This is a genomic window from Enterococcus sp. AZ128, assembly GCF_051714485.1.
Classification (GTDB): domain Bacteria; phylum Bacillota; class Bacilli; order Lactobacillales; family Enterococcaceae; genus Enterococcus_A.
Genome location: NZ_JBIORZ010000002.1, coordinates 1,206,483 through 1,321,825 on the forward strand (window position 1 = coordinate 1,206,483; position 115,343 = coordinate 1,321,825).

At 40.2% G+C, this 115,343-nt stretch carries 105 protein-coding genes, 1 pseudogene and 1 riboswitch (1 of these 107 only partly in view); of the genes and pseudogenes, 73 read left to right on the forward strand and 33 right to left on the reverse strand.

Going from position 1 to position 115,343, the window contains the following annotated elements; genetic code table 11:
• Positions 1-42 precede the first annotated feature (42 nt).
• Positions 43-1,365, reverse strand: coding sequence for a 2-hydroxycarboxylate transporter family protein (locus IGI38_RS17555; RefSeq protein WP_438732945.1), 1,323 nt, complete (start codon positions 1,363-1,365; stop codon positions 43-45).
• Positions 1,366-1,492: 127 nt separating this feature from the next.
• On the reverse strand, positions 1,493-3,124 hold the full coding sequence (locus IGI38_RS17560; RefSeq protein WP_438732947.1) for a malolactic enzyme: 1,632 nt from the start codon (positions 3,122-3,124) through the stop codon (positions 1,493-1,495).
• Between the two features lie 615 nt (positions 3,125-3,739).
• Here IGI38_RS17560 and IGI38_RS17565 point away from each other — a divergent pair.
• Positions 3,740-4,087, forward strand: a complete 348-nt coding sequence (locus IGI38_RS17565) for a hypothetical protein (protein ID WP_438732949.1) — start codon at positions 3,740-3,742, stop codon at positions 4,085-4,087.
• 153 nt (positions 4,088-4,240) lie between these two features.
• Here IGI38_RS17565 and IGI38_RS17570 read toward each other — a convergent pair whose 3' ends face one another.
• Both IGI38_RS17570 and celB read right to left on the reverse strand, forming a co-directional pair.
• On the reverse strand, positions 4,241-4,960 hold the full coding sequence (locus IGI38_RS17570; protein ID WP_438733400.1) for a GntR family transcriptional regulator: 720 nt from the start codon (positions 4,958-4,960) through the stop codon (positions 4,241-4,243).
• Between the two features lie 100 nt (positions 4,961-5,060).
• The gene (gene celB / locus IGI38_RS17575) at positions 5,061-6,332 is read right to left on the reverse strand and encodes a PTS cellobiose transporter subunit IIC (RefSeq protein ID WP_438732951.1); all 1,272 of its coding nucleotides are present in this window, start codon (positions 6,330-6,332) and stop codon (positions 5,061-5,063) included.
• 248 nt (positions 6,333-6,580) lie between these two features.
• On the opposite strand from celB, the gene IGI38_RS17580 reads away from it, so the two are divergent.
• From IGI38_RS17580 to dapF, 4 genes are all read left to right on the forward strand, one after another.
• Positions 6,581-7,996: a glycoside hydrolase family 1 protein gene (locus IGI38_RS17580; protein WP_438732952.1), complete on the forward strand. Its 1,416-nt coding sequence runs from the start codon at positions 6,581-6,583 to the stop codon at positions 7,994-7,996.
• Between the two features lie 324 nt (positions 7,997-8,320).
• Positions 8,321-9,493, forward strand: coding sequence for a M20 metallopeptidase family protein (locus IGI38_RS17585; protein ID WP_438732954.1), 1,173 nt, complete (start codon positions 8,321-8,323; stop codon positions 9,491-9,493).
• A gap of 15 nt (positions 9,494-9,508) precedes the next feature.
• Complete coding sequence (gene lysA / locus IGI38_RS17590) at positions 9,509-10,807, forward strand: diaminopimelate decarboxylase (protein WP_438732955.1); 1,299 nt, start codon at positions 9,509-9,511, stop codon at positions 10,805-10,807.
• 24 nt (positions 10,808-10,831) lie between these two features.
• A complete protein-coding gene (dapF, locus tag IGI38_RS17595; protein ID WP_438732956.1) occupies positions 10,832-11,659 on the forward strand; it encodes a diaminopimelate epimerase in 828 nt (275 codons plus the stop codon).
• A 129-nt stretch (positions 11,660-11,788) separates the two neighbouring features.
• On the opposite strand, the gene IGI38_RS17600 is transcribed toward dapF, so the two are convergent.
• Entirely contained in the window at positions 11,789-12,538 is a 750-nt protein-coding gene (locus tag IGI38_RS17600; protein ID WP_438732957.1) for a DeoR/GlpR family DNA-binding transcription regulator, read from the reverse strand.
• Between the two features lie 248 nt (positions 12,539-12,786).
• On the opposite strand from IGI38_RS17600, the gene IGI38_RS17605 reads away from it, so the two are divergent.
• The 6 genes from IGI38_RS17605 (at position 12,787) to IGI38_RS17630 (ending at position 18,407) form a co-directional block, all read left to right on the forward strand.
• A complete protein-coding gene (locus IGI38_RS17605) occupies positions 12,787-13,482 on the forward strand; it encodes a ribulose-phosphate 3-epimerase (RefSeq protein ID WP_438732959.1) in 696 nt (231 codons plus the stop codon).
• Positions 13,483-13,494: 12 nt separating this feature from the next.
• Positions 13,495-14,052: a 6-phospho-3-hexuloisomerase gene (gene hxlB / locus IGI38_RS17610; RefSeq protein ID WP_438733401.1), complete on the forward strand. Its 558-nt coding sequence runs from the start codon at positions 13,495-13,497 to the stop codon at positions 14,050-14,052.
• Between the two features lie 9 nt (positions 14,053-14,061).
• Entirely contained in the window at positions 14,062-15,201 is a 1,140-nt protein-coding gene (locus IGI38_RS17615; RefSeq protein ID WP_438732960.1) for a mannitol-1-phosphate 5-dehydrogenase, read from the forward strand.
• A gap of 9 nt (positions 15,202-15,210) precedes the next feature.
• Positions 15,211-15,642 (forward strand): PTS sugar transporter subunit IIA, encoded by a 432-nt coding sequence (locus tag IGI38_RS17620; protein ID WP_438732962.1) that lies wholly within the window; start codon positions 15,211-15,213, stop codon positions 15,640-15,642.
• A gap of 13 nt (positions 15,643-15,655) precedes the next feature.
• Complete coding sequence (locus IGI38_RS17625; RefSeq protein WP_438732964.1) at positions 15,656-17,101, forward strand: PTS mannitol transporter subunit IICB; 1,446 nt, start codon at positions 15,656-15,658, stop codon at positions 17,099-17,101.
• Between the two features lie 406 nt (positions 17,102-17,507).
• Positions 17,508-18,407: an NAD(P)-dependent oxidoreductase gene (locus IGI38_RS17630; protein WP_438732966.1), complete on the forward strand. Its 900-nt coding sequence runs from the start codon at positions 17,508-17,510 to the stop codon at positions 18,405-18,407.
• Between the two features lie 250 nt (positions 18,408-18,657).
• Here the strand turns inward: IGI38_RS17630 and rarD are convergent, their stop codons facing one another.
• From rarD to IGI38_RS17655, 5 genes are all read right to left on the reverse strand, one after another.
• A complete protein-coding gene (rarD, locus tag IGI38_RS17635) occupies positions 18,658-19,548 on the reverse strand; it encodes an EamA family transporter RarD (protein WP_438732968.1) in 891 nt (296 codons plus the stop codon).
• 306 nt (positions 19,549-19,854) lie between these two features.
• Positions 19,855-20,031, reverse strand: coding sequence for a hypothetical protein (locus IGI38_RS17640; RefSeq protein ID WP_438732970.1), 177 nt, complete (start codon positions 20,029-20,031; stop codon positions 19,855-19,857).
• Between the two features lie 160 nt (positions 20,032-20,191).
• A complete protein-coding gene (locus tag IGI38_RS17645) occupies positions 20,192-20,623 on the reverse strand; it encodes a GNAT family N-acetyltransferase (protein WP_438732972.1) in 432 nt (143 codons plus the stop codon).
• 226 nt (positions 20,624-20,849) lie between these two features.
• Positions 20,850-22,019 (reverse strand): galactokinase, encoded by a 1,170-nt coding sequence (locus tag IGI38_RS17650; protein ID WP_438732974.1) that lies wholly within the window; start codon positions 22,017-22,019, stop codon positions 20,850-20,852.
• Positions 22,009-23,052 carry an aldose epimerase family protein gene (locus tag IGI38_RS17655; RefSeq protein WP_438732976.1) on the reverse strand — a complete coding sequence of 348 codons (1,044 nt, stop codon included), beginning with the start codon at positions 23,050-23,052 and terminating at the stop codon, positions 22,009-22,011. Before IGI38_RS17655 ends, IGI38_RS17650 begins: the two co-directional genes overlap by 11 nt.
• Before the next feature lie 371 nt (positions 23,053-23,423).
• On the opposite strand from IGI38_RS17655, the gene IGI38_RS17660 reads away from it, so the two are divergent.
• The 3 genes from IGI38_RS17660 to IGI38_RS17670 all read left to right on the forward strand — a co-directional run bounded on the left by IGI38_RS17660 (position 23,424) and on the right by IGI38_RS17670 (position 25,723).
• Positions 23,424-24,329 (forward strand): AraC family ligand binding domain-containing protein, encoded by a 906-nt coding sequence (locus tag IGI38_RS17660; protein ID WP_438732978.1) that lies wholly within the window; start codon positions 23,424-23,426, stop codon positions 24,327-24,329.
• 127 nt (positions 24,330-24,456) lie between these two features.
• Positions 24,457-25,158 carry a deoxyribose-phosphate aldolase gene (deoC, locus tag IGI38_RS17665; RefSeq protein WP_438732979.1) on the forward strand — a complete coding sequence of 234 codons (702 nt, stop codon included), beginning with the start codon at positions 24,457-24,459 and terminating at the stop codon, positions 25,156-25,158.
• Between the two features lies 1 nt (position 25,159).
• The gene (locus IGI38_RS17670) at positions 25,160-25,723 is read left to right on the forward strand and encodes a YdeI/OmpD-associated family protein (protein WP_438732981.1); all 564 of its coding nucleotides are present in this window, start codon (positions 25,160-25,162) and stop codon (positions 25,721-25,723) included.
• A gap of 17 nt (positions 25,724-25,740) precedes the next feature.
• On the opposite strand, the gene IGI38_RS17675 is transcribed toward IGI38_RS17670, so the two are convergent.
• Complete coding sequence (locus IGI38_RS17675) at positions 25,741-26,853, reverse strand: NAD(P)/FAD-dependent oxidoreductase (RefSeq protein WP_438733402.1); 1,113 nt, start codon at positions 26,851-26,853, stop codon at positions 25,741-25,743.
• A gap of 218 nt (positions 26,854-27,071) precedes the next feature.
• Here IGI38_RS17675 and IGI38_RS17680 point away from each other — a divergent pair, with 218 nt between their 5' ends.
• A complete protein-coding gene (locus IGI38_RS17680) occupies positions 27,072-27,398 on the forward strand; it encodes a PadR family transcriptional regulator (protein ID WP_438732982.1) in 327 nt (108 codons plus the stop codon).
• A gap of 3 nt (positions 27,399-27,401) precedes the next feature.
• On the forward strand, positions 27,402-28,346 hold the full coding sequence (locus IGI38_RS17685; RefSeq protein ID WP_438732984.1) for a permease prefix domain 1-containing protein: 945 nt from the start codon (positions 27,402-27,404) through the stop codon (positions 28,344-28,346).
• A gap of 68 nt (positions 28,347-28,414) precedes the next feature.
• Here the strand turns inward: IGI38_RS17685 and IGI38_RS17690 are convergent, their stop codons facing one another.
• Positions 28,415-29,335, reverse strand: coding sequence for a WYL domain-containing protein (locus tag IGI38_RS17690; protein WP_438732985.1), 921 nt, complete (start codon positions 29,333-29,335; stop codon positions 28,415-28,417).
• Between the two features lies 1 nt (position 29,336).
• A complete protein-coding gene (locus IGI38_RS17695; protein ID WP_438732987.1) occupies positions 29,337-30,539 on the reverse strand; it encodes a hypothetical protein in 1,203 nt (400 codons plus the stop codon).
• A gap of 106 nt (positions 30,540-30,645) precedes the next feature.
• Here IGI38_RS17695 and IGI38_RS17700 point away from each other — a divergent pair, with 106 nt between their 5' ends.
• The 6 genes from IGI38_RS17700 to IGI38_RS17725 all read left to right on the forward strand — a co-directional run bounded on the left by IGI38_RS17700 (position 30,646) and on the right by IGI38_RS17725 (position 37,365).
• Complete coding sequence (locus tag IGI38_RS17700; protein WP_438732989.1) at positions 30,646-31,452, forward strand: hypothetical protein; 807 nt, start codon at positions 30,646-30,648, stop codon at positions 31,450-31,452.
• A gap of 53 nt (positions 31,453-31,505) precedes the next feature.
• Positions 31,506-31,886, forward strand: a complete 381-nt coding sequence (locus tag IGI38_RS17705; protein WP_438732990.1) for a hypothetical protein — start codon at positions 31,506-31,508, stop codon at positions 31,884-31,886.
• Positions 31,886-34,438: a metallophosphoesterase gene (locus IGI38_RS17710; RefSeq protein WP_438732992.1), complete on the forward strand. Its 2,553-nt coding sequence runs from the start codon at positions 31,886-31,888 to the stop codon at positions 34,436-34,438. Before IGI38_RS17705 ends, IGI38_RS17710 begins: the two co-directional genes overlap by 1 nt.
• Positions 34,439-34,452: 14 nt before the next feature.
• The gene (locus IGI38_RS17715; RefSeq protein WP_438732994.1) at positions 34,453-35,226 is read left to right on the forward strand and encodes a nucleotidyltransferase domain-containing protein; all 774 of its coding nucleotides are present in this window, start codon (positions 34,453-34,455) and stop codon (positions 35,224-35,226) included.
• A gap of 419 nt (positions 35,227-35,645) precedes the next feature.
• A complete protein-coding gene (locus IGI38_RS17720; protein ID WP_438732996.1) occupies positions 35,646-36,944 on the forward strand; it encodes a Y-family DNA polymerase in 1,299 nt (432 codons plus the stop codon).
• A 1-nt stretch (position 36,945) separates the two neighbouring features.
• Positions 36,946-37,365, forward strand: coding sequence for a hypothetical protein (locus tag IGI38_RS17725; RefSeq protein ID WP_438732998.1), 420 nt, complete (start codon positions 36,946-36,948; stop codon positions 37,363-37,365).
• Positions 37,366-37,453: 88 nt separating this feature from the next.
• Here IGI38_RS17725 and lepB read toward each other — a convergent pair whose 3' ends face one another.
• Entirely contained in the window at positions 37,454-38,023 is a 570-nt protein-coding gene (gene lepB / locus IGI38_RS17730) for a signal peptidase I (protein ID WP_438733000.1), read from the reverse strand.
• 147 nt (positions 38,024-38,170) lie between these two features.
• Here lepB and IGI38_RS17735 point away from each other — a divergent pair, with 147 nt between their 5' ends.
• Positions 38,171-38,806: a pentapeptide repeat-containing protein gene (locus IGI38_RS17735; RefSeq protein ID WP_438733002.1), complete on the forward strand. Its 636-nt coding sequence runs from the start codon at positions 38,171-38,173 to the stop codon at positions 38,804-38,806.
• Positions 38,807-39,502 (forward strand): alpha/beta hydrolase, encoded by a 696-nt coding sequence (locus tag IGI38_RS17740; protein WP_438733004.1) that lies wholly within the window; start codon positions 38,807-38,809, stop codon positions 39,500-39,502. It begins immediately after the preceding gene.
• A gap of 40 nt (positions 39,503-39,542) precedes the next feature.
• Here IGI38_RS17740 and IGI38_RS17745 read toward each other — a convergent pair whose 3' ends face one another.
• Positions 39,543-41,492 carry a MucBP domain-containing protein gene (locus tag IGI38_RS17745; RefSeq protein ID WP_438733006.1) on the reverse strand — a complete coding sequence of 650 codons (1,950 nt, stop codon included), beginning with the start codon at positions 41,490-41,492 and terminating at the stop codon, positions 39,543-39,545.
• Between IGI38_RS17745 and IGI38_RS17750 the strand changes: the two genes are divergently transcribed.
• The 8 genes and pseudogenes from IGI38_RS17750 to IGI38_RS17785 all read left to right on the forward strand — a co-directional run bounded on the left by IGI38_RS17750 (position 41,491) and on the right by IGI38_RS17785 (position 49,064).
• The gene (locus tag IGI38_RS17750) at positions 41,491-41,778 is read left to right on the forward strand and encodes a hypothetical protein (protein ID WP_438733008.1); all 288 of its coding nucleotides are present in this window, start codon (positions 41,491-41,493) and stop codon (positions 41,776-41,778) included. The two genes, IGI38_RS17745 and IGI38_RS17750, sit on opposite strands and share 2 nt — an antisense overlap.
• 241 nt (positions 41,779-42,019) lie before the next feature.
• Positions 42,020-42,186: riboswitch (M-box (ykoK) riboswitch) on the forward strand.
• 115 nt (positions 42,187-42,301) lie between these two features.
• Positions 42,302-43,450: an FtsW/RodA/SpoVE family cell cycle protein gene (locus tag IGI38_RS17755; protein WP_438733010.1), complete on the forward strand. Its 1,149-nt coding sequence runs from the start codon at positions 42,302-42,304 to the stop codon at positions 43,448-43,450.
• Positions 43,422-43,880, forward strand: coding sequence for an FtsW/RodA/SpoVE family cell cycle protein (locus IGI38_RS17760; RefSeq protein ID WP_438733011.1), 459 nt, complete (start codon positions 43,422-43,424; stop codon positions 43,878-43,880). Before IGI38_RS17755 ends, IGI38_RS17760 begins: the two co-directional genes overlap by 29 nt.
• Before the next feature lie 112 nt (positions 43,881-43,992).
• Complete coding sequence (locus IGI38_RS17765) at positions 43,993-45,390, forward strand: IS5 family transposase (protein ID WP_438733013.1); 1,398 nt, start codon at positions 43,993-43,995, stop codon at positions 45,388-45,390.
• Positions 45,391-45,415: 25 nt separating this feature from the next.
• A pseudogene (locus IGI38_RS17770) lies at positions 45,416-46,117 on the forward strand (FtsW/RodA/SpoVE family cell cycle protein); the annotation flags it as partial.
• A gap of 42 nt (positions 46,118-46,159) precedes the next feature.
• Positions 46,160-47,719 carry a phosphatase PAP2/LCP family protein gene (locus IGI38_RS17775; protein ID WP_438733014.1) on the forward strand — a complete coding sequence of 520 codons (1,560 nt, stop codon included), beginning with the start codon at positions 46,160-46,162 and terminating at the stop codon, positions 47,717-47,719.
• A gap of 146 nt (positions 47,720-47,865) precedes the next feature.
• Entirely contained in the window at positions 47,866-48,714 is an 849-nt protein-coding gene (locus IGI38_RS17780; protein WP_438733016.1) for a sulfite exporter TauE/SafE family protein, read from the forward strand.
• Entirely contained in the window at positions 48,714-49,064 is a 351-nt protein-coding gene (locus tag IGI38_RS17785) for a DUF1634 domain-containing protein (protein WP_438733018.1), read from the forward strand. The genes IGI38_RS17780 and IGI38_RS17785 overlap by 1 nt, the downstream gene beginning before the upstream one ends.
• A 43-nt stretch (positions 49,065-49,107) precedes the next feature.
• Here the strand turns inward: IGI38_RS17785 and IGI38_RS17790 are convergent, their stop codons facing one another.
• The 4 genes from IGI38_RS17790 to IGI38_RS17805 all read right to left on the reverse strand — a co-directional run bounded on the left by IGI38_RS17790 (position 49,108) and on the right by IGI38_RS17805 (position 53,154).
• A complete protein-coding gene (locus IGI38_RS17790) occupies positions 49,108-50,094 on the reverse strand; it encodes a polyprenyl synthetase family protein (protein ID WP_438733020.1) in 987 nt (328 codons plus the stop codon).
• A 2-nt stretch (positions 50,095-50,096) separates the two neighbouring features.
• Entirely contained in the window at positions 50,097-50,657 is a 561-nt protein-coding gene (locus IGI38_RS17795) for a Gx transporter family protein (RefSeq protein WP_438733022.1), read from the reverse strand.
• A gap of 11 nt (positions 50,658-50,668) precedes the next feature.
• Positions 50,669-51,082, reverse strand: coding sequence for a NusG domain II-containing protein (locus IGI38_RS17800; protein WP_438733403.1), 414 nt, complete (start codon positions 51,080-51,082; stop codon positions 50,669-50,671).
• A 119-nt stretch (positions 51,083-51,201) separates the two neighbouring features.
• On the reverse strand, positions 51,202-53,154 hold the full coding sequence (locus tag IGI38_RS17805) for an FAD-dependent oxidoreductase (RefSeq protein WP_438733024.1): 1,953 nt from the start codon (positions 53,152-53,154) through the stop codon (positions 51,202-51,204).
• A 255-nt stretch (positions 53,155-53,409) separates the two neighbouring features.
• Between IGI38_RS17805 and pplA the strand changes: the two genes are divergently transcribed.
• The 4 genes from pplA to menA (IGI38_RS17825) all read left to right on the forward strand — a co-directional run bounded on the left by pplA (position 53,410) and on the right by menA (IGI38_RS17825) (position 57,839).
• Positions 53,410-54,309 (forward strand): extracellular electron transfer flavoprotein PplA, encoded by a 900-nt coding sequence (gene pplA / locus IGI38_RS17810; RefSeq protein ID WP_438733026.1) that lies wholly within the window; start codon positions 53,410-53,412, stop codon positions 54,307-54,309.
• A 428-nt stretch (positions 54,310-54,737) separates the two neighbouring features.
• Positions 54,738-55,802: an FAD:protein FMN transferase gene (locus IGI38_RS17815; RefSeq protein ID WP_438733028.1), complete on the forward strand. Its 1,065-nt coding sequence runs from the start codon at positions 54,738-54,740 to the stop codon at positions 55,800-55,802.
• 10 nt (positions 55,803-55,812) lie between these two features.
• Positions 55,813-56,763, forward strand: a complete 951-nt coding sequence (gene menA / locus IGI38_RS17820; protein WP_438733030.1) for a 1,4-dihydroxy-2-naphthoate polyprenyltransferase — start codon at positions 55,813-55,815, stop codon at positions 56,761-56,763.
• Between the two features lie 89 nt (positions 56,764-56,852).
• On the forward strand, positions 56,853-57,839 hold the full coding sequence (gene menA, locus IGI38_RS17825) for a 1,4-dihydroxy-2-naphthoate polyprenyltransferase (RefSeq protein WP_438733032.1): 987 nt from the start codon (positions 56,853-56,855) through the stop codon (positions 57,837-57,839).
• 40 nt (positions 57,840-57,879) lie between these two features.
• On the opposite strand, the gene IGI38_RS17830 is transcribed toward menA (IGI38_RS17825), so the two are convergent.
• Positions 57,880-59,310, reverse strand: a complete 1,431-nt coding sequence (locus tag IGI38_RS17830) for a basic amino acid/polyamine antiporter (RefSeq protein WP_438733034.1) — start codon at positions 59,308-59,310, stop codon at positions 57,880-57,882.
• 571 nt (positions 59,311-59,881) lie between these two features.
• Between IGI38_RS17830 and IGI38_RS17835 the strand changes: the two genes are divergently transcribed.
• Positions 59,882-60,418: a GNAT family N-acetyltransferase gene (locus tag IGI38_RS17835; protein ID WP_438733036.1), complete on the forward strand. Its 537-nt coding sequence runs from the start codon at positions 59,882-59,884 to the stop codon at positions 60,416-60,418.
• Positions 60,415-62,220: a hypothetical protein gene (locus tag IGI38_RS17840; protein ID WP_438733038.1), complete on the forward strand. Its 1,806-nt coding sequence runs from the start codon at positions 60,415-60,417 to the stop codon at positions 62,218-62,220. The genes IGI38_RS17835 and IGI38_RS17840 overlap by 4 nt, the downstream gene beginning before the upstream one ends.
• 325 nt (positions 62,221-62,545) lie before the next feature.
• Here the strand turns inward: IGI38_RS17840 and IGI38_RS17845 are convergent, their stop codons facing one another.
• Entirely contained in the window at positions 62,546-63,628 is a 1,083-nt protein-coding gene (locus IGI38_RS17845) for an iron-containing alcohol dehydrogenase family protein (protein WP_438733040.1), read from the reverse strand.
• Positions 63,629-63,769: 141 nt separating this feature from the next.
• Here IGI38_RS17845 and IGI38_RS17850 point away from each other — a divergent pair, with 141 nt between their 5' ends.
• The 4 genes from IGI38_RS17850 (at position 63,770) to IGI38_RS17865 (ending at position 68,032) form a co-directional block, all read left to right on the forward strand.
• The gene (locus tag IGI38_RS17850; RefSeq protein ID WP_438733042.1) at positions 63,770-65,221 is read left to right on the forward strand and encodes an ABC transporter substrate-binding protein/permease; all 1,452 of its coding nucleotides are present in this window, start codon (positions 63,770-63,772) and stop codon (positions 65,219-65,221) included.
• Entirely contained in the window at positions 65,214-65,936 is a 723-nt protein-coding gene (locus tag IGI38_RS17855; protein ID WP_438733044.1) for an amino acid ABC transporter ATP-binding protein, read from the forward strand. Before IGI38_RS17850 ends, IGI38_RS17855 begins: the two co-directional genes overlap by 8 nt.
• Before the next feature lie 19 nt (positions 65,937-65,955).
• Positions 65,956-67,107, forward strand: a complete 1,152-nt coding sequence (locus IGI38_RS17860) for a pyridoxal phosphate-dependent aminotransferase (RefSeq protein ID WP_438733046.1) — start codon at positions 65,956-65,958, stop codon at positions 67,105-67,107.
• Between the two features lie 73 nt (positions 67,108-67,180).
• Entirely contained in the window at positions 67,181-68,032 is an 852-nt protein-coding gene (locus IGI38_RS17865) for an AraC family transcriptional regulator (RefSeq protein WP_438733048.1), read from the forward strand.
• Between the two features lie 47 nt (positions 68,033-68,079).
• Here the strand turns inward: IGI38_RS17865 and IGI38_RS17870 are convergent, their stop codons facing one another.
• A complete protein-coding gene (locus IGI38_RS17870; RefSeq protein WP_438733050.1) occupies positions 68,080-70,386 on the reverse strand; it encodes an HAD-IC family P-type ATPase in 2,307 nt (768 codons plus the stop codon).
• Positions 70,387-70,573: 187 nt separating this feature from the next.
• On the opposite strand from IGI38_RS17870, the gene IGI38_RS17875 reads away from it, so the two are divergent.
• The 12 genes from IGI38_RS17875 to yjeM all read left to right on the forward strand — a co-directional run bounded on the left by IGI38_RS17875 (position 70,574) and on the right by yjeM (position 82,647).
• Positions 70,574-72,070, forward strand: coding sequence for a sensor histidine kinase (locus IGI38_RS17875; protein ID WP_438733052.1), 1,497 nt, complete (start codon positions 70,574-70,576; stop codon positions 72,068-72,070).
• Complete coding sequence (locus IGI38_RS17880) at positions 72,048-72,743, forward strand: response regulator transcription factor (RefSeq protein ID WP_438733054.1); 696 nt, start codon at positions 72,048-72,050, stop codon at positions 72,741-72,743. The genes IGI38_RS17875 and IGI38_RS17880 overlap by 23 nt, the downstream gene beginning before the upstream one ends.
• A 116-nt stretch (positions 72,744-72,859) precedes the next feature.
• Positions 72,860-73,435 carry an NUDIX hydrolase gene (locus IGI38_RS17885; protein WP_438733056.1) on the forward strand — a complete coding sequence of 192 codons (576 nt, stop codon included), beginning with the start codon at positions 72,860-72,862 and terminating at the stop codon, positions 73,433-73,435.
• A 79-nt stretch (positions 73,436-73,514) separates the two neighbouring features.
• A complete protein-coding gene (locus tag IGI38_RS17890) occupies positions 73,515-74,396 on the forward strand; it encodes a LysR family transcriptional regulator (protein ID WP_438733058.1) in 882 nt (293 codons plus the stop codon).
• Between the two features lie 87 nt (positions 74,397-74,483).
• A complete protein-coding gene (locus IGI38_RS17895; protein WP_438733060.1) occupies positions 74,484-75,956 on the forward strand; it encodes a UbiD family decarboxylase in 1,473 nt (490 codons plus the stop codon).
• A gap of 9 nt (positions 75,957-75,965) precedes the next feature.
• Complete coding sequence (locus tag IGI38_RS17900; RefSeq protein ID WP_438733063.1) at positions 75,966-76,535, forward strand: UbiX family flavin prenyltransferase; 570 nt, start codon at positions 75,966-75,968, stop codon at positions 76,533-76,535.
• Complete coding sequence (locus IGI38_RS17905; RefSeq protein ID WP_438733065.1) at positions 76,528-76,917, forward strand: amino acid decarboxylase; 390 nt, start codon at positions 76,528-76,530, stop codon at positions 76,915-76,917. The genes IGI38_RS17900 and IGI38_RS17905 overlap by 8 nt, the downstream gene beginning before the upstream one ends.
• A gap of 335 nt (positions 76,918-77,252) precedes the next feature.
• Complete coding sequence (locus IGI38_RS17910) at positions 77,253-77,462, forward strand: hypothetical protein (RefSeq protein WP_438733067.1); 210 nt, start codon at positions 77,253-77,255, stop codon at positions 77,460-77,462.
• Positions 77,463-77,555: 93 nt separating this feature from the next.
• Positions 77,556-78,029 carry a GyrI-like domain-containing protein gene (locus IGI38_RS17915; protein ID WP_438733069.1) on the forward strand — a complete coding sequence of 158 codons (474 nt, stop codon included), beginning with the start codon at positions 77,556-77,558 and terminating at the stop codon, positions 78,027-78,029.
• Positions 78,030-78,178: 149 nt separating this feature from the next.
• Complete coding sequence (locus IGI38_RS17920) at positions 78,179-78,937, forward strand: ABC transporter ATP-binding protein (protein ID WP_438733071.1); 759 nt, start codon at positions 78,179-78,181, stop codon at positions 78,935-78,937.
• Positions 78,930-80,525: an ABC transporter gene (locus tag IGI38_RS17925; RefSeq protein ID WP_438733073.1), complete on the forward strand. Its 1,596-nt coding sequence runs from the start codon at positions 78,930-78,932 to the stop codon at positions 80,523-80,525. The genes IGI38_RS17920 and IGI38_RS17925 overlap by 8 nt, the downstream gene beginning before the upstream one ends.
• Positions 80,526-81,159: 634 nt before the next feature.
• On the forward strand, positions 81,160-82,647 hold the full coding sequence (gene yjeM / locus IGI38_RS17930; RefSeq protein WP_438733075.1) for a glutamate/gamma-aminobutyrate family transporter YjeM: 1,488 nt from the start codon (positions 81,160-81,162) through the stop codon (positions 82,645-82,647).
• A gap of 39 nt (positions 82,648-82,686) precedes the next feature.
• Here the strand turns inward: yjeM and IGI38_RS17935 are convergent, their stop codons facing one another.
• Positions 82,687-84,939 (reverse strand): FtsX-like permease family protein, encoded by a 2,253-nt coding sequence (locus tag IGI38_RS17935; protein ID WP_438733077.1) that lies wholly within the window; start codon positions 84,937-84,939, stop codon positions 82,687-82,689.
• A complete protein-coding gene (locus IGI38_RS17940) occupies positions 84,939-85,640 on the reverse strand; it encodes an ABC transporter ATP-binding protein (protein ID WP_438733079.1) in 702 nt (233 codons plus the stop codon). Before IGI38_RS17940 ends, IGI38_RS17935 begins: the two co-directional genes overlap by 1 nt.
• A 167-nt stretch (positions 85,641-85,807) precedes the next feature.
• On the opposite strand from IGI38_RS17940, the gene IGI38_RS17945 reads away from it, so the two are divergent.
• The 3 genes from IGI38_RS17945 to IGI38_RS17955 all read left to right on the forward strand — a co-directional run bounded on the left by IGI38_RS17945 (position 85,808) and on the right by IGI38_RS17955 (position 88,807).
• A complete protein-coding gene (locus tag IGI38_RS17945; RefSeq protein WP_438733081.1) occupies positions 85,808-86,434 on the forward strand; it encodes a TetR/AcrR family transcriptional regulator in 627 nt (208 codons plus the stop codon).
• 505 nt (positions 86,435-86,939) lie between these two features.
• Positions 86,940-87,512, forward strand: coding sequence for a helix-turn-helix domain-containing protein (locus IGI38_RS17950; protein WP_438733404.1), 573 nt, complete (start codon positions 86,940-86,942; stop codon positions 87,510-87,512).
• 194 nt (positions 87,513-87,706) lie between these two features.
• Positions 87,707-88,807 (forward strand): hypothetical protein, encoded by a 1,101-nt coding sequence (locus IGI38_RS17955; RefSeq protein WP_438733083.1) that lies wholly within the window; start codon positions 87,707-87,709, stop codon positions 88,805-88,807.
• A gap of 174 nt (positions 88,808-88,981) precedes the next feature.
• Here IGI38_RS17955 and IGI38_RS17960 read toward each other — a convergent pair whose 3' ends face one another.
• A complete protein-coding gene (locus IGI38_RS17960) occupies positions 88,982-89,983 on the reverse strand; it encodes an amidohydrolase family protein (protein ID WP_438733085.1) in 1,002 nt (333 codons plus the stop codon).
• 19 nt (positions 89,984-90,002) lie between these two features.
• Positions 90,003-90,302, reverse strand: a complete 300-nt coding sequence (locus tag IGI38_RS17965; RefSeq protein ID WP_438733087.1) for a DUF2316 family protein — start codon at positions 90,300-90,302, stop codon at positions 90,003-90,005.
• A gap of 126 nt (positions 90,303-90,428) precedes the next feature.
• Between IGI38_RS17965 and IGI38_RS17970 the strand changes: the two genes are divergently transcribed.
• The 9 genes from IGI38_RS17970 to IGI38_RS18010 all read left to right on the forward strand — a co-directional run bounded on the left by IGI38_RS17970 (position 90,429) and on the right by IGI38_RS18010 (position 99,622).
• Positions 90,429-90,851, forward strand: coding sequence for a MarR family winged helix-turn-helix transcriptional regulator (locus IGI38_RS17970; protein WP_438733089.1), 423 nt, complete (start codon positions 90,429-90,431; stop codon positions 90,849-90,851).
• Positions 90,852-91,287: 436 nt separating this feature from the next.
• Entirely contained in the window at positions 91,288-92,370 is a 1,083-nt protein-coding gene (gene serC / locus IGI38_RS17975) for a 3-phosphoserine/phosphohydroxythreonine transaminase (protein ID WP_438733091.1), read from the forward strand.
• Positions 92,371-93,558, forward strand: coding sequence for a 3-phosphoglycerate dehydrogenase family protein (locus tag IGI38_RS17980; RefSeq protein ID WP_438733093.1), 1,188 nt, complete (start codon positions 92,371-92,373; stop codon positions 93,556-93,558).
• Positions 93,558-94,784, forward strand: coding sequence for a DUF1015 domain-containing protein (locus tag IGI38_RS17985; protein ID WP_438733096.1), 1,227 nt, complete (start codon positions 93,558-93,560; stop codon positions 94,782-94,784). The genes IGI38_RS17980 and IGI38_RS17985 overlap by 1 nt, the downstream gene beginning before the upstream one ends.
• 105 nt (positions 94,785-94,889) lie before the next feature.
• Positions 94,890-95,225, forward strand: a complete 336-nt coding sequence (locus IGI38_RS17990) for a PadR family transcriptional regulator (protein WP_438733098.1) — start codon at positions 94,890-94,892, stop codon at positions 95,223-95,225.
• Between the two features lie 2 nt (positions 95,226-95,227).
• Positions 95,228-96,271, forward strand: a complete 1,044-nt coding sequence (locus tag IGI38_RS17995) for an HAAS signaling domain-containing protein (RefSeq protein ID WP_438733100.1) — start codon at positions 95,228-95,230, stop codon at positions 96,269-96,271.
• 121 nt (positions 96,272-96,392) lie between these two features.
• Positions 96,393-97,484 carry an SLC13 family permease gene (locus IGI38_RS18000; protein WP_438733101.1) on the forward strand — a complete coding sequence of 364 codons (1,092 nt, stop codon included), beginning with the start codon at positions 96,393-96,395 and terminating at the stop codon, positions 97,482-97,484.
• A 120-nt stretch (positions 97,485-97,604) separates the two neighbouring features.
• Positions 97,605-98,759 (forward strand): trans-sulfuration enzyme family protein, encoded by a 1,155-nt coding sequence (locus IGI38_RS18005; protein ID WP_438733103.1) that lies wholly within the window; start codon positions 97,605-97,607, stop codon positions 98,757-98,759.
• Positions 98,760-99,163: 404 nt separating this feature from the next.
• Positions 99,164-99,622 (forward strand): hypothetical protein, encoded by a 459-nt coding sequence (locus IGI38_RS18010; protein WP_438733105.1) that lies wholly within the window; start codon positions 99,164-99,166, stop codon positions 99,620-99,622.
• A 124-nt stretch (positions 99,623-99,746) separates the two neighbouring features.
• Here the strand turns inward: IGI38_RS18010 and IGI38_RS18015 are convergent, their stop codons facing one another.
• Entirely contained in the window at positions 99,747-101,519 is a 1,773-nt protein-coding gene (locus IGI38_RS18015; protein ID WP_438733107.1) for a putative polysaccharide biosynthesis protein, read from the reverse strand.
• Between the two features lie 77 nt (positions 101,520-101,596).
• Positions 101,597-102,292, reverse strand: coding sequence for a TIGR00266 family protein (locus IGI38_RS18020; protein ID WP_438733109.1), 696 nt, complete (start codon positions 102,290-102,292; stop codon positions 101,597-101,599).
• A gap of 107 nt (positions 102,293-102,399) precedes the next feature.
• Here IGI38_RS18020 and IGI38_RS18025 point away from each other — a divergent pair, with 107 nt between their 5' ends.
• The 3 genes from IGI38_RS18025 to IGI38_RS18035 all read left to right on the forward strand — a co-directional run bounded on the left by IGI38_RS18025 (position 102,400) and on the right by IGI38_RS18035 (position 106,609).
• Positions 102,400-103,179 carry an ABC transporter ATP-binding protein gene (locus IGI38_RS18025; protein WP_438733111.1) on the forward strand — a complete coding sequence of 260 codons (780 nt, stop codon included), beginning with the start codon at positions 102,400-102,402 and terminating at the stop codon, positions 103,177-103,179.
• Between the two features lie 393 nt (positions 103,180-103,572).
• On the forward strand, positions 103,573-104,967 hold the full coding sequence (locus IGI38_RS18030) for an LPXTG cell wall anchor domain-containing protein (protein WP_438733113.1): 1,395 nt from the start codon (positions 103,573-103,575) through the stop codon (positions 104,965-104,967).
• A 175-nt stretch (positions 104,968-105,142) separates the two neighbouring features.
• Positions 105,143-106,609 carry an LPXTG cell wall anchor domain-containing protein gene (locus tag IGI38_RS18035; RefSeq protein ID WP_438733115.1) on the forward strand — a complete coding sequence of 489 codons (1,467 nt, stop codon included), beginning with the start codon at positions 105,143-105,145 and terminating at the stop codon, positions 106,607-106,609.
• A gap of 43 nt (positions 106,610-106,652) precedes the next feature.
• Here IGI38_RS18035 and IGI38_RS18040 read toward each other — a convergent pair whose 3' ends face one another.
• Positions 106,653-108,353: a M3 family oligoendopeptidase gene (locus tag IGI38_RS18040; protein ID WP_438733117.1), complete on the reverse strand. Its 1,701-nt coding sequence runs from the start codon at positions 108,351-108,353 to the stop codon at positions 106,653-106,655.
• A gap of 81 nt (positions 108,354-108,434) precedes the next feature.
• Positions 108,435-109,571: an alanine dehydrogenase gene (gene ald / locus IGI38_RS18045; RefSeq protein ID WP_438733119.1), complete on the reverse strand. Its 1,137-nt coding sequence runs from the start codon at positions 109,569-109,571 to the stop codon at positions 108,435-108,437.
• A 295-nt stretch (positions 109,572-109,866) separates the two neighbouring features.
• Here ald and IGI38_RS18050 point away from each other — a divergent pair, with 295 nt between their 5' ends.
• Positions 109,867-110,259 carry a hypothetical protein gene (locus IGI38_RS18050; RefSeq protein WP_438733120.1) on the forward strand — a complete coding sequence of 131 codons (393 nt, stop codon included), beginning with the start codon at positions 109,867-109,869 and terminating at the stop codon, positions 110,257-110,259.
• Here IGI38_RS18050 and IGI38_RS18055 read toward each other — a convergent pair whose 3' ends face one another.
• The 3 genes from IGI38_RS18055 to IGI38_RS18065 are packed head-to-tail and all read right to left on the reverse strand — an operon-like array spanning position 110,260 to position 113,296.
• Positions 110,260-110,553 carry a hypothetical protein gene (locus IGI38_RS18055; protein WP_438733121.1) on the reverse strand — a complete coding sequence of 98 codons (294 nt, stop codon included), beginning with the start codon at positions 110,551-110,553 and terminating at the stop codon, positions 110,260-110,262.
• A gap of 12 nt (positions 110,554-110,565) precedes the next feature.
• A complete protein-coding gene (locus tag IGI38_RS18060) occupies positions 110,566-111,795 on the reverse strand; it encodes a helix-turn-helix domain-containing protein (RefSeq protein ID WP_438733122.1) in 1,230 nt (409 codons plus the stop codon).
• On the reverse strand, positions 111,773-113,296 hold the full coding sequence (locus tag IGI38_RS18065; protein ID WP_438733123.1) for a helix-turn-helix domain-containing protein: 1,524 nt from the start codon (positions 113,294-113,296) through the stop codon (positions 111,773-111,775). The genes IGI38_RS18060 and IGI38_RS18065 overlap by 23 nt, the downstream gene beginning before the upstream one ends.
• A gap of 323 nt (positions 113,297-113,619) precedes the next feature.
• Here IGI38_RS18065 and IGI38_RS18070 point away from each other — a divergent pair, with 323 nt between their 5' ends.
• From IGI38_RS18070 to IGI38_RS18080, 3 genes are all read left to right on the forward strand, one after another.
• Positions 113,620-113,895, forward strand: a complete 276-nt coding sequence (locus IGI38_RS18070) for an HU family DNA-binding protein (protein WP_438733124.1) — start codon at positions 113,620-113,622, stop codon at positions 113,893-113,895.
• A 156-nt stretch (positions 113,896-114,051) separates the two neighbouring features.
• Positions 114,052-114,954 carry a permease gene (locus IGI38_RS18075; RefSeq protein ID WP_438733126.1) on the forward strand — a complete coding sequence of 301 codons (903 nt, stop codon included), beginning with the start codon at positions 114,052-114,054 and terminating at the stop codon, positions 114,952-114,954.
• A gap of 90 nt (positions 114,955-115,044) precedes the next feature.
• Positions 115,045-115,343 carry the beginning of a TIGR03943 family putative permease subunit gene (locus IGI38_RS18080; protein WP_438733128.1) on the forward strand. It continues 538 nt past the right edge of the window, so only the first 299 of its 837 coding nucleotides appear in the window; the start codon lies at positions 115,045-115,047; the stop codon falls past the right edge of the window.

The window sequence follows — 115,343 nt, forward strand, 5'->3', positions numbered from 1 at the left end:
AATAAGCAAAGAGGAAGCAGCACACTTCATCTTTGCTTATTTTTATGAGAATAACTGCATCAAAAATCCAGAAATAATTAAAACAATCGCTCCGCCTAAGCGGTTACCCATTTGTGCAAAAGCGATTAGTTCCATTCGGTTCGCGGCAGATAATACGGCAACATTACCGGTTCCGCCCATTGAATTGTTACATAGTCCAGCAGTAATAGTTGATTCGACAGGGTACAGACCAAATAGACGACCAACGAAGCCGGAAACCAATGAAATAACGACCACGCTTGTTAAACATAAAACAACAAATTGCCATGTTAATGCAGAAGCTAGAACATTTAAGTTCAACAAGGCAATACCAATACCGGCAAGTACAGCGGCAGTCAAATTTTTAACGATCAAGTTGTTGAACATGATTGCTGCGTCCTCATAATATTCAGGTAAGACATTCGTAATTTTACAAATAACGACGATGATGATCATGAAAGCATAGGCATGGATTTTTGGAACGAAGAAATTACAGATTTGCCCCAAAATGAAGAAGGTCAAGGCGACCATCATCCCTACACCAAGCTGAGCGATATCGGGCTTTACTTCACGCGGTTTGCCATCGCCAAGATCGCCTTTTTCCATTAGTTTTCCGTTACCGTTCAATTTAGGTAATGATTGACCTGCACGAGCAACTAAAGCAGCACCAATAATTGCTAAGACATTGGTCATGGCTGTTGCTGGGATCAAGCGGGAAATAATCGAAGAAGCATCGGTTCCTAAGACATGAGCATAAATCGTTGATAATGGAACTGCTCCGGCACCAACACCACCGGCCATTGCAGGCAATGAGATATAGAGAACAGAATTCGCAAAGCCGTTACCGATCAACATCCCCACCAACCCTACAGCAAAGAAAGAAACGACCATTGAAATAAGTGCTACGGGAATAAAACGAACAGAAGCTTTCATCAATAATTTACGATTCATACCAAGGATACTACCAGTAATCAAAGCTGCAATGTAAAAGTCTAAGAAGCCCATGTTGCTGACAAAGTTTTGAGTTGATTTCACAACCTCATCAGGTAAAATACCGAAAGTCGCAATTGCAGCAGAAGCAAAGATCGCAAAAACTGATCCACCACCTAAATAGCTTTTAACGATCGGAATTTTGTTGCCGATAAAGTGGAATAAGTTCCCAAAGATTACAAGAATAGCGATCGGGCCGATCATGTTTGTTGGTAATTTCCCTAAAGCCATCGCCACGATTAGAACAACGACCATGATCAAATAAATGGGAAGGCTAACGCCTGTGATTTTAGTTGACCAGAAGCTGGTCTTTTTTTCTTCAACTGGCAGCGCAGTTGCTGTTTCTTTTTGTGCCATTTTAAAAGATCCTTTCTTTAATGAAACTATCTATGAATTCATAAAAAAGGGGGAGTAGAGAATATCTACTCCCTCATTTTAGAGAGTTTTTTATCAAATAAACCAATCATTGGGGAAGAGGGCGTGATTAGTCTTTGTATTCAGGAACCCATTTTGCTGCTTCAACAGCAGTTTTAACATCAGTAATTTTTTCACGATTCAGTTTTTGATCGATCACAGATTTTACAACTGTTTCGGCAATAATTTGAGAGAATTCAGTGATTTTTGCTACTGGAGGCAAGATGGATGCACCTGGTTTTGTCACATCAACGATACCGCCTAGAGCTCGGCTTGCTTGAGAAATGATTTCATCATTTACACGAGTAGAAGTTGAAGCGATCAGACCTAAACCTAGTCCAGGGTACATTAAGGCATTGTTCGCTTGACCAATTTGATAAGTAACACCTTTGTATTCAACGTCGTCAGCTGGGATTCCAGTTCCAATCAACGCTTTACCATCCGTCCATTCGATCAAATCTTTTGCCGTTGCTTCAGCTAATTTTGTCGGATTTGATAAAGGCATAATGATTGGACGTGGTGTGTGTGCAGCCATATCTTTGATGATTGCTTCACTGAACGCACCTGGTTGAGTAGACGTTCCGATCATAATTGTTGGGTGGATTTCTTTTACAACTACTTCTAAGTTTGTCAATTCAACGCTGTTAGTAAATTCTTCGCGTTTTCTGGCAAATGGGATTTGTCCAGGAGTTAAGCCTTCTGTGTCTTCAAATAGTAGACCTTGTTTATCGACTTGGTAGAAGTGTTTGCGAGCTTCTTCTTCGGGTGTTCCTTGACGGACCATCTCTTTAAGTAAGATATTCGCAATACCGACACCAGCAGTACCAGCACCGAACGTTAAAATTGTTTGGTCTTTCAACGCTTCGTCAGAAATATTTAAACCGCCTAAAACACCAGCTAGCACAACGATCCCAGTTCCTTGGATATCATCGTTAAACGTAGTGATTTTGCCTTGATATTTTTCTAAGATGTTGGCGGCATTGCCGCGTCCGAAATCTTCCCAGTGTAATAATAATTCAGGGAAAAGGTCTGTTGCTGCTTCAACGAACTGATCGATAAAGTCATAGTAAGTATCGCCTTCCACACGAGCATGGCGATTCCCTAAATAAAGCGGATTGTTCAATAATGTTTCGTTGTTTGTACCAGCATCGATTGATACAGGCAGTACTTGTGCAGGATTGATGCCAGCAGCAGCAGTGTAGACCATCAATTTACCAATCGCGATATCCAAACCGTTGACACCCCAGTCGCCCATACCTAGAATTCCTTCTGCGTCAGTTACGACGATCAAACGAATATCGCGACCGTCTGCAGCGTTTTTCAAGCTGTCTTTGATGCTTTCTGGATCGTCGATAGATAGGAAAGCAGCGTCTTGCGGTTCTACAAAGATTTCATTGTATTGTTCAATGGAATCTGCAACGACTGGATCATAAACGATCGGCATAAATTCAACGAGATGTTGCCCCATTAATTTGAAGAATAATGTCCGGTTTGTGTTAAATACGTTCATCAAGAAAATCCGTTTTTCTAAGTCTGATGGTTTGCTTAGGTATTGACCGTATGCTTGAACGGATTGTTGTTCCAATGTTTGAACAGTGCTAGGAAGCATACCAGTGATTGCATATTTTGCACGTTCTTCTTTTGTAAAGGCAGTGCCTTTATTTAAAAATGGGTTATTCAGTAAATTTAAACCTGTAAGCATAAATAAATCCTCCTAAATTTTGATTGCATCGGAAGTATAAAAGGAGGAAGGGATTATAGTCAAAACGTTGGGTAACGATAAATTTTACTTATATGAAGAAGCCAAGAGATGATACTTTTCAGCCTTATCATTTGAAGACAACAGCCCCCACTGAAATACGATTATAAAGCAAAATATTGATAAACTTTCTAAATCGAAAGCAATTGGAGCGTCTGGCTTTATTTTATTAAGTATTATTCGAAATGCCTTTATTTTTTCTGCAGCTATTGAGAGGGGCAACTAAAATGGTCGGATTCACAAGGTCTATTCATCAATCTTTTGGAGGTTTGAATATTTAAAAATGACTAAATTGACGTCTGAGAATCTTGTTTAACCAATTAATGTTTCTATGATTCATTAAAGAAATCGATGGTTCATTCTTATGAGGGTCACTTAACGATCATAAAGTGTTAGTAGGGATTTGCTTCATTTTTTTAAGTTTTAAGGCGGGAAAAATTTAGAATCCTTAGTATTTGTATTATGAAGTGCTTTGGATTAGAAGAATGCATATACAGTGATTTATTTTTTTTAAACTCTGTTACAATTTAAGTAAATTTGAATTCACGGAGGTATATTATGTTTAACGAAATATGTATATACGAAGCAAAATTAACAAAGCTAGATGAAATTGAAGAGTTAATGAAAGAAGTTGCTGATTTTTATTTAAATCAAGATGGCGTTATTGAGGTTCATTACATAAAACGCACTCATAGGCAAAAGGATTTTAATGCCGTTAAGGAAGGGGAAGCACCTGTTCGCCTTACAAGAAACGTGGGCAAGGTAACTTACGTATTATACTGGGTATTAGAAAACGAAGAGATCCATGCAAGAGTATCAAAACTTGGTATAGAGAAATTCTATAAACGATGGAACCGTTGTTTAACCACAATGCCTAAAATAATATTAGGCGAAAATATTGTCTAAACAGCAAATACCAAGTTAATGACTAATAAGCTATCAGATAATTTAATTATCTGATAGCTTATATTTTTATTCATTGTATGAATAATAGAATGCAGTTTATCTATATTCTAAGAAGCCTATTTCAAAAGGAATAGGCTTCTTTTCTGTTCAAAATTAATTACCTTTCATATCAAGGAAAGAATAATCCCGTACATCAAAACGATTGCGGCTACGAGAATACTCAATAGGGGTACCATTTTGCTGATAAGCGATTTGCCGAATCTCCAAAACAGGATCATCCTCTTTGCACGCTAGATATTTCTGATCATATGCGGAGCTTTTGTCTGCTCGGATGGTGCGATAGGCACCAGTGATTTTAATCCCAAGTTCATTTTTAATATATTGGTAGATTGAAGATTCAATGATTTCTTTTTTCAGATTAGGTACCGCTTGGATTGGCATGTACGTATGTTCTAGAACAAATGGCTGATCATCTAAAATTCGCAGGCGAATAATTTTATAGATCGGTTCTTCTTCAGAAATGTGTAATTTTTCTTGAATAGAGGCATCAGGAAACTCAACATTGAACTCAATTACTTTGCTTTCCAGTTTTCGATTCGCTTTTTCCATCTCTGTGCTTAGGCCTTCGTAGTAGGACAAGAAAGAAGTATCTTTTGTTAGAAAAGGATGGTGTAAGACGGTCGTTCCTACTCCTTTTTTAGATGATAATAACCCTTCTAATGTTAAAATTTCTAAAGCTTTTTGAACAGTCATGCGGCTGACAGAAAATTCTTTCACTAATTCGATTTGTTTTGGCAATAAAGAGCCGGCTGGATAGGTTTCACTTTTTATCCGATTTCGTAATGTATTTGCGATTTCTTCGTATTTTGGCAACATCCTCACCTCATTATGATTATACCTGAGTTAAAATGTCTATACAATGCAGAAAAAAGTTAAGACAAACTTTTTTATTTTGCCTTAACTTTTCGATAATTTATTCGATATCGTAATTTGGTTGACGATCTAGGATACGCAAGAATGGATACCAGATCAGACCAACGATAATGAAATCAAGGACTTGCAAAGCTCCGCCTAACCATGAATTCGTTGCCAAAATACCACTTGCGACGATTGGGACAGTCCATGGAACAGATACACCGGTTGGTGCAGGAACAATTCCGGCTGCCATGACTAAGTAATTAAATGTCGTAACAACTAGCGGTGCTAGCACCCAAGGAATCAGAATAGTCGCGTTCAAAACGATTGGCAATCCAAAAATGGCAGGTTCATTCACATTAAAAATTCCTGGAGCAAGGGCCAAGCGTCCAACATCTCGGTATTGTTTTTTCTTCAGAACAAAGGCCATCAAGATAACGACTGCTAAAGTCATACCAGAACCGCCTAAACCAACGGTAAATGTTTCCATGAATGGTTTTGAAATGATATGAGGCAATGGATTACCTGCTTTATAAGCTTCTAAATTATCCAACATCAAGGTATTCCAAATCGGATCCATGACCGAATTGACGATGATTTGACCGTGTAAGCCAAAGAACCATAAAAATTGTACTAAGAAAAGGGCTAATAAAGTAGCTGGCAAACTACTGCCAAGTCCAGTCAAAGGTTTCTGAATGACATCATAGACAACGTCATGTAGATTTGCATGGAAGAGGCCAGTCATAATTGCATTTACGATCAAAAATACAGTTAAAGTTAGAACCGCGGGAATAAGCGCCGCGAAAGATTTTGTTACTGCGGGCGGGACACCATCAGGCATCTTGATTTGCCAGCCCCGTTTAGTGATGCGACAATAAATCTCTGCCGCGAGGAATGCTGCGATCATGCCGATGAACATTCCTTTTGCTCCAAGTCGATCCAATGATAAGACACCGCTGATTTCCTCGCCGTTCTCTAATGACATTGCAAAAGGCGTCAAGATTAAAAAGCTCGCGAAGGAAACGGCACCGCCGAAAATTCCTTCAACTTCATATGATTCCGATAAATAATAGCCGATTCCGAATGTAACAAATACGGACATGATGCTCATCGTTGCATTTTGTCCATTGCCAAAAAGTTCACTTAACGTACCTTTAGTAGCGTCATTGAAGAAAGGCAGATTATTCACAACAACAACAATTGATCCAAACATAGTTAACGGGAATGACAGCATAAAGGCATCTCTAAGTACAGTCAGATAACGATTTTGCCCTAACTTATTTGCTAAGGGCATGATTTTTTCTGCTAGTTTATCCATAAAACCATTCATTTTCTTCACCTCTAGATTTTTTTGTAATCGATTACAGCTTTAATTTAGCATGTTTCATTTAATATGTCTAGTCATATATATAATATGATTGATTTTTATTGAAAGTTTGTTATGATGAGTGGGAGAGGTGGGATATCCATCCTGTTTTTCGCGATTGTCAATTCTACCAGTAAACGGATTCAATTGTTTTAAATAAGTGATTGACACGATGGTATAAGTTTTTTCTATAGAAAAAGAATTACTTTAAAATGAATGAGGAGGAGAACAGTTTGAAGTACACATTTCCGAAAGATTTTTGGTGGGGGTCGTCTGCGAGCGGACCGCAAACTGAAGGGCGCATAAAAGGTGATGGCAAGGGTGAAAATATTTGGGATCATTGGTATGAATTAGAATCGGATAATTTTTTTGATCAAGTAGGGCCTGATAAAACCTCACAAGTATATGAAAAATATCAAGAGGACATCCAATTGATGAAGCAAATTGGCCATAATTCTTTTCGTACATCGATCCAGTGGAGTCGTTTGATTCCAGAGGGGACTGGTGCAGTAAATCAAACAGCTGTTGATTTTTATAATCATTATATTGATGAATTGATTGCTAACGGTATTGAACCATTTTTAAACTTATATCATTTTGATATGCCTCTGACTTTGCAAGAAAAAGGCGGATGGACCAATCGAGAGACCGTAGATGCTTACGTTTCCTACGCAAAAATTTGTTTTGAACTGTTTGGTGATCGTGTAAAAAAATGGTTCACCCACAATGAACCAATCGTGCCGGTGGAAGGCGGTTATCTTTATCAATTCCATTATCCAAATCACGTTATCATGGAAGAGGCAGTGATGGTCGGCTATCATGAAAATCTGGCTAGTGCGAAGGCTATTGCAGTGTATCGCGAGTTGGGACTCGATGGTGAAATCGGAATCATTTTGAATTTAACCCCTAGTTACCCAAGAGATGAAAATAATCCAGCAGATGTTAAGGCTGCTAAAATGGCGGATGCCTTTTTCAATCGTTCATTTCTCGATCCGGCAGTGAAGGGGGAATTTCCAACAGACTTAGTAGCAGTAGTAAAAGAATTGGGGATCGTTCCTGAAATTCAAGAAGGTGATTTGAGTATTATCAAAAATAATACCGTCGATTTATTGGGGATTAACTATTATCAACCGCGTCGTATCAAAGCAAAAGAAACGCCAATCGATCCTACCCATGGGCCAATGCCGGATGATTATTTTGATAATTATGATCTGCCGGGCAAGAAAATAAATCCTTATCGTGGATGGGAAATCTATGAAAAAGGGATTTACGATATTCTAACGAATACACGAGAAAACTATGGCAATATTCGTTGCTTTATTTCAGAGAATGGAATGGGTGTTGAGGGCGAAGAACGCTACATCAATGAAAACGGACAAATCGATGATGACTATCGAATTGAATTTGTCTCGGATCATTTGAAGTATGTTCATCAAGCGATTCAAGAGGGAACGAATTGTTTGGGGTATCATATGTGGACTTGTATGGATAACTGGTCATGGACGAATGCCTATAAAAATCGCTATGGTTTTATCTCGGTAGATATTAAGAACGAAGGTCAACGAACGATCAAAAAATCTGGGCATTGGTATAGGGCAGTTGCGGATAATAATGGCTTTGAGGATTAAGAGAAAACTGACAAAAACACAATTACTGTGTTTTTGTCAGTTTTTTGCTTATGAAAAGACAATTTAGGTATAGAGTAAATGTAAGAAATAATGAAGTTAGTTGGATTGATAATGGCGGTTAGATCCTGTATGTCAGATGGTTAGAGAATAATAAACCACCTGACCGCATTCGTATTTATAGCAAATGAATGGAATCGGAAAAATTTTCTTCTTATATACTGAAAATTTGCGAAACAAATTAATGACCAAAAGGGCAATCTATACTATAATATGAGAAACTATCAATGAATTTCTAATCTAAAAAGCATTATTCTAAGAATATTTATGGAAATGAGTGAGACGATGATTGATACGGAAGTCAAAGAATTAGAAGAATTAGTTACTGCGATGCGCCGTGAATTACACCAGATACCTGAATTAGGTCTGGTAGAAAAGCAAACGGCTGCTTATATTCGAAAGAAATTGGCATCCTTTGGTATCACAGAAACCTATGAAGTCATTGAAACAGGTACGATCGCGGTCTTACGAGGAGTTAAAACTGGAAAAACACTGGCATTTCGATCAGATATCGATGCATTGCCGGTGGAAGAACAGACAGGCTATGATTTTGCTTCAAAAACACCAGGCAAGATGCATGCTTGCGGGCATGATGGACATATGGCGACTTTGCTGGGATTTATTGCGTATTTGCATAAGCATCCTGAGAAAATTCAAGGAACCCTTGTTTTTGTTTTCCAACCGGCTGAAGAGGGACCGGGAGGCGCTGAATTAATTATGAAATCAGGAATTTTACAAAAATTAGGTGTAGAAGAAATCGTCGGATTACATGTTTTTCCGGATCTACCGGCTGGAAAAATTTCTTGTCGTCCAGGTCCGATGATGGCACGGAATGCAGAAGTAACGATTACAATTAAAGGTGTCAGCACGCATGGTGCACAGCCTCAACTTGGAGAAGATGCGATAGTTGCAGCTGCTGGAGTGATTTCTGGATTAAATAGTATTTTAGCAAGAAATATAGGTCCGTTAGATAATGTTGTTTTGACTTTTGGAACGATTCATGGCGGAGAAGCGATGAATATCGTGGCTAGAGAGGTCGTTTTACATGGGACGATGCGAGCGTTTGATGATGCAGTTTATCATGAGGTTGTTCGTCGAACGGAACTATTAGCAGGTGAGATCGCGAAAGGATATGGTTGTGAAGCGATAGTCGATTTCAATCATATGTACCGAGTGGTGGATAATGATCCGAAAATGGTGGAGACGCTGGAAAAAGTGGCGGCGGATTACTATGTAGAGACACCGCCCTATTTAATTGCTGAAGATTTTTCGATGTATCAGCAGGAAATTCCCGGCATGTTTTTCTTCTTGGGGATTCGGGATGAAGAAAAGGGCTACACGTATCCGCTGCATAGTGGCAAGATGAAGTTTGATGAAGTGAATCTGTTACTAGGGATTCAGACATATGTGAATTTGATCGTAGGATTGAATAATCATTAATTGAGGGGGCTTATAATGGAATTTGAAACAAATAATGGACATTTGATGTGGGATGGCTGTGACACAGTTGAATTGGCGGAAAAATTTGGCACACCGCTTTATGTTTTTTCGCAAACTTTAATAGAAGAGAAATGCAAAGAACTGCAGCGGGATTTTGTTGAAAAGTACGAAAATGTACGAGTAGCGTTTGCTAGTAAAGCCTTTTCAACTCTAGCGATGTTAAAAATTATTCAGCAGCAAGGTTTTTCTTTGGATGTTGTTTCGGATGGAGAGCTTTATACCGCGATTAAGGGTGATTTTCCTGCTGAGCATATTGAGATGAATGGAAATAATAAATCAATAGAAGAATTAGAGATGGCGATTGATTATGGCGTTGGTCGGATCATTGTCGACAGTTTGCAGGAAGTGGATTTGATCGCGGCAATCGCGAAAGAAAAACAAAAAGTGGTGGATGTTTTGTTCCGAATCACACCGGAAGTCAATGTTCAGACTCATTCGTTTATTTCAACGGGACAAAAGGATTCAAAATTCGGTATTCCGATTGATGAAGCAATATTGTTTCCGCAGATTCAAAATGCGATCGAAACACCAGAAGTGAACTTCTTAGGCTTCCATTTCCATGTCGGCAGCCAATTATTCGATAACCATGCGCATTTAGCAGCGGTGGCTATTGCGTTGGATTTGGTGAAAATGGTGAAAGAGCGTTTTAACTATACGATCAAGGAATTGAATTTCGGCGGCGGATTTGGTGTTCGCTATACTGATGAGGATCAACCGAAGTCCTTCAGGTATTTTACAGACCCGATGATGGAAAAGGTTCTAGAATTTTGTGATAAAGAACAATTCCCGCAACCAGCTGTTGTTATTGAACCCGGCCGTAGTATCGTTGCTGAAGCAGGGATCAGCTTGCATAAAATTGGTGCGATCAAAGAGCTTCCGGGCTTGCGGAAATATGTAAGTATCGATGGCGGTATGACAGATAATATTCGTCCGGGACTTTACGAAGCGGAATACACAGGTGTTTTAGCGAATAAAGCTGAAGAGAAAGTAGTTGAAAAAGTGACTGTTTCGGGAAAAGCCTGTGAAAGTACCGATATTTTAGTTAAGGATATTGAGTTGCCAGCAGTTGAGGTGGGTGATATTTTCGCGACATTCTCAACGGGGGCTTACGGGTATTCAATGGCCAGCAATTATAATAAGCTGGCGATTCCAGCAGTCGTTTTGACAAAAGCAGGGCAGTCCGAGATTATTGTAAAACGGCAAACATTGGATCAGATTATTCAAAATGAAGAGCTTCCAAGCTTTTTGAAATAGAAACACGTGAAATGAGGCGAGAGCATGAAGGTACCCTTTTATAAAATGCAAGGCGCTGGAAATGATTTTATTTTGATCGATAATCAGAAACTAAACTTTTCTAGTGAGCAATTGACAAAGTTTTCTGCACGTGTTTGTACACGACGCGTTTCAGTTGGAGCAGATACCTTGATTGCGATCGAAACGGCCCGCGGTGCTGGTGATTTTTTCGCCCGATTTTTCAATGCGGATGGTTCTGAAGCGGAAATGTGTGGAAATGGTGCTCGTTGTGTGGCTCGTTGGGCATATGAGACCGGAATCACGAAAGAAAAAATGATTATCGAAACGATTGCGGGCGATGTTCCTGCAGAACGTTTAGATGCTCGGACCTATCGCGTACAATTGAACACACCAACGGTTTTTGAAGCAGAAAAAATGATTCAAGTTGATGGGAAAGGAATAACAGTGGATTACGTTGAATTAGGTGATCCAGGGATACCCCATTTGGTTGTTCATATTCCTGATTTAGCGATGACAGAATTAGAAACGATGATTGATTTTGCTAAAAAACTGCGTAATCATCCTGTTTTTGAAAAAGGTGCAAACGTGAATTTTTACGATATTTTACCTGATCAGACTGTTGTGGAGCGAACCTATGAGCGAGGTGTTGAAGACTTTACTTTAGCTTGCGGAACAGGAACGGGATCAACAGCCTATGCGCTGACTAAGAAAGGTTTAGTTAAGAACGATCCAGTAGTGATTGAAGTTTTAGGTGGACAGCTTCAAGTAAATGTTGTCAATGATAACCTGTACTTGATTGGCGATACGAATATTGTAATTGAGGGAACGATTCTAGATGAGGATTTGATTTAAAACTTAATTAATCGAAAGTTTTTTTGAGAAGTACTTTATAAAACGAAAGTCGAACAAGCATATTACTATCTATTTCGATGGTATACGTTTGTTCGGCTTTTTCTATTTTTTGAGGTTTGAACTGGTTTACTAGTCAATCAATACAATTTTTTGTTTGTTGTATTCTTTACGAATCTTATCAGGGATTTCTTCTGAGATTAGATAGGTCAAGTCATCAACTGGTCCAACGATATGGTTGCTGATGGTGCCAAACTTATCGTTGGTAATCATTCCGAGAACTTCGGTGGATATGCGGACCATCTCTCGTTTGATTTCGGATTCTTGCGTGGTCGGCACACTTGTACCAGCATCTAAATCGAGATTATAGATACCCATGACATAAAGATCTGCTCGAATGTTTTGCAACTGCTTGTAGGCCTGTACACCGATGTTGATCATAGATTGTTTGTAGAATACGCCGCCGATGTTAATGATCTCGATATTAGTATGTTGAGCTAACTCCATCGCGATTGGCGGACTGTTGGTAATGATCGTTGCTCGGAAATCTTGCGGAATTTCTTTCGCTAATGCTAAGTTCGTTGTGCTGCCATCAATAATAATGACAGAGTCTTCTTTCAGAAAGGGAAGAGCTTTATGTGCCAGCTCTTTTTTGCGATCACTAGCCACGGTTTCACGATAATTGAAATCAGTGATAGGTGGTCCGACACGTAAGGCACCGCTGTGAACTCTTTTTAATAGTCCTTGACCATCCAATTCTTTTAAGTCTCGCCGAATTGTATCTTCTGATACATTAAAGCGTTGGCTCAAATCACTGGCAATTACTTTTTGTTCGATATTCAATAGATCGACAATTTTTTGATGACGTTCTTCTTTTAACACACTGCGCACTCCTTCTTGTTTCTTCCCGTTTATCATGCCACGTATGCGCTTTTATGTCAATTTAGTTCAGTGTACAACTGATATACACGCATAAACGTGCATATAAAAATAAAATATTTGCGTGTTTGTGTTGACTTGTGATTGTTAAGCGATTACAATGAGTTTGTAAGTAAAGGGTGTACGACATTCGAATAACGCCGATTTTTCCGGATGAACTCGGTGGACTGATTGAAAGTAGGAGGAACTTTATGAAGAAGAACATCAATTTATCGCCTTCGATCATGTGTGGGGATTTAGTAAATTTAGAAAAAAGCATCAATGAGTTGGAAGCGGTCGGGATGGCTACTCTACACATTGATGTGATTGATGGGGTATTTAGTCCAAGCATGCCTTTAGGAATCGAGACGATTAAACGAATGCGGGAAATTACCTCGATGGATTTTGATGTACACATTATGTCGAAGGATAATGAGTTTTTTATCAATGAAATGTTGAACATTGGCGTTGAAGGAATCACATTTCATCATGAGACAAGTTTACATGTTGATCGCTATATTCAATTGATTAAGAACACAGGAACAAAAGTTGGTGTAGCTCTAAACCCTGCAACGCCGTTGACCGTTTTAGATTATGTTTTACCGGAAATAGACCGAGTATGTCTAATGCTGATCAATCCGGGTTTTGCAACGAATAAAGCAGAAAAACAAATTCCTTATGCTCTTAAAAAAATTAGAGATCTGCGAAAGTTGATGGAGGATGAAGGTGTGGCGATCGATATCCAAGTTGATGGACGTGTATCGCTGGCGTCGATTCCAGACTTAGTGGCTGCTGGTGCAACAAACTTAGTATTAGGAAGTACGAGCCTATTCATCTCCGAGAACACATTAGCAGAGAATCACGAATTGGTGACTGAAGCAATAAACAAAGCGACTTTAGTGAGATAGGGAGGGAAACTACTGGTGTTTAAGAGTGTAGAACAAAAAATCGTAGATGAAATTGCGGCAACTTTAGATAATATAGCGGTAAAAGATGTAGAGCAGTTAGTTACATCGATTGAAAAAGCTGAGCGGGTATTCTTCGTCGGTGTTGGTCGTGTACTGTTATCTCTCGAAGGAATTGCTAAACGTTTAGCACATTTAGGTGTTCAAACAGTTGTAGTTGGTCAAATAACTGAACCTGCAATCACTGAAAAAGATCTGTTGATCGTTGGATCAGGCAGCGGAGAAAGTTCTTTTCCATTGGCCATTGCGAAAAAAGCGAAAAATTTTGATGTAAAAGTGGCCCATATTGGGTCGAACGCGGATAGTTCAATGAAGGAATACACGGATTTGTTCGTCCGAATACCAGTTCAAACAAAATTGGCATTACCGGGAGAGATTCCTTCTGTTCAACCGATGACCAGTCTTTTTGAACAATGTCTACTATTGTTAGGAGACAGTATTGCTTTGATGATGGTAGAGGAAAAAAAGATCGATATGCATAGCTTGTGGCAATATCATGCTAATTTGGAGTAGGTGAAGAGAATGAACGCAGTGCATTTTGGTGCTGGAAATATCGGTCGAGGATTTATTGGTCAAGTGTTACATCAAAATGGCTTTGATCTTTGTTTCGTTGATACGAAAGATGAACTGATCAAACAACTGAATCAGGATGGCGGGTATGCTGTTGAGATTATTGATGACAGCGAGACAACTGAATTTGTAGATCGGGTAAAAGCTTTAAATAGTATAACTGAATCAGAAAAAGTGGTTTCTGCAATTGAAGATGCAGATATTTTAACTACTTCGGTTGGCGCAAACAATTTGTCAACGATTGCACCAACGATTGCAAATGGGTTAAGGAAACGCTTTAAACAAAAACGCAGCATCACTATTTTGGCCAATGAAAATGTGATTAATGCTAGTGATATCTTGAAAAAAGAAGTTTATGATTTGCTTACTCAAGAAGAACAAATGGATTTTGATCAATTTGCTTACTTTGTTAATACAGCGATTGATCGACAATCGCTCGGAAAAATAGTAGAGGGTAAAGCGGTTGCGGCTGTTGAACCTTATCATGAGTGGGTGATCAATCGCCAGCAAATCGATCCTGCAGCGCCTTTTGAACTGAAAAAGGTTGTTTTGATCGATGAAATGCAACCATATATTGAACGCAAGCTGTATATCGTCAACGCAGCTCATGCGGCAGTCGCATATCTCGGTTCCTTACGCGGGTATCACACGATTCAAGATGCAATTCAAGATCAGGAAATTTTGGATTTAGTAACTCTTTTTCTAGCGGAAAATATGGCTTATTTTGTTCGAGAATACCAGTTTGACCGAGAAGAGCTGGCGAATTTCATTAAAAAGACATTGAAGCGGCAAAGCAATCAAAAACTTTCGGACGAAATTGCTCGTGTTGGCGGATCGCCAATTAGAAAGCTGGGGCCGAATGATCGTCTAGTCGCTCCAGTGGTAAAATTAAGTGTGCTTGATTTGCCCCACAAAGCAGGAGTCACGGTTATAGCGGCGGGGTATCTTTATCGAAACACTAATGACCCGGAGGCCGAAGAGTTAGCTGCGATGATAAAAGAAGCAGGTTTAGAAAAAACGATTAAAACTATTTCTGCTTTAGATGGAGTGTTGCTTGCAGAAGTGGTTGCTGCTTATGAATCACTAGTATAGGAGGTAAAAATGCTAAAAGAGCAATTAACAGGGAATACGAATTTTGTCGAATCGGTGAAATCGTGGCAAGAAGCGATTCGACTGGGGGCGCAGCCGCTTTTGGAACAGGGGACTATCGAAGAAGCCTATGTCGCTGCAATGATCCAAAATGTATTGGAAAATGGCAATTACATTATTTTATTGCCGCAAGTGGCGATGCCTCATGCACGTCCAGAATACGGCAGTAATGGGATTGGAATGACCTTTTTACATTTGGCAGAACCCGTCATGTTTCCAGGAGAGGCACCTGTAAAAGTTTTATTTACACTATCATCAGATTCGCCAGATGGACATCTGGAGTTAATCGCGAATCTTGGTGAATTGCTAAGTGATGAGGAATTATATCAGAAATTATTTGACGTTGAAAATGAGCAAGCGTTGTTAGAGTTGATCAAGGAATAGAGGAGAGAAGGAAATGGATGTAACGAATGAAGGAAAACAAGTATCGATGCGTGCGAGAGTTCAAGCTTTTGGCGGATTTCTAACGAACATGGTATTGCCAAACATTGGTGCGTTTATTGCGTGGGGAATTGCGACAGCGTTGTTCATTCCAACAGGATGGTTTCCGAATGAATCGCTGAATGAATTAGTGGGTCCGACAGTCAGTTATTTACTGCCATTATTGTTAGCATATACTGGTGGTCGAATGATCGGCGGGCATCGTGGAGCGGTATTAGGCTCGATTGGAACGATTGGTTTAATTATCGGTTCGGATATTCCGATGTTCATGGGCGCGATGGTGATTGGACCATTGGGCGGTTGGATTATGAAGAAAACAGATGATTTTTTAGATGGAAAAATCCCAGCTGGTTTTGAAATGGTGGTAAATAATTTTTCGATTGGAATTATCGGTTTTATCTTAATGTGTCTGTCCTATTTAGTAGTAGGCCCAACGATCCAATCCGCGAACCAATTTGTGACGAATGCGATTGAAGCCTTAGTTTCGACAGGTTTCTTACCGCTACTTTCTTTGATTAATGAACCTGCAAAAGTGCTGTTTCTGAATAATGTTATTGATCAAGGTGTTTATTATCCATTGGGAATGCAACAAACATTAGAGGCGGGTAAGTCGATTTATTTCATGGTAGCTTCAAACCCTGGACCTGGATTGGGATTACTGCTAGCATATTCTTTCTTTGGAAAAAAAGCGGCGAAGCGGACAGCTCCCGGAGCGATCATTATCCACTTCTTTGGTGGAATTCACGAAATGTATTTCCCTTATGTATTGATGAAACCGATTACTATTCTAGCAATGATCGCAGGGGGGATGGCCGGAACATTGACCTTCCAATTGCTAAATGTCGGATTAGTTGCTGGACCAAGTCCAGGTTCGATTTTCTCTTACCTTGCATTGACTCCTCGCGGAAATTTCTTTGGAGTTATCGCAGGTGTAGTCATCGCGACGATTGTCTCCTTTTTAGTAACTGCAGTGATTTTGAAGGCAGATAAGAGCGCAGATGACGACGATAGTTTCGAAGAATCAGTCCAAAAATCAAAATCCATGAAATCAGAAGGCAAAGAATTATTGAATGGCGAAAGCAGACAGACTGATGATGCAGTTGCAGCTAATTTGAGTAAGGTCTCCTTTGCCTGTGATGCAGGGATGGGCAGCAGTGCTATGGGTGCTACGACTTTCAAGAAAAAATTACAAAAAGCGGGTGTTACTGACATAGAAGTCAAAAACTATCGGATCGAAGATGTTCCGAAAGATAGCGATATGGTAGTCGTTCACCAAGACCTGGAGGAGCGGACACGCAATGCACATCCGAAAATGAAAATTGTTACACTGAAAAATTACTTACAGGATCCAGCGATCGATCAATTAGTTGATGAGATTGTTAAAGCAAAAATGAAAGAGTGAGTTTTGACGCCGGTATTCTTACCGGTTTTTTTTTGCGTGAAAAAGATCGTCAAATGAGTAAAATTTCTGTAGGCAAAAAATATAAGGAATTGGGGAGAAAAAATTTGGAGGTAATGATTGTTAGCGTCGCTGTATTTTTTACGATGATCGATCTTCTTTTTACTTTTAATCATCTTGCGTCATAAATCAGTACTTATTGATTTCAAAAAAACCAAATGGAAAGAAGTTTTTAGAAATCCTCATAATAATCAAGATTAAAATTTAGTATTCAATTATTCTTTATTATATTAATAATATCACCGCGGTAAGCATAACTTTATTTTACCTGCTTTGACGATTGAATTTCGTTGACGCGGAAATTTGTAGGACGTATCATGAAGTGAATAGGATTATCTAGGAGGCTGACATGGAAAAATTTAAAAAAATGGTGGCAATCGAACCCACAAAATTATTACCTGAATGGGATGAAAAATTAAAGAAGTTTGCGAAAGAGACTATCTTTTATGAGGATATTCCAACTGAGCCATCAGTGATTATCGAACGGATCGGTGATGCGGATTGCGTGATGTTAAGTTTTACGAGTTTTATTGATAAGGAAGTCTTGGATGCTTGTCCTAACATTCGTTATATTGGAATTTGTGCCAGTTTGTATGCGCCTGAGAACGCAAATGTAGATATTCTTCATGCGGAGAAAAAGGGAATTGTCGTGACCGGTGTACGAGATTATGGCGATGAAGGTGTGAAAGAATACGCCATCAGTGAATTGGTTCGTTTGCTGCAAGGACGTGGACCTGCGATGTGGAAGGACGAACCGATGGAATTGACGGATGTCAAGGTCGGTATTGTTGGTATGGGAACTGTTGGTAGTTTATTGGCACGGACAATGAATTTTTTCGGGATGGATGTAAATTATTACAGCCGTACTCGTAAGCCTGAAATTGAAAAAGAATTGGACATGAACTATTTACCTTTGGATGAGCTGCTAGGGAAGGTCGGTATCTTGGTAACCTGTCTGAATAAGAATGTCGTTTTATTAGATGAAGCAGCCTTCAAAACGTTCGGAAACGGAAAAATTTTGATGAATGTATCAATTGCCCCTTCTCATGAAGTTGCCGCCTTAAAAAATTGGTTAGCTCAGCCTGGTAATTATGCCTTCAGTGATACTGAAGCAGGTCTAGGTGAAGAGGTGATTGGCGGATCAAATGTTTTTGCTGGAAAAACCAACGCAGGCTTAACATCAATGGCGAAAGTGCGCTTGGCACAAAAAGTAATTGGAAATATCGAAAATTTTCAAACGAATAACTAAGAGTGAGTGACTCAAGTATTATTGCTTGGGTCACTTTTACTTTTTGAAAAGCTCGATGGTTTTGTTAATATCATGTGATTAAAAGTTACACATGTTGTTCGGATTTCACAAAAAACTTCATTGGAGGAAGCATGGACTCATCGAGAAGCACTTTGTTAGGCAACAAATTATGGGAAAGTTAAAGCAAGTAAAGTATTCAAATCCGGTGAAATGGTACATGAGTTCAACTACTAAAAAAAGGAATTCGTCATTACAGACGGATTCCTTTTTTACGTGACTGAATGAAATTACCCAGAATAAAAATCAGAATGCCTAGCCAAATAAAGGCAAAGGCGATAAATTGCGGTAATGCATAAGGCTCATGGAACAAAAAAATCGCCATCGCTAGCATGATGGTAGGATTGACATATTGTAAAAAGCCCAATGTGATGTATGACAATTTTTTTACAGCTGTTGCAAATAGCAGCAAAGGAATAGCTGTGACGATCCCGGCGCCGATCAGCAATAAGTTGGTGTTCATTGAATAATTCATAAAACCCGTTGGTGAAAGGAAAAATAAATAAATCAAACCAAAGGGCGCGATAATTAATGTTTCCAAAGTAATACTAGTAGCGGCACTCAACTGCAACTGTTTTTTTGTGAGACCGTACAAACAAAAGCTAGCTGCCAAAAAAAGCGAGTTGAAAGGAAAAACACCTGTTTGAACAGTTAACAACACGACACCGGTCAACGCAGAAAAACTCGCGAGTTTTGCCTGCTTGGATAACGGTTCTTTCAAATAGATCGCACCGGCCAAGACATTCAGCAAGGGGTTAATATAATAACCAAGACTAGCTTGCTGGACTTGTCCAATAGATACGGTATAAATGTATATACCCCAGTTTAGCGAAATAAAAATTGCTGCGACAACGATTGCCAGCATCTTGCGTTTATTTTTTAACAGTTCTTTGACTTCTTGAACAAAGGTAGGAATTTTTCGCAATACAACCAAATAAATAGTCATGAAGAGTAGCGACCAAATAATACGATAAAACAAAATATCCACGGGACCAACATTTCCTAATAATTTCCAGTAAAGCGGTAGGATGCCCCAAATAATATATGCGCCAAACCCATAAACCAACCCAGAATCTTTTTTCATTGGAACCTCCTTAATTGAATCATGTTTCATCATTTTAACATAAACGATTGGGATTTTTTTAGAAAAAGTAGGAATTACATTTATCTAAACTAAGACAAAAATCTATGTAGAAAACGGAGGAGGATACTTTAAGTATTTTTCAATGATACATTAAAATAATAAAGTCTGAGGCGTATAAACTTTCCAACTTTAAAGAAATAAATGTTTTCGCTTTTGTTTTGTTAAGCATTACTCGAAAAGACGTTTAAATTAACTAGTTTAAAATGAGTATTTCATTAATGGTAAAGCAGTAGGAAACGGAAGAAATCAACGGCGATTTTGAGCTTCTTTTATTGCCTTAACTGCATTAATTCCAAATGAAATCAGGAAAAAGAAACTTGCCAGTTTAAGAATGCGTCCATCTTGAAAGGCGAAGAAAAGCGAGACACAAAAATAGGAAATGGCTAAATAAGAATACATATTATTGAAATTTCTCAAGTTCATGAAGACCACCTCTTTAGGGAAGTATATTCTTTTGCCTGTTTGCCGTCAAAATGGAGAGACTGAAAAACGTGTCCTTTTGATAATGATTCAATCAAAAAAAGCCCCATACAGTTGATATGGAGAAAGTAATTTTTGGATTAAAAAAATTTACGGGTAAAGACTAAACAGCCCACTCCATAAACAGTTCGATCTCATTTGTTTCGAGATCAAGCTCGTTTTTTATCACCTTGAACCCATGCTTTAGATAGAAATGATAGGCGCGTTCGTTTTTTTGATAAACGCTTAATGCTAGTTTTGAGTAGGCTGCTTGTACGTCGTTGAGTAATTGAGTACCGATTCCTAGCGATCGGAAATCTTTCGAAATAAAAATTCCTGCGATGTAGTTATCGATCATTCCTAGGAATCCGACGATTTCATCATTATGATAATAGACATAGATCTTGGCAGTTGGAAAAGTATTCTTAACCGCGGGATAGTTTTTGAGCCAATAATCCTTCTCAATAAAATCATGGGTATCCAAATTACTGTCCAACCAAATTTTTGAAATGGTTTCTAAGTTAAGATCACTGATAGTTTCAATTAGTTTAATCATAAATAACTCCGATTTTTTAATAGTATAGAAATCTGATAAGCCAGAAAGAGAAAGACCCCATTGGACTAAAATCCAAAAGTCTTAATAGAATCGCGAAAGGGACATAAATACACCTTTTAACTAATTGTATTATAAAAAGTACCGTACATGCAAAGTGTTCGGAAGAATCTGCATACAAAAAACCTCCATCTAAAACAGATGGAGGAGAGTATCCCCTGATCCTAGGTTATCCGATTTTTGTTGTCCCGCTGCCGATATGTGCGACATAAAAGTCTGGAGCGTAACCGACAATTTTCAGATAGTCATCATAGACATTGTTTTTGAAGGTCGGGATATTTTCTTCTTTGACTAATGCAATGGCGCAACCACCAAAACCGGCACCAGTCATGCGAGCACCAAGGACACCGTCTTGCGTTTGAGCCGCATCAACTAGTGTGTCTAATTCGATTCCAGTTACTTCATAGTCATGACGGAGAGAGTAGTGGGAAGCATTTAGCAACTTTCCAAAAGCGTCTAAATGTCCTTTTTCTAATTCTGATTTAGCTTCTAATGTCCGCTGATTCTCGGTGACTGCATGACGGGCCCGACGAATCAAGGTTTCGTCATTGATCAAGTTGATATTAGCTTCAAAGGTATCCTTATCAAGATCTCCAAGTGACTGAATATCTAATTCTTTTTGCAAACGAGCAAGAGCTTCTTCGCATTCGCTGCGGCGTTCGTTGTATTTAGAATCGGCCAATTCCCGACGCTTGTTGGTATTCATGATAACCACTGCATAGCCGTCAAGTTTTACTGGGACCATTTCATATTTCAAGGTGTTGGTATCTAGCAGTATCGCTTGATCAACATCGCCGAAACCAATCGCGAATTGATCCATGATCCCTGAGTTGACACCGATAAATTCATTTTCAACTTTTTTCCCCGTTTGTACTAATTCAAGACGATTTGTCTTCAAATTGAATAAATCTTCGACTGCAACGCCTACCAACAATTCCAATGATGCGCTGCTTGAGAGGCCAGCGCCATTTGGAATCGTACCTTCGACCAATAGTTCAAACCCATGATCAATCGAGTGTCCTGCTTCTTGCAATTTTAAGATCATGCCTTTTACATAATTGGCCCAATTATCTTTTTTGTCGTATGCCAAACTATCAATATCAAAAGTTAGGACACCAATATCTTCAAAGTTTGTTGAATAAACCAATACCTTTTTGTCTTCTCGGGGTGTAGCAACACCATATGTTCCGTAAGTAATGGAAGCAGGGAAGACATGACCGCCATTGTAGTCAGTGTGTTCACCAATCAAATTGATGCGGCCAGGTGAGAAATATTGGGTTGTTTCTCTAGGTCCAAAAATTTCAGCAAATTTTGTGTTTAGCTCGCGTTTAATTTCCAAGTTTCTTCGCTTCTTTCAGAGTTATTTTGTATTCGGTCGTTGTTTCGAAGGGTTCGTTCGCAGGCAAAGTAATTGAGCCAAATGTCGAATAGTGTTCCGCGCCAGGAGCGATTTGTGTCTCAAAAGTGATACCGCCATGATGTACTAGCTTTTCTCCATGGATCATCGGTCCATCTTCGCCAAAGTTTGCGGTGAAAATTACGACGCTGGACAAATCCGTTGAGACGGTTAATTCGATCTTCTCATCAGGGCTAGTCAGTTTAGCTGCAGGTTTATGCAAACTTCTTTCTTTCAAAAAGAAGGGATGATCAAGCCCGTTGCATAGATTTTTCTGTTCAAATTCACTGGCAAATACATCAGCTAAAGCTCTTGCTGTTTGGAAATCAAAAGCAGTTCCTTTCGTATCGACGATGTCCCCCGTTGGGATCGTATCTGGTCGAAGAGCCGCAAAAGACTCACTGGCTAACCAAAGTTTGTGTTCATCAATTGATTGAGTAACGTCACCAGTTAAATTAAAGTAAACATGGTTGGTTGGATTGAACAACGTTGTTTGATCACTGATGCCCTTTGTAGTCACACGCCAAACATTATCTTGCGTAAGTGTGTGGCGTACTTCAATTTCTAGATTACCAGGAAAACCATGTTCACCGTCAAGGCTTGTTGTAGTAAACACGACAGAAGCTTCATCCTCACTATTTTCAATCGTGTAGGTCCATTTCTTTGTTTCGAATCCTGGTTTGCCGCCATGCAGAGAATGTCCAGTTGCTGGATCAACGGAGACTTGATAGTTTTTACCGTTAAGAGTGAAACGGCCATTTTCGATTCGACCAGCCGTTCGGCCAATTGTTGCGCCAATAAAAGGATCTTTCTCCAAATATTCTTCAGCAGAATCAAAACCTAGAACCAATTCTTTGTCCCGACCAAGACTAACGATGCGCGCGCCCAAGTCAGTGACAGATAAGTGGAACCCATCTTCATTTTCAATAGTGATGATTTGATAATCACTACCGAAATCTCTTTGTGTAATTTGCATATAAAAACCTCTCTTTTTGTATAGTAGGAAACTTCATGTGTTCCAATAAGTTTATCGATTTATGGATAAAGTGACAAGGGCTAGACATTTATCTATCGTTGTTGAGTATAATTTAACAAGAAATCGCTTTCTTTAAAACGTATTTCTGTGACGACTATTTAACTTTTTGTTGCATATTTAAAAATTGAGTAAAAAGAGTTTTTTTTGCTTCGCTCTCGTTTTCTTCTGGGACTAGCTTGAATAGTATGGATTAAATAATGACTAGCAGATTTTTCAAACACTTCGAAGGCTATCAGAAAATAGATTTTTTAACGATTCAGAAAAAATATACGGTATAATTTAGAGTGAAACTCAGAGAAAGGGGTTATGAGATGGAACAGACGATCTTTTTAAAAAAGGAACAGCATCAATTGAAAACAGATCTTCATTTTGATTTTTGTGGAATATCTAAAACATTGCCATTCCATGCTTTTGGCCCGGCGATTCGGCAAAACTATATATTACATGTTGTGATGGAAGGAAAAGGGACGTATCAAGTCAAAAACCGACAATATCATTTGAAGAAGGGCGATTTGTTTTTGATTCGGCCCGGTGATTCGACATTCTATTTAGCGGATGGGGAGGAACCATGGATGTATTGTTGGCTTTCATTTGGCGGTACGGCTGCGGATGAAATTGTTCGGCATTCTCATTTTAGAAATGATCAATATACGATGGTTTCTTCAGACATTCAAACGTACATCGATACAATAGCAGCATGTCTTCCTTTTAGTGAGGAAACACTGGTGAACGAATTGCATTTGAATGAATTGACGTATCGATTTTTAGCTGCCTTATTGGAAGACGGTGGAAAGATACATTTAGGTGATCAAAACAATTATTCACCATTAGCAGTAGCAACTGTGGAATATATTGAATCACACTATGCTGAGCAATTGACTGTTGAAGGTATCGCGCAGTATTTATCTGTTAATCGCAGTCATTTATCTCGGGTTTTTCGTAATCATATGGCTATTGGCATTAAAGAGTACATTCTGGGTGTGCGAGTTAATCGAGCAGCGTTTCTGCTTTCTATGACAGATGAATCAGTGGAAACTATTGCGGAACAAGTCGGTTTTAATAGTCTGGTAGTTTTTAGTCGAATGTTTAAAAAATTAACTGGCGAAACAGCGACGGGCTATCGTAAACGAATGAAAAATGAAGATTTTAAAAATATTTCACTGAATGAACTGAAAAAACAATTAAATCAGCAAGCAATCGTTAATCGCGCGACATAATAAAGATAGCGTTTACAAAGAATAACAAATACCCTATACTTAAATTATAAGATATATAGTTATTTTCTTGTATGACGCTGATAAAAGTATAGGGAATAATTATATAAAAAAACAGGAGGGATCCACCATGAAAAAGGCTACTGAGATGACTGTTGAAGAGTTAGGTGCTTATATCGATCAGTCGGTGCTGAAACCGGATTTTACTGAAGCCGAAATTCGTCAGTATATCCAAGAGGGTATCGACTATCATTGTGCGACGGTCTGTGTCAATCCATCGTCACTAGATATTGCAGCAGAGCTGACTAAAGGAACAGATACAAAAATTTGTGTCGTTTGTGATTTTCCTTTTGGAACCAGTACAACGCCATCGAAAGTTTTGCAGGCGGAGACCTATTGTCAAAGAGAAGATATTTATGAACTAGATATTGTCGCAAATTTTGGTTGGATTCGCAGCGGTAAATTCGATGAAGTGACAAAGGAGCTGTTAGTAATCGTGGAAACTTGCCATGCTCATGGGACCGCAGTGAAGGTTATTTTTGAAACGGATACGTTAAGTGAGGAACAAATTCGTCAAGCATGTGAATGTGCGATTGCAGCGAATGCTGATTTTGTAAAAACAAGCACGGGATTTATCACTGGTTACGAAAGCAAGGGTGCCACGAATGAAGTAATCCAGATCATGATGGATCAGTGCAAAGGACGTATCAAAATAAAAGGCAGCGGCGGGATTCGTACACGGGAGCATTTCTTAGAGTTGATTGACATGGGGATTGATCGGATGGGAATTGGCTTCAAATCAACACCAGTCGTTTTAGGAGTAGATAAATAATATGGATGAAAACTTACTTTTTACAACGCGAGATGATTTTCATACTTGGCTTACAGTGAACGCGGCATCTAGCGGCGGTGTGTGGCTAGTGTTTGGAAAGACGAAGGAACTCAAAACTGTCAAGGCTGGAGAGGCATTAGAAGAGGCGCTGTGCTTTGGTTGGATTGATGGTGTAATGAAAAAAGTGGACGAACACTCTTACCTAAAGTATTTTGCTCCGCGTCGTAAAAACAGCAAATGGTCTGAGAAAAATAAAAAGATTGTTGCGAAATTAGAGCAGCAAGGTTTGCTGACTGAGCTTGGACGTGAAAAAATTGCTGAGGCGAAGAAAAATGGTCAATGGGATAGTGCCACTAAGCCATCCGCGATTACAGAGGAACAGATTGCGGAAGTGGCTGAATTGTTGAGGGACAATAAAGAGGCTGTAAAGAATTTTGAGAACATGTCACCTTCAGTTAGGAAGACGTATACGCGGGCTTATTTGGATGCAAAAACTGATGCAGGACGGACGAAACGTTTGGCTTGGATGACTGATCGATTAGAAAAGAATTTAAAACCGATGTAAATCAAAACGCTGAAATCTTAAAATGATTCCAGCGTTTTTTTTGATTGAATATATTTCGATAGTTCCTTTTGATAAACCAGCCAGTCTGATTTTCCCGTATTCAAATAGTGGGCTAAAAGATACCCGATATAAGGGCCGGTCGTCAAACCAGAAGAACCAAGACCGCTAGCGACGAGCAGCTGATCATTTAATCGTCCAAAAAAGGGTGCGAAGTCGGATGTATATGCACGTGTACCGACTCGATAGTGGAAAAGAGAGGATACTAATTTCTCCGGTTCAGCTAAAAAGCTGCTAGCTCCATTAGTCAATTGCTCAAAAGCAGTTGAGGTTTCTGCTAAATCCCATCCAGCCTCATTTTCATGAGTCGCTCCCAATAATATTTTTCCATCCATGAATGGAATTAAGTCTGCCTCCCCATCTAGCATGGCAACAGGAAAATCATCACTGTTTTTGAATTCGGTTTGAAAAACTAACAGTTGCCCTTTTTGCGGTCGCAAGTCTACTTGATACTCTAGCGGTGCAAGCAAATCTTTTAAATGTGGACCAACCGTTAGAATAATTTGATCAAAGACGGCTTTTTTATTCTCACCATAACAGACGGTCTTGGAATCTGCCAATTGAACACGTTGCGGGATAAATACAATGCCTTTTTCTTCAGCTTGTTTTCGCATCTTCAGCAGGTAAGCTTTGCCGTCCAGACGGCCGCCGCCGCTGATTTTCAAAGCTGGAGCAGGTTTTAACAATGGTAATTCGTGTTGTGTCTGGTCGCTAGACAGTTTCTCGATTGTGCCAATCTCTGGGGCCGTTTCTTTTCGTTGCTCGGCTAAAGCCAAAAGTTCATCCAGCTGTTTTTCAGGCCGTAAAAGGAGTGTTCCGGATCGTCGATAGATCGTGTGGTCTAGTTGGAAATCTTGGATTAGCTTTGGAAAAAAAGCAGCCCCGTCTTTTGCTAAGCGATACCACTGTTTATTACGGCGTTTAGATAGCCAAGGAGAAATGATTCCAGCACTAGCCTGGGTTGCTTGGCCGGTAGGTTCATCAAATAGCGTTATTTGATATTTATTTTGATCTAAATAATTTGCCAGCGTCATGCCGATGATTCCGCCGCCAATAATTGCGATTTTTTGCATAGCAGTTACTTCCTTCATTGTATCGTAGAATTTGTTTTAGTCTGTATTGTAAGAACAGTTAAAGTAGGTTTCAAAGACGAGCAAGCATCCGTCTGTTGTTGATTCTGACACAACAAAAGTTTTTTTTCAATAAATCTGAAATATTTTACTTTACCTGTCGTAGTAATTGTCGTACAATGATTACAACGACAGATGAAGTAATTTCAGGAGGTGGCAAAATGATTTCAAGCGATGGAATTCGCGGGTACAATGATGTCATCATTTTGTCTGTATTGAAGGATGGCGATTCTTATGGATACGCGGTTTCCCAAAAGATCAGGGATGTGAGTGAAGAAATTTATATTATTAAAGAAACGACACTTTACTCAGCGTTTAACCGTTTAGAAAAAAATGGCTACATCCATTCTTACCCAGGAGAAATTACCCATGGGAAAAAGCGGACGTATTACCAGATAACAGATAAGGGTTTGACTTTTTTAGAAGAGAAGCGGGATGAATGGAAGCAGACTAAAAAAGTTGTGAATCGATTTATGAAAGAAGGGTAAAAAATGGATACGATCAAAAATTATATAGAGACATTGTTTCTTGAATTTCCAAATACGAAAGAAGTCCAACGAGCTAAGCAAGAGATCTTGACGATTATGGAAGATCATTATTTGGCATTATTAGATGAAGGAAAGAGTGAGCACGAAGCGATTGGTCAAGTAATTAGCGAGTTCGGCTCAGTCGATGAACTACGAGAAGAATTAGAGTTTGCGTCTCGAGAAAGAGAACCAGAAAATGGAATCGAAGAAGAAGAGATGTATCATTATTTGGCGAATCGAAAGAGAGATGCTAAGGGATTAAGCTTAGGGATTAGCGGTTGTTTATTAGCAGTAGGTGCATTGATCGGGCTGAGTATTAGCGGTTCTGAAATGATGGGATTTCTACTATTCTTCATAATTATAGCTATCAGTGTTGGAGTCATTATTTATAATGGTATGCAATTTTCGAAAAGCAATGTAGGGTTGAATGATCGTTACATCGCGGTTGATTTGAATAAAGAAGCTCAAAAATTGAAGCAAGGGTATCAAAAGAGTTTCCAAGTTAGCTTAGTGTTTGGGATTTGTCTGTGCGTGTTGAGTGTTTCGCCGATTTTCTTTTTCCAAATGTTTACGTACGCTGAATATGGGATTCCGGTAATGTTTTTCTTTTTAGCGATTGGTGTCTTTTTAATTATTTACGGCAGCATCAATTACAGCAGTTTTGATAAATTTATTAAAGAAAAATATTTCATCGCCGATGAAGATTCGTTAGGACCAAATGCAATGCAGGAAAAATATGGCGACTCTGCCCGAACAAAACATTTATTGGAACGTGTATATTGGCCTATCGTTGTAATGATTTATTTTAGTTGGTCTTTTCTGACCCATTCATGGGGTTTTAGTTGGATGATTTTTGTAATGGCGGGAATTTTCTATAGTGTTTTGGAGGCCATTTTCGTAAAAAAGTAGCCTAGGGTTTATAAGTTGAAAGACGTTCTGCATTATTCTTAATGCCTAGAACGTCTTTTTTGTTTGGATCATTTAAGTTTAATGACTTGCTTTTGCAGTAATAATCTTTGTTTTATCAACTCTACAAAATGAATGGGTTGGATAACTTTCATACGAGCACCGAAGGACAATACATTGATTAGTAACTCAGTTTCATCTTTTTTCTCATAAAAAATTGTCATACGATAAAGTGAGTTATCTGAGCGCTCAAGTATTTTACGATAATTCGAAAAATGGAAAGTCGCGCGCTCAAGCGCAGCTCGCTCATCTTTTATTTCACAAACAATAGTGCAAAGGTTTGACTTTATTTGATTGCAGTTACTATCAGAGGAGGTGGCTTCATTAAATTGAACACTTTGAATGTCTGAGCAATTGAAAACAATATTTTTCCAGTTTTTATTTGATTTATATTTTCCTAAGACTCGAAATTTATTGTTTTTAGCAGAATATTCTAATTTCAAAGGCTGAAATACATGATTGGTAACAGTTCTTTTTTTAGCAGATTGATAATCTAAAGTTACAATTTCTTTTTGACGAATACTGTCCAATAATTGGTGGATGATTTTTCCATAGTTCTTATCAAATCGATCCTCACTAATAAATTGATCAAAATACTGATAATCCTGCCACTCAAATAGAGGTTCGGTTTCCTCCAAATCAAAGGATTCTCCTACACAATCAAATTTTGAGTCTTGTTGGATCGCTGACAACCAAGCTTTTTCTAATTTAGTTAGTGGAAATGATTGTGGAGGACTATTCAAAATTGAGCAGTGTTGCCTCAGCAAATGCCATCCTTCTTCATCGTCTTTCAAATAGTCAAGCATTTCAAAAGGCGTTTCCTTGAAGCCATCTTGATTCAATAAATCCAGTTGTTGTTCAAGTGATTCTGTCTGCAATACTTTAGTCATTAGTTGATAATAGAGGCTGTTTACTTCTGAAAAAAGTTCCATATTATTCCTCCAATCCGTAAAGGCTGCTCAGTTCGTCAACGTCAGCCCAAAACTGATTTTCCCATGTGCGATTTGGCGAATTGATTTGCACAATCCGACCGAGCCACGTTCGGAGCCAAGGCTCCATGCCACGGGGGTCAACAAGAGTAATTGAAAATTTATAAAGGTTTTCTCCAACCGTTTCGACGATCCCTTGCCGTTTTTCTCGTAGTAGTCGTTTATACAAGTAATGCTCTGGTAGATGAAATAAAATCTCATAGGTAATCGGTCTACGAGCCGTAAAAGAACAGTTCCAACTGGTCGCTTCAGCTACAAGTAATTTTTCTAATCCACGAGAGAAATTTTCTGCCGACTCTAATAGTTGTCCGTCTTCTAAATAATCCAGTCGTAGGGAATACAGTTTTCCTGATTGTATGCCAACGAGATATTGCCGACCACTTTCACAACTTGAGTAAATTTTCAGTGGGGTCAAACTAATTTCTACACCATTCGTTTTGAGCAACTTCACTTTTCTCCTTTGTTTGATAGCCAGTAGAAGCAGGAGCAGAATCTCACTCTCTAATGTTTGATTGTCATATTTGTGCTTGAAACAAAACGGTGAGGGGAGAGCATCATAACGTTTCAGTAAAAGATCGCCGATTACACCAACTGGAGCAACCTCTTTATAAAATTGAATTGCCTGTAGTTGTTTAGCAGTAAACGTCGTCCGTTTATTTAACGCGTAGAACCATTGTTTTCCTTGCTTTTCCTTGCGCAAAATCTCCATCTCTGTGTATTCATTCAATTTATTACGAACTGTCAAGCTATCAATTAGGTAGTCATCTTTAAAAAAGGATAGGTAGCTGTCAATTGCTTGAACAATCTCATTGACTGTGACTATCGATTCTTGTGCTAGAATATCCAAAATAACGAAATGTAGAAAAATATCATTGCGGGTGAAAGATTTTGTTTGCCATAAAACATGGAGCGGATTATCTGCTTGATTCGCAGGTAATACCAGGCGATAGCTTTTTTTATTGTTAACGGTTTGCGATTCAATATAGTCGTGAAGTAGGCTCTCTAATCGACGACGTTCATTGTCATAGGTGCGAGGACTGGAAAGAGTGATCTCCTCTCGGCTTCTAAATCCGTAAATCAGAAATTCCCGTGTATAGCTTCGTAATGTAGCAAATTGCTTAACTAGTTCTTGAAATTTTTTTACCATTTGATTCTCCTTATTTTTCATTGTATCAAGTTCGCACCCTTTTTTAAAAGAACTATTTTCTTTAATTGGTTAAGATAAGATCAAGAAAACACGAGGAGGAACAAATATGGCGATCCTAACACTTACTTCTGATCATTCAGAATTTACTCAATTAATCAAAAAACATCCTGAGGGTGGTTTACAATTACGGAGAATTCGTAATGGCACTAGTTTCGGATGGTATGAAACGCCGCAGACTTACTGCATGTATTTTCAAGATTACGGAACGAATCTCTCCTTTCGTTCGACACGGGAGGAACAGCAGCATTACTTGAACGTGAAACAGTATTCTGCACCACAGGTTTATCTATCGTTAATGGCCGAATACTTGAAATCAGCTATGAAATCAGCAGAATCAGGAAAATCCTATAACCAGTTAACCTTTTCAATGGTAGAAATTAAAAAATTTGGACTACTTCAGTCAATCTATCATGCGTTACCGGAATTTGAATTCTCAGAAAAATTGTTAATGGATGGCTTTTATCAAGTGAAGGTAACAACCGATTCACTTTCGCGATTATTACAAGGCACATATCTTGTATTGTTGCTTTTAGCAAAGGAAAGTAGCACGTTTTTAGATGAGAGTGATTCACTGATTCAACGAGGTATTGAAGCGCTTCAAAGCATCCGAGCACCGTATTATTTAAGAAATTTATTTGTTCGAAAATTTTTGTACAAGAAAGAAACTTTTTTTAAGTATAAAGAAGCGGTGGAAGAAAATAGTCGAGAAAAAATTATTTTTTCTTATCGCGGTACGAGCTATTCACGTATTGAGAAGGTGCGGGAACTTTTAGATATGAAACACGACATTTTAGATGTCGGTTGTGGTGGCGGTGCTTATTTTAAACTTGCGGAAAAGTTGATTCTTATGTAGGTGTAGATATTGATTCAGGTGTTTTAGCATATGCCAAAGATCGTGGTGAACGAATGAGACTGGAAAATTTGCAATTGCACACTTCCTTAGATGAGGTTCAACTTCAAGTTGATAGAGACATTCTATTGATGGAAGTTATTGAACATATGTCTTTAGAAGAAGCTGCTGATTTGCTGCAGCGTTTGTTAAGTCAGTCGTTTCATCAACTGATTCTGTCCACACCTAACAAAGACTTCAATGGATTTTACGGATTAACAGAAAAACAATTCCGTCATGAAGATCATAAATTTGAGTTTAGAACGCTCGATTTTCAGACGTGGTTAACAGCAACGGTCGGCCCAGGATTTACAATACAGTTCTTCACAACAGGGGATCAAGTCAATGGGATTGCTACAACACAAGGGGCAATGATCGAAAGAAAGGAACAATTATGATGAAAATTATTACTAAGGTCCACACGATTTTTTTATTGATCGGACCTACAGAATCAGGTAAAACAACTTTTGCTAAGGAAGTACTGATGCCTCAATTGGCTTTTCAAGAAGAACAGAAGAATTTTCAAACGAATATTCAACACTTATCTTCTGATGATATGCGGAGAGAATTGTTAGGGCGAGACTACGACAAGTATGCTGCAAGTATGTTGGAGGCTTCTGGCGTGACATTCCCATATTTAAAAACTAAATTAGATTTTTTGACCAGCTATCCGATTAACGCGGAATTTGTGATTGTTGATACGATAGGTTTAGCGGAGGATTTTCGTCAGGAAATTAAGACAATCGCGGATAAAAATAATTATCGTGTAGAAGCCGTTGTCTTTGATTATCCTAGAGCAGATTTTTATGCGTCCGAACGCTCGAAAGTATTGATCACAAAACACGTAGATCGTTTCAAACGTGAGGTTTTGCCTAAGTTGGCGAAAGAAGATTATGATGCGGTTCACCGAATCAAACAAAAAGATTTTCAGAAATTTTGTGTTGAGGTCGATAATAAAGAAGAGTATTTGGCTACTTTATTGTCGAATCATCAGGATTATGCTGTGATTGGGGATGTCCATGAATCGTTATTGGGTTTGAAAAAAATTGTATCTAAACTGGGCTATCGTGTAAGTGATGAAGAAATGACGGTTTCTGGAAAAAAACCATTTTCATTGATTCTATTGGGGGATTGGATCGATAAAGGGAATCAAACAACTGAAATGATCGAATTTCTTTACCGGAATCAGCAACATTTTCAGTTTGTACTAGGAAATCATGAAAATTTTGTTTATCGATATCTGAAAGGCGAGATTAAAGGAACGGATCAAGAAACGCTTGATCAGCATTTTACTTCATTGAAATACTTGAAGAAAGAGCCGGAAACTCTGAAAAAATTCAATCAATTAGTAGAACAAAGTCAACCTTTCTTACGTCGAATTGGTGATGAAAAGCAATCCTTTATTGTCACTCATGCACCCTGCCGTCAGCAGTATCTTGGAAAAATGGATATCAGTTCTCTGCGAAACCAACGAAATTTTCGCTTAAACCGTGAGAAAACCAGCCAAGAACAACTTCAATGGTTGGATGAGGAAAGTATGTATAACCTGCCGGTCCATGTGTTTGGTCATATTGCTACAAAGGATATTTATCGTGTGAAAAATAAATATGGGATTGATACAGGATTAGTATATGGTAATAAGTTAAGTGCTATTAAGATTTTTGGCAGAGGAAATGCGTTGGTTTCAGTTTCTTCTAATCATACAAAAACTGAAGAATTACCTATACTTTTCTCACGTCCAAAATTGCAATCATGGGAGAGGCTATCTGACAAGGAACGTAAACGATTATTCCATTTGGTGAGAAATAAAGTTCAATATTTATCAGGAACGATGGCGCCAGCAGCAGCAAATATTGAGCAGAATGACTTAGAATCGTTGGCGGAAGCTCTGGATTATTATCGGCAACAAGGTGTAGATCAGGTTGTATTGGAGCCAAAATATATGGGTTCTCGAGCAAATGTTTATTTATTTGATAAACTAGAAGATTGTTATGCTATTTCTCGTAAAGGCTACAAGATTCGAGTTCCAGAAATTGAAGCTGTTTTTGTTGAACTGATGACACAATTTTCTGGCTACATGAAAAAAAATAAGATTCGCATGTTGTTATTGGATGGCGAATTATTGCCATGGCGAGCACTTGGTGAAAATTTGATTAACTTGGAATATTGGCCTGTTGCTAAAGGAATTGAAACGGAATTGAATTATTTAAAGGATAGCAAATTTTCTGAGTTTTTTGAACAAATGAATGGTGAGCTATCTGCTTCAGACTTCCAAACAGATAGCTACCATTTATCGAAAAAGCAATTAGCTGAAAAATATGGCGAACATCAAACGCGTCAATTTAGAGAGTGGATGAAGGCTGCACCCCATCAAGTGACTTTACAAACTCAAGAAAAAGCATTGAACGTATACAAGCAACAGATCGAAATGTATGGAAAAGAAGCACCATTGAGTTTTAAGGTCTTTGATTTGCTGAAAATTGTGTACCAAAATAATGAAGAAATCCTTGTGGAGCAACCTACGTCGGAAATCTATCAGTTTTTAAGCAAAGATGAATATTTGCTGTTAGATCTTCATTCAAAAAATACTCAACAGCAGGCACAGGGGTATTTCGATCAAATGACCATGCAACTGCAAATGGAAGGGATTGTTGTAAAGCCAGAATACCAGAAAAAGAATGTTGCGCCTTTCTTGAAGGTTCGAAATGAATCTTACTTAACATTAATCTATGGATTTACCTATCGTAGTCAGCACCAATATCAAAAGTTGATTAAAGGAAAAAACATTTTTCATAAATTACGAACTTCGATCAAAGAATATGAACTTGCCCAGGATCTGTTAAGACTTCCAATCAGTCAATTAACAGCAGAAAACAACGACTATTTAAATATTTTGGCAAATTTGTTGTTTGAAATGGACAAGGAAGTCGGACTAGATCCAAGACTTTAACAAAAATAGGGGGGATGAGATTGAAACCAAAAATTGAGCAAGCATTACAAAAAATCGCTAAACGGGAAAATATTGAAATTCTTTATGCGGTCGAAAGTGGCAGCCGCGCGTGGGGATTTCCTTCTAAAGATAGCGATTATGATGTTCGCTTTCTATACCGGCGCAAAAAAGATTGGTATTTGAAATTAGAAAAAACAACGGATCATTTAGAATTTCCGATCGATGAACAACTAGATATTTGTGGCTGGGATTTAGATAAAACGTTAAGATTGCTTCAAAAAAGTAACCCAGCCTTGCTAGAATGGTTAAACTCACCAATTATCTACCATGAGAAGCCACAATTTAGTAAAGAATTACGTTGTTTGAGTGATAAAAATATAGATGAGCAGCGACTTATTTATCACTATCTTCATATGGCGGAGGGAAACTATCGTGAATATTTGAGAAAGGAATACGTTCGAATCAAAAAATATTTTTATGTCCTGCGTCCAGTATTGGCGTGTATGTGGATTAAAGAATACCAACAAAGACCACCGGTTGAGTTTGAACGTTTATTGGCGCTCCCAGGTTTATCACTGGAGTTGCTTAAAGTAATTGATGACTTATTGGTTCGAAAAATGAGAGGAGACGAGTTGGATTTAGAGTTAGCCATTCCACAATTGAACACTTTTTTAACAGAACAGCTAGATTTTTTTACTGAATATGTTAAAGAACTCGATAAATATCCTAGGATCGATTCAGCTGAATTGAACGCTTTTTTCTTGAAGTGGGTTGATGAGAAACAATAAAAATAGATTCATTCGAATCATAATATTTTTAAGAGGTTGTGACAGAAGTGGTCAGCTTCAAGAAATAAGAAGGGATTTCCGAAAATTGCTTCTTAAATTTTTGTGAAATTTCGGCTTATTTCCGAAGAAGCTACTTCTGACACACCGTTTGTTCGGAAAAAGGACCTGTGACAAGACTTTTGTCACAGGTCCTCTATTTGTTATCAGTATACTTTTAATAATTTTAAAGACTAATAATCATAAAGAAGAATTAAAAAATATGAGTCAGCTCTAACTATTTAGTTAAAAAGAAAGAGTGGAAGAGTATTTTCAATAAATAGTTGTTATTAATTCTTTATAAGCAAATGATTGACAAAAAGCCGGAATAAACTTAAACTAAAAGCGAACATACGTTTGTTTTTTTGAGGGAGGTGATTTTAATGAACATTTATGAAGGAGAGCCGGTCAGAGATGTCTTTTGTATGGATTCAAAAAGTTTTTATGCTAGCGTTGAGTGTATTGAACTTAACTTAAATCCATTAGAAGCATTATTAGTCGTAATGAGCGGTGATCGTGAGAATGAAGGGTTAGTTTTAGCGGCGAGTCCTAAGGCAAAAGAGATTTTAGGTATTAGTAATGTTAGTCGCGGTTTTGAGATTCCTAATCATCCTGATCTGCACATTGTACCGCCAAGAATGACCTTGTACATTCAGTATCATATGCGCATTCAGGAGATCTTTCGTTCATATATGGCGGAAGAGGATATTCATACATATAGCATTGATGAACAGTTTGGAGACTTAACTCATAGCTGGAAACTATTCGGTAATAGTTCAGCAGAAGTCGGTAAAATGATTCAAAATGAAATTATTGAGAAGGTTGGTATTTATACGTCATTGGGTATGGGGGACAATCCTTTGTTGGCGAAAATAGCGATGGATATTGATGCTAAACATCAGGATGATCGTTTCGCACAGTGGCATTATCAGGATGTTCCAGGAAAAATTTGGCCGCTTCGATTGAGTAATTTTTGTGGTATCGGCAGACGAATGGAGCGTCGTTATCAAATGATGGGAATGGAGACAATGGGTGACTTGGCTCACACTGATCCGTTCATTTTGAAGAATCATTTTGGGGTGATGGGCATGCAGCATTATATGCACGCATGGGGAATCGATCGTTCAGTTCTCTCTCAAAAGGATTTATATCCTACTAAGGAGAAATCAATTGGCAATTCACAAGTTTTGCCGAAGAATTATGCCCATAAGGGAGATATTCTAACAGTCATCGCTGAAATCTGCGAGCAGGTCGCTCAACGGTTGCGTAAGGCAGATGTTTTAGGAGGAACACTGCATCTAGGAATTATGTATGCTTATTTTGGCAGCGGAAAGCGGGGCGGGTTCCATCATCAGCTGAAGATTCCGCCAACACACCAAGCCAAAGAGTTGACCCAGGTGGCTTTTAGCTTGTTCGAAAAATATTGGGATAAATCCGAAGTGCGGAACATTTCGATTACGGTTTCTTCATTGCGTCCAGCAGGAAGTTTACAGTTAAGTCTTTTTGAAGATCCGCATCAAACAATTAAAGAAGAAAAGATTGATGAAGTTATTGCCCAAATCCGCAGCCGCTACAAGTTTACCTCGATCGTCCGAGCACACTCACTAAATGAAGGGGCAACAGCAATTAAACGAGCAGGACTGGTTGGCGGTCATGCTGGCGGAATGGAAGGAATGGATTAATATGATTTATGATGATGAAAGCGCAGAACAGCTTTTTATGGAAGCGAAACGAGTGTATCAAGATCGTGGAATGATGAAATGGATCGGTTTTTATCTATCCGATCATACCGCTGTGCTGAATAAAGAATCGAAAGAACGAAATCATATCAATGACGGAAAAGAGCCAATGACTTTAGAGGAGATTGGAGAAACATTGCAGAAAGCGTATTTGCAAAATAAGCGGATCGCTATCCAATTGGAAACGCTGGATGATGAAGGGAATTATTTAGATGATTTAGTTGGAAAAGTTGTCGGACAAAGGGAGGAAAAAATTTATTTGAATGAGGAAGAACGTGGAGCTGTTCATCTAACTATTGAACAAATTCATCATATCGAAATAGTTGGGCCGAAGAAAATTCTTAGTGAAAAAATCACTAGGTAGTAATTTAGATTGGCAACTCCTTCGAAATAGAAAATATAAGAAAATAAGAAGATATCAAAAAGTCATGGCGATTTTCGCCATGACTTTTTTAAAATAATTTGATTTCATTTAATGGCCAGAAACGCAGGATCACTTTTCCTTGGATCAAAGATTTGTCAACGAAGCCAAAAATACGGCTGTCTTTAGAGATCAAGCGGTTATCGCCCATAACGAAGTATTGATTTTTAGGAACAGTTACATTGAAGTCATTAGTAAAGCTAGTGGCATTGGCCGCCTGCTCCTGGAATGCTGTATTGTATGAATATTCGTCAAAAAGCTTGTCCTTTGTGAATTTTTCTTTGAACGCATTGAGATAGGGTTCCTCATATTTTTTTCCGTTGATCATTAACGTATTGTTTTTCATTTCAACGTGGTCCCCAGGCAATCCGATGATGCGCTTCACTACGTAAATATTCTGATTATCAGGTTCTTTAGTAGTAATAATATCCTGCCTATCTAAATTTGATATTTTAGATGTAATCAGGCGTTGGTTGTCATGCAGCGTTGGGTCCATAGAATGACCCTCAACTTTTACTGGAGAAAAAACAAACATTCTAGCAAGAAAAATTAGTATGATGATTAGGACTACTGGGAGCCATTCTTTTATCTTATTGTTCATAGGGTCACCTCATTGCTAAATTCTATCATTCTTCAAAATAAAAAGCTCTTTTGAACATCTGTTGGAAGGAAAAGTGGTTTTGGGCTAGAGAAATATCGTCAGTTATGGGAAACTTAGAATACAAAAATGATAAACGGGAGTAGTGCAATGAATAAGAATTATCCAACGCCACCGATTTTACCCAGAAATTTTACTGACGATTTTTACTTAGAAGACGAAACGGTCATAGAAGATGTCCATGGGATTGACTTCGATTACAGTTATTCAACCTGCGAGAATTTAGTATTGCGCCGATCGATTTTTGAAAAAGTTACGCTGCAGCGAACGAAGTTGATACGTTTTGAAGCCAGTAATGTAATCTTTAAGAATTGTGATTTTTCTAATCTTGAATGGATCGGCGGCAGTTTTCATCAGATTACCTTTGAAAATTGTAAATTGACAGGTTGTAATTTTGCGGAGAGTTATTTGCGAGATTGCCAATTTAAAGATTGTCTCATTAACTTTGGTTCATTTAGTGCGACAAATCTGAAAAACGTGGCTTTTGAGAACTGCCAAATGACGGATAGTGAGTTTTTCGAAGTCACTTGGAAGCATTTGTTTTTGACGAATAATGAGTTGGACAATAGTAATTGGATGCGAACCAAATTGTCTGGATTAGATTTTACGAGTAATCAATTTGGCAAGATTGCTTTTTCAATGGAGCAGTTGAAGGGCTTGAAGGTCAATTCTTATCAAGCGATGATTATTGCAGCCGGTTTAGGGTTGCAGATAGTAGAGGGTTAAATGAAAGTAGAACAAAGAAAGATTCAGGAAATCCCAGTTACTTGCTGGGGCGAAGCGAATAAAAAAGTGATTCTAGCGTTTCATGGCGATCAATCGCACAAAGAGGATACCGTGATTCAGCTTTTAGCAGAAAAGGCAGTAAAAAAAGGATATCAAGTCTGGAGTTTTGATTTGCCGGAGCATGGGGAACGAAAAAAGGATACGTACGCGTTGAATCCGAAAAACGTTGTAGCTGACGCGAATAAAATCTTGCTGGAGTTAGAAAAGCAGGCAGAATGTATTTCGTTATTTGGTTGCAGCATGGGTGCGTATTTTGGCATGCTGGTGTGTCAGGGGAAGAAGATTGATCAGAGCTTTTTCTTATCACCAATCGTCGATATGAAAGAATTGATCGATAATATGATGTTGTGGTCGCAAGTGACTGCGGCGGATTTAAAACGAGAACAAAGGATTGAGACGCCGATAAAAACATTGGAGTGGGATTATTATTCTTATGTCGTTGAACATCCAATCAAATGGACCATCCCTACCAAAATTTTATACGGTGGAAAAGATAGTATGACTTCTAGAACGATGATAGAGAAATTTACTGAGACTGCACAAAGTACAGTAACGATTTTTGAAGCGGGGGAACATTTTTTCTATACACCCGAACAATTGAGTGTTTATCAAGAATGGTTGGAAGCAAGTCTATAAAAAGCGTCCTAGCTAAATTTGCTAGGACGCTTTTTCATAATCATTTTGCTTTTTTTCGACTAAAAAATAGTAAGGCAGTGGCGAGGACCAGGGTACAGATGCCGGCAATAAGGTAATTCGATGCGAGGTTCTCACCAGTTTTTGGTAATTTTGTGCCTGTATTTTTGGTTGTTACAGTTTGATGACTGTGATTGTTCGATGATCCAGCAGGAGTCACTTTGTCATTTGAATCAGAAATTTTCCCTGTTGTTGATTGGCTGCTGGAATCAGTGCTCGTTGTTGGCGGTGTGGTTGTGTCAGACGAACTAGACTCACTTGTATCTGTAGTCGGTTTTGTTTCTGGCTGATAAACATAGGTGACGGTCTGCGCGTTATTGCTAAAACTTCCTTTTGCATTTTTCGGTAATTGTTTCTCATCTAAAACATAGCCCTGGATTGTTGGTTGATACTCTTTGCCGGAAACATCAAAGTCGGCCCCTAATTCACCCTTTACAATTTTTTCTTTATGGATTTTTTTACCAGTTGGATCTACATAGTTGACAGTCACTGGTTGAGCTTCTTTTTCAGGATCAATCACGGTAACGGTAGCTTTAGCTGTAGCGTGGTCGCCTGTCCAGCTCCTATTTGGAACACGATCGTAAGTATACGTGATCTCATACTTGCCAACTTTGGTATTATTGACATCACCCTCAACGGAGACATCTCCAAAGGTGATTGGGTTTCCTTTAGGATCAGTTCCACCGTCAAAATTATCTTCTGCCTTCCAATTTTCATCAACATAAATCGTAGAATCATGAGCCTTTAACGTTGCGGTGTTTCGTTGGTAGACATAAGTAACGGTTTGCAGGTCGGTGGTTAAGCTGCCTGTAGCATTTTCCGGCATACTCGTTTGAACTAGACTGTAGCCGGGAATAGTCAGCTGATAATCAGCTGTTGTTGTATCGTATTGATCCCCAACGTTTCCTTCGATTGTTTGAGAAGCATGGATATTGTCACCATCCGCATCAATGTATTTGATCGTTACCCCGGGTGAAGCGGTAGTGTGTTGAACATTGAATTGATGCAAATAGGTTCCTGATGAAATGGCATAGAAAGAAAATCGCTCAGGTTGATTGTACGTTCCAGCTGGATTATTCAAGCGAGCGTTGTATTCAAAGGTTTGCAGCTGATCAAATTCTTCCTGCGTTACTCCGGAAACAGTTAGGCCTTCATCTGTTATTGCCAATCGGCTGCTGTCTAGTTGTACACCGTTAAAATCAAAATAGGTCTGATTGGAACTATTTGATGTAGTGAATGGTGGAACATAGCCATCGTAGTTGGTCATTCGATTTGGCATAATCGTAAATGGGATGTAGATTGTTTGTTTATCTGCGTCATAGTTCAATTCTTTGGCATTGATGTCAGTGGCCGGATCATTCCGTCCGGTATTTTGGCCAAAAGCAGCAAGTTGTGTCAATGCAGGCATTTGATTAATCGGGCTAAAATCTGTAATACCGCAAAATTGGACACGCAATTCATTCAATTTTGTCAAAACAGTGATGGGTTCAATTGTTGTGATATTCATATTAGTTTCGAAGGTCAATGATTCCAAATTGGTCATTTTAGTGATTTTGTCATAAACCCCATTAGTTACGTTACTCCCGGAAAGGTTTAGGCGGGTGATTACCGTACTGAAATTGGGTACATTTTGGTCAGTGACATTCGAGCCCATCAAATATACTTGTTTTAATTTTGGCAAGTCAGCCAATACAGAAAAATCACTAATTTGATTGTTTGAATTCATATAGAAATACTCAAGATTCGTTGACAGTTCTAAACCTTTTAAACTAGCAATGGCATTGTCTGAATTTTGGATATAGAGACTAGTTAACTTGGTCATATCCTCTTGAGTCAACGTATCCTTTGTTTTTCCGATTGCCTTGGCGACGATTTCTTGCAAGACAGGATCAGGTAGCCAGGTGTCTAGGGCTATCGCACGTGCTTCAGGCATGCTCGACGTTGAACTTGTTTCAGTTTGTGAATGGATAACTGGGTTTTCAGTTGAACTCGAAGTGCTGTTTGAAATAGCTGGCTCCGGTTCTGAGGAAGATAAACTTACGTTATTTGTTGAACTAGTAGACATGAGTGGCTCAGAGAAAGCTGGAGTAGCAGATTCACTGCTAGTTGTTGTTGTTTCAGCTGTGCCTTGGAGCGGGAGAGTCAACACGGATCCTAACATTAAAGAGCTTGCAACTAACATATGTAATTTATTTTTCATAATTATAATTCCTTTATAAGTGTTTTGTAATAGATAAATAATAAAACTTTTTCTTTAAATAGAATGATCAACTTTTGTTTAATAACTTTTGTTTTTTGAACAATTTATTTCGTTTGATTTAATTATCATAAAAAATGGGTTATTCCTAGTAAATTTTTAGTAAAAGATTTTATAAGCAAATCTAAAGAAATATCGATTTTCTAAAGAAAGTTTTGCTATTTAATGACAGAAAAAGTAGTATTCTTTGTGAAAGTAAATATAAGTAAACTTGTTAGGTGAGGCTCCTAAACAAACATAGGCTATTGCGCAGAAACGTCGAAAGACGCCAATGTGTAAAATAGGAATTGTCGGATTAAGGCTTTTCATAAAATAGCTAAGAGTATTCTTTACGTTGTTTAGTGCTAAAACTCAGACGATGAGATTGATTGTGTGAGACACCAGACTTGTTAGTTTTTTTCACTAACGTTTGGTGTCTCTTTTTTAGGTTATTTATTGTGGACTCTCTCGTCTCAAACAATTACTTGATGAAGGGAGAGATATATATGATTAGAAGAAAAAAGATCGATTGGCTGTTGTTACTACCTTATTTGGGAGTTAGCCTAATCGGTCTTTTAATTGTTTTCAGCGCTAGTTCTTATCGATTAATGGCTGAAGGCGAGAATCCATTATCATTATTTAGCAAGCAAGCCATTTTTATGGGCCTGAGCTGGCTGCTTATCGTGATCATATATCACGTGAAAAGTGATGTTTTGGCGAAAGGATTACTAGCAAAATCTTTATTATCAGTGGGAATAGTTAGTTTGCTGTTGGTAAAAATAAGCGGGGTCAGTATCAATGGTGCTCAAAGATGGGTCTCTTTGTTCGGAGTTCAATTTCAACCTTCAGAAGTAACAAATGTCGCGTTGATTCTTTACCTAGCCTATTTTTTCCGGGTGAAACGAACGAGGCGTGAACTCATGGTTCCTTGTGGACTTGTTTTACTCAGCGGATTGTTGATTTTACTTCAACCAAAAGTGACAGGCGCAATTATTATCTGGGGAATTGCTTTAGTGATCATAACTACTGCTGAACTACCCTATCAGTACTCGGTATTCATTTTTTTGTCGCTTATCGCAGGGATTATATTCGTAGGAGGGGCCATCCTATTTTTAGGCAGCCATCATCTTTTGCCGGAGTTATTCGCTCATACGTATGATCGTATTCGCCTAGTAAGAGATCCTTTTTTAGATCCCTATGGGAAAGGGTTTCAAATGAGTAATTCTTATTACGCGCTTTATAATGGCGGTTTCTTTGGCAGAGGATTAGGAAATAGTATTACAAAAAAAGGCTATTTGCCAGTTGCAGAAACAGATTTTGTTTATTCGATCTTGGTCGAAGAATTAGGAATGATCGTAGGATTGCTGGTACTGGCGCTGCTTTTTCTGATTGCTCTTCGGTTATTTGTATTAGCGGCTAGAGAAACGAGTCAACAAGTCAGCTTGATTTATTTTGGTGTTGGAACATTGATACTTCTTCAAACAAGTATCAATATCGCGAGTATTTTAGGATTGATTCCTATGACTGGAGTACCTCTACCATTTATTAGTTATGGGGGAACAAGCTATCTGATTCTTTCTGTAGCTTTGGGGATATGTCTAAAATTTTCTTCGGAGGTCAGAACAAATGATCAAACGTTTGAGCAACGAATTTAACTATTCTCTGTTTTTACCAATCTTCTTGTTTTATTTGATTAGTATTGGCGTGCAATCGCTGGCGGCTGATCTAGATGGTGTTGATGTAAAGAGCGTAGTGATCAAGCAGATTCTATTTTGTCTGATTTCATTGGCGGCGGTGATTCTAGTCAGCAGAATAAAAACGGCTCATTTATTAAAATATGCACCTGTATTTTATGTTTTATCGTTAGGTGTAATGGCTCTTTTGTATTGGTTCTATGACCCGGCTATGTACGCGGTGACGAATACGAAACGCTGGTTGCGGATTGGCGGCTTTTCTTTTCAACCATCAGAGTTGATGAAGCTGAGTTTTACTCTTTTTATGGTTCGCTTAACGTTGATCAATGAAATGAACTGTCCGCAACGGAGCTTGAAAAACGATTTGAACTACTTAGTGTCTACTGAATAATAAAATGGACTAAAATATCAACACTCCTGAAGCTTTTTAGATATAATAAATGTGAACTTTCTGCTGATTATCTGTAAAACGCTACTTCACTTCTTGAGGGGAATGTTATTGAATGTATAGAAAGCAAAAATACACGCAACTTTCTTTTGAAGATTTCAACCAGCCCATTGGCTTGCACATGGATTCCGAGAATCGCTGGATCAAAAAAGCCGACATCATTCCTTGGACTCTCTTGGAAAAGGATTACGCTAAACTGTTTAAAAATAAAAAGGGCAATGTCGCAAAGCCTTTTCGAATGGCCTTTGGTTCTCTACTCATTCAAACAAAATATGCTTGTTCAGACGAGGAAACAGTCGCTCAAATTCAGGAAAATCCCTACCTGCAATATTTCATAGGTCTACCTGGGTTCCAATTGGAAAAACCTTTTGATGCGTCCACTATGGTTTATTTCCGTAAACGACTTACCTCAGAGAAGTTGGCCGAAATCAATGAAGTGATTTTACAGTACAATGAGCAGGAATCACATCATGATAAAAGGGATCCTCCTACTGGAGGATCTAATGAAAATAAAGGGACACTGATGATGGACGCCACTTGTGCACCATCTAATATCAAGCACCCTCAAGATGTAGCGCTTCTAAATGATGCACGCACAAAAGCTGAAGAACTGATTGACGAATTATGTGAAAATTTCAGATTTAAGAAACCACGTACGGATCGCAAAGAGGCTAGAAGAAACTATCTGGCTTTTTCAAAATTGAAGATACGGACAGCTAAGAAACGTAGAAAAGCTATCAAGCAACAGTTGAAGTACGTGGAGCGTAATATCCGCCATCTTGATAAAATGCAGGTGCTGGGTGCTGAACTTGATGAAAAACAAAGGGCGAACCTTCAAGTGGTCACAGACATTGCCAACCAACAGCGTGACATGTATGATCATCAGACCCATCGGGTCAAAGATCGGATTGTTAGTTTCAGTCAGCCCTACCTTCGTCCAATCGTTCGAGGGAAAGTCAAAACGCCGACAGAATTTGGAGTAAAGCTTGATATCAGTCAATCCGATGGGTTCGTCCGGATCGAACGGATGTCTTTCGATGCGTTCAATGAATCTACGGATTTCCAGACAATCGTTGAGCGCTATAGTGAACGAACAGGTCACTATCCTGAAAGAGTTTTAGCGGATCAAATCTACCGTACTCGAGAGAATCGTGCGTATTGCAAGGAACACCATATCCGTCTATCTGGTCCTAAACTGGGTCGTCCATCTAAGGAAGAAGAAGGTCAGGAAATCCGTTGGAAGGATGAACGAGATCGAATTCAGGTGGAAAGAGAATTTAGCTTAGCCAAAAGATGCCATGGGTTGGGATTAATACGCACAAGATTGGCACAGACAACCTTCACTGCCGTCAGTTTGGCGATTGTTTCTTTAAATTTGTCCAAAATTCAAAGAAACATTTTTGTCTGGATTTTAGATTGGGCTTCACTACCATTTCTGATCACGAATTATTGAACTCATTGAGTTATTCAGGAGTCACTACTTAGGGAAAATCGTCTTGTACAGTTTGCCGACTTTCTTACTAATGTTTATGCAGCGGGATTTTGGAACGAGTTTGGTCTTTATCGCTATTTTAGGAGCCTTGTTTGTTATTTCTGGTGTCCACTGGAAAATACTTACCACGATCACAGGAATAGGCGCAGCTCTAGGCGGAACATTATTAGTTTTAGTATTCAGCGAGTGGGGGAATAAGCTGCTTTATTGGCTGCATTTTAAAACGTATCAATTGGATCGCGTGCGAGCATGGGTCGATCCTTTTCAATATCGGGATTCCATTGCGTATCAGCAAGTTCAAAGTCTTTACGCTATCGGTTCAGGCGGCTTATTTGGTCGAGGAGCAGGACAAACCTCGGTGTATGTTCCTGTTCGTGAATCGGATATGATCTTTACAGTGATTGGAGAAGGCTTTGGATTTATTGGCGGAACACTGGTGATTTTTCTGTATTTTTATTTGTTCTATCAAATACTGTCTGCGGCCGTAAAGACAAATAACAAGGCTAATCTATATATCGGAGTAGCGTTTGTTTTTGGTTTGTTGTTTCAAATTTTTGAAAACATCGGCGCTGCAATCGGTATTCTGCCACTTACGGGAATTCCATTGCCGATTTTGAGCCAAGGAGGGACTTCCTTAATCGTATTAGGGATCGGCTTAGGAATTATGATGGGATTTAGAGAAAAATAAAGGAACATTAAAAAAAGAGTGAATATAGAATCGGGGGAAATTATGCGAAAGAAGTTTTTTATAAGCAGTGTAAGTACACTGCTTATAGTAATCATAGTTACCATGTCTGTGGCAATGAACGCACAGTGGATCAACCATTTGGATAATATATTTATGCAACACCGGCTACCTGATATTCCTTACTTAACAATTTTTGCAGGAGCGATCGCCCAATTTGCCACCATCGGTCCAATGCTCGTGATTTTCAGCGCTATCACTATCTTCTTACTACGAATAAATGATAAAGCGTTAGCTGTCTGGTGTCTGATGAACCTACTATGTGTCAGCGGCATAGGTTATCTATTGAAGAAGCTTATCCAACGATCACGACCGGATCAATGGCAATATATCTCACGTTCATCTTACAGTTTTCCTAGTGGACATTCATTGCTTATCATGACATTTATTTGTTCAGTAGTACTGATTTATTTTTTTAGAGAGAAAAAGATGGCTGTGATAACCAAATTAATTTTGCTTTTTTTACTGATTACGATTGCTGGCGGACGACTTTATTTAGGTGTACATTACTTCAGTGATGTCGTTGCGGGATTGTTTCTTGGACTAGGAATTACAGTTGGGACTGCTGGGGTATTTTTCCCATACTTGCAGCACAGGACTCCGAAGCCTAAAAAGAAAGCGAACTTTTTAACCTGGCAGCGCGTGTTATTAGGTATTCTTGCAATTTTAGTCGTACTTGTTTCAGGAATAAGCGTATTTGCGCTGAAGTTTTATCACAGTTCGCAAAAAATGGCGAATTCAATGTATTCTCCCGTTGAGCGACAGGGAAAGGTGAAATCACCGGAGGCAACAGAACCGATGAGCATCCTGATTTTAGGGATTGCCAATAATGCTGAAAGAAAAACTGATTTTCGTGCCAACACAATCATGGTGGCAACTTTGAACAATCAAACAAAGGAAACGACATTAGTCAGTATTCCTAGGGATTCTTTTGTAGAAATCGTTGGCGCCGATTATGAAGATAAGATCAATCACGCCCACTCAATCGGCGGACCAGAAATGATTATGGATACGGTTGAAAAATTTTTAGATATTCCGATCCATCATTACGTCTCGGTCAATATGGATGGATTGCAGACATTGGTGGATGCGGTCGACGGTGTAACGGTTGATAATGATTTTGCTTTTTCAGCGGAAGGGATCGATTACCCAAAAGGAAAACAACATCTAAATGGTTGGGAAGCCCTGCAATATTCTCGGATGCGCTATGAAGATCCAACTGGAGATTATGGTCGTCAAGGCAGGCAGCGGGAAGTAATGGAATTATTGATAGCTAAAATGCTCTCCACGAAAAGCATTTTTAGTTATCAGAAAATCTTGGATGGGATCGGAGAAAATGGCAAGACCGATCTGACTTTCGATCAAATGCAGAAAATTTTGACAGGCTATCATTCTTGTCTAACTAAGATCGACAGCCAGCAAGTTCAGGGAGAAGGCTTTACTGGTGATGGATTCACTGGTGAAGAGGGAATCTCTTATCAAAAGATTCCGCAAGAGGAAGTGGACCGAGTGAAAGAATTATTGCACAAACAATTAGACCTATAGGCTAAAAAAAGCTGAGTTGTATGGGAGTAGAGAATCAAAACGATTCGTTTTTTCTAAAAGAACTCATTGAATTATCTAATAACCCTGCTAAATTTTCTGTTTTGAAATAAAGTTGCGCTATAATAGCAGCAGAAAGGCGGGATTTTATGCTTAGTCAAATAGGATTATTACTTGTGGTCGGTGTACTGGCTGGAATATTAGGGTCGATCTTAGGGATTGGTGGTGGAATTATTTTAACGCCTTTTTTGACGTTGGTGATGGGATTGGATATCAAATATGCGATCGCTGCCAGTATTGTTTGTGTAATTGCGACGAGTTCGGGGGCAACGATCGCATACTTGAAAGATGATATGTTGAATTTGCGAGTGGCGATGTTTTTGGAGATCGCGACAACGATCGGAGCAATTGTAGGTGCTTTGCTTTCGGGCGTTGTACCGACAGGCTTTTTGTTCATTTTGTTTGGCGGCTTTTTATTATTTTCAGTCCTAAATATGATTCAAAAGCTGCGGGGAAAAACGGATAAAATGATTCACGAGTCAACAGGTGATTCGTTAGCTGAAAAACTGAAATTGAACGACTCGTATTATGATAAAGTACTAGAAAAACAAATCGATTATCATGTTGAAAAAGTACCAGGCGGTTTCGCTATGATGTTTGGAGCCGGAATTGCTTCGGGACTATTAGGGATCGGCAGCGGTGTTTTCAAAGTAACAGCAATGGATACCATCATGAAAATGCCTTTGAAGCCTTCAAGTGCTACCAGTAATTTGATGATGGGGGTGACTGCGGCTGCTTCTGCGATGGTTTACTTTTTCAGCGGAGCGATCTTACCGCAAATTGCGGCACCATTGGCATTAGGTGTTTTAGTTGGCGCAACAATTGGTTCTCGGATCATGACACGTTTAAAACCAATTGTGATTCGAATGATTTTTATTCCGATTTTATTATTTATGGGACTTCAGATGGTTCTTCGCGGATTCGGGGTGATCATCTAATGGAAAATAAAGAAGAGATGTTGAAAATCGAACGTTCCATCGGTTATATTTTACGAATTGGCGTGATTGTTTCGGCTGCAATCATTTTGATGGGTATGGTCTTATTATTCTTTGTACCAAGCAGTCCGCAAGTTCCGAATAGTTTATCGTTGATTGTTGAAGGCTTGCTTCAATTAAACGGAGAGGCATTTATAATGCTAGGTCTTTTTTGTTTAATCTTAACGCCTGTTCTACGTGTAGTTGTATCAATTTTTGCTTTTGCAAAAGAAAAAGACTACCTGTATGTCGTTATCACAGTTATCGTACTGGTCATATTAGTGATTGGTATGAGCTTTGGCTTAGTTGAATAATAAAACAAAAATCCGATCAACAGGATGTTGGTCGGATTTTTTATCAGTTTTTTCGTGTTAAGATTTGGCTTGTTAAACGTTCAAGCGTTCTCTTTGTATTGAAGTAATTTTCTGGTAATTTTCGAATATCCTTTAAGGCTTGTTCAGTATATTCCGCAGCGAGCTGCTGCGTGTAAGTCACACCGCCTAATTGATGAACCAATTGCTGCACCTGCAAGGTATCCTCGACGGTCATTTCCTTTTTCTTGTCTAAATAAGGCCGTAATTGCTCATTATTCTGATTGAGCGCATAAATCAAAGGCAGTGAGTAAACACCTTGACGCACATCTTCTAAAACCGGCTTACCTAAAGTCACGGCATCCGCTTGATAATCTAACAAATCGTCCATGATTTGAAAAGCGATGCCGATGTTCAATCCAATCGTACCTGCTTTTTTCGCGAAGCGTTCACTATTGCCGCTTTCAAAAGCTCCAACAGAACAACTTAAGGCAAAAAGTTCTGCCGTTTTGCCTGAAATATTATCTAAATATTCTTCGACTGTTTGCTCAAGTTTGTAACGGTCATCCATTTGACCTAATTCGCCATCCAGTATTTTTTCCATACTACGAGAATTCAATTGCAAGCTTCTCAACGAGGTAGAGTAATCAGATAATAGTTTGAAACAGCAAATGAATAAATAGTCGCCGGCATAAACGGCGGTATCATTCCCAAAAGCAGAACGAATCGTCGGCAGTCCGCGCCGCAACTCTGATTCATCAACGATATCGTCGTGGATTAAAGTCGCCGTGTGAAGCATCTCGATAGAAGCCGCTAATGAAGTAGCTTTTTTTTCATCTTGGTCTGGTCCAAATTGCGCGAACAAGAGTTGATAGGCAGGACGCAAGAGTTTGCCGCCTGCGTGAATCATATCTAGTACGGCTGATTCCACTTTTTTATTCTTGAGTTTGACGACATCCTCCATCAGTTCAAGAGTCGTCGTCAACTGATCCGCAAGATCAGGATATTCTTGCCACATTGGATGAAGTTTCATTTTTAAGAGCCTCCTGATCCATTCTTCGATTTTTTAGTCATTTCATAGTCTAATTGGAATTTTTGCAACGCTCGAACATGGACTAGCAGATAATTTCCAGCAATCCCAATAACAATCCCTGCAAGAATTCCTAAAAGGGACATGACTGGTAAATAGAGCATAACGGTCCATGACTGCGCGATCCAACTAGCAACCAGCAACTGCCCGACATTATGAAGAAAGCCGCCAGCGGCACTGATTCCGATGATGCTGACACGTTTAGGCCCAAGGCTTTTGACTAAAAGCATACCAAAATAGCTCAATAATGAGCCGCTTATACTATATAAAAATGTTGAGACGGTCCCGCCTAAAAGAGTCGTTAAGATCAGACGCATCCAGATTAAACGGAAGCTGTCTCGCTTGGGCATGGTAAAAATCGCAACAATCGTTATTAAATTAGCAAGCCCGAGTTTTGCCCCCGGCGCAAAGGCGAAAGGGGACGGGAACATATTCTCGATTAGGCCCAAGATCACACCTTGAGCGACTAGGAGTGCTATGTAGATCAATTTTTGTGTTTTATTCATAGTAAAGGCAGTTAGTAAATGACGCTGCCAGGTTCCCCTCCGTCTGAGGATTTGATTTCGATTAATAATTTATGGGGCAAACAAACAATCGTTTCGCCAGATTGATCAATCCAACCGCGGCGTACGCAGATCTGATCGCCGCAATCAGCTTCTTTGATCCGAATCCGATTCCCTTTAACTTCAATTAGATTATAGTCGCCATCTTTGTCTTCGTAGCGATAGGTATAGGCTTGCGATTTATCCGAAAGATCAAAGGTCTTGATCTCTTTTCCATCGACCGAAAGAACAGCTTCTTGGGTAGGACTTGTCGTACGATTGAGACTGAAGACCACGACAGGGGCAAAGGAAAGGAGGACAAGGATCACAACGATGATACCATCCCAAGGCCGCAGTAAACTATTTTTTGCAAAATCCTTCAGTTTCAAAGTACACACCTCACTTATTTTTAGATGTCTAGTTCGTGAATCTTTTCTTATCATAACATAAAGAAAGTTCTAAAGAGGGAAACGAACCCTTTAGAACTTTCCTTCATTTATTGTTCAAATTACTTAGAACTGTCTTTTCCGTAAATCGATCTTGGTGTACCGTACCACCATCTGCCAGCCGTACGTTGAATCCATGGAATTACCCAGCGGTCAAGACCTAAGGCACGACCTGAACCATTCATCAAAGCAAAGGCAACAAAGATAAACCAGATGTTGACCCAGTAGAACATGCCTGATAAACAGAAGACAATGGTCAAACCAATTGTTGCGGCGCTGGCCAGCCAAGTAAACAGACCGAAGATCAATGCTAAAGCGATACCGATCTCAACAAAGGTCATAAATTTTTGCATGAACAAAGCAACATCTCTATTCGGCATCATAAATTCCATAATTTTTGCGAACCAGTGAGGCATTTTTTCAAAGACCGGCATTGGATTTTCACCAAAAGCATAGCTGAGACCAAAATGAGTCGCAGCATTAGCCGCATCTGTCGCTCCGCCAGCTGCTCCAGTGGCCGCTGTTGTAGCTTCAGCTGCATGCGCCCCAGCCGCAGATGCTCCAGTTGTTACTTGCTCCTGTAACCAAGGGAAGGGGAAGACCACTTTATCAGTAAACCATGAACCGTTGCCGAACCAAGAGCTTGGATTCAAATAACTGCCGTCGCCGACGACTTTCTTTGATGCTTCAATCAGCCACATTGAACCATAAAATACACGTAATGGGACACTCCACAGAACATTTCCGTGACGAGAAGAGTGTCCGCGTGTTACATTGCGATCGTTTTTGATGTGGAAGAATTCATGCATCATGTATTGGAACATATAATATCCAGAACGCATATCAAAGAAATATTTCAAATTAACAATGTGTTTCATTACGATCGCCATGAAGCCAGCCAAGTGAACTTTGTCCATTAAGTTGGCAACGCCCCATTTAGAACCGATAGAAACCATGAAGCCTTGATAATTGCTCTTGAATTCATGTTTTTGCGTATTTTTGATTTTTGCGACGATATTTGCAGCTGCAGTGTGAGCCGTTTGTTCAGCTGCTTGAACGATTTGCGGTGTTGGTTTGCCATCGCCGTTTTCTTCGTAGTGTACTAAGTCGCCGACGATATAAATATCTTTGTCTTCATAGCCTTTTGCTTGCATGAATTCATTGGCGTACAAACGTTGACCACGAGCTGTCTCTAATCCAAAATCAGCCGCGTCTGTCGTTCCTTTAACACCGGCAGTCCAAATCAAGGTGTTTGTCGGAATCTGTGAGCCGTCTTTTAAAACAATATGATCCGCTGTTACTTCCGTGATCGGAGCACCTTTTTTTAGTTGAATGCCTTTTTTCATCATGAAACGTTCGGCTTTTTCCGCATCTTTGCGATCAAGCATATTCAAAATAGTCGGAAGGGCTTCCACAACCATCAAAGTAAATTCTTCAGGACGTAATTTATGTTCTTTGGCCAGAACCTTTTTCCATTCCATCAATTCACCGATCATCTCGATTCCAGTGAAGCCAGAACCGCAGACGACAAAGGTCAACATTGCTCGACGAGTTGCTTCATCCGGCTCAAGTGCCGCTTTTGCCACAGTGTCTTCAATGTGTTTTCTGATTTTGATCGCGTCTTCCATCGACCATAAGGTAAAGCCGTGTTCTTTGACACCGGGAGTCCCGAAGTCGTTTGGCTCACCGCCCATACCGATGATCAATTGATTAAATGGGTACTTGCCTAATTTTGTTTTAACGATTTTTTTCTCTTTGTCGATGCCGATAACAGTATCTGTTACTAGTGAAACATTTTTCTTGCGGGCAAAAAGCCGTTGCAAGTCATATTGAACAGCTTCTGGTTCTACCCGTCCGCCAGCAACTTCGTGTAACTCGGTCATCATTGTATGGTAAGAGTGACGATCGATCAACGTGATCTCAACGTCGTCTTTTTTTAACTTCTTGGCCATGAATTTCGTTGCTGCAACACCTGCATACCCTGCACCTACAACGACAATTTTCTGTTGTGCCATTGATAATCCGCTCCTTTTAAATGATAATGACTGCACAATAATAATAAATTGATAATGCCTGAACAATCGATTTCATTATACATATAGTTTATTTTTTTGTCTATTAGAATTAATTTAAACTAAAGAACCCTCTATTTTAATAAATTAATTAGAAAAATAGATTAAATATAAAAAATGATGTACAAAATTAAATAAGTGATTTAGAATGATTCTTGTTTAATGAATCACAAAAAAAGAAAAAGGTGGAGTTAAATCATGAAAATGAAAAAAATAGTATCAGGATTTGCGGTGGTAGCGTTTTCTACACTGGCTTTAGCAGCTTGTGGTGGAAACAATGATAAAGATACGGCATCAAGTTCTTCAGCAAGCTCTTCTGAAGCCGCAAAACCAGCGGAAAAAGAAGCCGGTGGAGATCTTAAAGACGGCACATATAAATTGGAAGAAAAGAATTACGATAATGGGTATCGTGTTGTTTTCGATATGACTGTTAAAGATGGCAAGATTACTAAATCGAACTATGATTACTTAAACGAAGATGGAAAATCAAAACAAAAAGATGCCGATTACGAAAAAAGTATGAAAGAAAAAACCAAGACTGGTCCTAAAGAATATATCCCAGCATTGAATAAATCTTTAGAACAAACTCAAAATCCAGATGCAGTTGAAGTTGTGACTGGCGCAACGCATTCAAGTGAAAACTTTAAAAATTACTCACAACAATTGGTTCAAGCTGCTCAAGCTGGCGACACAAAAACAATCGAAATCGACAATGGTGCTGCTCTAAAAGATGGTACGTACACATTAGAAGAAAAGAACTATTCTAATGGTTATCGTACAGTTTTCAATATGACAGTGGCTGACGGAAAGATCACTGAATCAAACTTTGATATGGTGGACAAAGACGGAAAATCTAAAAAAGATGATGCTGACTACGAGAAGAATATGAAAGCTAAAAGCGGAGTAGGTCCTAAAGAATATATCGAACAATTGAACAAAGGTTTAGTTGAAAAAGGCGCTCCAGCGGATGTCGAAGTCGTAACTGGTGCAACACATTCTTCACACGTGTTCCAAACGTACGCTGCGCAATTAGTCAATGCTGCTGAAAAAGGCAACACTACAGCGATTCAAGTAGACAATATCGTAACTAAAAATTAATTCCTTCCTATCAGGGAATCTTGGAAGAGCTGGGGTTTCCCCAGCTCTTTTTTGTCAGTTGCACTTTTCGCAGTTTGCTTAATTAAAGAGATAAATGACTGTTTACTGGCAGGTTCGCTCAAGCTGTATAGTGCAATGATATGCGTACGAAGATAGAGGCATTTTTCTGCTTTTAGAAAAATGCACCATTCAAAATGAGTTAGTTGCGAGTGTAGTATTAATGTGTTTGAATTCAATCAACAACGAGAAGTCAATATAACAATCAGACTGTTTAGCATAATCGTATGCGCGAAGAGGGTATACGTACGAAATTTGTTTCAAACATGAGCTAGCCGAAAATAAAAAAAATTCTCAAAATACTTTGAAAGTATGTTTAAAAACGCTATGATAAGGTGACAAAATTTGGAATAGATAAAGGGAGTATTTGCGTGAAGAAACGTGTACTATTAATGGTTCTTGGTTTGATTGCAGTTGTTTTAACTGCTTGCGGCAATGATAAACCAAAAATAAATGAAAAACCTTATGATGATAAACAATTTTTGATGGGTACATATGTCCAGATTCGTATTTACGATGATGGGAAAAAGGCGGCTTTGAAACCGGCGTTCGATCGAGTGAAGGAATTGGCTGACAAGATCACTGTTAACGAAGATGGTTCTGAAATTGATGAGATCAATAAGGAAGCAGGTGTAAAACCAGTCAAAGTAACGGATGACATGTATTATCTATTGAAGGAAGCCTATAAATATAGTCGGGATTCTAACGGCGGCTTCGACATGGCGATCGGATCAATCACTTCAATGTGGCGTATTGGTTTTCCAGATGCACGCAAGCCTGAACAAAGCGAAATCGATCAAGCGTTGAAATTGGTTAATTACCATGATGTAGAATTCAATGACACAGATAAAACAGTCTACTTGAAAGAAAAAGGAATGAAATTAGATTTAGGTGCGATAGCAAAAGGATACATCACCGATGAAGTTGTAAAAGTTTTGAAAGAAAAAGGAGTCACGGCGGCAATCATTGACCTTGGGGGAAATGTGTATGTATTGGGGCATAGTCCTCGCGGGGATCAAAAAGAAGACTGGACTGTTGGAATCCAGGATCCTAACCAGGCTCGCAATGTTGTCTTAGGAAGTGTTCCTGAAAGCAACATGTCGCTAGTGACATCCGGGATCTACGAACGCTATTTGGAAGTTGATGGCAAAACATACCACCATTTATTCAATCCAAAGACTGGTTATCCATTCGACAATGACATCGCTGGAGTCACAATCGTATCAAAGAAATCTATTGATGGTGATGGGCTTTCGACGGCAGTTTTTTCAATGGGGGTCAAAGAGGGAATAAACTATGTTGAAGGTTTGAAGGATACCGAAGCCATTTTTGTGACACGTGAAGATAAAGTATATGTCACTTCCGGTCTGAAGAATACTTTTGAATTGAATAAGGAAGCTGGCTATACAATGGGCAATGATAAGGATTTGAAGTAGGGAGCAAGCGATGACAAGAAAAAGTTTTTTTGATTTAGTAGAGATACGTACCAAGCTAGCAAGTTTGTTTCCGTTTTTGATTGCTGTTTTGTTTACTAATACGTATTTTCATTCGTTCCATTGGGGAAAAACACTTTTTTTCTTTTTTGGTATGTTTGCCTTTGATATGGCAACGACTGCAATCAATAATTATATGGATTTTCGCAAAGCGCACTCTGAAGAATACAAGTATCAAGAAAATGTTATTGGGAAAGATCAGTTGTCAGAACGCATTGTTGTAATGATTATTTTTGGTTTGATTGGTTTTGCGGCGATTGTGGGGCTTACTTTAGCTGTTCAAACTGGTTGGCTGCTTTTGATAATGGGCTGTGCCTGCTGCTTCATTGGTGTGTTTTACACGTTTGGACCGATTCCTTTGTCTCGCATGCCTTTAGGGGAAGTATTTAGCGGTGTGACGATGGGACTGGGAATATTTGCGATCACAATCTATTTGAATACGTATGATAAAAAGCTCTTTTTCATGGATTTGGACATGCAGCATTTCGCGTTAACAGGGAGCACAACGGCGGCACTTGCCGTGGTTTGGGCATCGATACCTCTGATTGCGACGATCGCCAATATTATGTTAGCGAATAATATTTGTGATTTAGAGCAGGACATTGCGAACCATCGTTATACGCTGCCGTTTTATTTAGGAAAAAAGAACGCCGTGATTCTATTCAACCTTTTAATGTACAGCTCTTACGCAGCAATTTTGATTGGATGGATCGCTGGAATTTATCAATGGCCGATTCTTTTGACGTTCATGAGTTTAGTGAAGGTTTATCCGCAAACTAGAATATTTACAAAAAAACAAATTAAAGGTAAAACCTTCGCGATGTCGATCAAGAATCTGGTTGCGTTTAATGGCTGTTATGCATTAGGACTTTTGGTTACCTTGTTTTGGCAATTGATTGGTTAAGTACAAATTGCATGACCACCACATAGTTTTTTATGCGGTGGTCTCATTTATAAGCAAAATCAGAAAGATTAATTAGCTAGGAGGTTGTCATGGATAATACGAAAAGGATAAAAGCGGATCAGAATAAAATGAGTAGAGAGAATTTTTTTGAGCTTGTGCAAATTCGCACAAAATTTGCGGGAATCTTTCCTTTTGTGATCGCCGTTTTATTTACAAACACATATTTCCATTCCTTTCATCCAGGAAAGACACTTTTTTTCTTTTTTGGGATGTTTGCTTTCGATTTAGCGATCACCGCTATCAATAATTATATGGATTTCATTAAGGCTCAGTCGGATAAGTACAAATATGAAGAGAATATCATTGGTCGAGAAAATTTATCAGAGAAACAGATCCAACGGCTCATTATTAGTTTGGTTGGCTTTGCGGCGATCGTTGGATTAATATTGGTCGTACAAACAGGTTGGCTGTTGTTGCCGATGGGGGCAGCATGCTTTTTTGTCGGAATATTTTATACATATGGTCCAATCCCGCTTTCTCGAATGCCCTTAGGAGAGATTTTTAGCGGTGTAACAGAAGGGTTAGGGATTTTTGCGATCACGATTTATCTAAATACCTATGATCAGCGGCTCTTTTATTTAGAGCTAGATGTTAATCATTTTGCGATCACGGGAAATACGCTCGCTGTTTTAGCGATTGTTTGGGCTGCTTTGCCTTTGATGTTGACGATTGCCAATATTATGTTGGCCAATAATTTAAGCGACTTGGAGCAGGATGTTGAAAATCATCGCTATACATTGCCGTTTTACATTGGGCGCGAGTGGGGCGTGAGATTATACAAGGTTTTGATGCACAGCTGTTATGGCGTGATTCTTATTGGTCTGATTGCCGGTATTTATCAGTGGCCGATCTTACTAACCTTTATCAGTTTAGTAAAAGTGATTCCCCAAACTAAGGTATTTGCCAAGCAGCAAATCAAAGATAAAACATTTCCGATGTCAGTAGAAAATCTGATTGTCTTTAACAGCTGTTACGCACTAGGGCTTTTGGCTACGATGATTTTGCAATTGATCTAATAAAAAAAGCGGCAGTGATTTTTTTATCACTGTCGCATTTTTATCCTAATTGAATCAGAAAGACAACCAAGCTGACTACACCTAAAATTGTAACAATTGAAAAAAGAATTTTGTCCCTTTTTGTTGTAAAGACGGGGCGTTTATAAGTATGACTGTTCCACAACCAAAAGACAAAACCTAAGGCGTAGATCCCGATACAATAGAGCAAGTTCAAAATTCCGGATGAATACAGCATGTAGACGCCATAAACAATTCCGCCGATCGCTAAAAATTGCTGTCCCTTGTGCTTTTTTCCTTTAGCAATCTGCCATAAGAAGGCGGCAGATAAAACGTAAGGGACTAAAACCATTGTTGTTGCAGTATCAGTTACTGCTTGGAAGGCATCCATTGCCCAACGAGAGATCAAAAAGACGATCTGCATAATGACTCCGTTCAGAACTAGGGCATTCACCGGCGCATTTTGTTTATTGGCTTTCCCTAAAAATGCAGGAAACATGTTATCTTGGGCAGCATCATAAGAAATTTCCGCTGCTAAGATTGTCCATGAAATCCAGGCTCCCAGAACGGAAATGATCACACCGATATTGATCATACTACCGGCCCAAGCACCGGTAGAGGCTTGCAGTACGCCACTTAAAGAAGGGCTTGGCAGAGTAGCAAGTTGTTCTTGCGGCAGTGAGCCGAAGCTCAACATTACGATCAGGACATAGATTGCCAGTGTTGTTGAGTAGCCAATCAAAGTCGCGCGACCAACATCGCGAGCCCGCTTTGCCCGACCAGATAAGACGACAGCGCCTTCGATACCAACGAAGACCCACATCGTTTGCAGCATGGCATGACGAATTTGTGTTGGAACGCTGCCTAATTGTTTGCCATTCAGCATCATGTTTTTAGCAAAAATATCCATTGAGAAAGTTTGGTATTTAAAATGAATGAATAAGAGAAAAATAGCTAATAAGATTGGAATAACCTTCGCGCTTGTGGCGATTGTATTCAACAAACTAGCCGTTTTGATCCCGCGAGCGACCAAAAAGATCACGCCCCAAATCATAAACGTTCCTAAAAATAATCCGATTTGGCCGCCGGAACCGCCGATGGAAGGAATAAACTTACTTAAAGCATCTAAAAATAGAATGACAAAAGAAACATTACCAATAATATTACTCAACCAATAACCCCAAGCGGAGTTGAATCCGATATAATCACCAAAGCCATCTTTAGCATAATAATAAATTCCGCCAATGATCTCGGGTTCTTCCTTTGATAGAGTTTGAAAAACTTTCGCGATAAAGAAAACGCCGATCCCGGTGATCAACCACGCCAGTAGGGAGGCGATAACGCCAGCTGATTGAGAGATGCTGCTGGGTAGATTGAAGACCCCGCCACCTAGCATTGAGCCGATCACGATCATACTTAACCCCAACAAACTCAACTCTTTCGTATGATTGTCCGGCACTTGATTCTGTTCCATAATATCCTCCTAGTTCATTTCAACGACTTCATTTTTTATATAAAAGATGAACGTGATTCTCACCCTGTTGTTTTTTCCGCTAGACGGCTCATTTTTACATTCCGATCCACGAATAAATCTCAATTTTTTGTATGCGCACCATTTTCTTTATTAGTTCTAACAAGAACGACTGTCATACTGACCTTGAAAACGATCTAACTGTGTGAGGCAGAGCTGACAATCAAGAAACACTCTTTCTATATAAGCATACTTACGTAAAAATAACCATAAGGAGCTGGTAAAACTAAGAAGGATAAACTTAAAGAATTGCCATCTTATTCTAATTGTATTTAAAATATCGTTGGCTATCTGTCATTTATGGAAAAATAAAATATAACGGTATAGGATAAGAATGATCGAGGCTTTTCGGTGTTATTATTACCATCGTCGTGTTAACTAAGTGTAGGAATGGTTTGAGCGTTGTTTAGTTTCAAAACGATTTCTCCTTTCGGACTTTTGATGTATCTTTTTTAGAGAGGGTGTTTTTTTAATTGTCAGAGTGATAGAATTGAGAACAATGAGGGGGACTAAGATGATTGAAATTCGAGTAGCGACACCAGCGGATGCGTCTGCACTAGTGGCGATTTACGCGCCTTATGTTAGAGAAACCACGATAACATTTGATTATGAAGTACCTAACGAAGAGGATTTTGCCGATCGAATAGGAGAGACTGTTCAGGCATACCCTTATTTTGTTGCCGAAGATAATGGAGAAATCTTAGGTTACGCTTATGCTCATGCGTATAAAGACCGGGCGGCCTATGATTGGGCAGTGGAGGTCAGTGTATATGTTGATCGGGAAAAACGGGGTAATGGTGCTGGGAAACGATTGTATCAAGCGCTAGAGAAGGCCTTAAGAGCACAAAATGTTGCGATCTTAACAGCTTGTATAACGGGAGGCAATCAAGACAGTATAGAGTTCCACGAGAAGCTTGGTTACCAGAAGGTCGCATGTTTCCCTAAAATCGGCTATAAATTTGATCAATGGCATGATGTGATATGGCTCCAAAAATTCTTAACGGAGACAGAAGGAAACTTGCCCGCTTTTATTCCTTTTTCTAAACTATGAACATCAAAAAACGGATTAAACTCAATCCTGAGTTAGTGAGAAAAATACTGATAGGTGTTTTTATTTTCGCGATTGTTTTTCGCTGTATTATCGCGGTGATGATGCCAATCAAGGTCAGTATGCAAGCTGGCTATGATGATGCTCTTTCTATTAATCAGGCATTAAACATTCTAGATGGTAAATGGTTGGGGACTTATAACACCGGGACACTGTCAAAAGGACTATCTTTTACTTTCTTTTTACTTGTGAATCATTTTTCAAAAATCCCTTATCCGTTGTTTTTGTGTTTGTTTAATATAGGGGCAGCCTTTGCTATTGTTAGGGCGCTGACGCCATTGATTAAAAATAATTATTTAAGCGGACTGGGTTTCTTGTTCTTAATTTATTCACCAGCCACGCTGACCTCAGATTTTTCGCTGCGTGTTTATCGGAATAGTTTAGTTTTTGCATCAGTGCTGTTTGTTTTGGCAGGGATTCTGGGTCTCTATTTGCGCAGAAGAGAAACAATCGAGAAACGAATTCCTTGGTCGCTTGTGTTGATCGTTGCGTTTCCCTTTTTTTGGTATCTGCGGGAAGATTCAATTTGGATAATGCCTCTTTATATAGTAGCAACGGGTTGTACATTTTTCGGGATCATTGTGACAGAACGGCTTTCAGGAGCAACATTGAAGGAATGGGTGCGCAATTTTTGGTTGATGCTGAAGGGAACAAGCAAGAAAAAGATCATCAGTAATCTTTTGTTATTAATGGCTCCCTTGCTCTTTACATTTGGGGAGTCACTACTGATTTCCAAAATGAATCAGGACCACTATGGAATTTTTACCACTAATGATCGAACCAAAACGTCTTTTGCTAAGCTGACGGAGAACCTAATCCGGATCGATAATAGCGGTTATGATTCCAAATCAATTGCCGAGGACAGCGGCATCTGGGTCTCGAAAAAAACATTTGCAGAAGCTCAAAAGGTGTCACCGACTTTTGCCAAGTACCATAAAGGGATTGACTGGATGCTGAAGGAATCAATTTGGCCAGATGTTTGGCCAGTCCAAAATAAGGAGCTGCCGGGAGACATGTTTGTTTGGGGCTTGCGGGAGATGTTTCAGCGAGAGGGCTTGTACAAAAATGGCAGAGCAAATGAAGAAGTCTTTAAAAAAATGAATCAGGAACTAGCTGAAGCATTCAAATCTGGTGAGCTGAAACAGAAAAAAATGTTCTTCGTGTCGAAACAAAGCAATGGGAAGAAGCTTGAAGACATGGGAAAAGTTTTTAATTATCTAGGTGCGGGAATCATTGAAGCGACATCTTACAAAAGTTATCAGATAGGGTACAGCGGTTCGTTCTTTATGCCCAACCAGCCGGCAAAGATGATTCTGAAGCTGCTGAATGTCAAAACGCTACCGACGACTAAAAAAGGAATGAACGCAGAAGTGAAACGGACAAAGCCGTTAGTATTGCTCATCAGCGGAATTATTTGGCTGTATCGAATCGTTTCTCCTGTGCTGTTGTTTGTTAGTTTAGGCGCGTTGATGATTTTTACGGCAGGGTATTTCAAAAGGGAAGCAAGGCGTAAAGTCTTAGGCGATTATATGATTATCAGCTTAGGCTTGCTGCTGACATATCTTTTATATCTGTTTGGCGTATCATGGTTTTCCACTTGGGCACCAAATGCTAAGGATTTGTTTATGTTTTTCTATACAGGAGCAGGTGTGCCGTTAGTTCAAGTGATAGAGCTGCTGAGTGTAGTGCTGATAGTCAGAAATTTCCAAAATAAATTATTCGAAAGTAAAGCGAGTTTAAATTAGAATCAGCTAATAGTATTCTAATTAAATTCAATAAGAATTGTTACGAAGCTATACCAATGGTTTGTTATCCTTGCATTGTAAACGTAAGGAGGGCCCTAATAGCGCAATGAAACCAGAGAGGAACACTTCGAAAAACGAAGTAAAAACCACCGACTTTTTACTAGAAATGTTGGCGTTGTTCATTCTAATTTCCTTAACTATTTATGCCATAAGAACCGGGAAAATTTTTTAAAAGATACTTTGCTCCATGAGTATCTTTTTTTTAAAACTTTTTTTGCTGAACTAGACCAAAAAGGAACTTGCGGATTTCGCAAGTTCCTTTTTCTCATTTTCTCATCAATACTTCTAAGTCCTTCATTTTTTGAATCACAAGTGCTGGAGTAATCGTTTCCTTCATTAAGTGAATCATCTCACCTGGAGTACACGTACGTTCGGCGACAGCTTGATATTCCTCTTCAGTTAAATGCAGGTTCATGTCAGCTAGATTTGTCGGTAAGTCTAATTGCTGATAGAAAGGTAATAATTGTTTGATTTCATCCAACTCATTTTCGATCATTAATTGAACCAAAATACCGTATGCCACTTTATTTCCGTGGAGTTGCTGGTGACTGCCTGGTAAGACAGTCAAGGCATCGTGGATTGAATGAGCACCGGCTGTTCGGCCATACTCATCACCAAATCCGCCAACCATACCTGCTAATAGAATATTGGCCTCAACGATATCGATAAATGCCTGATTGATTTTTTCATGCTCCATTGCCAATAAAGCCTCTGAGCTTTCCTCAATCAGAATTTCACGGCATTTCTTTGCAGCAAATTCAGCGACCTGTACTTCGACAGGTTTCACGGTTAATTGAGAAATGATTGCATGAGATTCATACCATTTTGCTAAGGTGTCGCCAATGCCGGCAATCATTAATTCTCGAGGCGAGTGCAAAATGATCTCCGGATCGATCAGCACCAGATCGCTTGCTTTTGGGAAAATATCATAGCGCAACATTACGCCGTTCTCATCGTAAACTACACTCAATGGCGTGTAAGCTGCGCAAGTAGCTGCTAAGGTCGGTAAGATAATGATCGGAAGCTGGGTTTTGTAGGCGGCAAATTTTCCTAAATCTGCTACTTTACCACCGCCAACTGCGATGATACCATCGAACGTTTCTTTTTTGCATAAAGACGCAAAATATTCGGCTGCGGAATCGGTACATTGTCCTCCATAATAATGAGAGGTGTTTGCTATTGATAGCTTTGGAAAATACTCTTTTACTGCCTTCCAGGATTTTTCTCCATGAAGAATGAGAACATTCTCCATTTTTCTTCTATTAAGATGGGATTCCAATGAGTCCCAAGCATTTGCTTTTAGTTCATATTCTTGCGGTGCACCGCGTACGATCAATTGTTTTGTCATTATAAAACTTCTTTCATCATTTTTTTAGATTATTCTTTTTTTATTATAGCTATTATGGTAGTATAAATGCAAGTTGATTTTTGGATATTTATACCTTAATTATTCATATACTTATATTATTATTCAAAAGGAGCAGGATGGATGAAAAAGAGAATTGGAGCATTGCTCACGGTATTACTGATGTTAGTAAGCTTTTTACCGGCAAAAGCGCAAGGAGCAGAGAAAGATGCGATCTACGAGCGTATTCAACAAAGCGGGGAGCTAGTTGTCGGATTATCGGCTGACTATGCACCCTATGAGTTTCATGCGGATGTGGATGGAAAAGATAAAATCGTTGGTTTTGATGTGTCGATCGCTGAAAAAATCGCGAAGGACATGGGCGTTAAACTAAAAATTGAAGAGCTTGGTTTCGATGCCTTATTAGGTGCGTTGAAAACAGGAAAGATCGATCTAGTTATTTCCGGTATGTCGATTACGGAAGAACGTTTGAAGGAAGTTGATTTTTCCGATCCGTATTTTGTTGTTCAACAGAAGGTCTTGGTTCGCAAGGGCGACAAGAATAAATTCAAGACGACGGCAGATTTTAACGGATTGGCAGTTGGCGCGCAAAAGCAAACAACGCAAGAGGATTTAGTTAAAAATGAAATGACCGGTGCAGAACCAACTTCGCTGCAAAAGGTTCCGGACTTAGTCAACAATTTACTGAACAAAAAGGTTGAAGCAGTCGTATTAGAACAACCGGTAGCGGAAGCGTACGTTCAACAGAGTGACAACGTGGAATTGGCACCAGTGAAATTTGAACAAGGCGAAAAAGTGACAGCCATTGCCATGTCAAAAAACACACCGGATTTGAAAAAGCATGTCAACGCGTCAATCAAAACGATCAATGACAAAGATTTGCTGAAAGACTATCAAAAAGATGCCAATGATTTGATGTTCCAAGACGAACAATCATTCTTGCAAAAATATGGACCATACTATTTAAATGGAGCGAAATATACGATTTTATTGGCTTTTGTCGGTGTGCTATTTGGCTTAGTTATTGGTAGTTTGTTAGCCTTAATGAAATTAAGCAAGAGCAAAATCTTGAAAGCTATCGCGGTAATTTATATCGAGTACGTTCGGGGAACGCCATTATTGGTGCAAATTTTTATCGTGTACTTCGGAACAGGTGTGATCGGGTTAGACTTGTCGAAATTATTGGCTGGTTGTATCGCGGTCTCGCTGAACAGTGCGGCCTATGTCGCTGAGATTGTTCGGGCTGGGATCAATGCGGTCAACAAAGGTCAGATGGAAGCGGCGCGTTCATTAGGGATGAACCAAAAAGAAGCGATGCGCTATATTGTCTTCCCGCAAGCAATCAAAAATATTTTACCAGCTTTAGGGAATGAATTCGTGACGATCATCAAAGAATCATCGGTCGTTTCTGTTATCGGGGTATCAGAATTGATCTTCCAAACTGGAGTAGTACAAGGAGCCAGCTTCAAGCCGTTCTTACCATATGTGCTTGTGTCGCTGATCTACTTTGTATTGACCTTCTGTATTTCCCGTCTATTGGGGTTAGTTGAAAGGAGAATGGGACTGAATGATTAATGTAAAACAACTGTCAAAAAGCTTTGGCGATAACGAAGTTTTAAAATCGATCGATCTTGAGGTCAAAGATGGAGAGGTAGTGGTAATCATCGGACCTTCGGGAAGCGGGAAAAGTACGATTTTACGCTGCTTGAATCTATTAGAAGAGCCGACTTCTGGCGAAATCTTTTTTGAAGGTCAGAACATCACGGCTCCTGACAGCAATATTGATCAGATTCGTCAAAAGATGGGAATGGTATTTCAAAGCTTCAACTTATTTCCTCATATGAGTGTTGTAGAGAATTTGACGATCACACCGGTTAAAATTAAAAAAGAAGACCCAACAAAGGCGAAAGAACAAGCGTTGGCTTTGTTGGATCAAGTTGGCTTGAAGGAAAAAGCCGACAGTTATCCTGCTAGTTTATCTGGCGGGCAGCAGCAGCGGGTGGCGATCGCACGAGCGCTAGCTATGAATCCTGATGTGATGTTGTTCGACGAGCCGACATCAGCGCTCGATCCAGAAATGGTCGGGGAAGTATTGGCTGTTATGCAGGACTTAGCTAAAAAAGGTATGACCATGGTGGTGGTGACTCACGAGATGGGCTTTGCCAAGGAGGTTGCGGATCGTGTGATTTTTATGGCGGATGGCGTCATTCAAGAAGAAGGAACACCTGAAGAAATTTTTGATCATCCGAAAAATAGTCGGACGCAAGATTTCTTGAATAAAGTATTGTAAGATGACGAGGTGAACAAGGATGGATAAAAGTAAAATTGCGCGACGCTTCCAGCAGCCGGCAGAAAATTTGCTGATGAAGATCGCCGTTTTAGCGAAAGAAAAAGAAGATATCATCGATTTGTCGATCGGCGACCCGGATTTGATTACCAATCCGGCAATCATTGAAGCGGCTTATGCGGATGTAAAAAAAGGTGCAACGAACTATACAGCACCCGACGGCAGTAAAGAATTTTTGACGACAGTCGTTGAATTCTATCAAAAAAAATATGATCTAAATTTTCAAGTTAATCAAGTTCGAGCGACAGTTGGTGCATTGCATGGAATGTATTTGGTGATGCAGGTACTGCTTGATCCCGGCGATGAAGTAATCATTCATGAGCCGTATTTTTCACCTTATCGTGAGCAAGTCGTGTTATCCAGCGGTTCACCGGTTTTTGTTCCGACCTATGAAGAAAATGGTTTTCAATTAGAGGTTGAGGACCTAAAAACAGCGATCACCGACCGAACAAAGGCGATCATCATAAACTCGCCGAATAACCCAACGGGCGCAGTGTTTTCAGAAGCGACCTTGAAGCAAATCGCCGAAGTGGCGATTGAGAATGATCTCTTTATCATTTCGGATGAAATCTATGAAGACTTTGCTTTTAAAGAAAAATTCGTACCGATGGCTAGCCTGGCTCCAGAAAATACGATCACGATCAGTGGCGTATCGAAGGGCTTCGCGATGACCGGGTGGCGTCTAGGGTATATGATCGCACCGGCGTATATCAATCAAGTCGCGGGGATGATCAACGAGAGTATTACCTACTCTGCACCGACTGCCTCGCAGCGCGGCGGGATTTATGCGTTGAAACATTATGAAGAATTGGTTCCTCCGACAGTTGAAGTGTTTAAAGAGCGTTTGAGTTATATTGAACAAAGAGTTGCGGAAATTTCCTATTTATCCTTGCATCCAGTTGCTGGCAGCATGTATGCTTTTATTAATATCAGTAAAAGCGGGCTGGATTCAGTAACGTTCGTGGAAAAAGTCTTAGAGCAGAGCGGCGTGCTGTTCGTTCCAGGAAAAGCTTTCGGTGAAAAGGTCGGAGACGATTATATTCGTCTTGCAGCAACGCAACCGCTGGACCTTTTAGCAGAGGCCTTTGATCGATTGGCGAAGCTGAGCTTTTAGCTCGCAAAAGCCGGCACGTCCTGAGAGGTATTTCTTTACTGATCCTATTATAGTAGAGACAGGAGGAAAATGAATGGAATGGTTAGATCATTTCAATAGTAGTATTGCCCATGTGGAGGAGAATTTAGCTGGAGAGATCGACTTAGACAAGGCGGCGCAATTGGCGCAGTGTTCAAGTTATCATTATCAGCGGATGTTTTCGTATATCGCGGGAGTAACGTTAGGTGAATATATTCGTCGGCGCAGGATGAGTCTGGCGGGTGTTGATATGCAGCGAGGTGAAAAGGTGATCGATGTTGCTGCTAAATACGGCTATGATTCTCCAACTTCGTTTAATCGAGTGTTCAAAAGTGTACACGGGATTACTCCGAAAGAAGCAAAGCAACCAGGGGCAAAATTGACTAGCTATCCCATGTTGACCTTCAAACTTACAGTAAGAGGAGTACATGCGATGGAATATCAACTAATCGACAAAGAAGCATTTCATGTCACAGGATTTGGTTTAAAAATCGAACAGGATATGGAAGTGGCTCAAAAACGCATTCCAGAATTTTGGAATGAGGTGAGTGCCAGCGGAGAATTGCAAAAACTGATCCCGTTGATGGATCAAAGTAATCCCGGAGTTTTAGGTGTCAGCTTGATGACTTCAGAAATTCAAGATACTTGGGAATATGTGATCGGTGTGGTCAGCGAAGAAGCTTCAGAAGCCTTCGCCCAATATGAAATACCAGCAGCGAAATGGGCAATCTTCTCCGGAACGGGTCCAATGCCGGGCGCGATCCAGGAGCTGCAGCAGCAAGTATTTCAGGAATGGCTGCCGACTTCCGGTTTTGAATACGATGAATTACCGGATATTGAGTTGTATCTGGATGCCAATCCAGAGAATGCCCAATTCCAGGTCTGGCTGCCAGTACGTGCTAAATAAAAAGAAGCTGTCCGAGTGTGGACAGCTTCTTTTTTGTATTGGGTATTTTAGAGGAAGGCCAATTTCATTTTGGCGATTCGTTTCGCCAGCGGGTTCCATAATAGACAGTTACAAATCATCATAAGCACAAAACCTCCGAAAATCGGAAGCGTTAATGTACTGATCGACAAGAGCTGATGGAAGAGGACAACTGCTGTGAAACTGCCGATAGTAGTCGTAACCACCAGGAATAATCGCAGCCGATTAAATGGCTGGCATGATTTCATTACTGCGAAACAACTGACACCGATCAATAAATAGTACATCAAGGTTCGTGTGTCCATTGCAGATAAGAAAAATTGGCCCAAGCCCCAAACTAAAACAACATTTATCAGAACTAACAGCCCGCTTGGCATGGCCCGTTTGATTGCGTTAGGTAAAAAGCGTCCCTGAATTTTTCGATTGTCTGCTTCAAAGGATAGAAAGAAGGCTGGGTACCCTTCGATCGCCAAATCAATCAAGGTGATTTGAAGCGGAATGAAAGGGAATGTTGAGACGGTTAAAATACAGAACAATGAAACCAGCAGCGAATAAATTGTTTTGATGAAGAAAACACCGGAGGAACGCGTGATATTATTGATTACTCGTCGTCCTTCAAAAATAATCGCCGGCAGACTGCCAAAATTCGAGTCCAGCAAAACAACATCAGCGATTTGTCGTGTAGCGTCGTCTCCTTCAGCCATCGCGATAGAAATATCCGCTTCACGCAGCGCTAAAATATCATTCACACCGTCACCTGTCATCCCAACTGTATGTTCCCGTGATTTTAATTCATGGATCAGCAATTTTTTCTGCTGTGGGGTTACTCTCCCGAAAATTGAATGGCTGTGGGCCAACTGACGAATTTCTGTCTCGTTTGTATAATTGGAAAGGTCGATTGCTTTTTGATAATCTTCAAAGCCAGCTTTTTCAGCGATGGCCGCTACGGTCTTAGGATTATCACCTGAAATAATCTTCAGTTCAACGCCTTGTTCGTTCAAAAAGTTCAGGGTGTCTTTGGCATTTGCCCGAATCGGATCGCTCAAGGTTAGAAAAGCGATCGGTGTTAATCCTGAAGGTTGTTCTAAAATACCTGCTGAAGATAGAGCAATCAAAAGAATTCGCAAACCGGCTTCTTGATAGTGCTGAATGATTGTTGGAATCTCATCAGGAGATAGCAGATTTTCCGGTGAACCTAAATAAAGTGTGATGTTGCTTGCAAAAGTAACCGCTCCGTATTTTCGTTCGGAGGAGAAGGGAAGAACCTGTTTCGTCGGTTCATGGGCACCTTCGCCGAAATAACGATTTAATGCTTGAGCAGTTGGATTGCTGTCTTCAGTAGCTGCTAGATAGCTGGTCATCAGAGCTGGAAGGGCATTGCGATATTTTTCATCTAACAGGTAAAGATTTTCTACCTGCATGTTGCCCTCGGTCAACGTTCCTGTTTTATCCAAACAAAGAATATCCATATGAGCTAGGTTTTCGATCGCATACATATTTTGGACAAGCACTTGTTTTTTAGCCAATTTCAAGACACCAGTGGTCAAGGCGATACTGATCAGTAAGACTAACCCTTTCGGCAGCATTCCCAAAAGAGCAGCCACTGAAGCCACGACGGCGGTATAGGTTGAGCTGTCCCGTAGGAAAAAGGCTTCAATAAAAAGCAAAATCCCAATCGGTAAAATAATAAAGCTGGTGAATTTTGAGATTTTTTGGATCGATTGGATCAGTTCAGATTTGATTGGTTTGGCAGCTTTGGTCTCGTTGATGATCTTGGCGGCGTAGTTATCGGCGCCAACGTGCTGTACCTCAGCCAGCAATTGTCCGCTAGTCAAATAGCTTCCCGATAAAATTTCAGTACCACTTTTTTTGACGATCGTATCGGATTCGCCGGTAAGCAGAGACTCATTAACTTCCGCCAGCCCATCCAAGACAAGCATATCACTGGGAATTTGCTCACCAGCTTTTAACAAGACATGATCTCCTAAAACCAATCCGTCAGGTGCGATTGCTTGTTTTTCCCCGTCTCGAATGACTGTGATATCGTTTTGAGCTAAAAGGGTCAAACGATCCACCATTTTTTTTGCGCGGATTTCTTGAACGATTCCGATGATGATATTCAAGATGATGATCGAGATAAAAAACATGTTGCTATAGGCTTTGACAGCAAATAGACAAACTGCTAAAAGAAAATTCAGCAGGTTAAAAAGCGTCAAGGTGTTTTCCCGGATGATCGTACCGGTAGACTTTGCCGGATTCATCCGATAGTCGTTAGTTTGACCAGCTTCTATCCGTTCCTTGACTTGTTTTTTTGTTAACCCTGTAAATGATTGCATAAGTAAGTTCCTCCAAGACTGCTAATAAATACACTTAATAATAGAAAATAAAAGGAAATAAAATGGTGGGAAAGGATAAACAATTTATAAACTATTTATTAATACTTGCTTTATTTTTAGGAAAAGGCGAAGTGTTCGTGTTAAATAAGAAGGTAGAAACTTAAAAAGAGACTAGAGGTGACCATGGATGACGATTCGTCAACGGCTATATCTTTCTAATGTATTAATGATCGTGATGCCGATCGTTTTGACTGGGATCGTTTTAGGCGGACTTTTTTTCATTTTTTCAGAGACATTTGGCAGGGATTTTGTAAACCAATGGCGGGAAAATGAATTATATACGGAGAAGTATGATCAAATTGAAGCAATTCAAGCAGCCTATAAATCAAAGAAACCGACAGAAGAACAGCTGAAGCGGGCGATCAATCGTCTAGGGGAAAAGCGTTCCAGTGATGCTATCAGTATTTTGCTGTACGATGATGAGCAAGCGTTGCTTCAACGCAAAGGGGCATATCAAGAGGATAAAATCGTAAGGAGTATGCTGGAAAATTCAGAACAGCAGACGCTGGTAGTCAATAAGGTGTTGGTGAATCGCATCAAAATTGGCCGCTTTGACGTTCTGATCGTTAATCAGAATTACCATATGAATTTGGAAGAGCAGCTCTTGGACAATAAACACATGATTCTCTTGGTTGCTCTCTTAATCGTTGTTTGTGTGATACTCTTCGTGATTCTAACGAACTATATTTTAGCACGCTTTATTTTCCGGCCAATCAATGAAGGGTTAACGACGTTATTAAATGGGGTGCAGCAAATTCGTGACGGCAATCTAAGCTGGCGGACGGATTATCAAGGCAAAGACGAATTTCGACCGGTCGTAAACAGTCTTAATGAAATGGCCGAACGTCTTGAAATGATGGTGACAGAGCAAGAAAAAAACAGCGAAAATCGTAAAGAATTGATTGCTGGAATTTCTCATGATCTGCGCACACCGTTGACAGCGATCAAAGCTTATGTTGAAGGCTTGGAAAAAGGTGTCGCAACGAGCCCTGCAATGAAAAACAAGTATTTACAGACTATCACGCAAAAGACGGATGATTTGACTCATCTAGTGGATCAGCTGTTTCTATTCTCGAAGATCGATCTAGGTGATTTTGCCTTGAGAGTCCAAAAAGTCACTATTGGGAAATACTTGGCTGAACTGATTGAGGGCGTTAAGGAAGAATATCATCAACGGGGGTTGACCATTACATTAGGGGTTCATTCGTTTCAAACAAAAGTCGCGATCGATCCGGAGCAACTGCGCAATGTCATCATTAATATTATTGAGAATACAGTGAAATATGGTGCTAAAGTAGACAATCAGCTTGTGATCGAGCAATACGAACAATCCGAGCAGGTGGTCATCACATTTAGCGATAACGGACCGGGGGTTCCTCCGCAGCAGCAGGAAAAGCTGTTTGATGTTTTCTATCGAGGGGATCAGGCGCGCACGCAGTCAGGAAAAGGTAGCGGGTTAGGCTTGGCCATTGCTCGCCGAGTTGTAGAGAGTCAGGGTGGAACCATTGAAGCGGACACCTCGCAAAATGGCGGTCTGCAAATACAAATTCGAATCCCAATTAGCGCTGAAAAAAGAAAACCGGTATTCAAGGAGAAGAACGATGAAGAACATTTTGATTATTGAAGACGACGTAGCGATTGCTGACATTGTACAGGATTTTTTAACGATCAATGGATTTGAAAGCAGGATCTGTCACGATGGGGCTGAGGGCTTGGCAGCAGCTTTAACGAAAGCATACGATTTGATTTTGCTGGATGTGATGCTGCCGAGTATTGACGGCATCGAGGTTCTGCGGCAGCTGCGCAACGAAATTCTGGTGCCGATTCTTTTGGTAACAGCGAAAAACGAAGAAATCGATAAATTACGCGGACTGGGACTAGGTGCAGATGATTATATCAGCAAGCCTTTTTCGCCGACGGAATTGGTTGCTCGAGTTCGTTCTAATCTGGCGCAGTTTGAACGTCTGAACAAACACTCTTCCAATGTGGCGAAAAAACATTCGATCGGTACAGGAGACATCGTGATTCAGCCTGAGGCGATGACGGTTTTAGTCAAAGAAAAAGAAGTGGCTATGAAGCATAAGGAGTTTGAATTGCTGCTCTTTTTAATGGAGAATATCCAACGAGTCTTCAGTAAAGAGGAACTATACGAAAAGATCTGGGGAATGGAATCTAATGGGGATATTCGTACAGTAGTGGTTCATATCAATCGTCTGCGAGAAAAAATCGAGGAGAACCCCTCCGAACCGACGCATATCCAAACGGTTTGGGGAGCGGGGTATCGGTTTGTACCATAAAGACTTGGTTCAATGAGCCGAGTTTTTTTATTTATCATGCTGCTTGTTGCAGTTTGCTATAATCAATAAAAAGGTTTTTTTAAAATCAAAATCGACAAAGATATGAGGGACGAACAATGAAAAAAATCATTGCGTTAATCAGCGAGTATGAATCGTTTACGGAGCAAGAAGCGGCAGATAAGCGATTGTTTTTAGATAAATTACAATTTCAAGAACAGTTGCTGACACGAGAGAATCAAGACTATCATTTTTCTTCTTCTGCCTGGGTTGTCAATCCTGCCTATGACAAAGTGCTGATGGTTTATCATAATATTTACCAGTCCTATTCCTGGACAGGTGGGCACACGGATGGCTGCGTGGACCTTTTGTTTGTTGCGCAAAAAGAACTGGAAGAAGAAACTGGGATCAAGAATTATCAACTGATTCATGATGGGGTGTTTGCCTTTGATATTCTACCTGTGCAGGCCCACTATAAAAACGGTAAGTTTATCAAGGCGCATTTTCACATTAATACGACTTTTTTATTTATGGCACAGGAGGATCAAGTGCTGCAAGTTAAAGAAGATGAGAATAGTGATGTGAAGTGGATCGCCGCGGCTGAGTTGGATCAGGCGGTAGCGGAAGAGGAAATGCGGCCTTATTATCATAAAATGATGAAGAAGGCACGGATACTAAGAAAGGAACACTGCTAGTTTTTCTGTTTGTTCTGCACTATACTATTCCTAAATGGAATGAAATGTCGCTGACTTATTATAAAGGAGTTGCAAGAAGATGGATCAGCAAAAGCTGCAGCTGTTTCTAGATTTGACCGAAACATTGAATTATACCGAGACGGCAGAACGTAATTATATGACACAGGGGAACGTCTCGAAAAAAATCAGCGCACTGGAAAAGGAGCTGCAGGTCCCATTATTCGACCGCAGCAGTCGTCAGATTCAGCTGACAGAAGAAGGCCAGCTGTTGTTGCCGGACATTCGAAGAATCGTAGATGGTTATCGGAATTTGGCGGGGACATTGACTGAGTATCAAGAGAAAAAAGAACGGGTGCTGACCGTTCATACGATTCCAACGATGCCCAATTATTTAGGCTTTGATTTGTTAACCACCTTCTTGAAGCAGCATCCGGAGATTCATCTGAATTTGAAGGAATCCGAGGCGATGGCGCTTGGAGACTTTGAGATCGAAAAAAATACGATTTATTTCTTCCGTTCTTTGAAGAAAGATAGGGATAAAAACTATGTTTATACGGAAAAGGATCGCTTTGTAGCTGTCTTGCCGAAAAATCATCGTTTGGCAAAGAATGAAACGATTGCTCTTGATGCGTTATCTGAGGAACCTTTTCTGATACTGGGTCTGGCTGAGCTGTCTTATTACTCGGTAGAAGAACTATGTCGAGAAGCTGGTTTTGTACCAAATATTACGTATCAGGGAACGCGCATCGATTTGATCTTACGAATGATCGAAGAAGGATTAGGAATCTCCCTAATCATGGAAAAATCATTGGGGAATTCGTTGCCGGATCAATTAGTTATCCGTAAGATTGAGCCAACCAAAGAGAGCTTCTTGAATTTCTATCTATCCGAAACAGCAGATGCTCCGGCAGCTATAGAATTTTTGCGTTTCTTACAACTGAACCATTCCGATGTGGAATAGAATATGCTGAAAGCTGAATTGTATTGCGTACATGATGAGCCTAAACTTGGGTTATCAGAAGTACAACATTACAAGGAGGCTTTTTTTATGTCGACACCTTATGATTTACGCAAAGTTTTAACTGAAATGCAAGAAATGCCGGGAGAATACCATGAAACCAATGTGGAAGTCGATCCGCATGCGGAATTATCCGGCGTGTATCGTTATATCGGAGCAGGAGGCACAGTCAAACGTCCAACTCAAGAAGGACCGGCGATGATGTTCAATAACGTTAAAGGATTTCCTGATACGCGAGTGTTGATCGGAATCATCGCTAGCCGAGAGCGTGTGGGAAAAATCCTGCATCATGATCCAAAGCACTTGGGACGTTTATTAAAAGATTCTGTCCAAAATCCAGTGAAGCCGATCAAAGTAACAAAGGCAGAAGCACCTGCTCAGGAAGTCGTACATTTAGCAACCGATGAAGGTTTCGATATCCGAAAGATTTTAGCGGCACCGACGAATACTGAATATGATGCCGGACCTTATATTACGATGGGTGTCGTTTTTGGCTCTGATCCGGCTAAAACGATGAGTGATGTGACGATTCATCGGATGGTTTTGGAAAACGAAGATACGATCGGAATGTATATCATGCCTGGCGGTCGGCACATCGGTCATTTCCAAAAGCAATATGAAGAGTTAAACAAACCAATGCCGATCACGATCAATATTGGCTTAGACCCAGCGATTTCCATCGGGACAACGTTTGAGCCGCCCACCACACCGCTTGGCTACAACGAGCTATGGGTAGCGGGGGCGTTGCGTCAAGAGCCCGTTCAATTAGTTGACGGTGTAGCGGTGGATGAAGTCGGGATCGCGCGTTCTGAATTTATTATAGAAGCCGAAATTTTACCTCATGAAACGATCCAAGAGGATATCAACACGAATACAGGCAAGGCTATGCCGGAATTCCCTGGGTATAATGGCGATGCGAATCCAGCGGTTAATGTAGTAAAGGTCAAGGCTATCACTCATCGGAAAGACCGTCCGATCATGCAGACGACAATTGGTCCTTCAGAAGAGCATGTGTCGATGGCGGGAATTCCTACCGAAGCCAGCATCTTAGACCTAGTGGACAAAGCGATCCCAGGAAAAGTGACGAATGTATACAATCCTCCAGCAGGCGGCGGTAAATTGATGTCGATCTTGCAGATTCATAAAGAAAGTGAAGCGGATGAAGGAATTCAGCGTCAAGCAGCAATCTTGGCTTTGTCCGCTTTTAAGGAATTAAAAACGGTCATTTTAGTCGATGATGATGTAGATATTTTTGATATGAATGATGTGATGTGGACCTTGAATACCCGATTCCAAGGAGATCAAGATATTCTTGTGCTGCCAGGCATGCGGAATCATCCGCTAGATCCATCTGAACGACCAGAATATAACCCGACATCGATTCGTTTCCGCGGAATGAGCAGCAAGACGATTTTAGACGGCACCGTTCCTTTTGATTTGAAGGACGATTTTATTCGAGCAGAATTCAAAGAAGTAGCAGATTGGAAAAAATACTTAGAGTAGGTGAGTCAGATGAAAAAAAGAATCGTCATTGGAATCAGCGGGGCATCTGGAATCATTTATGCTATTGATTTGATCAAACGATTGAAAGATGATCCCGAAATCGAAACACATGGCATCATTAGTGAGTGGGCAAAACAGAACTTGAAGTTAGAATCCACCATGACGTTGAAAGAATTGGAAGGAATGTTGGATTATCATTACAGCAACCGTGATCTAGGAGCGGCGGTAGCCAGCGGTTCGTTTCTAACTGCCGGGATGGTGATTGTGCCTGCTAGTATGAAGACCGTTGCCGGCATTTCGATGGGCTTCGGAGAGAGCTTGATTTCTCGAGCCGCCGATGTGACTTTGAAGGAGCAAAGGAAACTGATCTTAGTTCCGCGGGAAACCCCATTGAACGCGATCCATTTAGAAAATTTAACCAAGTTAGCACGATTAGGTGTTCAAATCATTCCGCCAATTCCGGCCTTTTACAGCCAGCCGAAAACGATTGATGACATTGTCGCCCATCAATCGATGAAGTTGATGGATGCCTTAGGAATTGAAAACCACGTCTCAGGGCGGTGGAAAGAGAATGAGTAAAACTTTTATTAACAAAAAGGCCGGCTATGAAATCACTTTGCGAGCTGAATGGATCGGCAACGATTTACTGCTGAATCTTTTCGGGGGCGATACGCCTCATATGGGAACTGTGACCACTTTTTCAGTTGAAACGGAGCTGCAGGTCCAGCGTTTTCCCAGCCATGATGGTCGATTTCATAAGGATGATGTCTTAGCGGAAATAATAATAGAAAGGATTTCATCTGAGCTGCCGGGAAATTGTGTCATTACAGCGGGGGTCCATGTGGATCATATCTCAAAAGTACAAATTGAAGCCTCGTTTTCAATGGTCAAAGAGCTTACTGAGGAGCTCGTACGTTGGATCAGCGATCATACATTAGCGAAAGCACCGCTTTATCAATAAACATAAAAAAATGTCTAGCTGTTGCTGGGCATTTTTTTGTGATGTGATTAGGGAAGTATAAAAATTCCATCTAAATAAAGCACTCAACAGCAGTGATAATCATGACTGATTTTATGAACCAGCGTATAGGATCATAAGCTAAAATAGTTCAAAACCAACCAAGAAACACTGTGATTGCAGGATCTGATACTGAAGTGGACCTGCTTGATGCTCAAAAGCTGAACACGTTCGCGAAGCCTTTCTTATGAAAAGAAAATTTTTTTGCTGAAATGTGACATATGTCCTAATTGATTTTATCTAAAGGCAATAGAATAAGGGTACAGGAGGTGATAAAGATGATGATCCTTATTCTATTGATCCTTATTTTTACCGTGTTAATGGGTGTCAGAAAACAACGAAACGCTCAAGCGGAAGTGCGCTATTGGAATCGAATCAATGAACTTGAAGCGCAACGAAAAAAACAAATCTTAGCTACGGCAATCAAAATGCAGCAACAAGAGAATGCGCATAATGAAAATGCTCAAACATGGAAGAAGGCTAGCTAATCTCAGCTAGCCGCTTTTTTTGTTTTTTTTTGGCAATTTCATTTTTGAACGCGTTCAGGTAAAATGAATAAAAACGATGAAGGATAAAAGAGTATGCTGAAGTATGAACTGAGAGAATTGCCAACTTTTTCTGTCATTGGTTTAGATCAGGAACTGACGAATCAAAAAAGTAAGAATCTGGAACGCTGCTTGTCATTTTGGCCTTATTTTAATCGACAGCTGAAGCTTAATAGGTTGAGCCAGCAAAAGAGTAATTGGACAAAATTTGCTTTTATGGAACGGCAAGATAACCAATTGCGCTATTATTGCGCGATACCACGTCCAGATGATGTTCCTACAGATTTTATAGCGAAAGAGATTCCTGCTAGCAAATATTTGGTCGTTGAGCACCACGGAGCGATGAATCATATTTATTCTACATATGAAGAAATTTATCAAGGGCTTGTCCCAAAGCTTCAATTGTCGCTTGAGCAAAGCAGGTTCTTGCACTTTGAAAAGTACGGCGATAAATTTCAGTGGAATCGCGAACACTCGATTATTGAGATCTGGGTTCCGATTAACGCATAGAACACTCATTTGAGTGTTTTTTTCTTGGAGTTTGTTGTCATGCCTGACCTTTTCTCGTATAGTTATTACAAGAAGTAAGTAGGATTGAGGGCAAAATCATTTTTTACTATGGAAAATGATTCACACAATACGAAATAGGGGATGAAGCAATGATTGAGTTAACGGGTGTTACGAAGGTTTATGAACAGAAAAAGGCACTGAATAATTTGAGCTTAACGATCAAAGAAGGCGAGATTTTTGGCTTTTTAGGCCATAACGGAGCTGGAAAATCGACAACCATCAAAAGTTTGGTAAGTATTATCGAGCCCACGAGCGGTGAAATTTTGTTTGATGGTAAGAACATAAAGGATGATCGTTTGGCGATTAAGAAAAAAATTGCTTATGTGCCTGACTCGCCGGATATGTTTTTGCAATTAACAGCGAATGAGTATTGGGATTTAATCTCGGCGGCTTATGAGTTGAAGGGGCAGGAGCATCGCCGCCAAGAGTTAATAGAGTTGTTTGATTTGATTGGGCATGAGGACGAAACATTGGAAAGCTTTTCTCATGGGATGCGCCAAAAAACGATCATTATCGGCGCCTTGCTGCCGGACCCAGATATTTGGATTTTAGATGAACCGCTGCAGGGACTGGACCCGCAGGCCGCTTTTGATTTGAAGGAAATGATCAAACGTCATGCGGAAAAAGGCAATACAGTAATTTTTTCTACACACGTTTTAGATACCGCACAGCAATTATGTGATGAGTTGGCGATATTGAAGCAGGGAGAACTGATTTATAACGGATCAGTGGATAATTTATTACAGGATTATCCAAATGAGTCGCTTGAAAGTGTCTACCTCAAAATGGCCGGCCGTCAGTCAAATGGCGAGCTAGTCGCGGAAATAGAGGAGGGAGGCCATGAATAGCGGGATCATCAAACGATTGATTGCGGTAAACATGCTCTATGTCAATCCATCCTCAACAAATCAGATTCGTAAAAAGGGGCGTAAAGGAAAACAAGTGATTCGCAGCATTATCCAGCAATACTTGATGTCCGGCGTCATTTTTCTGGCGATTTACGGGGTAACGATGGTGATGATCGATTTTGCCAAGCTGCCGGGCTTTTTTACGTATTATATGGTATTATTCGCGTTAATCGGTTTTTCTCAATCCTTGTCTGCGATCTTCAACGTCTTTTTTGAAAGCAGGGATCTGCAGGATTATCTGCCGCTGCCGATTAAGCAGGGGGAAGTCTTTGTTGCGAAATTTCTAGCGGTTGGAATGACGATCGTGCCATTTTTACTGCCGCTATTGATTCTCTTTTTCCTGACGGCGTTTAAAAGCGGTCATCCCTTGATTTTAGCTATAATCGGAGCTGTTTTGCTGTTTCTGATTTTTTTCATTTTACTATTCAGCCTGTGCAGCTTGATTGTTTTTGGCATGACGAAAACAAAATTGTTTCGCCAACATAAAAAATTATTCACTAGCTTGATGCTGGGCTTCTCAATGGTTGTTTCTGTCGGCGGGATCTTAGCCATCAACTTTACGCAAAATTCGATGGACCATTCAGCGGGCATGGCGGATCGTCATGCATTTGCAATCTTTATGCCGTTTTACCACGTGATGCACGAAATGGTGTCAGCTAAAGGCTTGCTGACCTTGGCTGGATTACTAATTTTAACCGCGTTACTTCTGTTAGGTTTGCGTTTCTTCGTCGTACCTAGTCTTTATGAACAATTCAGTGATGAAGGTTCTCGCACCGTTGCTACGAAGCGGAAACGGAAAAACAATCAGTCATTGACCAAGCAATTAGCTAGTTACAATCATCAATTGCTAAAAAATCCGAATTTGATCATGCAGGTCCTGACCTCGTCATTGATCATGCCGATTGTGATGGTTGGGACGATGGTCACGACGAATCCGGTCAGTCTCGAAACATTGACACCTAATTTTATGGGCGTATTTTTCGTTTGTGGAATCGTTTTTGCGGCGATTACCTTGAATCAAACATCATTTGTCAGCAATCTGATCTCATTAGATCGAGAGAATTTTTCTTTCATCCAGTCACTTCCGTTGTCCTTAGAAAAATATCTGCGTCAAAAATTCTGGGTAGGTTGTAAGCTTCAAATGCTAATTTCTGGCGGTGTGGGAATGATTATGGCGATTATCCTGAAATTTCCCATTTTCTTATTTTTGTCTTTTGTCGTGGGGATATTGTGGGGGACGTATTTGCTGTCGCTTCATTTCTTCAGTCGGGATTATCGTCTGCTGAATTTAACGTGGACGAATGTCAGCCAGCTTTTTACTAGAGGAGTAGGGAATTATGGGTTGATGCTATGGATGTTTGGTACACTGTTTTTAGGGGCGATCTTGATCGCGTTGTATGTCGTGGCTGTGGTGATGGGTGTTAATCCTATTTTATTGAACAGCGGTGTGATGATCTGGTTAGCCATTTTATCAGGGGCTTGGATTTGGATCAATCGCAGTAATTTTTGGAAAAAATTAGGAGACTAGATTTCCTATTCAAACGAGAGGGTCTCAAACGAGATTCCTTTCGTTTTTTTGTGGCGCAATCAATCAAAATCATGCTAAAAAGTCTTTAAAATGTGTTTGTAAAAATTAGATTATCGCTGTTTTTTGATTGATTATTGATGGATTATAGGTGGCATTTCGCTAAAATGTTTTAAATTGTTTTATCATAATTCGAAGGAAAAAAAAATTGAAAAGTTTTCTTAGCCTATTTTTATTAGTAACAGGGCTGTACTTTTTTAATTTTAAATAAAGCGACTGCGAAAAGGATAGCGTTTTCTATTTTCTGATAACTTGAAAGCAGGTTTGATATAACAAGGATTTTTGAAGCTTGCTAAAAATAATAAAAAAACAGTTTAGATTTTTTATTGTAGGGATTATTAATTATAGTTATTTTATCATTTAACGAAGTCTATTTTTGAAGTTGATTCAGGCTATTGCTGACAAGAATTTTCTGAATATTTCGATAAAGCCGTTTCTTGCGCTTCATGTTTTTTCATTGTAAAGTTACCTTTAGGGTTTTCTCGTTTCTAAAAGATTCTTGCTCAATGAATAACTAATTGATAAGAATAAGATAGATCAAGGAGTCCTGAGACAAAATTGAATAGGAGTGGTTTCAATGTCCAAAGCAGAAAAAGGCATGACGCTTGGCGCCTTGGTCATGATGATCTTTACCTCAGTGTTCGGGTTTGCTAACGGTCCAGTAGCATTCTATCTGATGGGGTATGGCTCAATCGTCTTTTATGTCGTTGCTGCGATTCTATTTTTCATTCCGTTTGCCCTAATGATGGCTGAATTTGGTTCAACGATCAAAGGTGAAAACAGCGGGATGTATAAATGGTTGGAAGTCAGCGTAGGCCCACGGTTCGCGTTTATCGGAACATTTATGTGGTTTGCTTCATACGTTGTCTGGATGGTGTCTACATCATCAAAAGTTTGGATTCCTTTCACAACGGCGTTTGCCGGAAGCGACCAAACTCAAAAACTACACATGTTTGGGTTGAACTCAACACAAATGGTGGGGCTTTTGGCCTGTGTGTGGATGATCATCGTTACTTTAGTCTCGATCAAAGGGGTTAAAGGAATCGTTAAGATCACAAGTCTAGGCGGTTTAGCGGTAACTAGTTTGAACGTTGTTCTTATTGTGATTTCAGGTATTATTCTGGTTGCAAATGGTGGGCATTTAGCACAACCATTCGACCACATTTTACATTCACCAAATCCTAGTTATCAAAGTCCGATCGGATTGTTAGGTTTCGCGGTATTCGCGATTTTTGCCTACGGTGGGTTAGAAGCCGTTGGTGGAATGGTCGATAAGACCCGTAATCCAGAAAAAACGTTCCCTAAAGCGGTCGTTCTTTCAGCCTTGATCATTTCGATTGGTTACGCATTAGGAATCTTCCTATGGGGCGTAAGCACGAACTGGCAAGATGTATTATCAGGTGATACAACAAACCTAGGGAATATTTCATACGTAATGATGAATAATCTAGGGGTTGAATTTGGTAAAGGCATCGGTCTTAGCCAAGCAGCTGCCATCAGTATGGGTAACTGGTTTGCTCGTTATACTGGATTGGGTATGTTCTTAGCTTATAGCGGTGCGTTCTTCACATTGACGTATTCTCCATTGAAGACGTTGATCATGGGAACACCAAAAAAATTATGGCCTAAGAAATTCACTGAACTAAACGAAAATGGCATGCCAAGCTACGCAATGTGGGCACAATGTGGGATCGTTGTTGCAATCATCTTGATTGCTTCATTCGCTACACCAGATCCATCAGCGTTCTACAATATTTTGACGTTGATGGCGAACGTGTCAATGACATTACCGTACTTGTTCTTGATTTATGCATTCCCTAAATTCAAGAAAAAAGATGGCTTGGATCGTCCATTTGAAGTATACAAATCTCATGGTATGACCTTAGCTATCAGTGTGGTAGTCTTCTTATTAGTATTGGGTGCGAATGTCTTCACGATCTTCCAACCAATCATCGAAGGCGCTGGCGCCCGCGATACTCTTTGGATGATCGCAGGACCAGTCGGATTTACAGTTGTTGGTATCATTCTTTACCAAAACTATGTCCGTCGTTCAAAAGCTGAATAAACTAAAAATCTCCTAGCGAATTTTAGCTAGGAGATTTTTTTATTCAGCCGGTTTCAAAGCTACCGCAAAATCGATCCGATTGATTCGGCTATTCAAATACGCTTGAACCAACAGCATACATACTAGCAAGACGAGGCTGGCGATTGTTAGACTTTGAAAAGAAATATGGGGCAAATATTGCTGTTGATCGGTAGAGACCATGGCTACATAGGCATTGAGAAACAGGCGGCCAGCAGGAAGGCCCAACAGCCAGCCTAACAGAGTTAATAGAGAGGTCTCCAGAAATGATAACGCAAGAACCTCCCGTTTAGTGAAGCCTAAAACCTTCAAGGTTGCGAACTCAATAAAGCGTTCAGAAAAGATCAGCAAATGACAATTCATCATAATGGTGATCCCTAAAGCTAATGCCGCTAAGATCAACAGGGAAACAATCATCATGATGCCTTCGATCAGTTTTTGAGAATCCTTAAACTGCTGCTGCTTTTCATTTCTGCTGGCGATCACAGGCAAGGAGGTTAACTGATCCTTCTCATCCAATAATAGACTTTGAGGTTCGAAGGGCTGCTTCATATTCTCCCAAGTGTTTTGTGAAAAGAATAGTCCTTGCGGTGATGAAATGGGAACTATTTTTTTTATATACACAGGAAGAATTTGTTGTTTCAGTTTGATGTAAAGTGTATCTCCCATAGTCACATTCAGTCTTTTCGCCAAGGCTTCAGACAGGCCGACCTGATTGGCGGTTAAATCCTTTAGATCAAGCTCAGGCAGCCTTAGCTGATTTCCCTCAGAAACAATCGTAGCTGTCACTGTTTGTTCCTTCGAGTCCTTCAACACGTTAACGGATTGTTGTTCTAACCATTGATAATCGGTGCTGGCAGCTTGAGCTGTCGAATGTTGCTCTTGGCCATCCAAGGTTTTTTTGAAATTGACCTTCTCTTCATAACGATAGGTGTCATTAAAGACAGAATCCAATGAGAAGTTGATGGAATCTTTAATTCCTAGAGCCGCAATTAGTAAAAGCATGCAGCCCATCGCACCAAAAACCCCTAAGACTGCTCGTCGAAGATTCCTTTGAATGTCCCGCAAGGTCCATTGCAAGGAAAAAGGCAGATAAGACCAGAATTTTGTTTGCTCCAACCAAACTCGTTTAAACCGTTGAGTGGATTGTTTTTGCATAATTGTCGCCGGCAATTGACCGACAAGCGGCAATACAGGGATCAATGTAATCAACATACTAAACAGTGTGACGATTGCGACAACCAGATATCCGAGAGACGTCTGTACGTCTAACCAGCTCGGTACCGAAAATTGATTGCCGATCACTGATAATAAGGCGGGTGAGAGTAATTTCGGGCCTAAGAGGCAGCCGAGACTTGAGCCTAAAAAGCTCACGATCATACCAAAGGATAAATAATGGAACAGGATCGTCAAACGACTGAAGCCTTGCGCTTTCAGTGTTGCGATTTGTAATTGCTGCTGTTTGACGAAACGCCGCATCGTCGCTTCTATCGTGATCAATGTCAGTAATAAAAACAGACTTGAAAATAGAAAGGCCAAACGCTGGATTTGAGTGACACGATCAAAGAAGATCGAGAGACCGGTCGCATCATTTGTTTGATTCAACTGCAGGTAATCTTCCGCCCAGATGTTTGATAATTCTTTTTCCAGCCACGGCGTATTGTTTTCCTTGTTTGTTTTCAATAAAAGCTGTCGGGTAGGATAGATTGGCAAGTGGTCAAAAATCTCCTCGGATAGGTAAGCATACCCGCTCTTTTTGTGATTAGGCAGCGGCTGATCTTCACTTTCTGTATGATAAATGAATTCTGCCTGGCGAACGGTTCCCAAAATTCTATAGGACTGCTCTTCAATTAAGAAATCATCTCCAAGCTGATAATTGTTTGCTTGAAAAAAGTCTTCATCCAGCCAAATTCCAGCTCGATTCGCGAGTTTTGCTCCGCGAATCACTTGTGGTTTGCTGATAGATGAGTGATTAAAGCTTAGGATCGTCATGGAAAGCTCATCGCTTTGGTAGCGTCCAACCGATCTTCGAGCAATCTGCGCAACATTAGCGAGCTTTTTTGTTTGCTGCTCTTTTTGCTCGCTGAAATTTGTGAGGGATAAGGTGCTATCAGCTAGGTTGCTGTTCTGTACAAATTGTTTTCCCGTCGCATCCATTTGCTGGCTAAGGTGAAAAATACCAGTAAAAATGAATAGGCAAATAAAACTCATTAGAAAAACAGAGAGAAAACTGATCCAATTTTTTCTGAGATCGCGAAAGGTTTTACGAAACATTACCATTTCACCTCATCGATCTGTAAGGGATGGCTCTGTTGGATGTTTTCAATAATCGTTCCATCCTTCAAATGAATCACACGGTCTGCGATTTGCGCGATCGAGGCATTATGAGTGACGACGATGATTGTATGACCTTGGATGGTCGCCATTTCCTTCAGCAGGCGCAGGACCTGCTTTCCTGTTTCGCTGTCTAAAGCACCTGTAGGTTCATCACACAAGATCAGCTGTGGATTTTTACAGACTGCGCGAGCGATGGAGACGCGCTGCTGTTCACCGCCAGAAAGCTCCTGAGGGAAATTCATCAGCCGATGAGAAAGCTGGACCTTTTCAAGGATATCTCTGGCTTGAAAAGGATCATCGGCAATTTTTTGCGTGATCGCAACATTTTCTAAGGCGGTCAAGGTTGGGATCAAATTATAAAATTGAAAAATGAAGCCGACATTTTTACGTCGGTAGTTTGTCAATTCGTTTTCTTTATAGCTGTGAATCGGCTCCTGCTGAACAAACAGCTCACCGCTGGTGGGTAGATCCATCCCGCCTAAAAGGTTTAACAGCGTTGTTTTGCCAGAGCCGCTAGGTCCTAAGATCACTGTGAATTCGCCTTTATCAAGTGAAAATGAAACATCTGTTAATGCGGGAATTTCTTCAGTCGCTGTTCGATAGTTTTTTTTCAGCCTTATTGCTTGAATATATTTCATAAGATTCCTCCTAATTGAACACTGTGTTGATTTTTCATGATTCATAGTTTAAGCTGAAATAAGGTGTTGAACAACGAACAATTATTAAGAGAGTGTTGAAAAGTTAATCATTTCACGCGGAAGTGTTCAAAAATTCAACAGATCAAGTCAAATTGATGGGAGAAATTATGTCGAATAAGACGGATCGAACAAAAATGCATATCATCCAGACGTTTTTTGAGCTGATGAATGAAATTGGATTTGAAAAAATTACTGTAGCGAATCTATCGAAACAAGCAAAAATCAATCGCGGCACATTTTATCATCATTTTCCAGATAAATACGCAGTTTTAGAGGAAGTAGAGGATGAGATCTATTCCAATTTTGAGCAGGTCTTAAATGATCATGTCGGCTGGGCGGTGACCGAAAAAATCGATGTCTATGGTCGGCAGAACGTAGAAAAATTCTTTAAGGACGCTTGTTTAGTCGTGATGAATTTCTTGTATGAACGAAAAGAAACGGCTCAAACGCTGCTGGGGCAGCACGGCCGCCCGCAATTTATCGGGAAATTGGAACGAGCGTACATTTCTGCTGTTCAAAAAAAGCTTCGTTTAGCCCCTCGCGAGTTTACAGAGTTGGAAAAGCTGCAGCAGGAGTTTATTTATTATGGTGCGATCGCGATCGTCAAACGCTGGATTAGAAATGGCGCGAAGGAAACACCAGAAGAAATCGCTCAAGTCATATCCAAATGTATGACGACACCGCCGATCGACATTTTCGAAGAGATTGAACGAGGAAAATCGAATAGTCACTAATGGATAAAACGTTCTGCGGAAGTTAGGTGCAATGACTCACTGCTTGGGGTGAATTATGCTGCTAAAACTGCAGTATAGGCATTCCGATTTGATTTTTCACGAATCTATTTGCAATCAGATTTTTGTTATTTATAAATGAGAATCAGCGATTTATTTATGGTCATCTTTTTTATTTGGCATCTGGTATCTAGGTTATTTTGATTCTATTGCATTGCGAGTGGATTCGGGACTAACGGAGGTGCTGATTCGGAAAGCAATTACCGGCTTATGCTATGGTTTCGTTCTTGGATTGCTGCGTTGGCGAACAAAAAATGCTATTCGACAATGTTACTGCATGGCGCGATGAATATTTTGGGGCGTTGTGTATACTAACATAAAGCGTTGTTAAATCAAGCCTAATTGGATTGATAAAGACTTTTGACACGGGTGAAAAGGGCGATGACAAAGAGTTTTGCTGGTGAGAATCAGCGTGTTGCCTTATGGTGAGGATGAAGGAGCGGATGAAATGAATTTAAGCAGACAGATAAAAAAATTGCGGGAAGAAGCGGGATTTTCTCAAGAGGAGTTATCAGAAAAAATTTATGTTTCTCGTCAGACGATTTCTAATTGGGAGAACGAACGGAGCTATCCGGATATCCATAATCTGTTGTTGCTGAGTGTTCTTTTTAACGTGACTTTAGACGAACTTGTCAAAGGAGACGTGGAAACGATGAAAAAAGTGATCAAAAAAGATGAGATGGATAAGTACAGTTGGATTATGGGAGGCACGATTGGGGCTGCAGCGTTATCATTTGGCCCGGCCTGGAAGTTTTTAGGCGATAAGGGACTATTGATACCCTTGGTTCTTTGGGCTATTGGGATGTGGGCCGCGATAAAGATCGAGAAAATTAAAAAAGAGAAAAATATCAAGACGTATAAAGAGATCGTTGCTTATATGGAAGGCGACGATGTAGAAGAGAAGCGTCAAGAGAGAAATGTCGGGAAGGATTTTCTTTCGAAATCATTGATAGTCATTGTTTTTACAGCGGTTGTTTTAGTCGTAGTTTTAGCAAGTATGTGGGTAAGCGGAATGTTCTAAAAAAATGTCAGGTGTCTAAAAGGTGTGATGATAGCAGCCTTTTAGACACTTTTTTCTTTGACGAAAAAGTACGAAATATTAAAATACTTTATTTTTTATTATGAATCTGGATTCGTATTTTGCTTGTTATAAGGGTATGATATTTTTAAGGAATTTATGAAAGCGCAGACAAACCTGAGAGGAAGCCAATCGCTATGAAGAAAACCGTCCAAACAAAACCGTTAAGCCAAGTTCAACTATTCGTTACAAAACGCAGTACACTAGAGCCTAAAATTATCAGCTACTTCGAGCATACTAAAAATGTGTCCGCGGTCATCCAATATGCCGTCGCGATCATGGTTAAGAATGCTTTGGTATTAAGCGATTATTCATATTTTTTAAAGGATTTAGTTCGGGAATTATTCATGACAGCTGAACCTAGCGATGTCTTACGCAAAAATTTGGCCTATTTTAAGCCTTATTTTAAAAGCGGCGAGTTTGAAAGAATAATCAGCAGGCTTTTTACAAATAAAAAAGAGTACCTTGAACACTCCAAGGCGGCTCGTTTAACTAACAAGTATCTCTATGCGGAGCACACTTTACCCATGGAAGACTTAAAATATGGGTATAATCTTGTATCGGTTTTTAAGGCGACTAATGGGAAAAAGTATAGCTGGACATTACGAGATATTCATCCTGCGATGGCCGAGGAGGAAAAACGAGAGGATACGCGGATGTTGTTGAAAATATTGACGACGTTAACAATCTTCCAGCAAGGGGAGATTCGCAAATTTGCTCAATTTGTCAAATTTGATTATTTTGAAGGTGCAAATGTTTCCCACTATGAAGAACCGCAAGAGGAGCTGCAGCAGGAGATTGATCCACTGTTAACTGAAAGACCAAAAGAAAAATTGACGATTAGGGTGCCTTATGGTTTTGATCCAAGAACTTTGAGTGATACAGAAGCGCTGGTCTTGATCCGATCACACCTGCCGGAAGGGCGAACATTGGAAGATGTTGAGGTTTTATTTGTGGAGCGTCCAGCTGAAACTGCGGACCAACAAAAGAACCCATTTACCCCGCCAGTTATTTCTGACTTTGGAATAGCGGAAAGACACCCCGCCGTTGGTGTTGCTGATCCAGTCATAGCCGAATCGACGAAAACGCAGATAAGAAACAATACTCGGCCACGCAGCGGGAGTCAGCTGTCTGCGGTGAGCCTGATCGATAAATGGAAAAACCGGCAAAATCAAAGTGGAAACCCGAATAAGGCTACAAGCAATAATGGGAACAATCGGAAGAAGAAAAAGAGGTAGGATGGAAATTTGTTTGCCCCCCATATCTTTAACGGTTTATTTACTGTGCGATTGCCCCCGTTGTTTAGCTAGATAGCCTGAATAGCCAATATCACTAGTTGTGGAACTATTTTCAAGAAAGCCTGAATAAAAAAGGCCTTTCCAATTTTTAGCAAATTAGAAAGGAACCTTTTATCAGTTAAGTTGAAATAGCTTTTCAGCGTTGTGGTGGGCGATCTTCTCCTTCAACGGGTCATCAATGGAATATCCTTCTAGATATTCTCGCGTATTTTCACGCATCACATAAGGATAATCCAGTGACCAAAGAATATGTTCCTCCGGCATCTCATTTAGACAAAGCTGGAAGGGGGCGTCATAAAACATACCGCTAGGACTTAAATAAAGGTGCTGGCGATAATAGTCTGCGAAATTTTTTTGCAGCCCGGTTAACTGAGTAGGCAGATTCTCGTCCAAACGTTCCAAAAAGAAAGGGATCAATTCACCAAAGTGACCGGAAATGATTTTTAAGTTGGGATATTGATCAAAAATGCCCGATAAGATCATTCGAATAACATGGATACCAGTATCGGCATGCCAGCCAAAGGCGTGTCCCGCTAATACAGTTGTGACGGCGGGCGACCAAGCACCTTGGTAATAATGATCGGTTATTTGTGGAGCGACTTCACCGGGATGCAAAGCGATTGGAACATTGAGTTCAGCGGCTTTTGCGAAGATCGGCCAGTATTTTTTGTCGTCAAAAAAATCTCCGTTAAAGGTTCCAGTAAGCTGTGCACCTTTTAATCCGAGTTTTGCTACCGCGCGTTCCAGCTCTTTGACGGCTGCTGCTACGTCGGCAACGGGCAATGAGGCCAATCCGTAAAAACGGCCAGGATATTTACTGCAGTGTGAAGCGAGTTCATCATTGGCTTGGCGGCAAAGAGGAATGGCGGATTCTGCCGGCAAATCCATTGGGTTGTTATTTCCATAGCTGATCACTTGTACATCAATACCATGTTCATCCATGAAAGTTAGCCGTTTTTCGCCAATTTCAGTAATTCGTCCATCTTTAGCAATAAAGTCTGCGATGAATTTCGCCTTGTTTTTTTCTTCAGGTGTGGCATTTTGTGTTTTTGCCTTGGTATAAGCGTCATTGACTGAAGGTGAAATAAAATGTTCTTCTATTGTAATGAGTTTCATCTAAAAACCTCCCTATAAGTTACCCAATCTTTTTTTTATCGATCCGTCGACTATTCAAAAACCAATGGCGATGGTAATCGCCGGCTAAAGCAGTGAAAGGAACAGCGCGTTTTCCCTGAGTGCTTAGCTGATCCTCTAAATAGTTCTTCAAAACCCAAGGATCTTCAATGCGACTGACAGTTAGATTCAGCGTATCTTCGATAATAGCTGGTGTAGTGTTCAAATCGGCCGCGATCTGCTCAAAACTAAGACCAGTGCGTTCAAAATTCTCTCGAAATTCTTTTCTTGTATTGTCCATTTGCTGAGGATTCAATGACATCGTATCCGCTTCTTTCTTTAAAAATAAATAGTTGTAATTTTAACTATCGACAGCATACGCTATTCTAAAATAGTTGTCAAATAAATAGTTGTGTTTTAAACTATTGATAAAGAAATGAGGTGGCACATGATTTCAAAACGTGAGGATCTGGCTGAAAAGATCTATACAATTGGTGTACTGCAGCAAAACTTTGTAGTGGAACGACTAAAGACACTCCAATTAAACAGCTTGCAGTCCCGCAGCTTAAGTTTTATTGCCATGTATCCAGGTACGATGCAGCGAGATTTGGCTGACTATTTAGGAAAACAGCAGGCGACGGTCACCAATATTTTGAAAGTTTTAGATGAGAAGGGCTTCATCTATCGCGAGATTCCGAAAAATAATGAACGTCAAAAAAATATCTATTTGACATCAGAAGGCGAGCAGATGGTTGAAAAGGTTCAAGCCATCTTCCAAGAGTTAGGACGTCAAATCGAATCGGCTTTTTCACAAAATGAACAAAAGCAATTTGAACAATTTTTAAAACGAACCGAAGAACAGTTGACGTAGCGCACAAAAAGCGCTACGTCTTTTTGTGACTCCCATTATTACAAAGAAAAGTGACTGCCGCTAATTGAATTAGCAGTGAATGCTAATCTACGTAGCACATATTGTTGACTGACGATAGATAGTCATAAACCTAGAACTTTGAAAAAAGTTTAATGAAATCATATGGGCAGTGAAAACCAAGTTCATTTTATGTAAGTGATTATGAAAATTTCTGACAAAATACAAATTACAGTGAAATTAATTTAGAATTAGGCTTTTATCATTTAAGGACATCTGTTATAATTGTCATCACATCTTGATGCAGGATAGCGCTTCGCTTGCCGAGCGGCTTTAATGGGCATTTGCTTCGTTTTAGTGATGGTTTAGCGGCAATCCAGCATTTTTTTCAGTATAAAGATGATTGAATTCTATAACTATGAAAAAGGAGAGAATAAGTATGACGATTTACAATTTTTCTGCAGGTCCCGCAGTACTACCGAAAGCTGTGTTGGAGATTGCGCAGTCCGAGATGCTTGATTACAAGAATAGCGGTATGTCGGTGATGGAGCTGAGTCATCGTTCCTCCTTATTTGAAGAAATCATTCAAGCGGCTGAAGGCTTATTGAGAGAATTAATGGCGATCCCTGATAATTACAAGGTTTTATTCTTACAGGGTGGTGCGAGCTTACAATTTACGATGGTTCCGTTGAACCTGGCGCAAGGTAAAAAAGCTTTATACGTTAATACTGGTTCATGGTCGAAGAAAGCCATCAGTGCGGCGAAGGCACTTGAAAATGTCGAGGTGGAAGTGATCGCCTCTAGTGAAGACAAGAATCATACCTACATTCCAGAAATGCCGGAAATGGTTGATCAAGACGCAGCCTACGTGCATATTACTACTAACAATACGATCGAAGGAACCGCATTTGCGAAAATTCCGAGCTTTGGCAAGGTGCCGGTGGTTGCGGATATGTCTTCGAATATTTTAGCCAATGACTATAAAGTAGAAGACTTCGGCGTGATTTATGCTGGAGCACAGAAAAATATTGGTCCCGCGGGGCTTACGGTTGTAATCATTCGTGAAGACTTGCTCAATCAAGAGGCGGCCTTTGCACCCATGTTGGATTACGCATTACAAGCGAAAAACAATTCGCTGTATAATACACCGCCAACTTACAGCATCTATATCGCCAAATTGGTCTTTGAATGGGTGAAAGCCCAAGGCGGTGTTGCTGGGATCACTGAAAAGGATCAGAAAAAAGCTCAACTTTTATATGACGCGATCGAAAATTCAAGCTTGTTTACAAGTCCAGTTGAAAAAGCGAGCCGTTCAATTACCAATATTCCGTTTGTTACCGGGGATGAAGCATTAGATAAAGCCTTCAACCAAGGCGCGTTAGCAGAAGGATTTGAAAATTTAAAAGGTCACCGTTCTGTCGGCGGCATGCGGGCAAGTCTTTACAATGCCTTCCCGCTTGAAGGCGTTGAAGCGTTGGTGGCATTTATGGCGAAGTTTGAGAAGGAAAACGGAGGGAATTAGATGTTTCAGATTAAAACATTCAACGCGATCGCTCCTGAAGGAATGGCGCGTTTAGATAAAGAAAATTATCGTATCAATGAAAGTGAAGAGCCGGATGGAATTATTTTGCGCAGTCAGAAATTACATGACTATGCCTTTCCTGAATCAGTTTTAGCAGTAGCGCGGGCTGGAGCCGGCACCAACAATATTCCGGTCAAGGACTGCACGGAAAAGGGCATCGTGGTCTTTAACACACCAGGCGCCAATGCCAATGCAGTAAAAGAATTAGTCGTAGCAAGCTTATTGCTGTCTGTTCGGCCAATGGTTCAAGGGATCAGCTGGGTACAGACCCTAGAAGGCAGCAATGTTGATGAACAGGCGGAAGCACAAAAAGCGCAATTCGCCGGCACTGAATTAGAAGGCAAAAAACTGGGAGTGATTGGTTTAGGGTCGATCGGAGCGATGGTAGCGAACGATGCTTATCGCTTAGGGATGGAAGTGACGGGTTACGATCCGTATGTTTCTGTGGATACGGCTTGGAGCATTTCTCGTCGTGTGAAACGGGCGAAGGACTTGAAAGAAGTCTTGACCAACTGTGATTTCGTTACGATTCATGTGCCGTTGACGGAGCATACACACCATTTGATCAGCACCGAAGAATTGATGCAAATGAAGAAAACGGCTCGCTTATTGAATTTTGCTCGTGGAGAGATTGTTGATACAGATGCGGTATTGAAGGCGGTCAATGAAGACCGAATCGCCGGATTTACGACTGATTTTGCGGAAGAAAAATTATTGCATAACGATAAAATCACGGTATTGCCGCATTTAGGCGCATCAACCGAGGAAGCGGAAGTAAATTGCGCGAAGATGGCCGCTCGCGGCTTGAAGCGTTTCTTAGAAACTGGAGTTATCAAACGTTCCGTTAACTTCCCGAACGTGGAAATGGCGTTTGATTCACCTTACCGGATCACGATCATCAATCGCAATGTCCCGAATATGCTAGGATTGATCGCATCAGAGATCGCTTCTCTGGAAGTCAATATCGACAACATGGTGAATCGCGGGAAAGACGACCATGCGTATACATTGGTAGATGTTTCTGAAACAGATCCAGATAAGATCACAGCAATCGTTGAGAAGCTGGGCAAGAATGAGGGCATTGTCCGTGTCCGCGCGATCAAGCGAGATGAGGAGAGTGAATTTTAATGGTTCAAGTTCATCCTTTTAAAGGCATTCGGCCAGCGAAGGAATTGGCTGATAAAGTAGCGGCTTTACCTTACGATGTCGTGAATTCGCAGGAAGCAAAAGATTTAGCGGCGGATAATCCCTACAGCTATTTTCACATCGACAAAGCAGAGATTGATCTGCCAGCAGACCTTTCTCCTTACGATGAACAGGTCTATCAAAAAGCGGCGGACAATTTAGCCTCATTTTTAGAAAAGGGCTGGTTGTTCAAAGAAACAGACGCTTACTTCTATTTATACGAATTAGTCATGGATGGCCGCAGTCAAACTGGAATCGTGGCCTGTACCTCAATCAGCGATTACATTGACGAAAAAATCAAGAAGCATGAATTTACTCGTCATGAAAAAGAAATCGATCGGATGAATCATATCCGAACGTGTGACGCGAATACTAGTCCGATTTTCTTGAGCTATCGTCCACAGGCTGAGATTCAAACAATCATCAAGGATTGGCAAAAGGAACATACGCCAGTTTATGATTTTACCAGCTACCATGATGTGACCCATCGTGTTTGGGTGATCGATCAGGCGGCGACGAACGAAAAATTAGCGAAGTTGTTTACCGATGTCGATGCTTTATATATCGCGGATGGTCATCATCGCACAGAATCTGCGGTGAAAATTGGTTTAGAAAAGCGTGAGTCTGGCGAACAAAATCCTGAAACAGAACAGTTCTTATCCATTATCTTCCCGGAAGATGAGTTGGCGATTTGGGAATACAATCGGGTGCTGAAATCAGCGCCGCCAGCTGATTTTATGGATCGTTTGAGTGAGAATTATCAAGTGACCGAGACAGGTGTGAAGAAGCCTGTACATGCTGGAGATTGTCAGTTGTATGATGGGACTGCATGGTATACGTTGAGCATTAAGCCTGAGAAGGTTCCTAATGATCCGGTTGAAAAATTGGATGTGGCGCTTTTGCAAAAATATGTGCTGGAGGATATTTTTGGGATCAACGATATTCGAACCGACAAACGGATTGATTTTGTCGGGGGAATTCGTGGAACTGAAGAACTGGAAAAATTGGTCGATTCAGGTGATTGGAAATTAGCTTTTTCAATGTATCCAACACAAATGACCGATTTACTAGATGTTGCGGACGCGAAGAAGATCATGCCGCCGAAGTCAACATGGTTTGAACCGAAGCTCTTGAGCGGATTGTTCTTACATGATTTAGAAACGAAATAATAGTGAAACTCTCGAAAATTTTTCGAGAGTTTTTTATATTTACAATATTATGTTATTGACTATATTGTGTGACACACAGTATAATGATTATTAAGAGGTGATCGCATGCCAGATAAGGATCTCGTACAAAATTATGTCACGGAATTAAAAAGGGGCAATTTGGTTTTGGCTGTATTAGGCAGCTTGAACACGCCGCATTACGGTTACGCGCTTTTGCAGACGTTACAGGAGCGAGGGATGGATATTGAAGCTAACACGCTCTATCCCTTGCTGCGAAGATTGGAAAAACAAGAGCTGCTGATAAGTGATTGGGATACGACTGAGAGCAGGCCGCGCAAGTATTATTCGATCAGCGATATGGGAAAAACGGTTCGAGGGAAATTGTTTGAAGAGTGGAAGGAAATGCAAAAAAGTGTAATTGGTATTTATTCGGAGGGGTGAAAATGGAAAATTTAATCGAACGCTACATAGCAGCGGTGGTAAAGCAGCTGCCGGAAAATGAACGAAAAGAAGTTGCGAAAGAATTACGCAGCAACATTTATGATATGCTGTCTGATCAGCCAAGCGAGGCTGAAATTGAACAGGTTTTACAATCAATGGGCTCGCCAGCCAAATTAGCGGAACAATATCGGCAAAATCCGCGTTACTTGATTTCACCGCAAGTGTATGATGATTATCTGCGTTTGCTAAGACTGCTGGTACCGATAATCGGAATACTTACTGTTGTAGTGGGAGCGGTCACTGGCGGGATCGAGGCTTTTCAACAAAATGGGCCGAAGGTAAGCAGTGTTCTGCAGGTCATGTTTCAATCGGGGATTCAAAGCGGAGTGTCTGGTGTGATGCAGACGCTGGTTTGGACGACTGTAGGATTTGTGATTTCTGAACGCACAGGGCTTTTAAAGGATAAAAAGACAGAAGAGTGGAAAGTCGCCGATCTGCCGGCAGTAATGACAGAAAAAATGATTCCAATCTCTGATGCTGTAGCGGAAATTATCGCAGTATTGGTTTTCAGCGCCTTTCTATTGTTTAGCGCTTTGAATGCTTTTCCTCAAATTTTTTCTAACACGGGGCCTGTTATTATCAATATGCCGGTGTTCAGCAGCAGCTTTACTAGATTTTTGATACCAGTATTGATCGTCGGGATTTTGTTGACGCTGATTACCAGTGTCCTGAAGCTGATCGATCGCCGCTGGAGCAATCGTGTCTGCTTTTGGTCGATTATTGACAATGCTGTTTCAGCGATTATGTGGGTTTTGTTACTGCTTCACAACAATATTTTTAGTCAGGAACTAGTAGATTTATTGCAAGAACAAACGTGGTCCGATGGTGATGTTCTGCATTATATTTCAACTGGAGATACGCTGTCGATTCGTTTGATTATCAGTGCGATTATTGTAGTTGTGGCTGTTATTCAAATTGGAATCGTGATCAATTACCGAAGTAAACGAAATCAGCCGCAGGAATTCATGAATCAAGAGCCGATTTAGTCAAAGCCGATCTAATAGACTCTCAAATCGAGAGTCTATTTTTTGCGCATTTTTCCCTCTTTGGAGTATGCTAATACAGTCTATTTAATATTTATGAGCGGCGGAAAGGAGAGCGAGGCGAATGATAGAATATTTGAGAAACAATCGGTTGATGAGTATTTCTTTGCTTCTAGCAATCATCAGTTGTTTCGTAGGTCGTTTTTCTGTAGAGTTCATTGACTACAAGGTAATCTTCAGCTTATTCGGTTTGATGCTCTTGATCCAAGGCTTTGAACAGGTTGGATTGCTACGGTTCGTCGCCCAGAAGCTCTTACACTATTCCAAGAACAGCCGCCAATTGGTTCAATTGATGATCCTTTTGTCCTTAGTAGGATCGATGTTTTTGACGAATGACGTAGCGATTTTGACGCTGCTGCCGATCTATTTGAAGCTTTTAGCGGTTGTGCCAAAATTCAAAGGTCGCTTTTTAGGCAGCGTCTTGATCATTGTAGCCGCGAATTTAGGCAGCAGCTTCTTCCCGTTCGGCAATCCGCAAAATTTATTTTTGTATGATTACTATCATGTTCCGTTAAGTCAGTTTTTGACCTGGATGTCCTTTCTATTATTTGTCAGTCTTATTTCATTAGGTGTCTTAACTTTCCTAGTGGCGAAGGATTCTTTAGCGGAAATTGATTTAAGCAACAGACCGTTTGACCGCAAAGAAACACGATTACTAACAGGCTTGATGCTGGTTATGATCTTAGTGGTACTGAATGTTCTGCCGTATTTGTGGGTTATTCCGGGTGTGGCGCTTGTTATTGTGTTTTATCGCCGAGAACTATTCAAAGCAGTGGATTACGGGTTGCTGCTGACTTTTGTCTGTTTCTTTATCATCGTTGGAAATATCGGTGAAGCGCAAGTTATCAAAGACTTCTTGCAGGCATTGAACGGCAAGCAAATCTACTTGGCAGGTTTGGGTTTGAGCCAAATTATCTCGAATGTTCCAGCAGCCTTCTTGATCGCGCCGTTTACGACAAATCAGCAAGCGGTTATTTTAGGGGTAAACATCGGTGGACTAGGGACCTTGCTGGCTTCATTAGCGAATCTGATTGGCTACAATTTGTTTCGGATGTATTATCCTGATGAGACAAAAAAATTCTTCGGCCTGTTCAGCGGAGTCAACTTTGGACTGCTGCTGTTCTTAGGAACCATTTTTTATTTTTTCATCCATTAGAAAGCGCCAAGAATTCCTAAAAATAGGCTAAGTTTCTTATGGGAATTCATCCAAAAAACCTGAAAACGTTTTAAATAGTGTTAAGCTATGCTTGTTAGTAATGATTGAGGGGGATTAGTGATGAAAGATAAGACAAAATTAATTCATGGCTATCATGCATTTGATGAAGAGACTGGCGCTTCATCAATTCCGATTTACCAATGTTCAACTTTTAAACAAGCATCCATTAAGGATGGACAAGCTTATACGTATTCCCGTTTTGGTAATCCGACCCGAACGGCGTTAGAAGAAGCAGTGGCTGCACTGGAAAACGGCTCATACGCGACAGCGTTCGCTTCTGGAATGAGTGCGATCTCGGCGTTATTATTGAGTTTTAACCAAGGGGACCACTTAGTGATGTGCAAGAGTATTTACGGCGGGACTTTCCAATTGGTCAATGAAGTCATGAAGCGTTTCGGTATCGAAGTGACCTTCGTTGACGAAACGAAGCTGGAAGAATGGGCGCATGCGATTCGTCCTAATACCCGCGGACTTTACTTAGAGACACCCTCTAATCCGCTGCTTTCGGTGACGGATATTCCAGGGGTCGTTGCACTAGCGAAAGAACATCATTTGATGACTATGATTGATAATACGTTTATGACACCGCAATTTCAGAAGCCGCTAGCTTTGGGTGTCGATGTGGTGATTCACAGCGCCACCAAATTTATCAATGGTCACAGCGATGTCGTGGCGGGATTAGTCGTTACTAACGATGAAGAGTGGCACAACCAAATCAAATTGCAGCAAAAGGTATTAGGCGGTATTTTAGGTGTGGAGGATTGCTGGTTGACGATGCGCGGCTTGAAAACAATGGGACTGCGGATGGAGCAAAGTGCTCGCAGCGCAGGAATGATCAGCCAAATGCTGGAGGAGCATCCAGTCGTACAAAAGGTTCATTATCCCGGCTTGCCAAGTCATTCTGGATATCAGGTGCATAAGCAGCAGGCCACTTCTGGCGGAGCGGTGCTGTCATTTGATCTTGCGAATCAAGAAGCGGTGTACGCTTTTGCTGACGCTTTGCAGATACCGATCGCCGCAGTGAGCTTAGGAGGAGTGGAATCAATCTTATCCTATCCAGTCACTATGAGTCACGCCTGTGTACCAAAAGAAGAGCGAGATAAGCAAGGAGTAACAGAAGGCCTCTTGCGTTTGTCTGTTGGAATCGAAGACACCGAGGATCTGATCGCTGATTTGGAACAAGCCTTAACCAAAGTTCGAATGACTGTAAAATAAGCACGTTGGGAGTATTCCCAATGTGCTTTTCTGTGTAATCAGATAAACGAGTTACGAGTCCGACTTTTCGCAGAATAAACCAATTGAAATAAAAACCAATAAATTATTGCTCAAAATAACTAGTAAGGTGTAGAAGGATCGTATACGCGGTGAAAATAAAAGTCATTTTTCGTTTATTAGAAAAATGAATACCTTAATATGAACGAGTTGCGAGTCCGACTTTTCGCAAAATATCTTGTTCGAAAGAGGATTAAGCAAGTAGCCGCCAAAAAATAACTAGTAAAGTGTAGAAGGATCGTATGCGTGGTGAAAATAAGAGTCATTTTTCGTTTATTAGAAAAATGAATACCTTAATATGAACTAGTTCGGTATAATGGTATCATCTCTTTGAGGAAGTGAAAGTCATGATCGATCATCTACTACGCCCAGAAGTGCTGCTGTCAAACGTATTTGTTTGTTTAGCAACTTTTTTGATTACGCGGTGGGCGCTTAAACGGAAAGAAAAACCGCAGCGGAAAAAGGAAGTTGTCAAGGCTCCAAAACGAACGACTGATGCTACGGCTGTTTTGGCGAGTTCACTATCGACGTTGCAGTCCTATAAAAATAATTTGAATACGTATGGGTATGTTTATTTTCAGGAAACGACACCGATCGTGATCCAGCAGTTGAAGGCAGAGGCCGATAGTCTGATTTTTTCAGAAAACAGTCAGTCGATCAGTGAATTGCTGCAGGAGAATTATCAGAAGCTGGAAGCTTTTCTACAGCAAGAAGTCTCGGATACGAAAAAATTAGAATTAGAGGTTTTGAACCACGTTAATAAAACGATCATTACTTGGCGCAATCTGCTGAAGGAAAACAAGTGATGGGATGAACGCAGCACTCGAACTTAAGTATGAAATAATTCCAGCAAAACAGCTTGGCGTCTAAGCCCAAGCTGTTTTTGCCTAAAGAAAAAGCTCCGCAGTTAATCTGCGGAGCTTTAAAGGTTTAACGCATCCGTAAGCGGCGGCGAATCCCATCAACACGTGGTCCTAATAATTTATCAGCCATCCGTGTTTTTAAGGCTAAGATCATGTAAGTAAATCCGCCAAAGACCGCTACGATCAAAATAATGATCATAGATTGGACCTTTGAATCTGAACTTAAAATCATTTCACAGCCGAATTTCACTACAAACGCAACGACACCCATAATAAGCGACATCACCGTGACTTTAGCGATAGATCGCATTGTTTCTCTAAACGGAAATTGCGTGATGACGTGGATTCGGTCCAGTAAAAACATGTTTGCTACTAAGAAGCCTGCGAATGTCGCGATTAGCGGACCATAAGCTTCAAACAGATAAGTCAGCGGGAATTGGGCCACGACTTTAACGAAAATTCCGACACCTAAGAACCAGACAGCTTGCATATTGCCATCCAAACCTTGGAGCATTGTTGAGCAGACCATGAATAGTCCCATCATGATTCCCACCACACAGGAGGCGGCTAATAACTGAGAACCAAGTAGATTTGGCCAGTAAAACAAGGTGTTCAACGGATAAGCTAAGACAATCATTCCGACAGTCGCCGGCATCATGACAAAGAACAGCAATTGGATATTGTTCGTTACTAATTTTGCTAAACCTGCATGATCCTTTTTCGTAAAACGCTCTGTAATCAGCGGCAGACCAGCTGTTGCCATCGCGGTACCGAGAGCGATGACGACCATCGTCAACTTATCGGGGTTAGCGGAGATCAAAGCAAACAAATCCGCGTTTTTTGCGGCAGAATTATCGGTTACGATGGACATGATTTTTTCAAAGGAATATTGATCAATCAGTTTAAAAATACTGATCGCACTGCCGACGATAATGAATGGAATCGCCTGCTGGATCATCTGAAGGACTAATTGCCGTCCGGAGAAGGTAATCTTATTATCACTTTCTCTGATCAATTCTCGGAAAGCCGAACGCTCCTTAAGCAGTGAGAACAGCAGAACGGCCATCGCGAAAGCGACACCGATAAAGGCAGCGAAGGTTGAATGAACGACCGCTGTTTTATAGCTGCCATTGTTGATCTGCATAATAATAAACGCAGAAGCTAACATGTAGCAAACTCGGGCGATTTGTTCGACGATCTGAGAAATCGCGTAAGGCTTCATATTGTTGTTTCCTTGGAAGAATCCGCGAATCACACTCATCGCAGGGAAAATCAGCAAAACAACACTTAAGGAACGCATAACAGGCACTAAGTCCGCGTTTCCTTGAGACAGATACGGCGCACCTAAGTACATGATGGCAGCGCAAATCACGCCGCCGATGGTCATTAGACGCATCGTATAAAAGAGCAGTTTTTTACTTAACCCGTATTCATTCATCGAATTATAGCGAGCCGTTTGTTTGGCTACGGCCGCTGGAATCCCAGCAGTGGAGATCATTAGAAATAGGGCATAAACATTATAGCCCTTTGTATATAAATAATTGGCTTCTAACCCGTGAGGCTGCATCCAAGCAATCCACGGAATCACGTAAACAGCGCCCAATAAGCGCGAGAAAATATTACCGACTGTCAACCAAGCTGTACTTTGTACCATTTTTTCTTGCGCACTTGCTTGCTTTTTCGGCTTAGCAGCAACTGTTTCTGTCGGTGCTGCTTCAGCTACCTGCGCAGCTGTCTCTTTATTCTCTTTTTTCGGCGGTGCGGCCGCTTCTGTATGATAACGAGCCATTCGTGAAGGTGTTTCACGGAACTCATTTTCGTGTCTATTTTTTTCAGTCATATAAACCAGCTTTCTGCAACAGTATCTCCCATATTTTACCTGTTCTTTCTCCTAGTTACAATCCTGTCGGACAATCTTTAAGATTTAGGGATAAAGGTATTGATATGTTCAGCGAAACTTTCTAGGTTGCGGGTTTGGATATAGACCGAACCGCGTCCGTGAAATTCGTTGACGACACCTTCGCCAGTTTTGAAACCGAACGTTCCGGAGGCGACACGAATGTTGTAATCCAATGAACTTGTCCAAGCGATTACGTGCTGGTTGTCGATAATGACAGGATGCTGTCCATCGACCTCGATTTTTTCGATGTCGCCAAAGGCGGAGACCAATATTTGACCGCTACCAGTCGTTTCCATAACAAATAATCCGCCAGTTCCACCCAATAAAGCACCAGAAAGTTTTTGACGTTTCATTTGATAGCTCACATTCTCTTCACTAGCAAGAAAGGCGCCGGTATTTAAGCGCCAATGTTCTGCACCGACATCTAAGGCAAAAATTTTTCCCGGCACAGCAGGGGCGATCGCGATCATTGCGTCGTCGGAATGAGCGGTAGCGGTGCTGATAAAAAAGCTTTCGCCGCTAGTCACTGAACGGCCCAAAGCACTCAATGCGCCGCCAAGTCCTTTCTTCCCGTTGGTATTCATTTGTCCTTCTAGTTCGATATCTCCCAGCTCATAAACCATCGCGCCTGGTTCAAGCCGTAATTTTTCTCCTCTTTGTAAGTGAACCTTCGCGATTGGGGCAAAGGTACTTTCTGATAATTCGTAGTTCATAGGTAAAACTCCCTTCAAAGACATTTGCTAAAATTATATCATTTCCCGTATCTTTTCTGTGAGATTTTGATAATATTGTTAAAAGGGAAGAATATGGAGGAGAAGGTATGGAGATTCTAGCTTTTGAACAGGTTCAGTTTATTCGGCAACAGAACGCGCTGCTAAAGGATATCAATTGGCGGATCGCTGCGGGGGAAGACTGGGCGGTATTGGGGTTGAACGGCGCGGGAAAGAGTTTGATGCTGAATATGATCTCAGGCAACTTGTGGCCCACCAGCGGCAAATTAACGGTTTTAGGCGAAGTGTTTGGGCGAACGTCGATTCCCGACTTGACTAAGCGGATCGGCTGGGTGAGCCAGTCGCTGCAGGAACGAATCCATCGTGAGGAGCAAGCGGAATACATCGTCTTATCAGGAAAATTTGCCAGTATCGGTATCTATCAACAATTTACAGAAGCTGAGCTGGATGAAGCGAAGGCGCTGTTAACGTCACTAGGGGCCAAGAAACTGATCGGAAAAGCGTATCAAGTATTGTCACAGGGTGAAAAGCAAATTGTTTTGATTGCCCGAGCTCTGATGGCAAAACCCGAGCTGTTGATCCTAGACGAGCCCTGCAACGGTCTTGATCTATTTGCTCGAGAAGATCTATTGGCTCGCATTCAGAAGATGAAACAAGCGGCGGACGCGCCAAGCTTGCTGTATGTGACTCATCATACCGAAGAAATCTTGCCGTTACTTAATCACGTACTGATGATTCGTGATGGGAAAATTTTTAGACAAGGCAAAAGAGACGAGCTGCTCAATGAAAATGTATTGAATGATTTTTATCAACGACCAATCGCGATCCATGGAATGCGTGACGATCGCATGATGGTCATTCCGAAATAACAAGGGTTCCTCCAAGTGAGGGCCCTTTTTTGTATCTGAAATTGATTGATATAAATATCGCAAATGAAATGTTTGGGTTTTAACACATGAAAGATTACTGTCATTCAATGGGGGAAGCACGCAACCCTTTTTCAAAAATCATGAAGTTTTCTTTCTCCTTTTTTTGTTAAAAAGTTAAAAAATTATTTTTAGACGAATGCGATTTATTTGTTGGGTTAATTTTTCTTTAATGTTATTTTACAATTCTTTTTATAGTTTATTAATTTATAAATAAATTGTTGAATAACCCTAATATAGTGAGTTTTCAGTTAGAATTTCTAATGGAAAAAAGGACAACGATTAATAGTTTAGTATGTTATAATAATAAACGATATTGAAAAAGGAGGATGAAGTATGTTTAGAAAAAGTGTTTATTTGTTTTCGGTAGCGATCTTAGGGTTGTCGCTAGTGCCGAGCAATGCTTGGGCAGATGAGACCACGGAGGCAGCGACGATGCCTACAGTGACGACAGAATTAATTGAAAGCCCTGTCAGCGTCGCAGAAGATCCGGTAGAGGTGGCGGAACCGAACGCTGAGGCGCAAGTAGAGGAGCCGGCCGCTGTTCCAGAACAAACAGAAGTTGCGGAAGCCGTGACATCGGAAAGTCCAGAGGTCGCAGAAGCTGCAGCGATGCTTCCGACTGCAGCCGCAGCTGAAAATACTGCAAATGCGGAAACCGCGGTTAGGACGGAGGCAGCAGCAACAACACAGCAAAAAGCTGCACGCGCATCAGTTCCAATATTGAAAGAGGACAATGATGGAAAAATCGTTGATCATGAAAAGGCGATTACCGACGAGAAAGCCAAGATTCCAGCTGAATACAATTTCATGCCGAATTTTGATCAGCTTGATGGTATCGTAATAAACTCCAGTGCCGGGTACAAGGAGTCGGCCAGTTCATTTTCTTTCGATTTAAAGAAAGAATCGGCAGGCTCGATTACTGTGATCTACAAAAATGTCGGCACTTATAATGGCAAAGTGATCGATATGAAAGTAACAGTCAAGGATTGGACAGTGTTATCCGGTAGTGTTTACAGTCCGCAGCTTTCTATCCACAAAACAAATGGAATCACTATGAATGGAATCGGCGATGTTCGTTTGAATTACACATTTCTGGATAATCTAAGCTCTCACGCGGTAAATGTGTCAGGTTTCTTTAATTTTACTGACATCGATTTGCAGCAAAGTATTGATCTGTTCAATTCGAACAATGTGCAAAATTACTATGTAACGAAGAATAATGAGCTATATTTTAAGACTCGCAACGGCTATATTCGGATCGGTGAAATCAACCGAAAGAGAACTAATAATTCCGACATGGATCACTGGTTGACGTACACCTATAAGAATGTGTCGAATTTTGATGTCCGCTACAACCAAGACTATGAATCTGGAGCTGTTTTTAATTATACGTATCAGGCGCCGATCGTAATTGAGGAAACGCCCGTAAATCCTGACCCCAAAGATCCGGATATTATTGAGGAAACACCAGCAAAAGAGGTCCCGCAAGAAGAAATCAAAGCTCCTGAGCCTGACGCAAAAACGGAACCAACAGTAGTCAATGTTGCTGCAAAGGCGGAGAAAGTTGAAACCGTTGAAGTCGCAAAAGCAGAAGTCAAAGAAGCGGAGCCTTTGAAGCAATCTGTTTTACCTCAAACGAATGATCGAAGCAGTTCGATCTTCACGATTTTAGGTGCCACGTGCTTGTTCCTGCTCAGCGCACTATTTTTAAACAAGAAAAAAGTATAGAGATAAAAGGAGTCCTTGGAAAATACTAAGGACTCCTTTTTATTTTTTGACAAAAAAACAAATTAACGAATTAACAATTATTAGAAATATATGATTCCTATTTAAAATATTCTCCCGCTAAATAATAATAAATGATATAATAATTTTTAGTATTTGTAATAAAGGAGGTTGTTTTATGGCGCGAAGAAGTGTTTGTTTATTTTCAGCGGCAATTTTAGGATTCTCATTGGTGCCAAGCTATACTTGGGCTGATGAGGTATCGGAAACGCCCGCAAATAATGTTACGACAGAATTAGTAGAGAGCTCAAACGATGTTCAACCACCACCTGTAGTGGAAACAACGGAGACTCAGATTGAGGAACCGAAGAGTGACGCCGAGATAGCCGAGGCGAATGCATCAGAGTCAGAGAGCGCGTTAGAATCTGAAGTATTGGAAAGTGCAGAAGAAACCACGCTTCCCGGTGAATCAAGCGCAGAGCTGATAGGAGACAGTGTTGCTGAAGCATCAACTGAAGCATCTCGAACGCGCGACGAACAAGAACCGATTGAAGCCGAGAAACAAGAAGAATTAAAAACAGAGGAATTAGCTGAGACTGAAATGTCGATCGAAGACCCCCATACCAGAACGGTTAAAACAGCACTAAAGAATGAGAATGACGGGAAAATCGTAGAGCACAACAAAGCGATCACTGATGAAAACACCAAGATTCCTGATGATTATGAGTTTATGCCGAATTTTTCGAATGTGAAAGATATCGTGATCGGCGGTACAAAAAATTACACAAGCGACGGCTATTCCTATGTATTTGATCTAGATACGGAAAAACCGAATACGCTCACCGTTACTTATAAGAATGTCGGAACTTACAAAGGAAAAGTGATCGATATGCGGATCACCGTCAAGGGCTGGACTGCTTTAGCAGGAAGACAGGTTCTGTATATCAATAAGGAGAACGGCATCACTATGAGAGGGATCAGAGATGTGCTGTTGAATTATGCCTTCTTGGATAATCTGACCGCTAGTCCAGTAAAGGTATCCGGCTTTTTCAATTTCACAGATATTGATTTTGAACAAAGCATCGATCTCTTCAACAACAATAATATTCAAAATTTCTATGTGACAAAAAACAATCAGCTTTTCTATAAGGTCCACAATGACTACATCAAGATTGGTGAGATCAATAATTACAATACCAACCATTTTGATATGCGCTATTGGCTGACCTACACGTATAAGAACGTGTCGAATTTTGATGTCCGTTATAATCAGGAGTATGAAACAGATGCAGTTTTCAATTATTCCTTCAAACTGCCTTTCGCGATGGATGGGATTTTGGGAGGCGTTGATCCCACGATTCCTATCGATGTCGAAATGCCTGATGAGCCGACACCAGAAGATACTGTGGGGAATACAACTGAAACGCTGAATCAGCGGATCGCAATAGAAACGATCAAAATGAATCGAACTACACAAGAAGAGGTGTCGCAGCAAAGCATTCAGACAAAACAAATCCCAATGGCAAAACTGAAACAAGCGGAGCTGCCAAGTACTAACGAGCAAAACAGTTCAATCCTGACGATCATCGGCGGTGCATGCACCTTGCTTTCCACCGCGTTGTTTTTAAATAAGAAAAAATTATAGTAAAAGAAGGTGTGACAGGATTTTTTGTCACACCTTCTTTCGTTTATCCTAGTTTACTTTCAGGGAATTCAGCTAAATAATGATCGACTGCAGTTAATAATTTGGTCATTCTTTCCCGATCAAAGGGGGAGGCGAGCTGTCCTAACTTTACCGTCTCCAAAAAGGTTCGACTGCCGCCAACCCGGCAAATTGCCAAATAATCAGTCCAAGTCGTTGGATCTTCTTCGATAATCCGGCGTTCCCAAAATTGCAAGGCACAAACCTGTGCTAAGGTGTAGTCAATGTAATAGAAGGGGACTTCAAAAATGTGTCCTTGTCGGTACCAATAAATGCCGCGGGATAAAGCTTCAGATTCTTGATAATTCCGTTCTGGACAATACATTTTTTCCAGTTCGCGCCAACGATTTTTCCGCTCTGCAGGCGACCACTCAGGATGGAGATACACTTCTTCTTGGTAATGGTCGACCAGAGCACCGTATGGTAGAAATTGCAATGCGCTGCTTAAATGAGCAAATTTATATTCTTCACTATCTGGACCGAAAAATTTGTCCATCCAAGGCCAGGTCAAAAATTCCATACTCATGGAATGGATTTCGGCAGTATCAGAGGTTGGAAAAACTAGCTCCGGTTCCTCGATCCAGCGCGACAAATAGCTTTGGAAGGCGTGGCCTGTTTCGTGAGTCAAAACATCAACATCATCAGAAGTTCCATTGAAATTGGCGAAGATAAAAGGCATTTGAACTTCATCGATGAATTCACAATACCCGCCGCTTTGTTTGCCTGGACGGCTGGTAAGGTCTAGTAATTCTTGCTGCTCCATCTGGTCGAAGAATGCACCGGTCTCTTCGGACAAGTCATGGTACATGGCCTGGGCTTTTTGGATCAACTCGTCAGCGGAGCCCTGTGGACGGGGATTTCCCGTTGGAAAAACCAGCGGCAGATCGTAATGCATCAATGTTTCGATCGTTAATCGCTCCTTTTGCCGGTGATAAAGCTTTTGGTTAATCGGTACGACCTTTTCCACGATGAAACGGCGGAATTCCTGCAACTGCTGCCGATTATAGCCCCAACGATTCATTAGACGATCGCCGTATTCAACATAATTGTCAAAACCCAATTTCTGCGCTTGCTGATGGCGAATACTTACCAACTGATCATAGATCGTATCAAATTCTTGTTCGTGTGCAGTGAAAAAAGCCTCGTACGCTTTCTGTGCTGCTTTGCGGATTTCACGATCTGGTTCAGTAAAAAAGGCGCTCAATTCAGGGAGGGTTCGTTTCTTTCCGTCAAATTCGATTTCCGCCGAAGCAATCAGTAGAGTATACTGACTAACGACCTCGTTTTCCTGTTGCTTCAACTCAATGACAGAATCATCTAAAAGCCGCAACTGGTCCTCCGCGAAAAGAAATAGCGTTTCTGGAAATGCCTCCTCTAATTGCGTTCGAAAAGGGGAGGACAGCAAGCTTTGGTAAAAGTGATTATGAATTTGACTGACCAAAGGCTCATGGTGATCCCAAAAATCATTTTCCTTGCTATAAAACTGATTACTAGTATCGACTGAATAGCGGATATAGGCCAATTTCATATTTTTGGACATGTTGCTGCGCAAATGATTTAGTTCTTTCAAGGCTTGCTGGGCTTTAGAATAATCGTCAGCTTCAGAAAACCGCTGATTCGCCGCCTTGAAGGTGGATTCGTATTGCGTTAGATCAGGACGCTCGTAGGGAAACTCAGAAAAAATCATGATAGACCTCCTATAGTAAAAGAATTCATTTTATTATAACAAAAAAACCTGCCAGCAGACGCTGACAGGTTCTTCCTGTTTTTAAGAATTCATCATTAATTCTTCATCCAACAATCCGTCGATCGGAGTGTAATCCATCGATAAATCTTTGGCTACTGCTTCGATCGTAAGCTTGCCGTTGTAAGTGTTAACTCCGCGGCGAAGCGCCAAGTTATCCTTCAATAATTCTTCTAGAGGCTTGTTCGCTAACAAGTTTGCATAGGCCATTGTACTATTGCTTAATGCGTGCGTCGCAGTTTGCGGAACAGCACCAGGCATATTTGCTACAGCATAGTGAACGACGCCTTCTTTGACATAGGTTGGTTCATCGTGAGTTGTTACGCGATCTTCTGTTTCAAAGATCCCGCCTTGGTCGATGGCTACGTCGACGATTACTGAATGATCAGGAATCGTAGCAACCATTTCTCTCGTAACTAATGTCGGAGCTTTGTGTCCTGGGATCAAGACAGCGCCGATTACTAAATCAGCAGTCTTCAGACTTTCCTGAATATTGAAGCTGTTAGACATCATTGTTTGTACGCTATTACCGAAGATGATATCCAATTCTTTCAGGCGAGGAACGCTGACATCTAAGATGGTCACGTTAGCGCCTAAACCTAAAGCTAATTTTGCGGCGTTCAAACCAACGACACCGCCGCCGATAACTACGACATTCCCGCGACGTACACCTGGTACACCAGATAGCAAGATTCCTTTACCGCCGTTGACACGTTCTAAATAGTTAGCGCCGATTTGCGCGGCCATACGTCCGGCAATCTCGCTCATTGGGGCAAGTAACGGCAATGTGTTGTCTGCCGGTTGGACGTTTTCATAAGCAATGGCATTCACACCGCTGCTGACTAATGCCTCTGTTAAAGGTTTGTTGGCAGCCAAGTGTAAATAAGTGAATAATAATAATCCTTTGCGGAAATATTGATATTCTTCTGGAAGCGGCTCCTTAACTTTCATGACCATATCAGCTGCCCAAACATCTGCAGCATTGTCGATGATTTTAGCCCCTGCACCAACATATTCTTCGTCTGAGATGGCTGAACCTTTACCAGCATCCTTTTCAACTAATACTTGATGACCGCGATTGGTTAGATCAAATACACCTGCTGGGGGAAGCGCAACACGGTTTTCGTTGTTCTTGATTTCTTTTGGAATTCCAATAATCATTTGACACACTCCTTCTTAACTATTCGTATACGAAGTGGATTCGCTTACAAAATAATTGTACAGGAAATCAGCACAATTTCAACTAAGAATTTGCAAAGTATTTACCGCGTATGAATTATTGTGACCAAATGAAATCCTTTACATATTTTAATAGTCAGCCGGTTATGCTTAGCAAGTTCTTATTGACGTGTTCTGGTTGAAGAAGATTATTATTTTTATTATAAGAAATAAAATATTTGCGCAAACGGAGATTACTAGAGATAATATAAAAAGGATATTAAGGAGCGAGGTCATTATGCCAGATAATCAACGAATCGATTTATTAAAAGAGCAGGTCAGTTTCTTAGAAGCGCGCTTGACTCGTTATGAAGAATTACTTCACGGTCCCACATTAAAACGAATTATTTTTGGTGGGGGACGCAGAGCTAAACTCAGTATTTTAGAAATTGTGGTTGGCTTGATCGTGTTACTATATACACTTTTTAGAGTAGAGTTAAGCGTTCTTTTCGGCGCAATCGTTGTTCTTTCTTTAATCGTCATACTATTTTCGGCACTTCAATTGAATGTGATTCGCAAGAAAAATGGAAAAGAGAAGTATCAGCGGATGATCAATAGTTTAACCGCGGAAAAGGCTTCGATGGATAAAGAGATCGCACGTTTAGAAGAAAGAAAGGATGGACCTGAGTGATTACTCAAGTTCATCCTTTCTTTCTTTTTTAGGAAAAGGATTGTTTTCCAGAACGGTCTGATCAACTAACTGTTGAATTTTATTCAATGATTGGATACTGGGGCACAGCTCGACAGCGATGATGGGTGTTTTGCATGTCGGCACATCAAAGGTAGAAGTACTAATAACGATATCGTGTTCTTCGAAAAGCTCTAAATAGCTTTTATTATGTAATTGATCCACACTAATCTGATGGATCGCGTAATTTCCTCTAATAGAAAAACGTAAAAGTTCGATCAGCAGACTTTCCTGCATTTTAGAATCAGCTTAAACGACCAAGAGATTGACCGGACTCTCCGATTGTTTCATCCCATTTAAACAACTCGGAATCGTAGCCACAATCTGATAGATGTAATTGTCAATAAACTCTGGCGAACCGAAAATTTGATAGTCTTTTGTAAATTCGATCACTAAATTACGCAGCTGATAGACACAGTGGGCATGAAAAGTATCTAACAACCTTAAACAATCTTTTTTTCGATCTCGCAGTACACTGACAAATTCCTTCGTTTTTGCGTGAAAGAGATGTTGATTGATCAGGATAGTTGCCAGTTGTTCCTTTTGCTGTTCATTTAAGGGTACGACCAACTTCTTACTCAATCTCTCAGCTAATACGTAATGAGTTTCATAATGATAAGCTACCGTGTGATTTGTTTCCAGCACGCGCTCCTTTTGTTCCTCACCCAACAAAAAAAGATCCGAATAAAGCAGCCAGAAGCTGTCTTTCATGACATCGTTAGAGAGTAAGATTCGTAATTCCTTACGCAAAGAACGATTAAAATTATTTATTGCGCGCTGGTCAGGCGGGACTAACACAGAGGATTTCAAGAACTGCGAAGACAACCGATGACCATTCGAGATTCGAATCAAACTAATAAAGAATGTCAATCGTAAACGATCGTATTGTGCCAGTGACACATCAAATTTATTATTCGTGATCATCGAATGAACGACCTCATCTCCGAATTGAAAAAACTCAGGACAGAAGAGGAGATCATCCCGGGTTATCTTCTTTTCAGAGAAATATAGAAAAAACAAATGACGAATAGCTGTTTCGTTTCCTGTCACTCGAAAAGGCTGGCGCTGGATAGTCATGTTCCAATGCCCTAAAGCCTCTCGTAATCTTATCATAGCGGATTGAACAGTAGTCAGGCTGCAAAATAATCGTTTAGAAAGTTCGATTAAAGAGAAGCAATTTTCAAAAAAAATCGTCTCTAAAATTCTAAATGCCACTGAATTAGTAAGCATTGTCGAGAAAAAAACATCGAGGGTTGCGTTATCCTTCAGTTCTAAGCGATATAAGCTGTTCTCTCGAATAATTTTGTAGTAGTCGCTTTGGGTATTTAAGGCGCGAACATCACTTAAAAGTACTGGTTTCGTACATTCAGCGATTTTGCATAGTTCTTCACTTGAACGAGGATGTTGCGAGTAATAGAGTGTTTCAATTAATTGTAGCTGGCGTTGACTATCACGCTTAAGTAGACGGCGTAAGTTCATTATATAGTTCCTTTCGTAATGGAAATGGTTCAAAATGGTTAATAAACTGCTGGATTCGATCAAAATCTTTTGCTGTAGGATAAGAATTGATCGCGATCAGCGGGCAGACGGACACTAGGCCGGTCATAGTAACATCTGTGATGATCAAGTCGTATTCTTGAGTTAGATAGGTCAGCTGATCTTGGTGGATAAAAGGTGTCTCAAAATAATCATACTTGACCGCTCCCTTGAGATAGGCAGGAAAAATGGACTGCCAAAACCGTTCATGCGTTGTCGAGGTGTCTGACAATAAAAGGACACTGATCGGTTTGTCCGATTCGACTAAGCGCTGAAAAATATTATCTATTCTAGTGACTAGACAGCTGATATAGAGCGGGATAAAGGCTTCGTGCTGTTGATAGATTAAAAATTCACTTACAATTTTTTCTAGTTTTTTTAATTCGCGACTATATTTTTTGTCAATCAGGTTTAAAAGGGATCTATCTGGTTCCTGCAAAATCTCAATTGACCATTTGTTCGGATAGTAACGAAATAGTTCATTCCCCAGTAACCGCATCGTTTCTGCCATCTCTGGTTGAGAAAGTGGGGTAACCAACAAGTCATTGATTCTTTCCAGCAAGAAATGATGTGCTTCATAGAATTTGGCTAGTCGTCTGTTCTCTCTATGAACAATGGATTGTTGTCGGCGATTTAAAATCAGGTGATGGCTAAACAGTGGCCATAGACACTGTTTTAACTCAGCTTCGGTAAAAACGATGCCGAGTTCTTGTCTGACTAACCGGACTATCCGATAAAGATCATCAATCTCAGGAATAACCAAGCCGCATTCAGATGACAGGCTGTCTACCAGATGATCGCACTTTAACCGCTGCAAACCGATCAAAAAACTATGCATCAATTGAAAATGGACGGTCATGTTATTAGTGATTTCATTGTCCGCCAAAATTTGTCGGATCAATTGATCAATGGCACTCACTAAACTATTCGAAAACTTATAATTTGAAAATGGCGTGCGTGATTCTTTGAAGAAGAGGTAATAAAAATGACGAATCGTCAATTCGTCTCCTTCTAGGCGGAGCGGTCGATGTGGAATTTCCATATCCCACGCAGCTAACGTACTCTTAATGTCTACCAAATAACGCTGCATATTAGAGAAACTGCAGTTTAATCGCTTAGCAGCATTCTGAATTTTTTCTTTTTCTTCAAAAAAGAGATAATCGATGATTTGATATTCTAGATTTTCGCGAATTACGTAGGAGTAAATTCCATCCATAGTAGCAGTATCCTCGAAATCAATGGAATAGCGTCCTTTATTCTTGTTAATTCGAAAAGGAAGATTTTTCCCATTCAAGTAGCTGATGTCGTTAAGCAAGACCGGATGTGAGCAGCCTAAGAGCTCAATTAATTCTTCAGAGGCGACATCTTCTTCTGTATAATAAAGCTTTTCGATAACCTGTAATCTTCTAACAGTCTCTTTTTTCATTAGTCCTCTTAAATTCATAAGTAATTGCTCCTTGAATATTTTTTTATTTAATATAATATTCAAAGACTGGTAAAACAAGCTAGATAACGTTAATTATCCTTTATTTTTGTTATTTAACAAGCGAAACTAAGAATTGTTATAAACTAAGATACCAATTTAATAAGGAAAAATACAAATTATTTAAAAAAACTTTGGATAAATTTTTTATTTTTTAATTTGTAATAAAGAAAAAAGAAAAAAGGGAAAAAAGAGAAAAAGAGCGTTAACGGTTGCCTTTCTCTTCAATAACGAATAGAATTGTCTTTGGAATACATTAAAAAAGATAGTGGAGGCTATACATTATGATCAATAAACAAAGTTTAGTTGAACAAGTAGCAGAAAAAACTGGATTAACAAAGAAAGACGCAACATCAGCTGTAGATGCTTTATTTGAAGGCATCCAATCATCATTGAAAGACGGCGAAAAAGTTCAAGTTATCGGTTTTGGTAACTTTGAAGTACGTGAACGTGCTGCTCGTAAAGGCCGCAACCCTCAAACAGGTGAAGAAATCACCATCGCAGCAAGCAAATCTCCTGCTTTCAAAGCTGGTAAACAATTAAAAGACGCTGTAAAATAGCAAACCTTAGCCCGCTCATTATGAGTGGGCTTTTTTTGTGTTTTGGATCGAAAACTATAAAAAAAGTCTTAAAAAAAGTTTGTGAATTGAAATTTTCTTGTGTCTTTTGAAGAAAAAGAGTATATCTTAAAACAGTGAAATTTTGGGAGGAGACATATGTTTAATTTTCTGCCGCATTCTGTTTTACAGATGAGTACTATTTTTTTATCGATCGTTATTGAAGCAATTCCATTTGTTTTATTAGGTTGTATCATTTCCGGTGCTCTACAAGTTTTCCTCACACCGGAACGCGTACGAAAAATTTTACCAGAAAATAAATTTTTAGCCATTCTGGTCGGTTCCTTTTTAGGCTTCTTTTTTCCTTCTTGCGAATGCGGGATCGTGCCGATCGTTACACAATTTATGCGCAAAGGAGTGCCGGAGCACACGGCGTTTGCTTTTATGGTTACTGCACCGATTATTAATCCGATCGTGTTATTCTCGACATACATCGCTTTTGGAAACAGCACAAAATTTGCACTATTAAGAGCTTTAGGCAGTTTTATCGTAGCTTTGATCATCGGTTCATGGATCGCTTATTTTAATCAGTCACCGATTCTTAAAGAGGAGCTACATGATCATTCGGATCACGACCATTCTCATGAAACGGAGAAGAAGACGTCTTTCCGCGGAAAGGTCTGGTCTGTCCTAGCTCATGGAATTGATGAGTTTTTTGATACTGGCCGCTATTTAATTATTGGGGCGTTGATTGCCAGCGGGATGCAAGTCTTTCTTCCTACGCAATTCATGCTGCAGCTGACCTCTTCGAAGATTATCGGCATATTAGTGATGTTAGTCTTGGCATTTACCATGTCTCTTTGTTCGGAAGCAGATGCTTTTGTGGGTTCGTCGCTCTTAAGTCTATTTGGGACTAACGCGATTGTGGCCTTTCTCGTTTTTGGTCCAATGGTGGATATCAAGAATCTGATGATGATGAAGCGCAGTTTCCATGGAAAATTTATTTTACAGTTGATCGTTTTAATCAGCGTCATCGTCACAATCTATGCATTCGTAATATAGAAAAGCACATCAATTTTTCGCAGCTGATGGCAGGCTTTAGCGAGTCTGGTAGAATGACGCGAGAATCATTAATACATGAGGAGCAGAACAATGATACGTTTTCTAATTTTATCCGGTTATTTTGAATTAATGATGTATTTGCAAGTGTCCGGCAGATTAGATCAGTACATCAATGTACATTATCGCTATCTGATTTTTTTGACGATGGCCTTGTCGCTGGTATTGGCGTTAGTTCAATTGAAAATTTGGGCCGGAAGTGAAAAGCCGGAAGAACATAATCAGCATGATGGTCATAATCACGGTCTAACCAAACCTTATCAGCGAGGGATTGCTTATTTATTATTGGTGCTGCCATTAGTTGTCGGCACATTGTTTCCAACGATCAGCTT

Bases quoted from the DNA above. Each gene is read 5' to 3' on its own strand.
- IGI38_RS17555 (WP_438732945.1), bottom strand. From the start codon at position 1,365: ATGGCACAAAAAGAAACAGCAACTGCGCTGCCAGTTGAAGAAAAAAAG.
- IGI38_RS17560 (WP_438732947.1), bottom strand. From the start codon at position 3,124: ATGCTTACAGGTTTAAATTTACTGAATAACCCATTTTTAAATAAAGGC.
- IGI38_RS17565 (WP_438732949.1), top strand. From the start codon at position 3,740: ATGTTTAACGAAATATGTATATACGAAGCAAAATTAACAAAGCTAGAT.
- celB (WP_438732951.1), bottom strand. From the start codon at position 6,332: ATGAATGGTTTTATGGATAAACTAGCAGAAAAAATCATGCCCTTAGCA.
- IGI38_RS17580 (WP_438732952.1), top strand. From the start codon at position 6,581: ATGAATGAGGAGGAGAACAGTTTGAAGTACACATTTCCGAAAGATTTT.
- IGI38_RS17585 (WP_438732954.1), top strand. From the start codon at position 8,321: ATGGAAATGAGTGAGACGATGATTGATACGGAAGTCAAAGAATTAGAA.
- lysA (WP_438732955.1), top strand. From the start codon at position 9,509: ATGGAATTTGAAACAAATAATGGACATTTGATGTGGGATGGCTGTGAC.
- dapF (WP_438732956.1), top strand. From the start codon at position 10,832: ATGAAGGTACCCTTTTATAAAATGCAAGGCGCTGGAAATGATTTTATT.
- IGI38_RS17605 (WP_438732959.1), top strand. From the start codon at position 12,787: ATGAAGAAGAACATCAATTTATCGCCTTCGATCATGTGTGGGGATTTA.
- IGI38_RS17615 (WP_438732960.1), top strand. From the start codon at position 14,062: ATGAACGCAGTGCATTTTGGTGCTGGAAATATCGGTCGAGGATTTATT.
- IGI38_RS17620 (WP_438732962.1), top strand. From the start codon at position 15,211: ATGCTAAAAGAGCAATTAACAGGGAATACGAATTTTGTCGAATCGGTG.
- IGI38_RS17625 (WP_438732964.1), top strand. From the start codon at position 15,656: ATGGATGTAACGAATGAAGGAAAACAAGTATCGATGCGTGCGAGAGTT.
- IGI38_RS17630 (WP_438732966.1), top strand. From the start codon at position 17,508: ATGGAAAAATTTAAAAAAATGGTGGCAATCGAACCCACAAAATTATTA.
- rarD (WP_438732968.1), bottom strand. From the start codon at position 19,548: ATGAAAAAAGATTCTGGGTTGGTTTATGGGTTTGGCGCATATATTATT.
- IGI38_RS17640 (WP_438732970.1), bottom strand. From the start codon at position 20,031: ATGAACTTGAGAAATTTCAATAATATGTATTCTTATTTAGCCATTTCC.
- IGI38_RS17645 (WP_438732972.1), bottom strand. From the start codon at position 20,623: ATGATTAAACTAATTGAAACTATCAGTGATCTTAACTTAGAAACCATT.
- IGI38_RS17655 (WP_438732976.1), bottom strand. From the start codon at position 23,052: ATGCAAATTACACAAAGAGATTTCGGTAGTGATTATCAAATCATCACT.
- IGI38_RS17660 (WP_438732978.1), top strand. From the start codon at position 23,424: ATGGAACAGACGATCTTTTTAAAAAAGGAACAGCATCAATTGAAAACA.
- deoC (WP_438732979.1), top strand. From the start codon at position 24,457: ATGAAAAAGGCTACTGAGATGACTGTTGAAGAGTTAGGTGCTTATATC.
- IGI38_RS17670 (WP_438732981.1), top strand. From the start codon at position 25,160: ATGGATGAAAACTTACTTTTTACAACGCGAGATGATTTTCATACTTGG.
- IGI38_RS17675 (WP_438733402.1), bottom strand. From the start codon at position 26,853: ATGCAAAAAATCGCAATTATTGGCGGCGGAATCATCGGCATGACGCTG.
- IGI38_RS17680 (WP_438732982.1), top strand. From the start codon at position 27,072: ATGATTTCAAGCGATGGAATTCGCGGGTACAATGATGTCATCATTTTG.
- IGI38_RS17685 (WP_438732984.1), top strand. From the start codon at position 27,402: ATGGATACGATCAAAAATTATATAGAGACATTGTTTCTTGAATTTCCA.
- IGI38_RS17690 (WP_438732985.1), bottom strand. From the start codon at position 29,335: ATGGAACTTTTTTCAGAAGTAAACAGCCTCTATTATCAACTAATGACT.
- IGI38_RS17695 (WP_438732987.1), bottom strand. From the start codon at position 30,539: ATGGTAAAAAAATTTCAAGAACTAGTTAAGCAATTTGCTACATTACGA.
- IGI38_RS17700 (WP_438732989.1), top strand. From the start codon at position 30,646: ATGGCGATCCTAACACTTACTTCTGATCATTCAGAATTTACTCAATTA.
- IGI38_RS17705 (WP_438732990.1), top strand. From the start codon at position 31,506: ATGAGACTGGAAAATTTGCAATTGCACACTTCCTTAGATGAGGTTCAA.
- IGI38_RS17710 (WP_438732992.1), top strand. From the start codon at position 31,886: ATGAAAATTATTACTAAGGTCCACACGATTTTTTTATTGATCGGACCT.
- IGI38_RS17715 (WP_438732994.1), top strand. From the start codon at position 34,453: ATGAGATTGAAACCAAAAATTGAGCAAGCATTACAAAAAATCGCTAAA.
- IGI38_RS17720 (WP_438732996.1), top strand. From the start codon at position 35,646: ATGAACATTTATGAAGGAGAGCCGGTCAGAGATGTCTTTTGTATGGAT.
- IGI38_RS17725 (WP_438732998.1), top strand. From the start codon at position 36,946: ATGATTTATGATGATGAAAGCGCAGAACAGCTTTTTATGGAAGCGAAA.
- lepB (WP_438733000.1), bottom strand. From the start codon at position 38,023: ATGAACAATAAGATAAAAGAATGGCTCCCAGTAGTCCTAATCATCATA.
- IGI38_RS17735 (WP_438733002.1), top strand. From the start codon at position 38,171: ATGAATAAGAATTATCCAACGCCACCGATTTTACCCAGAAATTTTACT.
- IGI38_RS17740 (WP_438733004.1), top strand. From the start codon at position 38,807: ATGAAAGTAGAACAAAGAAAGATTCAGGAAATCCCAGTTACTTGCTGG.
- IGI38_RS17750 (WP_438733008.1), top strand. From the start codon at position 41,491: ATGCTCGACGTTGAACTTGTTTCAGTTTGTGAATGGATAACTGGGTTT.
- IGI38_RS17745 (WP_438733006.1), bottom strand. From the start codon at position 41,492: ATGCCTGAAGCACGTGCGATAGCCCTAGACACCTGGCTACCTGATCCT.
- IGI38_RS17755 (WP_438733010.1), top strand. From the start codon at position 42,302: ATGATTAGAAGAAAAAAGATCGATTGGCTGTTGTTACTACCTTATTTG.
- IGI38_RS17760 (WP_438733011.1), top strand. From the start codon at position 43,422: ATGATCAAACGTTTGAGCAACGAATTTAACTATTCTCTGTTTTTACCA.
- IGI38_RS17765 (WP_438733013.1), top strand. From the start codon at position 43,993: ATGTATAGAAAGCAAAAATACACGCAACTTTCTTTTGAAGATTTCAAC.
- IGI38_RS17775 (WP_438733014.1), top strand. From the start codon at position 46,160: ATGCGAAAGAAGTTTTTTATAAGCAGTGTAAGTACACTGCTTATAGTA.
- IGI38_RS17780 (WP_438733016.1), top strand. From the start codon at position 47,866: ATGCTTAGTCAAATAGGATTATTACTTGTGGTCGGTGTACTGGCTGGA.
- IGI38_RS17785 (WP_438733018.1), top strand. From the start codon at position 48,714: ATGGAAAATAAAGAAGAGATGTTGAAAATCGAACGTTCCATCGGTTAT.
- IGI38_RS17790 (WP_438733020.1), bottom strand. From the start codon at position 50,094: ATGAAACTTCATCCAATGTGGCAAGAATATCCTGATCTTGCGGATCAG.
- IGI38_RS17795 (WP_438733022.1), bottom strand. From the start codon at position 50,657: ATGAATAAAACACAAAAATTGATCTACATAGCACTCCTAGTCGCTCAA.
- IGI38_RS17805 (WP_438733024.1), bottom strand. From the start codon at position 53,154: ATGGCACAACAGAAAATTGTCGTTGTAGGTGCAGGGTATGCAGGTGTT.
- pplA (WP_438733026.1), top strand. From the start codon at position 53,410: ATGAAAATGAAAAAAATAGTATCAGGATTTGCGGTGGTAGCGTTTTCT.
- menA (WP_438733030.1), top strand. From the start codon at position 55,813: ATGACAAGAAAAAGTTTTTTTGATTTAGTAGAGATACGTACCAAGCTA.
- menA (WP_438733032.1), top strand. From the start codon at position 56,853: ATGGATAATACGAAAAGGATAAAAGCGGATCAGAATAAAATGAGTAGA.
- IGI38_RS17830 (WP_438733034.1), bottom strand. From the start codon at position 59,310: ATGGAACAGAATCAAGTGCCGGACAATCATACGAAAGAGTTGAGTTTG.
- IGI38_RS17835 (WP_438733036.1), top strand. From the start codon at position 59,882: ATGATTGAAATTCGAGTAGCGACACCAGCGGATGCGTCTGCACTAGTG.
- IGI38_RS17840 (WP_438733038.1), top strand. From the start codon at position 60,415: ATGAACATCAAAAAACGGATTAAACTCAATCCTGAGTTAGTGAGAAAA.
- IGI38_RS17845 (WP_438733040.1), bottom strand. From the start codon at position 63,628: ATGACAAAACAATTGATCGTACGCGGTGCACCGCAAGAATATGAACTA.
- IGI38_RS17850 (WP_438733042.1), top strand. From the start codon at position 63,770: ATGAAAAAGAGAATTGGAGCATTGCTCACGGTATTACTGATGTTAGTA.
- IGI38_RS17855 (WP_438733044.1), top strand. From the start codon at position 65,214: ATGATTAATGTAAAACAACTGTCAAAAAGCTTTGGCGATAACGAAGTT.
- IGI38_RS17860 (WP_438733046.1), top strand. From the start codon at position 65,956: ATGGATAAAAGTAAAATTGCGCGACGCTTCCAGCAGCCGGCAGAAAAT.
- IGI38_RS17865 (WP_438733048.1), top strand. From the start codon at position 67,181: ATGGAATGGTTAGATCATTTCAATAGTAGTATTGCCCATGTGGAGGAG.
- IGI38_RS17870 (WP_438733050.1), bottom strand. From the start codon at position 70,386: ATGCAATCATTTACAGGGTTAACAAAAAAACAAGTCAAGGAACGGATA.
- IGI38_RS17875 (WP_438733052.1), top strand. From the start codon at position 70,574: ATGACGATTCGTCAACGGCTATATCTTTCTAATGTATTAATGATCGTG.
- IGI38_RS17880 (WP_438733054.1), top strand. From the start codon at position 72,048: ATGAAGAACATTTTGATTATTGAAGACGACGTAGCGATTGCTGACATT.
- IGI38_RS17885 (WP_438733056.1), top strand. From the start codon at position 72,860: ATGAAAAAAATCATTGCGTTAATCAGCGAGTATGAATCGTTTACGGAG.
- IGI38_RS17890 (WP_438733058.1), top strand. From the start codon at position 73,515: ATGGATCAGCAAAAGCTGCAGCTGTTTCTAGATTTGACCGAAACATTG.
- IGI38_RS17895 (WP_438733060.1), top strand. From the start codon at position 74,484: ATGTCGACACCTTATGATTTACGCAAAGTTTTAACTGAAATGCAAGAA.
- IGI38_RS17900 (WP_438733063.1), top strand. From the start codon at position 75,966: ATGAAAAAAAGAATCGTCATTGGAATCAGCGGGGCATCTGGAATCATT.
- IGI38_RS17905 (WP_438733065.1), top strand. From the start codon at position 76,528: ATGAGTAAAACTTTTATTAACAAAAAGGCCGGCTATGAAATCACTTTG.
- IGI38_RS17910 (WP_438733067.1), top strand. From the start codon at position 77,253: ATGATGATCCTTATTCTATTGATCCTTATTTTTACCGTGTTAATGGGT.
- IGI38_RS17915 (WP_438733069.1), top strand. From the start codon at position 77,556: ATGCTGAAGTATGAACTGAGAGAATTGCCAACTTTTTCTGTCATTGGT.
- IGI38_RS17920 (WP_438733071.1), top strand. From the start codon at position 78,179: ATGATTGAGTTAACGGGTGTTACGAAGGTTTATGAACAGAAAAAGGCA.
- IGI38_RS17925 (WP_438733073.1), top strand. From the start codon at position 78,930: ATGAATAGCGGGATCATCAAACGATTGATTGCGGTAAACATGCTCTAT.
- yjeM (WP_438733075.1), top strand. From the start codon at position 81,160: ATGTCCAAAGCAGAAAAAGGCATGACGCTTGGCGCCTTGGTCATGATG.
- IGI38_RS17935 (WP_438733077.1), bottom strand. From the start codon at position 84,939: ATGTTTCGTAAAACCTTTCGCGATCTCAGAAAAAATTGGATCAGTTTT.
- IGI38_RS17940 (WP_438733079.1), bottom strand. From the start codon at position 85,640: ATGAAATATATTCAAGCAATAAGGCTGAAAAAAAACTATCGAACAGCG.
- IGI38_RS17945 (WP_438733081.1), top strand. From the start codon at position 85,808: ATGTCGAATAAGACGGATCGAACAAAAATGCATATCATCCAGACGTTT.
- IGI38_RS17950 (WP_438733404.1), top strand. From the start codon at position 86,940: ATGAATTTAAGCAGACAGATAAAAAAATTGCGGGAAGAAGCGGGATTT.
- IGI38_RS17955 (WP_438733083.1), top strand. From the start codon at position 87,707: ATGAAGAAAACCGTCCAAACAAAACCGTTAAGCCAAGTTCAACTATTC.
- IGI38_RS17960 (WP_438733085.1), bottom strand. From the start codon at position 89,983: ATGAAACTCATTACAATAGAAGAACATTTTATTTCACCTTCAGTCAAT.
- IGI38_RS17965 (WP_438733087.1), bottom strand. From the start codon at position 90,302: ATGTCATTGAATCCTCAGCAAATGGACAATACAAGAAAAGAATTTCGA.
- IGI38_RS17970 (WP_438733089.1), top strand. From the start codon at position 90,429: ATGATTTCAAAACGTGAGGATCTGGCTGAAAAGATCTATACAATTGGT.
- serC (WP_438733091.1), top strand. From the start codon at position 91,288: ATGACGATTTACAATTTTTCTGCAGGTCCCGCAGTACTACCGAAAGCT.
- IGI38_RS17980 (WP_438733093.1), top strand. From the start codon at position 92,371: ATGTTTCAGATTAAAACATTCAACGCGATCGCTCCTGAAGGAATGGCG.
- IGI38_RS17985 (WP_438733096.1), top strand. From the start codon at position 93,558: ATGGTTCAAGTTCATCCTTTTAAAGGCATTCGGCCAGCGAAGGAATTG.
- IGI38_RS17990 (WP_438733098.1), top strand. From the start codon at position 94,890: ATGCCAGATAAGGATCTCGTACAAAATTATGTCACGGAATTAAAAAGG.
- IGI38_RS17995 (WP_438733100.1), top strand. From the start codon at position 95,228: ATGGAAAATTTAATCGAACGCTACATAGCAGCGGTGGTAAAGCAGCTG.
- IGI38_RS18000 (WP_438733101.1), top strand. From the start codon at position 96,393: ATGATAGAATATTTGAGAAACAATCGGTTGATGAGTATTTCTTTGCTT.
- IGI38_RS18005 (WP_438733103.1), top strand. From the start codon at position 97,605: ATGAAAGATAAGACAAAATTAATTCATGGCTATCATGCATTTGATGAA.
- IGI38_RS18010 (WP_438733105.1), top strand. From the start codon at position 99,164: ATGATCGATCATCTACTACGCCCAGAAGTGCTGCTGTCAAACGTATTT.
- IGI38_RS18015 (WP_438733107.1), bottom strand. From the start codon at position 101,519: ATGACTGAAAAAAATAGACACGAAAATGAGTTCCGTGAAACACCTTCA.
- IGI38_RS18020 (WP_438733109.1), bottom strand. From the start codon at position 102,292: ATGAACTACGAATTATCAGAAAGTACCTTTGCCCCAATCGCGAAGGTT.
- IGI38_RS18025 (WP_438733111.1), top strand. From the start codon at position 102,400: ATGGAGATTCTAGCTTTTGAACAGGTTCAGTTTATTCGGCAACAGAAC.
- IGI38_RS18030 (WP_438733113.1), top strand. From the start codon at position 103,573: ATGTTTAGAAAAAGTGTTTATTTGTTTTCGGTAGCGATCTTAGGGTTG.
- IGI38_RS18035 (WP_438733115.1), top strand. From the start codon at position 105,143: ATGGCGCGAAGAAGTGTTTGTTTATTTTCAGCGGCAATTTTAGGATTC.
- IGI38_RS18040 (WP_438733117.1), bottom strand. From the start codon at position 108,353: ATGATTTTTTCTGAGTTTCCCTACGAGCGTCCTGATCTAACGCAATAC.
- ald (WP_438733119.1), bottom strand. From the start codon at position 109,571: ATGATTATTGGAATTCCAAAAGAAATCAAGAACAACGAAAACCGTGTT.
- IGI38_RS18050 (WP_438733120.1), top strand. From the start codon at position 109,867: ATGCCAGATAATCAACGAATCGATTTATTAAAAGAGCAGGTCAGTTTC.
- IGI38_RS18055 (WP_438733121.1), bottom strand. From the start codon at position 110,553: ATGCAGGAAAGTCTGCTGATCGAACTTTTACGTTTTTCTATTAGAGGA.
- IGI38_RS18060 (WP_438733122.1), bottom strand. From the start codon at position 111,795: ATGAACTTACGCCGTCTACTTAAGCGTGATAGTCAACGCCAGCTACAA.
- IGI38_RS18065 (WP_438733123.1), bottom strand. From the start codon at position 113,296: ATGAATTTAAGAGGACTAATGAAAAAAGAGACTGTTAGAAGATTACAG.
- IGI38_RS18070 (WP_438733124.1), top strand. From the start codon at position 113,620: ATGATCAATAAACAAAGTTTAGTTGAACAAGTAGCAGAAAAAACTGGA.
- IGI38_RS18075 (WP_438733126.1), top strand. From the start codon at position 114,052: ATGTTTAATTTTCTGCCGCATTCTGTTTTACAGATGAGTACTATTTTT.